The organism is Citrobacter sp. JUb117 (genome assembly GCF_024809055.1).
In the GTDB taxonomy this organism is placed as follows: domain Bacteria; phylum Pseudomonadota; class Gammaproteobacteria; order Enterobacterales; family Enterobacteriaceae; genus Citrobacter; species Citrobacter gillenii.
In genome coordinates, this window is the sequence record NZ_JANUFB010000004.1 from 288,356 (window position 1) to 403,698 (window position 115,343).

At 52.1% G+C, this 115,343-nt stretch carries 105 protein-coding genes, 1 tRNA gene and 2 pseudogenes (2 of these 108 running past the window's edge); 51 read left to right on the top strand and 57 right to left on the bottom strand.

Going from position 1 to position 115,343, the window contains the following annotated elements:
- On the bottom strand, positions 1–570 hold the 5' portion of the coding sequence (locus M2374_RS11335; RefSeq protein WP_181688498.1) for a (Fe-S)-binding protein. The gene continues 150 nt to the left of window position 1, outside the view; the window shows 570 of its 720 coding nt (coding positions 1–570); it begins with the start codon at positions 568–570; its stop codon lies beyond the left edge, outside the window.
- Positions 571–700: 130 nt separating this feature from the next.
- Positions 701–2,398: a D-lactate dehydrogenase gene (dld, locus tag M2374_RS11340; protein ID WP_149385165.1), complete on the bottom strand. Its 1,698-nt coding sequence runs from the start codon at positions 2,396–2,398 to the stop codon at positions 701–703.
- 432 nt (positions 2,399–2,830) lie between these two features.
- On the opposite strand from dld, the gene M2374_RS11345 reads away from it, so the two are divergent.
- Positions 2,831–4,384: an L-lactate permease gene (locus M2374_RS11345; protein ID WP_096758450.1), complete on the top strand. Its 1,554-nt coding sequence runs from the start codon at positions 2,831–2,833 to the stop codon at positions 4,382–4,384.
- A 472-nt stretch (positions 4,385–4,856) separates the two neighbouring features.
- On the opposite strand, the gene M2374_RS11350 is transcribed toward M2374_RS11345, so the two are convergent.
- Together M2374_RS11350 and M2374_RS11355 are read right to left on the bottom strand one after the other, a co-directional pair.
- Positions 4,857–6,122 (bottom strand): aromatic amino acid transporter, encoded by a 1,266-nt coding sequence (locus M2374_RS11350; protein ID WP_096758451.1) that lies wholly within the window; start codon positions 6,120–6,122, stop codon positions 4,857–4,859.
- A 189-nt stretch (positions 6,123–6,311) separates the two neighbouring features.
- On the bottom strand, positions 6,312–7,682 hold the full coding sequence (locus tag M2374_RS11355; RefSeq protein ID WP_096758452.1) for a tyrosine phenol-lyase: 1,371 nt from the start codon (positions 7,680–7,682) through the stop codon (positions 6,312–6,314).
- A gap of 780 nt (positions 7,683–8,462) precedes the next feature.
- On the opposite strand from M2374_RS11355, the gene symE reads away from it, so the two are divergent.
- From symE to M2374_RS11375, 4 genes are all read left to right on the top strand, one after another.
- Positions 8,463–8,825 (top strand): endoribonuclease SymE, encoded by a 363-nt coding sequence (gene symE / locus M2374_RS11360; protein ID WP_096758453.1) that lies wholly within the window; start codon positions 8,463–8,465, stop codon positions 8,823–8,825.
- A 238-nt stretch (positions 8,826–9,063) separates the two neighbouring features.
- Entirely contained in the window at positions 9,064–9,738 is a 675-nt protein-coding gene (locus M2374_RS11365; RefSeq protein WP_137362065.1) for a hypothetical protein, read from the top strand.
- Position 9,739: 1 nt separating this feature from the next.
- On the top strand, positions 9,740–10,087 hold the full coding sequence (locus tag M2374_RS11370; RefSeq protein WP_181688499.1) for a hypothetical protein: 348 nt from the start codon (positions 9,740–9,742) through the stop codon (positions 10,085–10,087).
- 2 nt (positions 10,088–10,089) lie between these two features.
- Positions 10,090–10,569, top strand: coding sequence for a type VI secretion system tube protein TssD (locus M2374_RS11375; RefSeq protein ID WP_181688500.1), 480 nt, complete (start codon positions 10,090–10,092; stop codon positions 10,567–10,569).
- 138 nt (positions 10,570–10,707) lie between these two features.
- Here the strand turns inward: M2374_RS11375 and M2374_RS11380 are convergent, their stop codons facing one another.
- The 3 genes and pseudogenes from M2374_RS11380 to M2374_RS11390 all read right to left on the bottom strand — a co-directional run bounded on the left by M2374_RS11380 (position 10,708) and on the right by M2374_RS11390 (position 12,882).
- Positions 10,708–11,040, bottom strand: coding sequence for a DUF1493 family protein (locus tag M2374_RS11380; RefSeq protein WP_137362062.1), 333 nt, complete (start codon positions 11,038–11,040; stop codon positions 10,708–10,710).
- Positions 11,034–11,489 (bottom strand): STM2901 family protein, encoded by a 456-nt coding sequence (locus M2374_RS11385; protein WP_137362061.1) that lies wholly within the window; start codon positions 11,487–11,489, stop codon positions 11,034–11,036. The genes M2374_RS11380 and M2374_RS11385 overlap by 7 nt, the downstream gene beginning before the upstream one ends.
- A gap of 308 nt (positions 11,490–11,797) precedes the next feature.
- Positions 11,798–12,882, bottom strand: a pseudogene (locus tag M2374_RS11390) (IS3 family transposase).
- Between the two features lie 71 nt (positions 12,883–12,953).
- Between M2374_RS11390 and M2374_RS11395 the strand changes: the two are divergent.
- Positions 12,954–13,082, top strand: a pseudogene (locus tag M2374_RS11395) (IS3 family transposase); the annotation flags it as partial.
- 96 nt (positions 13,083–13,178) lie between these two features.
- Here M2374_RS11395 and M2374_RS11400 read toward each other — a convergent pair.
- The 4 genes from M2374_RS11400 to M2374_RS11415 are packed head-to-tail and all read right to left on the bottom strand — an operon-like array spanning position 13,179 to position 18,219.
- Positions 13,179–13,874 (bottom strand): oligogalacturonate-specific porin KdgM family protein, encoded by a 696-nt coding sequence (locus tag M2374_RS11400; RefSeq protein WP_153880224.1) that lies wholly within the window; start codon positions 13,872–13,874, stop codon positions 13,179–13,181.
- Between the two features lie 53 nt (positions 13,875–13,927).
- Positions 13,928–15,076 (bottom strand): glycoside hydrolase family 88 protein, encoded by a 1,149-nt coding sequence (locus M2374_RS11405; RefSeq protein WP_153880225.1) that lies wholly within the window; start codon positions 15,074–15,076, stop codon positions 13,928–13,930.
- Between the two features lie 20 nt (positions 15,077–15,096).
- Entirely contained in the window at positions 15,097–16,350 is a 1,254-nt protein-coding gene (locus M2374_RS11410) for an oligosaccharide MFS transporter (protein WP_249418291.1), read from the bottom strand.
- A gap of 21 nt (positions 16,351–16,371) precedes the next feature.
- The gene (locus M2374_RS11415) at positions 16,372–18,219 is read right to left on the bottom strand and encodes a DUF2264 domain-containing protein (protein WP_181688502.1); all 1,848 of its coding nucleotides are present in this window, start codon (positions 18,217–18,219) and stop codon (positions 16,372–16,374) included.
- 190 nt (positions 18,220–18,409) lie between these two features.
- On the opposite strand from M2374_RS11415, the gene M2374_RS11420 reads away from it, so the two are divergent.
- Positions 18,410–19,264, top strand: a complete 855-nt coding sequence (locus M2374_RS11420; RefSeq protein ID WP_259154861.1) for an AraC family transcriptional regulator — start codon at positions 18,410–18,412, stop codon at positions 19,262–19,264.
- 214 nt (positions 19,265–19,478) lie between these two features.
- Here M2374_RS11420 and M2374_RS11425 read toward each other — a convergent pair whose 3' ends face one another.
- The 5 genes from M2374_RS11425 to M2374_RS11445 all read right to left on the bottom strand — a co-directional run bounded on the left by M2374_RS11425 (position 19,479) and on the right by M2374_RS11445 (position 25,610).
- On the bottom strand, positions 19,479–20,489 hold the full coding sequence (locus M2374_RS11425) for an Ldh family oxidoreductase (protein WP_135912637.1): 1,011 nt from the start codon (positions 20,487–20,489) through the stop codon (positions 19,479–19,481).
- A gap of 11 nt (positions 20,490–20,500) precedes the next feature.
- A complete protein-coding gene (locus M2374_RS11430) occupies positions 20,501–22,102 on the bottom strand; it encodes an APC family permease (RefSeq protein WP_146717589.1) in 1,602 nt (533 codons plus the stop codon).
- 11 nt (positions 22,103–22,113) lie between these two features.
- A complete protein-coding gene (locus M2374_RS11435; protein WP_181689145.1) occupies positions 22,114–23,721 on the bottom strand; it encodes an aldehyde dehydrogenase (NADP(+)) in 1,608 nt (535 codons plus the stop codon).
- A 14-nt stretch (positions 23,722–23,735) separates the two neighbouring features.
- Positions 23,736–24,656, bottom strand: a complete 921-nt coding sequence (locus M2374_RS11440; RefSeq protein ID WP_135912639.1) for a dihydrodipicolinate synthase family protein — start codon at positions 24,654–24,656, stop codon at positions 23,736–23,738.
- Between the two features lie 138 nt (positions 24,657–24,794).
- Positions 24,795–25,610: an AraC family transcriptional regulator gene (locus M2374_RS11445; RefSeq protein WP_181689146.1), complete on the bottom strand. Its 816-nt coding sequence runs from the start codon at positions 25,608–25,610 to the stop codon at positions 24,795–24,797.
- 308 nt (positions 25,611–25,918) lie between these two features.
- Between M2374_RS11445 and M2374_RS11450 the strand changes: the two genes are divergently transcribed.
- From M2374_RS11450 to M2374_RS11470, 5 genes are all read left to right on the top strand, one after another.
- Positions 25,919–26,860: a 4-hydroxyproline epimerase gene (locus M2374_RS11450; RefSeq protein ID WP_181688504.1), complete on the top strand. Its 942-nt coding sequence runs from the start codon at positions 25,919–25,921 to the stop codon at positions 26,858–26,860.
- Positions 26,857–27,960 (top strand): FAD-binding oxidoreductase, encoded by a 1,104-nt coding sequence (locus M2374_RS11455; RefSeq protein WP_181688505.1) that lies wholly within the window; start codon positions 26,857–26,859, stop codon positions 27,958–27,960. The genes M2374_RS11450 and M2374_RS11455 overlap by 4 nt, the downstream gene beginning before the upstream one ends.
- Positions 27,957–28,211: a (2Fe-2S)-binding protein gene (locus tag M2374_RS11460; RefSeq protein WP_181688506.1), complete on the top strand. Its 255-nt coding sequence runs from the start codon at positions 27,957–27,959 to the stop codon at positions 28,209–28,211. Before M2374_RS11455 ends, M2374_RS11460 begins: the two co-directional genes overlap by 4 nt.
- Positions 28,198–29,454, top strand: coding sequence for an FAD/NAD(P)-binding oxidoreductase (locus M2374_RS11465; RefSeq protein WP_181688507.1), 1,257 nt, complete (start codon positions 28,198–28,200; stop codon positions 29,452–29,454). Before M2374_RS11460 ends, M2374_RS11465 begins: the two co-directional genes overlap by 14 nt.
- A 61-nt stretch (positions 29,455–29,515) precedes the next feature.
- Positions 29,516–29,680: a hypothetical protein gene (locus tag M2374_RS11470; protein WP_181218787.1), complete on the top strand. Its 165-nt coding sequence runs from the start codon at positions 29,516–29,518 to the stop codon at positions 29,678–29,680.
- A 265-nt stretch (positions 29,681–29,945) separates the two neighbouring features.
- Here the strand turns inward: M2374_RS11470 and M2374_RS11475 are convergent, their stop codons facing one another.
- Positions 29,946–30,896 (bottom strand): hypothetical protein, encoded by a 951-nt coding sequence (locus tag M2374_RS11475; protein WP_181688508.1) that lies wholly within the window; start codon positions 30,894–30,896, stop codon positions 29,946–29,948.
- A 257-nt stretch (positions 30,897–31,153) separates the two neighbouring features.
- On the opposite strand from M2374_RS11475, the gene M2374_RS11480 reads away from it, so the two are divergent.
- Positions 31,154–31,729 (top strand): phage polarity suppression protein, encoded by a 576-nt coding sequence (locus M2374_RS11480; RefSeq protein ID WP_181688509.1) that lies wholly within the window; start codon positions 31,154–31,156, stop codon positions 31,727–31,729.
- A gap of 322 nt (positions 31,730–32,051) precedes the next feature.
- Positions 32,052–34,640: an ATP-binding protein gene (locus tag M2374_RS11485; RefSeq protein WP_181688510.1), complete on the top strand. Its 2,589-nt coding sequence runs from the start codon at positions 32,052–32,054 to the stop codon at positions 34,638–34,640.
- 52 nt (positions 34,641–34,692) lie between these two features.
- On the opposite strand, the gene M2374_RS11490 is transcribed toward M2374_RS11485, so the two are convergent.
- Positions 34,693–35,946 carry a phage integrase central domain-containing protein gene (locus M2374_RS11490; protein WP_181688511.1) on the bottom strand — a complete coding sequence of 418 codons (1,254 nt, stop codon included), beginning with the start codon at positions 35,944–35,946 and terminating at the stop codon, positions 34,693–34,695.
- Positions 35,947–36,109: 163 nt separating this feature from the next.
- A tRNA-Leu gene (locus M2374_RS11495) sits at positions 36,110–36,194 on the bottom strand.
- A gap of 289 nt (positions 36,195–36,483) precedes the next feature.
- Between M2374_RS11495 and M2374_RS11500 the strand changes: the two genes are divergently transcribed.
- From M2374_RS11500 to M2374_RS11510, 3 genes are all read left to right on the top strand, one after another.
- On the top strand, positions 36,484–37,497 hold the full coding sequence (locus M2374_RS11500; RefSeq protein WP_146717598.1) for an HNH endonuclease domain-containing protein: 1,014 nt from the start codon (positions 36,484–36,486) through the stop codon (positions 37,495–37,497).
- The gene (locus tag M2374_RS11505) at positions 37,497–38,078 is read left to right on the top strand and encodes a bifunctional 2-polyprenyl-6-hydroxyphenol methylase/3-demethylubiquinol 3-O-methyltransferase UbiG (protein WP_096758481.1); all 582 of its coding nucleotides are present in this window, start codon (positions 37,497–37,499) and stop codon (positions 38,076–38,078) included. The genes M2374_RS11500 and M2374_RS11505 overlap by 1 nt, the downstream gene beginning before the upstream one ends.
- Positions 38,079–38,152: 74 nt before the next feature.
- Positions 38,153–39,172: an NAD(P)-dependent alcohol dehydrogenase gene (locus M2374_RS11510; protein ID WP_135912653.1), complete on the top strand. Its 1,020-nt coding sequence runs from the start codon at positions 38,153–38,155 to the stop codon at positions 39,170–39,172.
- Between the two features lie 31 nt (positions 39,173–39,203).
- Here M2374_RS11510 and idnK read toward each other — a convergent pair whose 3' ends face one another.
- A complete protein-coding gene (idnK, locus tag M2374_RS11515) occupies positions 39,204–39,725 on the bottom strand; it encodes a gluconokinase (protein ID WP_096758483.1) in 522 nt (173 codons plus the stop codon).
- A gap of 217 nt (positions 39,726–39,942) precedes the next feature.
- On the opposite strand from idnK, the gene idnD reads away from it, so the two are divergent.
- The 5 genes from idnD (at position 39,943) to M2374_RS11540 (ending at position 45,796) form a co-directional block, all read left to right on the top strand.
- Positions 39,943–40,986 (top strand): L-idonate 5-dehydrogenase, encoded by a 1,044-nt coding sequence (gene idnD / locus M2374_RS11520; RefSeq protein WP_181688512.1) that lies wholly within the window; start codon positions 39,943–39,945, stop codon positions 40,984–40,986.
- Positions 40,987–40,997: 11 nt separating this feature from the next.
- On the top strand, positions 40,998–41,762 hold the full coding sequence (gene idnO / locus M2374_RS11525) for a gluconate 5-dehydrogenase (protein ID WP_096758485.1): 765 nt from the start codon (positions 40,998–41,000) through the stop codon (positions 41,760–41,762).
- A gap of 82 nt (positions 41,763–41,844) precedes the next feature.
- Positions 41,845–43,164: a gnt-II system L-idonate transporter gene (gene idnT / locus M2374_RS11530; protein WP_016155581.1), complete on the top strand. Its 1,320-nt coding sequence runs from the start codon at positions 41,845–41,847 to the stop codon at positions 43,162–43,164.
- 51 nt (positions 43,165–43,215) lie between these two features.
- Positions 43,216–44,214, top strand: a complete 999-nt coding sequence (locus M2374_RS11535; RefSeq protein ID WP_181595935.1) for a LacI family DNA-binding transcriptional regulator — start codon at positions 43,216–43,218, stop codon at positions 44,212–44,214.
- Positions 44,215–44,293: 79 nt separating this feature from the next.
- Positions 44,294–45,796: a helicase HerA-like C-terminal domain-containing protein gene (locus M2374_RS11540; RefSeq protein ID WP_181688513.1), complete on the top strand. Its 1,503-nt coding sequence runs from the start codon at positions 44,294–44,296 to the stop codon at positions 45,794–45,796.
- 122 nt (positions 45,797–45,918) lie between these two features.
- Here the strand turns inward: M2374_RS11540 and lptG are convergent, their stop codons facing one another.
- The 3 genes from lptG to M2374_RS11555 all read right to left on the bottom strand — a co-directional run bounded on the left by lptG (position 45,919) and on the right by M2374_RS11555 (position 48,214).
- Positions 45,919–47,001 carry an LPS export ABC transporter permease LptG gene (gene lptG / locus M2374_RS11545; protein WP_115259560.1) on the bottom strand — a complete coding sequence of 361 codons (1,083 nt, stop codon included), beginning with the start codon at positions 46,999–47,001 and terminating at the stop codon, positions 45,919–45,921.
- Positions 47,001–48,101, bottom strand: coding sequence for an LPS export ABC transporter permease LptF (gene lptF / locus M2374_RS11550; protein ID WP_115259561.1), 1,101 nt, complete (start codon positions 48,099–48,101; stop codon positions 47,001–47,003). The genes lptG and lptF overlap by 1 nt, the downstream gene beginning before the upstream one ends.
- A 62-nt stretch (positions 48,102–48,163) precedes the next feature.
- Positions 48,164–48,214 carry a hypothetical protein gene (locus tag M2374_RS11555; protein WP_212723231.1) on the bottom strand — a complete coding sequence of 17 codons (51 nt, stop codon included), beginning with the start codon at positions 48,212–48,214 and terminating at the stop codon, positions 48,164–48,166.
- A gap of 153 nt (positions 48,215–48,367) precedes the next feature.
- Here M2374_RS11555 and pepA point away from each other — a divergent pair, with 153 nt between their 5' ends.
- The 4 genes from pepA (at position 48,368) to M2374_RS11575 (ending at position 54,018) form a co-directional block, all read left to right on the top strand.
- Positions 48,368–49,879, top strand: a complete 1,512-nt coding sequence (gene pepA / locus M2374_RS11560) for a leucyl aminopeptidase (RefSeq protein WP_115259562.1) — start codon at positions 48,368–48,370, stop codon at positions 49,877–49,879.
- A gap of 129 nt (positions 49,880–50,008) precedes the next feature.
- Positions 50,009–50,452 (top strand): DNA polymerase III subunit chi, encoded by a 444-nt coding sequence (gene holC, locus M2374_RS11565; RefSeq protein ID WP_096758490.1) that lies wholly within the window; start codon positions 50,009–50,011, stop codon positions 50,450–50,452.
- Positions 50,452–53,307, top strand: coding sequence for a valine--tRNA ligase (locus M2374_RS11570; protein WP_181688514.1), 2,856 nt, complete (start codon positions 50,452–50,454; stop codon positions 53,305–53,307). Before holC ends, M2374_RS11570 begins: the two co-directional genes overlap by 1 nt.
- Before the next feature lie 207 nt (positions 53,308–53,514).
- A complete protein-coding gene (locus tag M2374_RS11575) occupies positions 53,515–54,018 on the top strand; it encodes a GNAT family N-acetyltransferase (RefSeq protein WP_115259564.1) in 504 nt (167 codons plus the stop codon).
- 25 nt (positions 54,019–54,043) lie between these two features.
- On the opposite strand, the gene M2374_RS11580 is transcribed toward M2374_RS11575, so the two are convergent.
- From M2374_RS11580 to rraB, 3 genes are all read right to left on the bottom strand, one after another.
- The gene (locus tag M2374_RS11580) at positions 54,044–54,874 is read right to left on the bottom strand and encodes a topoisomerase II (RefSeq protein ID WP_115259565.1); all 831 of its coding nucleotides are present in this window, start codon (positions 54,872–54,874) and stop codon (positions 54,044–54,046) included.
- Positions 54,875–55,021: 147 nt separating this feature from the next.
- Positions 55,022–55,780, bottom strand: a complete 759-nt coding sequence (gene miaE / locus M2374_RS11585) for a tRNA isopentenyl-2-thiomethyl-A-37 hydroxylase MiaE (protein ID WP_181688515.1) — start codon at positions 55,778–55,780, stop codon at positions 55,022–55,024.
- Positions 55,781–55,831: 51 nt separating this feature from the next.
- Positions 55,832–56,257: a ribonuclease E inhibitor RraB gene (rraB, locus tag M2374_RS11590; RefSeq protein ID WP_096758495.1), complete on the bottom strand. Its 426-nt coding sequence runs from the start codon at positions 56,255–56,257 to the stop codon at positions 55,832–55,834.
- Between the two features lie 99 nt (positions 56,258–56,356).
- On the opposite strand from rraB, the gene argL reads away from it, so the two are divergent.
- Both argL and argF read left to right on the top strand, forming a co-directional pair.
- On the top strand, positions 56,357–56,452 hold the full coding sequence (gene argL / locus M2374_RS22355; RefSeq protein ID WP_371414759.1) for a putative translational regulatory protein ArgL: 96 nt from the start codon (positions 56,357–56,359) through the stop codon (positions 56,450–56,452).
- Complete coding sequence (argF, locus tag M2374_RS11595; protein WP_096758496.1) at positions 56,422–57,426, top strand: ornithine carbamoyltransferase; 1,005 nt, start codon at positions 56,422–56,424, stop codon at positions 57,424–57,426. The genes argL and argF overlap by 31 nt, the downstream gene beginning before the upstream one ends.
- 117 nt (positions 57,427–57,543) lie before the next feature.
- Here the strand turns inward: argF and M2374_RS11600 are convergent, their stop codons facing one another.
- Positions 57,544–57,996, bottom strand: coding sequence for a YhcH/YjgK/YiaL family protein (locus tag M2374_RS11600; RefSeq protein WP_117342398.1), 453 nt, complete (start codon positions 57,994–57,996; stop codon positions 57,544–57,546).
- A 239-nt stretch (positions 57,997–58,235) separates the two neighbouring features.
- Here M2374_RS11600 and pyrL point away from each other — a divergent pair, with 239 nt between their 5' ends.
- The 4 genes from pyrL to ridA all read left to right on the top strand — a co-directional run bounded on the left by pyrL (position 58,236) and on the right by ridA (position 60,245).
- Positions 58,236–58,370, top strand: a complete 135-nt coding sequence (gene pyrL / locus M2374_RS11605) for a pyr operon leader peptide (RefSeq protein WP_096758504.1) — start codon at positions 58,236–58,238, stop codon at positions 58,368–58,370.
- 2 nt (positions 58,371–58,372) lie between these two features.
- A complete protein-coding gene (gene pyrB / locus M2374_RS11610) occupies positions 58,373–59,308 on the top strand; it encodes an aspartate carbamoyltransferase (protein WP_115259569.1) in 936 nt (311 codons plus the stop codon).
- 12 nt (positions 59,309–59,320) lie between these two features.
- On the top strand, positions 59,321–59,782 hold the full coding sequence (gene pyrI / locus M2374_RS11615; RefSeq protein ID WP_003025816.1) for an aspartate carbamoyltransferase regulatory subunit: 462 nt from the start codon (positions 59,321–59,323) through the stop codon (positions 59,780–59,782).
- Positions 59,783–59,858: 76 nt separating this feature from the next.
- Positions 59,859–60,245, top strand: a complete 387-nt coding sequence (ridA, locus tag M2374_RS11620) for a 2-iminobutanoate/2-iminopropanoate deaminase (protein ID WP_006686395.1) — start codon at positions 59,859–59,861, stop codon at positions 60,243–60,245.
- A 91-nt stretch (positions 60,246–60,336) separates the two neighbouring features.
- On the opposite strand, the gene M2374_RS11625 is transcribed toward ridA, so the two are convergent.
- The 5 genes from M2374_RS11625 to mgtL all read right to left on the bottom strand — a co-directional run bounded on the left by M2374_RS11625 (position 60,337) and on the right by mgtL (position 66,706).
- The gene (locus M2374_RS11625; protein ID WP_006686394.1) at positions 60,337–61,623 is read right to left on the bottom strand and encodes a TRAP transporter large permease; all 1,287 of its coding nucleotides are present in this window, start codon (positions 61,621–61,623) and stop codon (positions 60,337–60,339) included.
- Positions 61,624–61,653: 30 nt separating this feature from the next.
- Positions 61,654–62,163, bottom strand: coding sequence for a TRAP transporter small permease (locus M2374_RS11630; RefSeq protein ID WP_181218737.1), 510 nt, complete (start codon positions 62,161–62,163; stop codon positions 61,654–61,656).
- A 62-nt stretch (positions 62,164–62,225) separates the two neighbouring features.
- The gene (locus M2374_RS11635; protein WP_096758508.1) at positions 62,226–63,203 is read right to left on the bottom strand and encodes a TRAP transporter substrate-binding protein; all 978 of its coding nucleotides are present in this window, start codon (positions 63,201–63,203) and stop codon (positions 62,226–62,228) included.
- Positions 63,204–63,581: 378 nt separating this feature from the next.
- Complete coding sequence (gene mgtA / locus M2374_RS11640) at positions 63,582–66,290, bottom strand: magnesium-translocating P-type ATPase (RefSeq protein ID WP_096759475.1); 2,709 nt, start codon at positions 66,288–66,290, stop codon at positions 63,582–63,584.
- Between the two features lie 143 nt (positions 66,291–66,433).
- Positions 66,434–66,706 carry a mgtA regulatory leader peptide MgtL gene (mgtL, locus tag M2374_RS22360; protein WP_370317568.1) on the bottom strand — a complete coding sequence of 91 codons (273 nt, stop codon included), beginning with the start codon at positions 66,704–66,706 and terminating at the stop codon, positions 66,434–66,436.
- Between mgtL and treR the strand changes: the two genes are divergently transcribed.
- The 5 genes from treR to nrdG all read left to right on the top strand — a co-directional run bounded on the left by treR (position 66,678) and on the right by nrdG (position 73,999).
- Positions 66,678–67,625 (top strand): trehalose operon repressor TreR, encoded by a 948-nt coding sequence (gene treR / locus M2374_RS11645; protein ID WP_137400479.1) that lies wholly within the window; start codon positions 66,678–66,680, stop codon positions 67,623–67,625. The two genes, mgtL and treR, sit on opposite strands and share 29 nt — an antisense overlap.
- Before the next feature lie 110 nt (positions 67,626–67,735).
- Complete coding sequence (treB, locus tag M2374_RS11650) at positions 67,736–69,154, top strand: PTS trehalose transporter subunit IIBC (protein ID WP_181595939.1); 1,419 nt, start codon at positions 67,736–67,738, stop codon at positions 69,152–69,154.
- Between the two features lie 49 nt (positions 69,155–69,203).
- A complete protein-coding gene (gene treC, locus M2374_RS11655; RefSeq protein WP_181688516.1) occupies positions 69,204–70,856 on the top strand; it encodes an alpha,alpha-phosphotrehalase in 1,653 nt (550 codons plus the stop codon).
- A 418-nt stretch (positions 70,857–71,274) separates the two neighbouring features.
- Positions 71,275–73,413: an anaerobic ribonucleoside-triphosphate reductase gene (nrdD, locus tag M2374_RS11660; protein WP_115259574.1), complete on the top strand. Its 2,139-nt coding sequence runs from the start codon at positions 71,275–71,277 to the stop codon at positions 73,411–73,413.
- Positions 73,414–73,534: 121 nt separating this feature from the next.
- On the top strand, positions 73,535–73,999 hold the full coding sequence (gene nrdG / locus M2374_RS11665; RefSeq protein WP_096759476.1) for an anaerobic ribonucleoside-triphosphate reductase-activating protein: 465 nt from the start codon (positions 73,535–73,537) through the stop codon (positions 73,997–73,999).
- Between the two features lie 3 nt (positions 74,000–74,002).
- Here nrdG and M2374_RS11670 read toward each other — a convergent pair whose 3' ends face one another.
- The 13 genes from M2374_RS11670 to pmbA form a co-directional block, all read right to left on the bottom strand.
- Positions 74,003–74,287: a type II toxin-antitoxin system RelE/ParE family toxin gene (locus M2374_RS11670; protein WP_181688517.1), complete on the bottom strand. Its 285-nt coding sequence runs from the start codon at positions 74,285–74,287 to the stop codon at positions 74,003–74,005.
- On the bottom strand, positions 74,277–74,519 hold the full coding sequence (locus tag M2374_RS11675; RefSeq protein ID WP_115259576.1) for a type II toxin-antitoxin system RelB/DinJ family antitoxin: 243 nt from the start codon (positions 74,517–74,519) through the stop codon (positions 74,277–74,279). The genes M2374_RS11670 and M2374_RS11675 overlap by 11 nt, the downstream gene beginning before the upstream one ends.
- Positions 74,520–74,596: 77 nt before the next feature.
- Positions 74,597–76,510: a BglG family transcription antiterminator gene (locus M2374_RS11680; protein WP_174360792.1), complete on the bottom strand. Its 1,914-nt coding sequence runs from the start codon at positions 76,508–76,510 to the stop codon at positions 74,597–74,599.
- 21 nt (positions 76,511–76,531) lie between these two features.
- Positions 76,532–77,272, bottom strand: a complete 741-nt coding sequence (locus tag M2374_RS11685) for a 2-dehydro-3-deoxy-phosphogluconate aldolase (protein ID WP_174360793.1) — start codon at positions 77,270–77,272, stop codon at positions 76,532–76,534.
- Positions 77,269–78,387, bottom strand: a complete 1,119-nt coding sequence (locus M2374_RS11690; RefSeq protein WP_146717607.1) for a DgaE family pyridoxal phosphate-dependent ammonia lyase — start codon at positions 78,385–78,387, stop codon at positions 77,269–77,271. Before M2374_RS11690 ends, M2374_RS11685 begins: the two co-directional genes overlap by 4 nt.
- The gene (locus M2374_RS11695) at positions 78,371–79,504 is read right to left on the bottom strand and encodes an amidohydrolase/deacetylase family metallohydrolase (protein ID WP_181688519.1); all 1,134 of its coding nucleotides are present in this window, start codon (positions 79,502–79,504) and stop codon (positions 78,371–78,373) included. The genes M2374_RS11690 and M2374_RS11695 overlap by 17 nt, the downstream gene beginning before the upstream one ends.
- A 113-nt stretch (positions 79,505–79,617) precedes the next feature.
- Positions 79,618–80,262, bottom strand: coding sequence for a DUF4310 family protein (locus M2374_RS11700; RefSeq protein ID WP_096758519.1), 645 nt, complete (start codon positions 80,260–80,262; stop codon positions 79,618–79,620).
- A gap of 11 nt (positions 80,263–80,273) precedes the next feature.
- Positions 80,274–81,050, bottom strand: a complete 777-nt coding sequence (locus M2374_RS11705; protein WP_096758520.1) for a DUF4311 domain-containing protein — start codon at positions 81,048–81,050, stop codon at positions 80,274–80,276.
- Between the two features lie 22 nt (positions 81,051–81,072).
- Positions 81,073–81,372 carry a DUF4312 family protein gene (locus tag M2374_RS11710; RefSeq protein ID WP_096758521.1) on the bottom strand — a complete coding sequence of 100 codons (300 nt, stop codon included), beginning with the start codon at positions 81,370–81,372 and terminating at the stop codon, positions 81,073–81,075.
- 2 nt (positions 81,373–81,374) lie between these two features.
- Positions 81,375–81,737 (bottom strand): SFCGS family glycine-rich protein, encoded by a 363-nt coding sequence (locus M2374_RS11715; protein WP_096758522.1) that lies wholly within the window; start codon positions 81,735–81,737, stop codon positions 81,375–81,377.
- Positions 81,738–81,747: 10 nt separating this feature from the next.
- Complete coding sequence (locus tag M2374_RS11720; RefSeq protein ID WP_096758523.1) at positions 81,748–82,068, bottom strand: glycine dehydrogenase; 321 nt, start codon at positions 82,066–82,068, stop codon at positions 81,748–81,750.
- A gap of 344 nt (positions 82,069–82,412) precedes the next feature.
- Positions 82,413–82,799 carry a cytochrome b562 gene (gene cybC / locus M2374_RS11725; RefSeq protein ID WP_096758524.1) on the bottom strand — a complete coding sequence of 129 codons (387 nt, stop codon included), beginning with the start codon at positions 82,797–82,799 and terminating at the stop codon, positions 82,413–82,415.
- A gap of 80 nt (positions 82,800–82,879) precedes the next feature.
- A complete protein-coding gene (gene pmbA, locus M2374_RS11730) occupies positions 82,880–84,232 on the bottom strand; it encodes a metalloprotease PmbA (protein WP_096758525.1) in 1,353 nt (450 codons plus the stop codon).
- A 95-nt stretch (positions 84,233–84,327) separates the two neighbouring features.
- Between pmbA and yjgA the strand changes: the two genes are divergently transcribed.
- A complete protein-coding gene (yjgA, locus tag M2374_RS11735) occupies positions 84,328–84,879 on the top strand; it encodes a ribosome biogenesis factor YjgA (RefSeq protein WP_115259582.1) in 552 nt (183 codons plus the stop codon).
- 99 nt (positions 84,880–84,978) lie between these two features.
- Here the strand turns inward: yjgA and mpl are convergent, their stop codons facing one another.
- Positions 84,979–86,358, bottom strand: coding sequence for a UDP-N-acetylmuramate:L-alanyl-gamma-D-glutamyl-meso-diaminopimelate ligase (gene mpl, locus M2374_RS11740; RefSeq protein ID WP_115259583.1), 1,380 nt, complete (start codon positions 86,356–86,358; stop codon positions 84,979–84,981).
- 175 nt (positions 86,359–86,533) lie between these two features.
- Between mpl and fbp the strand changes: the two genes are divergently transcribed.
- A complete protein-coding gene (gene fbp, locus M2374_RS11745; RefSeq protein WP_096758530.1) occupies positions 86,534–87,532 on the top strand; it encodes a class 1 fructose-bisphosphatase in 999 nt (332 codons plus the stop codon).
- Between the two features lie 38 nt (positions 87,533–87,570).
- Here fbp and M2374_RS11750 read toward each other — a convergent pair whose 3' ends face one another.
- From M2374_RS11750 to ytfQ, 5 genes are all read right to left on the bottom strand, one after another.
- Positions 87,571–88,083, bottom strand: coding sequence for a DUF2569 domain-containing protein (locus tag M2374_RS11750; protein ID WP_096758531.1), 513 nt, complete (start codon positions 88,081–88,083; stop codon positions 87,571–87,573).
- 78 nt (positions 88,084–88,161) lie between these two features.
- A complete protein-coding gene (gene yjfF / locus M2374_RS11755) occupies positions 88,162–89,163 on the bottom strand; it encodes a galactofuranose ABC transporter, permease protein YjfF (protein WP_096758532.1) in 1,002 nt (333 codons plus the stop codon).
- Positions 89,150–90,172, bottom strand: coding sequence for a galactofuranose ABC transporter, ATP-binding protein YtfT (ytfT, locus tag M2374_RS11760; RefSeq protein ID WP_181689147.1), 1,023 nt, complete (start codon positions 90,170–90,172; stop codon positions 89,150–89,152). Before ytfT ends, yjfF begins: the two co-directional genes overlap by 14 nt.
- A 13-nt stretch (positions 90,173–90,185) precedes the next feature.
- Complete coding sequence (gene ytfR, locus M2374_RS11765) at positions 90,186–91,688, bottom strand: galactofuranose ABC transporter, ATP-binding protein YtfR (RefSeq protein ID WP_181688520.1); 1,503 nt, start codon at positions 91,686–91,688, stop codon at positions 90,186–90,188.
- Positions 91,689–91,793: 105 nt separating this feature from the next.
- The gene (gene ytfQ, locus M2374_RS11770; protein ID WP_096758535.1) at positions 91,794–92,750 is read right to left on the bottom strand and encodes a galactofuranose ABC transporter substrate-binding protein YtfQ; all 957 of its coding nucleotides are present in this window, start codon (positions 92,748–92,750) and stop codon (positions 91,794–91,796) included.
- Positions 92,751–93,059: 309 nt separating this feature from the next.
- Between ytfQ and ppa the strand changes: the two genes are divergently transcribed.
- From ppa to M2374_RS11785, 3 genes are all read left to right on the top strand, one after another.
- The gene (ppa, locus tag M2374_RS11775; RefSeq protein WP_005134479.1) at positions 93,060–93,587 is read left to right on the top strand and encodes an inorganic diphosphatase; all 528 of its coding nucleotides are present in this window, start codon (positions 93,060–93,062) and stop codon (positions 93,585–93,587) included.
- A 206-nt stretch (positions 93,588–93,793) separates the two neighbouring features.
- A complete protein-coding gene (locus tag M2374_RS11780; protein WP_181688522.1) occupies positions 93,794–94,864 on the top strand; it encodes a YncE family protein in 1,071 nt (356 codons plus the stop codon).
- Between the two features lie 85 nt (positions 94,865–94,949).
- The gene (locus M2374_RS11785) at positions 94,950–96,959 is read left to right on the top strand and encodes a TonB-dependent receptor domain-containing protein (protein ID WP_135912674.1); all 2,010 of its coding nucleotides are present in this window, start codon (positions 94,950–94,952) and stop codon (positions 96,957–96,959) included.
- Between the two features lie 163 nt (positions 96,960–97,122).
- Here M2374_RS11785 and M2374_RS11790 read toward each other — a convergent pair whose 3' ends face one another.
- The 3 genes from M2374_RS11790 to tamA are packed head-to-tail and all read right to left on the bottom strand — an operon-like array spanning position 97,123 to position 102,976.
- Entirely contained in the window at positions 97,123–97,467 is a 345-nt protein-coding gene (locus M2374_RS11790; RefSeq protein ID WP_096758538.1) for a gamma-glutamylcyclotransferase, read from the bottom strand.
- A 2-nt stretch (positions 97,468–97,469) separates the two neighbouring features.
- Entirely contained in the window at positions 97,470–101,246 is a 3,777-nt protein-coding gene (gene tamB / locus M2374_RS11795) for an autotransporter assembly complex protein TamB (protein ID WP_181688523.1), read from the bottom strand.
- Complete coding sequence (gene tamA / locus M2374_RS11800) at positions 101,243–102,976, bottom strand: autotransporter assembly complex protein TamA (RefSeq protein ID WP_115259591.1); 1,734 nt, start codon at positions 102,974–102,976, stop codon at positions 101,243–101,245. Before tamA ends, tamB begins: the two co-directional genes overlap by 4 nt.
- A gap of 212 nt (positions 102,977–103,188) precedes the next feature.
- Here tamA and msrA point away from each other — a divergent pair, with 212 nt between their 5' ends.
- A complete protein-coding gene (gene msrA / locus M2374_RS11805) occupies positions 103,189–103,827 on the top strand; it encodes a peptide-methionine (S)-S-oxide reductase MsrA (protein WP_181688524.1) in 639 nt (212 codons plus the stop codon).
- A 47-nt stretch (positions 103,828–103,874) separates the two neighbouring features.
- Here msrA and M2374_RS11810 read toward each other — a convergent pair whose 3' ends face one another.
- A complete protein-coding gene (locus tag M2374_RS11810; protein WP_181688525.1) occupies positions 103,875–104,927 on the bottom strand; it encodes a LacI family DNA-binding transcriptional regulator in 1,053 nt (350 codons plus the stop codon).
- 189 nt (positions 104,928–105,116) lie between these two features.
- Here M2374_RS11810 and M2374_RS11815 point away from each other — a divergent pair, with 189 nt between their 5' ends.
- From M2374_RS11815 to M2374_RS11845, 7 genes are all read left to right on the top strand, one after another.
- Positions 105,117–106,277, top strand: a complete 1,161-nt coding sequence (locus M2374_RS11815; protein WP_096758543.1) for a Gfo/Idh/MocA family protein — start codon at positions 105,117–105,119, stop codon at positions 106,275–106,277.
- 10 nt (positions 106,278–106,287) lie between these two features.
- Positions 106,288–107,469, top strand: coding sequence for a Gfo/Idh/MocA family protein (locus tag M2374_RS11820; RefSeq protein ID WP_181688526.1), 1,182 nt, complete (start codon positions 106,288–106,290; stop codon positions 107,467–107,469).
- A complete protein-coding gene (locus tag M2374_RS11825; protein WP_181688527.1) occupies positions 107,469–108,536 on the top strand; it encodes a Gfo/Idh/MocA family protein in 1,068 nt (355 codons plus the stop codon). Before M2374_RS11820 ends, M2374_RS11825 begins: the two co-directional genes overlap by 1 nt.
- A gap of 10 nt (positions 108,537–108,546) precedes the next feature.
- Positions 108,547–109,569 carry a Gfo/Idh/MocA family protein gene (locus M2374_RS11830; protein WP_181688528.1) on the top strand — a complete coding sequence of 341 codons (1,023 nt, stop codon included), beginning with the start codon at positions 108,547–108,549 and terminating at the stop codon, positions 109,567–109,569.
- A 206-nt stretch (positions 109,570–109,775) separates the two neighbouring features.
- Positions 109,776–111,320 carry an MFS transporter gene (locus M2374_RS11835; protein WP_181631642.1) on the top strand — a complete coding sequence of 515 codons (1,545 nt, stop codon included), beginning with the start codon at positions 109,776–109,778 and terminating at the stop codon, positions 111,318–111,320.
- Positions 111,321–111,330: 10 nt separating this feature from the next.
- Positions 111,331–112,401 carry a 1,4-beta-xylanase gene (locus M2374_RS11840; RefSeq protein ID WP_181688529.1) on the top strand — a complete coding sequence of 357 codons (1,071 nt, stop codon included), beginning with the start codon at positions 111,331–111,333 and terminating at the stop codon, positions 112,399–112,401.
- Positions 112,402–112,567: 166 nt separating this feature from the next.
- Positions 112,568–113,905, top strand: coding sequence for a hemolysin family protein (locus tag M2374_RS11845; protein WP_096758548.1), 1,338 nt, complete (start codon positions 112,568–112,570; stop codon positions 113,903–113,905).
- An 84-nt stretch (positions 113,906–113,989) separates the two neighbouring features.
- On the opposite strand, the gene M2374_RS11850 is transcribed toward M2374_RS11845, so the two are convergent.
- Complete coding sequence (locus M2374_RS11850; protein WP_003025710.1) at positions 113,990–114,196, bottom strand: DUF1107 domain-containing protein; 207 nt, start codon at positions 114,194–114,196, stop codon at positions 113,990–113,992.
- Positions 114,197–114,522: 326 nt separating this feature from the next.
- Between M2374_RS11850 and M2374_RS11855 the strand changes: the two genes are divergently transcribed.
- Positions 114,523–115,080: a YtfJ family protein gene (locus M2374_RS11855; RefSeq protein ID WP_135912677.1), complete on the top strand. Its 558-nt coding sequence runs from the start codon at positions 114,523–114,525 to the stop codon at positions 115,078–115,080.
- Here the strand turns inward: M2374_RS11855 and cysQ are convergent.
- Positions 115,070–115,343 carry the 3' portion of a 3'(2'),5'-bisphosphate nucleotidase CysQ gene (cysQ, locus tag M2374_RS11860; protein ID WP_115259599.1) on the bottom strand. 467 nt of this gene lie beyond the right edge of the window, so only the last 274 of its 741 coding nucleotides appear in the window; its start codon lies beyond the right edge, outside the window — the gene reads right to left on this strand; the stop codon is at positions 115,070–115,072. The genes M2374_RS11855 and cysQ overlap by 11 nt on opposite strands.

Genomic DNA, 115,343 nt, shown 5'->3' on the forward strand with positions numbered 1-115,343 from the left:
CACCATCTCGCCGGATATTTCGGCCATTTTGACCGAGAAAGTGCCGCCGAATCCGCAGCAGGTGTCCTGATCGGCAAAGGTTAACAGATCGAGACCGCGTACGTTTTTCAACAGCGTGAGCGGCTCTTCTCTCACGCCCAGCTTGCGAGTCAGGCTGCACGAAGGGTGATAAACCGCTCTGCCCTGCAGGCTGGCACCGACGTCCACGACGCCCAGTTTGTTGACAATAAAAGAGGTGAGATCCTGCATGCGCGCGGCAACCTTTTCGGCACGCAATGCCCATGCAGGTTCATCGGCCAGATACGTCGGGTAGCTTTTGACCGCATAGGTGCACGAACCTGCCGGAGAGATAATCGGATCGTCATTATCCTCCAGCGCAGCGATCATGTTTTTCATCCCCGGGATGGCTTCTTTGATATAGCCACTGTTAATGGCGGGCTGACCGCAGCACCCCTGCTTCTCGGGGAAATTAACGCGGCAGCCGAGCTTTTCCAGCAACAATACGGAATCGCGTGCCATCCGTGATTTCAGCGCGTCACCAATACAGGTGACAAAGAAATTTACATTCACAATAAATACCCCATTGCTTCATTGCCTTTTAAAACCAGCGACACATCGCCGCCCGGTAATAATTCAATAATAAAAACTGGCCATTAATAAAACGGTGATACCTGACCTTTACTGTTTTATTGTCTTTTCGTCAGGCCCAGTTTTTACGTTTACTGGTTTTACCAATGCCCGGGTTCATGCTGTTGGTCGGGTCATTTTCCTGATAAAACCGCGCCAGATTTTCAGGCGCTTTATAAAGGTGGCCAACATTATGTTCTGCCGGATATTGCGCCCCGCGTTGGCGCAACAGTTCGAGCATCTGTTCTTTTAACGCGTGCGCATCAACGCCTTTTTTAACGATATAATCCTGATGGAACACATGGCACATAAAGTGGCCATAATAAAGTTTATGCACCAGCTGACTGTCAATTTCAGCCGGCAGATGTTCATACCACTCGGTATCATTGCGGCGTAGCGCAATATCCAGCGCGAGAATATCCTCAACCTCATCAGAATGAACGGCCTGATAGCGAATGGCGGCTCCCGCGGCAGCAAAGCGGTGCAGAAACGCCTTGCTGCCCTCTTCCGGGGTACAGGCAAAGAAATCTCCGTCTGCCGTTTTAAAGTACTCGGTTAACCACGCCTGCGCTTCGCCGATGCCGTCCCCTGCCATTTTCAGCATCAGATGATGCTCGTAGTTGTCACGCCAGGTTTTCATGCGTGGCGGGAGATGGCTCGGGAAAAGATGACTGAATGTCTGCATTGCGCGGTCGGTAAAGTGCGGGCGGAAAATCTTCACCTTCTCCAGCATGGCCTCGGTGCGCCCCTTCAGATTAAAGAAAAACGGCATTTTGTCGGTGCCGAGTTTGTCGATCATCAGGAAGGTGTCTTTACTGTATTTCTCTGCAACATCATAGATATCACGATGCATATACTCACCGGCGACCGGTAAATGTGTAAACGTCGCCAGCATATGGCGGCGTATGTCCGTCAACACCGAGGTCTGATTGGTACCAATGTAGAACACCTGCTGATTCTTCTCAGCTTCAAAGGTGTCCAGACGCACGGCAAACACCGCCAGTTTCCCCGCGCAGCCTGAGGATTCGAACAGGCGGTCCGGGTCGGCGTTGTAGCGCGCCGGGGTGTCGGCATCAACGTCTCTGACGCGGGTCACGTAGTCGTGGTCGTGCGCGTGACGCCCGTCATGACTGACGTCAGCACGCGCAATCGCGTTGTTATCCAGGCGGGCGAGGATCTGTTCCGGCGTCTCGCCCAGTTCGATGCCCAGATGATTGACCAGTTGTAGCTGTCCCTGTTCATCCACGCGGGCAAACAGTGACATCTCGGTGTACGCCGGGCCACGCTGAACCAGTGCACCGCCGGAGTTATTACAGATACCGCCAATCACCGACGCACCAATGCAGGAGGAGCCAATCACCGAATGCGGCTCGCGGCCAAACGGCTTCAGCGCCTTCTCCAGCGAATACAGCGTGGTACCCGGATACGCCAGCACCTGCTTGCCCTCATCCAGCACATGCAGACTGTCGAGGCGCAGCGTGCTGATGATAACGATGTCGCGATCGTAGCCCTTGCCGTTCGGCGTGGAGCCTTCCGTCAGGCCGGTATTTGAGGCCTGCATCAGAATGATTTTATCGGCCTCCACGCAGGCCTTGAGCACCTGCCACAGTTCAAGCAGAGAGCCGGGGATCACCACCGCCAGCGCTTCGCCCTGACCCGAGCGGAAGCCCTTGCGATAACGCGCCGTTTTGGACGGATCGGTAAGGACGTAGGCGGGGCCAACCCGTTGGGTAAGTGCAGTCAAAAAGGATTTATTATCAGTGTTTTTCATGGAGGGCGGCTCTCCGCTCCTTATATCAGGGCAATCGAAAATGGCGATACATTCATTTGTATGACAAAACAAAATAATCCCCCAATCATTACTTACATGCAATACCCTGGTTTATTTCTTTCGGCCTCGCTCACATTTTTATATTGAAAAACACAATTATCAGAAATCAAAAAACCGTTTAAAACGACTTACCCGCCCGTCTCTATCATTATTACACAGACCATTATATAACTATTTATAGGTACCCATTTTGCGCCCAAAGATATTTACAGAGCATTATTCATCAATTAAAAGCTTACAATAGTTACAAAACCATTAATCATAATTACTTTATCCACTGAAGCGATTCAGTTTGCATATTTTATTTATCCAGCCATGTAAGTTTCCCGCCATAAATACAAATAAGGTTTAATAAACCCATCAGGAATAGTAATGAACGAATATATTATGTTTGTTTTAGCCCTCTCTCCTTTGCTGCTTATGGTATTTTTAATACTAAAATTAAAAATGCCGATTCATTATTCAGTCTTGATTACGCTGGCCTTTACCATCGCGCTGTCGGCGATATTCTGGGATATGCCGTTACAGAATTTGAAAGCCTCCGTGGGCTATGGTGCCCTCAAAGGGTTATGGCCGATTGTGATTGTGATCCTCGGTGCGATATTCAGTTATAACGTGATGCAGGCCACCAAAGCGCTGGATATTCTGCGCGATATTCTCGCCAGTATTAGTGAAGATAAACGCATCCAGGTACTGCTTATTTCGTGGTGTTTTGGCGGATTTCTTGAGGCCGCCGCTGGCTACGGCACCGCGGTTGCCATTCCTATCGGCATCCTGATCGCACTGGGATTCAATCCGCTCAAAGCGGCCATCGCCTCACTCGTCGCCAATACCGTGCCGACGGCATTCGGCGCGGTGGGTATTCCGGTTTCAATTCTCGCTGAACAGGTTAACCTGCCGGTTTTCACCCTCGGCGGAACCATTATTATGCAGCTGGCGCTGTTTAATATTCTGCTGCCGTTTGTGATTATTTGTATTATCGGCGGTGGCCTGAAGGCGATTCGCGGCGTGTTCTTCATCACACTAATTTGCGGTATTACCACGCTGGTGCCGCAGTATTTTGTCGCTATCCACCTTGGCGCAGAACTCCCTGCATTTGCCGGCAGCCTGGTCAGCCTGTTTGCCGTCGCCATTCTTGGTCGCCTGCGCAACGGCAAAACCGCTCCCGAATGGCGCATTGAAACCAGCCATACCCGGGAAACCACACCGCGCTCGGCGAAGGTGCTGTTCCGGGTCGGCTCCATCTACCTGTTTATTTTTATCTTTATTCTGCTGTGCTCGCCGCTGTTCCCGGCGGTAAAAGCGGCAGCATCACAGCTGGCTTCGGTGCTGCATTTCACCCTCGCCGACGGTAAAACGCTGGCGCTGAAAATCGAGTGGGTCACCACGCCGGGGATGCTGATCATCTTTGCGACCCTGATCGGCGGTTTTATCCAGGGGGCTTCGGCGCGCGGGATGCTGGAAGTGTTTGTCAAAACCATTTTCCAGTTGAAGAACTCGATCGTCGCCATTATGGCGATTGTTGCGCTGGCCACGGTGATGGATCTCAGCGGTATTATCGCCACGCTGGCTCAGTCGATTGTTGACCTGACCGGCGGCTCGTATGTCTTTCTCGCCCCGGTCATTGGCGCGCTGGGTACGTTTGTCACCGGCAGCGACACCAACTCGAATATTCTGTTTGGTAAACTGCAAACCATTGCTGCCAGCAAGTTGAATATTGACCCTAACTGGCTGGCGGCGGCCAACACCTCCGGCGCAACGGGCGGGAAAATGATCTCCCCACAGAGCATCGCCATTGCGGTTTCCGCCACCAAAATGGAAGGCCAGGCGAACCAGATTATGTCTGGCACCATGAAATACTGCTGCGCCTACATCGTGATCCTCGGCTTAAAGGTCGGCCTCTTTTACTACTGGTTTATGGCGTAACGCATTGTCAACCCCAGCCATATTCTGGCAAGCGTGTTTGACAAGACAGTGAACAAAAAGGTTTACAGCCACCCGGTCAGGAGAACGCCGCGGCTGGCTTTACGATTTGTCGGCGCTGACTAAAATAGCGCCGATATTTCAAAGAGAGGATTGTTGTTATGTTGTTCTGGAAAAAGATGGTGAAGAAGTTCGACGCCTTTTCTGCGTTGATCCCACCACGCTACTTCCGCGTGTAATGCCTGGCACTTATGCCTGATGGCGCTTCGCTTATCAGGCCTACGTTTCACGCACATTTGTAGGCCGGATAAGGCGCAAGCGCCGCATCCGGCTGCTACAGCAGAGTAAAACACTCACCCCTTTCTCTTACGCATTCCGCACGTTCTTAACACCACCACCCGTAAACGCAGCCACGCAAAGCGATAAACCAGCGGATGCTGAAACCGTAGCAATGTCAGAAACATAGCGCCTCCCGTTACCGGAACGTAGGCAGCAGGCCAAATACGTCCAGCACCACCGTCAGATAGACAACCGCCCCGCAGACGATCACCAGGTTAAGCACCGTGTTATTGCAGGGTGCAGTGTAGCTGGCCGTAGGGAAACGCTTACGCGCCGCTTTTACCAGGAACGGTGGCAGGATCACGCTCCAGATGGTGAAGGCCAGACCGGCATAACCAATCGCGTGAACAAAACCATTCGGGAAGAAAAAGCACACAGCAGCCGGTGGGAAGTAGGTTACCAGCGCAGTTTTCAGACGACCGACGCCGTTATCCGGGAAGTGAAACAAGTCAGCGATATAGTCAAACAGGCCGAGGGTTGCCGCCAGCAGGGAACTGGCTACCGCAAAGTTGCCGAAGAAAGTCAGGATCAGATCCATATAGCGGCTGGTAAACAGCCCGCTAATGGCCTCGACAAACACGTCGATATTGCCGCCTTTAGCGATAATCGGCGGGAATTCCGAACGGCTGATGTTGCCCATCGTCACGCCCAGCCAGAAGACATACAGCAGCAGAGCAAACAGCGTGCCGATGATTATCGAACGCGTAATATGCGGGATCCCACTCTTACCGTACAGTTTGACCAGGCTCGGCACGTTGCCATGAAAACCAAATGAGATAATACAGAACGGCAGCGTCATCAGGATGTACGGCAGGTACTGCGACCCTGGGATCGCCACCGCTACGCTGTCGACCAGTTTCGCCACTTCAATATGGCCGACCAGCCCGGAGAATGTGGCAAAGAACGCGATAAACTTACCGATGATCAAAATAGTGGTGATGCGTCCGACCAGCAGCGAACTGTACCAGGCAATCGCCCCGACCAGCATACTGACAATCACCACCGAGACATTCGCCGGAAAGCGCACGCCGCTGTATTTGAACACAGTTTGCGCCATCACCGCCGATGACCCGGAGATATAGGCGTAGGTCAGAATATACAACACAAAGCCAAACGCGATACCGACCACGATATTCCACTTCTGGCCTAATAAATCCTGAGTAAAGGTATTAAAACTGGCACCTGCGCCGTAATGCAGGTTAACTTCAACCAGCATCAGGCCGGTTAATAACATCATGATGGCAACAAAAAGCAGAATGACAGAGGCGCCGGGAAACCATACGCCGGCCATCGCAATCGGCAGGGAAAACATTCCACCGCCCACGACGGTTGCGATAACCAACATGGTTCCGCTAATCAGTCCGGGGGTACTACTCTGTCGCTCAATGGCATTAATATCCATGATAAATGTTCCTGTAGACTATTCGTTATAATTACAGCTGTCATTTGTACATCATGCGGATAATAAAAATGTCGGAGTCAGGGTTTGCAATTTTTTCGTTATATTACGGTAACGGGCACCGCAAAGGCTTCCTGTTCATGGAAAAGGAATACAAAAAAGCCCCATCACAAGATGGGGCCTGAATAACATTTAAATATAGTCAAAGCGTGCGGTAAAGAAGCGCAACTGCTTCGGCTCGTAAATAAACTTCAGCCCGCGAATATCTTCTTTATGCTGGTAAAGTTTAATGATGCCGTCTGCCACCACATCCATATGCGCATAGGTATACACGCGGCGTGGAATAGTCAGGCGTACTGTTTCGAGTTTTGGTCTGTGGTGCTCACCGGTGGCATTATTACGGCCCGCAGAGATAATACCGCGCTCCATACTGCGCACGCCGGTCTCGACATAAATGCTGGCTGCCAGGCTCTGCGCCGGGAACTCGTCCTGGGTCAGATGTTCGCAGAAGCGACGCGCATCGAGGAATACCGCGTGTCCGCCCACTGGCTCAACAATCGGCACACCGGCAGCTTTTAGCTTGTCGCCGAGGTAGCGAACTTGCTTCACGCGGTGCTCGATGTACTCATACTGCATGGCTTCGCGCAGGCCAATCGCCATCGCTTCCATGTCGCGTCCGGCCAGACCGCCGTAGGATGGCATGCCTTCATAGACCACCACTAACTCTTTGGCAGAAGAGAACATTTCGTCGTCGTTCATGCACAGGAAGCCGCCGATGTTCACCAGACAGTCTTTTTTACCACTCATGGTACAACCGTCGGCATAGCTGAACATTTCATGGACGATCGCGGCGATGCTCTTGTCCTCAAAACCCTGCTCTTGCTCTTTGATAAAGTAGGCGTTTTCTACGCAGCGGGTGGCATCGTAGAACACTTTAATGCCGTGAGCTTCCGTCAGTTCGCGCACCGCACGCATGTTAGCCATCGAGACCGGCTGCCCGCCCGCGAGGTTAACCGTCACCGCCAGGCAGATATACGCAATATTCTCTGCGCCTTTTTCATCAATTAGCTTTTGTAATTTTTTAAGATCAATATCACCTTTAAAAGCAATATTCAGACCGGCATCGTGTGCTTCGTCACGCACGATATCCACAAAGATGGCACCGTTTTTTTCCTGGTGATAACGCGTGGTGGTGAAATACATATTCCCGGCAACATATTGCCCCGGCTTAATGGCCAGCTGCGATAACAGGTTTTCTGCACCGCGTCCCTGGTGAGTCGGAACAATATGTTTAAAGCCAAACAGTTCCTGCACGGTTCTTTCCAGATGATAGAAGTTTTCGCTGCCCGCATACGCTTCATCACCCATCATCATTCCGGCCCACTGCTTGTCGCTCATCGCGTTAGTGCCGCTGTCTGTCAGCAGGTCAATATAAATATCTTTCGAATTTAACAGGAAAGTATTGTAACCCGCTTCTTGCATTTTTATCAGGCGTTCATTACGCGGGATCATAGATACAGTTTCAACGCTTTTAATACGGAAGGGTTCTGCCGGATAATTCATGTTGTTTCTCCAGTAACAGTGGTCGTGTACGTATTAATGTGAAGTAAATCATATCGAGTTCATCAACAGAGGCTGATGAAATATTACTATTCTCCGCCTGATACAGGGGGTGAAATAATGTGGAAGCACTATGCAAGATTTGATTGATTATGGAAATAGCCCAGTCAACATTAATCACTGCCAATAATTTAAAAAGCTGTAAATGTGAGTGATGCAAATCACACGTCTTTTTTTTACCCGTTCATATTCAACAAGTTTTTTTCTGCGTATTGATTTGCTGTTTGCCGTTGTGTGTCTGTGGAAAGTGGAAATACTGAAAACTTAACTTTCCACGCTGTTCTCACAATCTACGGGTGAATAAGTACACGCCATTTTGTGAGAGTCGGATCACTTCACGGGGTTATATTTGTGATTCATATCACTAAAAGTGTAAACCAAAGTGTACAAACCGGTGTAGTTTCAGAGTTTGCTATTTGCTTCAGTGATTTAGATCGCATTTTCAGCCAGACTCAGGGCCATGATATTTTCTGGAAATAATCGGTCTTTGGCGGATGGAATGAGAATGAATTTATACGCTGAATAATACTGGTTTTGTTGGTGCAGGGAGATGTTCTGTTTATTCCGAATAGCACGCTAATCGCGCTTATTTCATTATATTTACATCTGGACTTCCCCCATTCTACTGGCGTAATTTACAGGGGTTTTATTAGCGCGACACGAAGGTGCTACCAACACCCTCGCATCGCTAATCGCAGTAACTATTATCGGAGAATAGCCACCATGACTGATACGCATTGTATTGCAGTTTCGTTTGATCCAGAAGTCCACGCCGCCGATAACCGCCATTTGAAGGTGGGATATGCGAGTCGTTATCCCGATTACAGCCGTATTCCGGTGAAGTACGTTCGCTTTCCGTCCATCGTGATGAAGGGGATGTGGTTAAAAGCCGCCGGATTCGACACCGGCACCGACGTAAAAGTACGGGTTATGGAAGGCTGCATCGTGCTCACCGCCCAAACGCCCCAACCCGAAGAGTCAGCGCTGATGACGTCGCTGCGCAAAGTGGAAAAGCTGTCGGCACGCAAACAAAAGCAGGTGCTGGAGTTTATCGCGGTAATTGCGGGGAAAGCGTCGAAGGGGTGAAAGTATGATTGTCCTTGGGGCGCCTGCAGGCGCCTTTATTGGTGACGAATTTTTATGTGATATTTGTATATCACCACCAGAACATTTAATTTAAGAATCAACATTTCTAATTAATAACCCATATCAATACTCATATATACCACTTGAGAAAGTGTTACTTAGGTCAAATATTTTACCACCGATTTCTGCTATTTACACACTCTCATTTTAAGCCATCTTAATTTATTAAAGGATTGCTATGGCTGATATAGAAGGTATTGCACGAAGGATCTATAACATTATCATTTCACCTGATACAGTCACAGGACTTATTAATGGTGGCTTATCTGTTCCTCTAGATTATGGGTATATGGTTTACGGTATTTTTGACACAGACAGCAGATTTAAACGAGAAACAGAACGTATTCGCATCATGACAGCCATAAAAAACGACATTCTCAATTATGAGAATATCGTCAATGCTGTTTCTCGCATTTTTCAGTTTTTTAACAACTTCTTATCCGAAAAGGCACAAGATAAAATATACAGAGTCGTTATTACATCTATAGCAGGAAGGGTTATTGCAAATACAATCGCCTCAAACATTGCTAAAGCCGTTATCGAAAAAACATCTTTCACTTATGTTGTCTTTAAGGGTAAAGGTAATCCGATAACACTGTTAAGCACCTTTCTTTTATTGGGAGGCATGACCGAACGTTCTATCAGGACATCGGATGACCTCAGTACAGATGCACCCGAGATATACGAATTATTAAGACCTCATGACTACGATCTTCTTTATTTTCTTTTCATTGATGCAGTACAACCTTTTGTTGATGCCATACATGCTGGATATACAGAAGGCAAGCCTGTTTTTATAAAAATAATTGATTTAGTGGGAGAGCACTTAAACAGTAAGGATAAGGACTGGTAAAATGAAAAAACTTATCACTCCAATAATAAATTTATTATTTTGTGGTTATATTTCCAGCTTATGTTTAATTTCTATTCTGGAGTTCAATTCATGGCAGGATAAAATTATTGCCATTATTATCATCGTTGGAAGCTCTTATATCATCGCCTTTATAGTCAATAGGTTCTTACCAATAAAGATACGCCTGTTGGATGGAGTACTTAAGCTATTATCTGGGCCATTGCTAGTCACAGGAGTCTTCGCCTGTTTCTCTTTTCTTGACCCCTGGCCCATAAAAATCATTGGAACGTTCATTTGGATTATCATCATGCTTTATTTCCCTTCTCATATAAATATAGATAAGGACTAATCATGTCAAACCCAGCCTATCTGTGGTTAACCGATGTAAATGGCTCCCCTATAATGGGAAGTTCACAAGTTGCTGGACGCATTGGTACTATTGAACTGAAAGCAGTCACTCATCACCTTTCTGTCCCTGTAGATGGTAATACTGGCAGACTGACAGGAACTCGTGTGCACGCGCCGATTACAATACAGAAGGAGTTTGATAAAACAACTCCTCTTTTGTATAAAGCGTTGAGCGAAGGCCAGACATTAAAGTCAGCCGCAATAAAAATGTATCAAATTCTTGAGATTGGTATTGAAAGTGAATACTTTAATATCATTTTAGAAAATGTAAAAGTGACTGGCATCACACCAAATTTATTCCCCGGCTCGGGAACAGGAACCCACAATGAAACTATTCAGCTAAGATATGAAGCTATTACCTGGAAGCACTGCGATGGGAATATCATTTATAAAGATGTCTGGAATCACAGAGTAATTATTTGACTGCCATTGAATATCTCACCAGCACATAAAGAATGTGCCGGTGATGAAAGCGTACATCCCGTGGACAAATGAGGCAATCCCTCTTTAATAAACAACGAGATAAACCTAATAACTTTTAGTAAACTGATACAGCCATTATTAACTGTATAACCATTTCCCAGCTCTTGCCGATGCAATCAACATCCCGATAGTGAAGTCAGGCACAGGAACAGGTCGTAACTTCTTGAAGGGATTCCATGAGAAAGGCTCAACAGGATAGTAAGTTTCAATCTTAAAATTCCCTCTGGCGACCTGAAATTCTTCAAAGAACTCATCCATTAGCTCTTCTGCTTCACTAACATCAAACTGCATGTCAGTGTCAAAATCACTGTCCATCGTTAGCAAGCTTTGCTTCTTTTCATTATTGAATAAATAAACACCGTTGTAGCGTCTTACCAGTGCAAAAACACGTTGCTCAATATCATCTACCATAACTTATCATTACCCCGCGCTATACGATTGTAATCGCGTATTGAGCAGTAAGTGATTATCGAAACATCAGCGAATAAAATCACCGCCCCTATTAGGGGAATCGTCCGACCTACGAATGTACTTATTTTCGTAACCATTCGTCGTTTTGCCGTCCAGGGAGTATAGCCGCCAACCCAGGTTGGTAATTTTATGCCAAAAGGAAATTTGGCAGTTTTAAAATACCTCCGCATTGCTTTAGAAATCCGTGACGTACCTTCCTTTGCCCCTTTAGGCTTGGCTCTCGTTTTCTGATTGTTAACGCCGCTGTAAAGTGCAACCATTGCTAACACATCAACCCCAAAGTGATCTGCTGTGGTTTCGCAGAAAATCATGAAAAACAATTCAGACGCGGTAAGGTTAGAGCGACCGGCATAAAAGTATGTTCCGTTGAGTTCCTTTACTGTGTCCATCAGTACCCCTTCTTCCCTCAATGATTAGCTTGCTTATCGTACTCCTGAGAAATCACGAAGAATAAGGATGACTACCATAAAAGTTCTATTTTCAGATAAAATAAAATTCATGTCGCTGGTAGTAAGATAACAGACGACAGTAATATAGTAATTAAGTGTAATATCTGGCAAGGAAGACATTCATAACAGTAATATAAATAAAAATACTGAGACAGTGTAATATGAATAAGCTTACCATTCCGATAATAAAGAAAATTCTTAGCAGTTATGTGGTAATCCCCCATTTTTAACGGAGGTGATAAGTAGAATCAGGTCTTGCGTTGAATATACTGCATCGGCGTGAAGCCATTCAGTGCCATATTCGGACGTTCGTGATTATAAAACCATTGCCACTGCATGGCATAGCCCTGCAATTCGTCCAGTGAGTTAAACAGGTGCTGGCCCAGCCAGTCATAACGCACCGTCCGGTTATATCGCTCAATATAGGCATTCTGTTGAGGTTTGCCGGGCTGAATAAAACGAAGCGTTATATTCAGCTGAGCGGCCCATTACATCAGTACTTTTCCGGTATATTCTGGCCCGTTATCGCATCGTATTGCTGCCGGTTTACCTTTCCATTCAATGAGTTGTTAGAGAGTCCTCACTACACGACTTGCTGGCAGGGAAAAATCCACTTCAATAGCCAGTGCTTCACGATTAAAGTCATCGATGACATTCAGTAAACGGATAGAGCGACCATCTGATAGCTGATCATGCATGAAGTCCATCGACCAGCATTCGTTGCGGCTTTCTGGCACCCTCAGCGGTTCAGGTTTATCCCGTTTCAGTCTTATTTTCGGCTTTATTCGCATGTTCAGCGATAGTTCGCAGTAAATCCGGTACACCCTTTTGTGGTTGAAGCGGAAGCCTTTTACGTTGCGCAGGTACAAAAAGCACAGGCCAAATCTCCAGTTGCGCTGACTGCCCGTAATGCGCAGTAGCCAGTCGGCAATGACCTCATTTTCCTCATTCAGCTGAGGCTGATAGCGATAGCAACTTTCGCTGACAACAAACAACTGGCAGGCAAAACTTATGCTGACATTCCGGCTCCTGACCGCATCCTGCGCCATCTGCTTTCGACGCGATGGCTTCACCACTTTTGCCATGGCTTCCTGAATGATTTCGGCTTAGAGGCGCTCTTCAGCATACATTTTTTGAGGCGGCGGTTTTCGTCTTCCAGCTCTTTCAGACGAGTCATCATGGAGGCATCCATCCCGCCAAAACGCGAACGCCACTTATAGAAACCGGCGTTGCTCATGCCATGTTCACGACACAGTTCAGCCACCGGTGTTCCGGCCTCGGCTTACTTCAGAATGGACATGATCTGGCTGTCAGTAAAACGTGATTTTTTCATAGAGATCTCCCCGGTTCAGATTACGAGAGATTTCTATTTATGAACACACCGGTTTTTCGGGGGGATTACCAACCCGGGCTCTCGCCCGGGCTGATTTCTTCGATTACATTGAAGTCGTCTACAGCCGGACCCGGCGCCACACTCATCTCAGCGGCGTCAGTCAGGAGTCCTTTGAACAGGCCTTGTCGTTAGGACAGTAAATGTCCACAGTCGTGTGGCCAGTCCAATATAAGAATGACCGGTTCGTAATTAAAACAAACAATAAAATAATTAATATAATGTAGGTATGACATCTATTAAAAATAGTATCGAATACCTAACCTGATACGAATTTGTTCAGCATGGTTTTTAGTATCCCGATCAAGCCATGATACCTGAATAAAAGGTCTCCATTGCTGAGTCATTTTCCATGTAAACTTATGATTCAATTCCCAGCTATGGTCTTTTTTGTTTTTCCTATTATAGTCGGCAGTGTTAATATACAAGTTTGGTTCAAACTCATATGCAAGAGTATCAGTAATTTTATAATTTGCAACTAAGATTAATTGGTGACTGTCATTATAATCCATTTCTCCATATAAGTTTAATGTCTCATAATTCATATGATTATATTTATACTTGGTAACCAACACCAAATCTTTGTTCGCTTTATAAGCAATGTGAAAATAGGGAGATGTAGTAGAACCTTCTTTTGTTGTATTGACAAGCCCACCAATAAAAAAAGTCGTAGACTCATTAATATTCCATATAGGGTACCAACCTTCAATCTCATCAAAACTATGCTTTAATTGATTCCAATTTTTTCCAGTATTAAATGCGGACTGGTAGAGCGCTCCCGCTCCATTATCGAAGTTATAGCCAACACCTAACTTTAACTGATGCTCTTCGGAGGCACTATTCCATGCCTCACGGATCTCTAAATATCCGCCACCAGCATATGCAGAACCAATTGAAAAAATAATTAAAGGAATGAAGATAATGTTTTTGAACATTGTAGGCTCGCATGCCCCGATACCGTTAAAGTATCGGGGTTTAATAATTAAAATTACCAATAATTAATATGGAAAGATTTCAGTCTTGAAAGCAACTCAATGAAAAAATAGTCACCCCATGTGCAATACTCATCAATCCCACGTTTTTTATTCATGTTATAAACAGAATGTTTCAGATACCCACTTGAGTTAAGCTCTCCATCAAAATAATTAACAAACAACTCATTTACTATCTTGAACGCTTCTTCTATGTAGTATTTTCTGCCTAAATCTGAATTGGGGATGTGGTTTGCCAATTCTAGCAATCCACAGGCAGCAATAACCGCAGCTGAGCTATCTTTATGAGTATCACTCTCTGTTAAAGACAAATCCCAATAGCATATGTTGTCTTCTGGAAGATGTTCAATAAAATAATTAGCAGCACGTTTGGATGATTCAAGGAATTTAGGGTTGCCTGTTGCTCTATAACTGAGTGCAAATCCATATATTGCCCATGCCTGTCCCCTTGCCCAGCATGAGCTATCAGAATACCCCTGATGTGTTGACCCCCTAACAGGTTCTCCCGTATGGATATCCATATAAAATGTATGAAAAGTTGAATTATCCTCTCTTAATAAATAGTTCATTGCTTGAATAGCATGATTGTATGCGTAATCAATATACTTTTTTTCACCTGTTTCATTGCCGGCCCAATAAAGCAATGGTAGATTCATTAAGCAATCAATGATCATTCTTCCTTGTTGAAGAGGGTCATTAAGGTCACCCCAGGCCTGAATAATATTTGCAACAGGAAGGTAGCGCTCAGAAAGAAGATGAGCAGCTCTCAGTGCAGTATCATATGCCAACCGATTACCAGTTATTTTCCAAGTATTTACACATGACAAAGAATAAAGAAATCCTAAATCATGAGTTTCAATATCATGTTTATTATCAAGACGAACAGAAAAACTTATAACTTGCTCTTCAAGTTGCTTTAAGAAAACATCATCGCCTGTTAGTCTCCAGGCAAGTGATGTCATGCCACTCCAAAAACCTGTGGTCCAGTCAGTATTTTTTGTTACAGGGTAGGCCCCTTGAATGCTACAGGCTTCAGGATAACCACCTTGGAATTTTTCCAGCTGAAATTTGATTTTTTCACATGACATACTAATGATATTATCGATGTCATGGCTGTTATCAAGTACTAATTGTTCTGAATTCATATCACATATCCAATATTATATTACATTTCAGCTGCTGCTTTATCCGTTTGAAGCCTATCAGTTTTATCTTGCTTTCCATTATTCAAAACAAATAACGATAGAATACTAAAGATCATAATTATTCCACCCATAATAAAGTAGGATTTGCTGAAACCAATTTTATCATACAGAGCTCCAATAGGAGCAGAGAAGAATATAGTACCTACATATATAAAGCATTGATATCCAATTAAATACATCGTCGAGTTAACTCGCCTATCAAAATTATCAGCAATATATTTAAATACAGCGATTAAAAGCATTGCATTCTCAAGACCGTAGAAAGGTTTAATAAACGCTATCATCAGAGGACTTGTAGCAAATCCTGAAATTACAAGACGACCGCCAATCAAAAGACCAGCTATAATCAACGTTTTATATGGTCCAATTCTATTAACTACCCAAGGAACAGTCAGCATAGATACAAATTCAACAATAGCTTGGACGGTACTTAGATAACCATAATAGGATGTCCCCTCTTTATTCCCCCCAAAAAAGGATACAAAATATCGTGGAAACTGCTGCTCAGCTATATGCATAACCCATACGATACCAGCAACATAGAAGCAGAATCGCCAGAAATTCCCTTGTTTCACCAAATCAATAACATCGGGAAAACTTATTTTTTTCTTAGGAACAACACAATTATCTACATTATCAGACTCAGGAATATTAATGCTAATTAATACCCCAAGCATGATAAGAGACACAATGCTACTTATTGTGAAATTAATAACAGGTGAAATATTAAACAAAATACCTGCAAATGAAGCTGTAACGGCGGCCCCGCACGAACCCCACATGCGAATACGGCCAAATTCAAATCCCTTAAGACGACCAAATCGGTCACAGTATGATTCTGAAACACCGACACCTGCATACCATGCAAGGCTAAGATACAAGGCCCCGACTACGATACCGATATAGAAGTTACTGATAAGCAGTGGATGATAGACATAAGTAAAAAATGGCATCAATAATGATGACATAATGGCAACAAAATACAGCAAGTGCTTTTTCATTCCAAGCTTATCTGTTATATATCCATAGACTGGTTTTAGCACTACTGAAAACGCCCCATTAACAGCAAAGACTGCTCCAATTTGGGCGCTTGTTAATATTGCATGTTGACCAAGCCATAGAGCGTACAAGCTAAAGCTCATAGTCCAAATTACAAAAAACAAAAACATAAACGTACTAATTTTAATATAATCAATACGATTATTGATTATCATAATAAACCCCATTAATGACAATTAAAATGAAAAAACATAAGTTTTATCAGTTGATTTTATACAAATGACACTTTCCTCGATAAAAATATTTGGGTTTTCTTTGTTGCTATCTAAACTACCGAGCCCTGCATTTACCATGCTCATAAGTACATGCTTTCCAGGGGAAATGTTATTTCTCAGTACAGGCACACCACTACTGCATGGATAAATAATATTACTCCCAGGTGGAGATATAACCATTTCAGTTTTACGATTCTGTTCTGGACTGATATCAACAATACTTGAGAACAGATTTTCCTCTTGGCAAATAACACATCCATTAATTTCATTAAATCTAGATTGGCTAAAGTCAGGTACTGGAACAGGAAATCCACCGTCCACACATTCTAGTGCGCGTTTGGTGTTGATGATATGAACTCTTGCATACCCTGACGTTAATGGGATCAACCATGTTTTTATATTTACATCAGGCCACGGGTACCATTCAGTATAAACACCATCCTGATTAATTTTTGTCTTTAATGATGTACGACGTCCGCGATAATATCCATCTCCCTCTGAGAGAAGCAATGAAGAATCACATGAGTTAAGCTCCAAGCTATAACGGCTTCTCTCCAAATTAAACCCGAGCAGTGATGAATAAGAGAATTTACAATATTTACTCTCGCTATTATTATAATTTTTAGCAGGGAACTGTCCCGCGTTTAATAAATAGTGGTGATTATTAATTAGATCATGATGTACAATTTGACCTGAGTGAGAAATACAATGAACTCCCTCCACCTGAGTTGGTAAAGGGTCCTCAGAGCAATGCCAAAATAAATGTTCATCAGGAAGCGCTAGTATTAAAAATATTTTACAACACCAATAAGATGAGCCTGGTGCATTGTAATCTTCTGCCAAAATCAAATTGCTGTAACTATAACCTACAGTTAATATGCCACGACTATCAAGAATTTGCTGCTCTCTCCACCATCTTAAATTTCTTAAGAATAACCCTTTGATTACGCTCATTGGTATACTATCAATTTCTGCAAATATAGCAGCACTCCAGAATGCAACTTGTGCGAATCGGTAGGTCATACTTCTGCCAAATGGGATTGCTGAGCCATCAGATCCAAACATATGGATAAAGTCTTTAGCAAATACACTGGCCCTTTCACGTAAAATTTGACAACGTTCAGGGTCGTACTGAACCATCATTTTAGAATAAAATAGCCCATAATAATGCAAAGCCATAGCATTATAATAGTCTCGTGGTCGAGAGATTCCATCGCTATACCAGCCATCACCAAGGTAATAACTATCTAGTATTTCAAAATGCAGTTCTATTGTTTTCTTTGAGTATTCCCTTCCCGTCAAGCACAATGCCATTTCAACAATGATTGGGAAAAATGACCAGTTATTTTTTGGAATTTCAACATCACGGATTTTATTTAGCCATTTGATAAGATTATCTATCTGACGTTGAGTTAAATGCTTTTTAAAATGTTCATCAGCCAAAGCCAACCCACAAGCTAAGGCTGCCATTTCAACGCTTCGCTGATCGAAGTCAGATAGATCCCCCCAATAATTGACATGTTCTGGATCAGTACCTTCAGAAATACATATAAAAATTTCAGACACTTTCAAATTATGCTTATTATTTCCTGAAATCGTAGGGAACACCCCCCACAAAAGGCGACAAAATGACTCCATATTCGCAGTTTTTTTTCCATATAATGGAGTGATGTCTCCAAGATTGATACCAGAACTAGTATCACTTTTTAGACTCCATGCTGAGTTAAATAGTGATTCAAACCATCTAAGAATATCATCTTTATTGGTTATACTTTCATTGTGATAATTTCTTTTTAATAAAAAACCCATTTTAATAACCCTTAACAATTGTGCTTTTCAGTCATTTCATGGCGTCAAAATAGTGAGTAGATGGTATGCCTACTGTGAGATGAATCACAACTCCAATAAAAATGAAATGGCATTTCTTTAAAAAATCATTTCTTTGCTTTAATTTCTATTTTTTTTACTTAAAATTATACTTTTATGACTCGAGCACACTATGACTAGTAGCCCACAACTTGATTTAATTGATTACGATGATTTACATACTGAATTCAGGCGAGTCAAAGGAACAAGTGTTGACTACTACCATTGGCATCAATGCATGGAATTTCTCTATATTGAATCAGGTTATGGTTTGGTTATAGTTGATAATCAAAGGTTTACACTTAAACCAGGAAGATTGTTTGTGTTCCCGCAGAATAAGTTGCATAAGGTGAAGGTTGATAGCATGGGTAATAATATTTATGCAAGAACCATAGTTCATGTTGATCCTGAGTCTATGAAGTCTTTTATCCAACCTTTTGAAAGTGCATATCAAACTTACATGTTATTTTGTTCTGAAGAATCAAAAGTATCAATATATGACTTAACAGAACATATGAGTTTAATGAGCCAATTGATAACATTATCATCCGCAAAATATAACAATGCTTCACGAACAAATGAACTGGTTAGCTTATATGTTTTGAATTTGCTCCATATTTTACCCACAGGTACATTTGTGAACGCTGGCGCCACTGGCCTTACATCGCCTAAGATAATGAATTATATAGAAAAAAATTTCTTACATAATATAAAGCTAAGAGAGATCGCTGATTATATTGGACTATCAAGTGGTTATACTTCCAGAGTTTTCAAGAATGAAACCGGGGGTACAATACAGGAATATTTAATAGTTAGAAGAATTAAGCACGCTTGTTTTTTACTTGAGGATACACAACTGACAGTGTCAGACATAGCCAAAATGTCAGGATTTAATCATGTTACTTACTTCATTAAATGTTTTAGCCAAGTGGTGGGAATAACACCATTGCGCTATAAAAAAAACAACACTATAAAACATAATAAATAGTATTTTTTTCAAAAATCATTCACAAATAAATAATGCAAACCATATAGTGATTTTACTCACTTAGTCCCGTGTCCACATTACGTGGGTAAGATTAATTTCCCTCTCTGCATAGATCCTGGCAAGGAGACATTCCGCGCAAAACACAGTATGAAAAAAAACACGTGACAAAAAACCTATAACAGGAGGGACATTATCCCGCCTGTTATAGCGATAATTATTTCACTAACGCAGATATATCCTTGAAAAGTGAATGGGCGATTTCCACACCGTCTCGAATTGTACGCGTACGGGAATGGTAGCGACGCTCACCCGGCAAACGCGCCCCTTGCCGCTGCATCCCGGCAAAGAGCATCTCGGCACGCGCCAGATGCCGCGGGGCGTCCGCCCCCAGGAAGCGGACCGGATCCAGGGCCAGGATCAGCTCACCACCATAGGGCAACCCGCCAGCGCCGTTATCCCACGCCAGTGATTCCGCACTGGTCATATCACCGATGAGCGGTCCGGCAAGCAGTTCCACCATCGCCGCCAGAGCTGACCCTTTATGCCCGCCAAACGTCAGCATCGCACCGTCGAGGATCGCCTGCGCGTCGGTGGTGGCCTGACCGTCACCATCGATACCCCACCCTTCCGGCACCGCTTTTCCTGCCCGTTGATGGAGCTGGATCTCACCCCGTGCCGCTGCACTGGTCGCCATATCAAAGATAAACGGTGGTTTTTCTTCACGCGGCCAGCCAAACGCTATCGGGTTAGTGCCAAAAAGTGGCTGCGTCCCGCCAGCAGGGGCAACCCACGCATGGCTGGGCGTCGTCGCCAGCGCCACCAGCCCAGCCTCCGTGAGCGGCTCAACATCGGCAAACAGCGCCGAAAAGTGGACGCAGCGGTTAATCGCCAGTGCTGCAATACCACTGTGGCGCGCCTTTTCCATCAACAGCGGAAGCGCGCGCTCGAACGCCAGCAGGGAAAATGCCCCACCGGCGTCCACCTTCACAATGGCCGGCGCGGTATCGGTGATAACCGGCTCGGCGTCGGGTGACACCTTCCCTTTACGTAGGGTCGCCACAATCCCCAGCAGCCGCCACAGACCATGTGAGGCACAACCATCACGCTCGCCGTGGGTAACGTTTTTCGCTACCACAGCGGCATGCGCTTCACTGAATCCGTTCCCGCGCAGCACCTTATATGCCAGCGCATAAGCCTCTGTTAACGAGAGGTTTACCATCTCCATGACCGACTCCTTTACTCTTCTTCATCACCGGTAAAGTTAGCCTGCGGCAGACAGGTTCGCTCGCCCCAGTAGTAAATCCCCAGCGACATCACCGCCACCACGACCGTATCCCACGGATGACCAATAACCCCTGTGCCGCCAAAACTGCCCAGCCAGGAGAAGAGCATAATCAGCGCGTAGAAGGCGATAAGCCACAGAGACGATTTCACCTGTTGTGCCAGACTCACGGTGTGCACCGGCACTTTTGACTTGCACAGCACATAGACGACAAACATCACAATCTGCAGCCCCAGCAGCCATGACAGCGTGCCCCAGCCGGACCAAAATACAATCAGCGCCGAAATCACAAACGACACCGGGCCGATGATCCCGAAGGCACGCACGCGGAATGGGCGCGGCAAATCCGGCGCATTACGACGCAGCCCCGCCGCCGTGACCGGAGCAATGGCGTAGCTCAGCACCAACGCCGCCGACACCACGCTAATCAACTGTTCCCATGACGGGAACGGCAATGTCCAGAAGATAGACAATGCGAAGGTCAGCCACAGCGCCGGACGCGGAATGCCAGACTCTTTATCAATGTGGGTAAACGCCTTAAAGAAGGTGCCCGCTTTGGCCCAGCCATAAATCACACGCGGCGTGGCGTTCATGTAGATATTGCCGGTACCACTTGGGGAGACAATCGCGTCGCACACCACCATAAACGCCAGCCAGCCCATACCGAGCGTAATGGCGATATCTCGGTACGGCAGCGAGAATTGCTTGCTGATCTCCGCCCAGCCACCACCCAGCATATCGGTCGGAATACTGCCAAGAAACGCCACCTGCAGCAGCACGTAAATAATCGTCGACAGCACCACAGATAAAATCAGCGCCACCGGAATGGTACGCTGCGGATTCTTTACTTCACTCGCCACCGAAATAATTGGCGTCAGCCCCAGGTAGGCAAAGATGATCCCACCGGCGCTAATCGCGGCCTCAACGCCCGACATGCCAAAAGGGGCAATGCCCTGAATGTGCAAGTTCTCCGGTTTGAAAAAGGTAAAGAGCGTCACAACCACCGCCAGCGGTACCAAAAACTTCAGAATACTGATGATGTTATTGGAGCGGGCAAACGTTTTTACACTGTAGTAATTCAGCGCGAAGAATAAACACAGCAGCAAAAACTGCACCACCCATCCCAGCAGCGTTGGGTCGCTCGAGCCAGGTTGAGTCAACATAGGGAACCAGGCTGCCGCATACTGCCGCGCGGCAACAATCTCAATGGAGATGAGGCTTGAGAACGCAATCAGCGTAATAAATCCAAGCAGGTATCCCATCAATTCACCGTGGGAAAAGACCGGATAACGGATAATCCCCCCGGCGCGAGGCAGCGCAGCGCCCAGTTCACAATAGACAATCCCCAACAGCAGAACGGCAATCCCGCCGATGACCCACGAGGCAATACCCGCAGGTCCGGCAATGGATGCGACATGGCTTGCGGCAAACAGCCAGCCGGAACCGAAGATGGCCCCGAGCCCAATAAACGTCAGGTCGGTTAGCGTAAGCTGCTTTTTAAATTTCCCCACCTCGACAACGCGGGACTGTGTTTGGTGCGTAGAGTGAATCGTCATGGTCATGCCCTTCAGTCAACAGAGGGGGAAATGGCTTCCCGGGTCCACTGCCCGTTAATCAGGCGCAGCAGGTTCAGAGGGTTGTCATCCTGGACAGCAGGCGGAAGCAGCGCGGCAGGCACATTTTGCAGGCATACCGGACGTAAAAAACGATCGATAGATTGGGTTCCTACCGAGGTACCACGAGCGTCGGTAGTGGCAGGCCACGGGCCGCCGTGCACCATGGCATCACAGACCTCGACACCGGTCGGATAACCGTTAAACAAAACGCGTCCCGCTTTTTCACTGAGGGCTGGCAGCAGGTGCTGCGCCAGCGGCCCATCATCAGATTCAGCGTGAACCGTTACCGTCAGCTGGCCCGGAATGGCGCGCAGAATGGACTGCAATTCCCCCTCATCAGCCACCTCGACCAACACCGCCAGCGGGCCAAACACCTCATGCTGCAGAAGTGGATCCTGTGCCAGCAGCAGCGAAGCCGGTGCCTGATACAGCCGGGCCTGCGCGCGACCGATAACCCTTTCGTCCGATCCTGCCAGACGCTGAATATTCGGATGCGCCTCAAACGCGCTGACCCCTTCTTCGTAATGGGCAAGCGTCGGGGCATTCAGCATGACCTGTGCCGGCACCTGGTCCACCGCGTCTTTCAGTGCCTGGGTGAAGCGGGAAATGCCCTCGCCGCGCAAGGCAAGGATCAGCCCCGGCTTGGTACAAAACTGGCCACATCCCAGGGTGAAAGAGGACACCAGCTCATGTGCCAGCGTTTCTGCCCGGGCAGCGACGGCCTGCGGCAGAATAATCAGCGGGTTAATGGCAGACATTTCCGCAAAGACGGGGATCGGCTGTGGACGCTGCTGCGCCAGTTGCCAGAGCGCCTTGCCACCGCGCAGCGAACCGGTAAACCCCACCGCCTGAATCGCCGGATGGCGAACCAGCTCCGCGCCAATATCGGTGCCGAAAATCATGTTAAAAACACCCGCAGGCAGGCCAGAGGCCGCGACCGCACGCACTATCGCCTGGGCAGTCAACTCCGCCGTCGCCATATGCCCAGGATGGGCTTTCACCACCACCGGGCAACCGGCGGCCAGCGCGGAGGCGGTATCGCCCCCCGCTGTAGAGAAGGCCAGCGGGAAATTGCTGGCACCGAACACCGCCACCGGGCCAAGCGCGGTCAGATACTGACGCAGGTCCGGGCGCGACAGAGGCTGACGCTCAGGGAGTGCGGTATCAATGCGTACGCCAAATGCATCGCCCCGACGCAGCACCCCGGCAAACAGACGCAGCTGATTGCTGGTACGCGAGCGCTCTCCCTGTAACCGTGGCAGCGGCAGCGCCGTCTCCTGATGGGCAATCGTGAAAAAGTCCTCACCGAGCAGATCCAGCTCGTTGGCAAGCGTGTCGAGAAAGTGGGCACGCACATCGGGCGATGTCTGTGAATAGACCGGGAATGCCTGCTCAGCCGCCACCGCGGCGGCGGCGGCCTCCTCGCGGGAGGCCGGGTAAAAATGGTATCCGGTCAGTTCGCCATCAGCGGCGCGCAGGCTCGGCAGTGTCGCCTCACCGCTTGCCACGCGGCGACCGGCAATAAACTGCTGCCCCGATACAGAGAGAGGTAATGTCATCATCGCTCCTTTACTTAAAGGCCGACATCCGGCAGCTGTGGTCGGGTCGCCAGCGCCTTCTCAACAATCGCCACCACTTGCGCACGGGTATCCCCTTCCAGTGCCAGACGCGGTGGGCGGGTAATGGCGCTGCCGCGCCCCAGCAATTCTTCACAGAGCTTGATGCACTGCACCAGATCCGGACGCGCATCCAGATGCAGCAGCGGCATAAACCAGCGGTAGAGCGCCATCGCTTCCTCATAACGCTGCTGTTTTGCCAGGCGGAACAATGTCTCTCCTTCACGCGGGAAGGCGTTTGACATCCCGGAGATCCAACCTTCTGCCCCAACGGCGATGCTCTCTACCACCACATCATCCAGCCCGGCGAACAGCACAAAGCGGTCGCCAACGGAATTACGCAGGTCGATAAAACGGCGGGTATCGCCGGAGGAGTCTTTGAAGCAGACGATGTTGTCGCAGTCGGCGAGCGTGGCCAGAATGTCCGGCGTCACGTCGTTTTTGTAAATCGGCGGGTTGTTGTACACCATGATCGGCAGGTCGGTAGCCATAGCCACACTGCGGAAGTGGGCCGCCGTTTCATGTGGTTTTGAGGAATACACCAGCGCAGGCATCACCATAATGCCGTCAACGCCTACGTGCTCAGCCTCTTTCGCCATCTTTTGTGCAAACGCGGTGGTGAATTCGGCCACCCCCGCAATGACCGGGATCTGACCGCCCGCAGCGTCTTTCGCCACTTCGATGATCTGCAGCTTTTCCTGCGTGGTCAGAGAGGTGTTCTCCCCCACGCTGCCGCACACCACCAGGCCAGAAACACCATCCTTGACCAGGTTTTTCATTACCGTGTGGGTGGCATCCAAATCCAGGGAATAATCGCTGCGAAACTGGGTGCTGACTGCCGGGAATACACCGCTCCAGTGAATGGCTTTCTTGCTCATGTTCGGTTCCTTGTCGTCAATTTGTTAATTTAAAGTGAATGAATGGTGAATATTCACTGACAGATTGACGTTTCAGGCGACCGACTGCTTGGTGGTTTTCTTCCTCTTTGATGACGAAATTAGCACAGTGCGCGTGTTTTACCCGGCGAGCGTGAGGCGGAAATCACGCGGTGTAGAGCCCGTCATCGCCTTAAACTGGCGGCTAAACGCGCTGTGATCGGTATAACCACACTGCAACGCAATATCAGTAATCGGCGTATCGCCCGCCAGCAGTTCGGTGGCTTTTTCCAGTCGAACTTTGTGGATCATCTGGCGCGGTGTGAGATGAAAAATACGCTTGCAGTAGCGTTCAATTTGCGCGACCGACATGCCACTCAGGGCGGTTAGCTCTTCCATCGCAATGGGCCGGTGGTAATGGTTGCGGATATGATCATCGACAATCGCCAGCCGCTGCCACGCCGGGTGACGCGCCTGCGCTTCCTGCAGATCGTGTGAAATTCCCGCCATACCGATGACCTGGCCCTGCGTATCCCGCAACGCCAGTTTCTGGGTCAAACACCAGCCACGTTCACGACCGTTGTAGAAATGCATTTCCAGCTGATCGCGCAGCGTTACCCCTTCGCGCAGCACCCGCATATCCTGCTCGGTATAGCCCAGCCCAAGCGCCGAAGGGAAAACATCGGCAGAGGTTTTGCCCAGCAGAGAGACCACTGTCTTAAACCCGCAGCGACGTGCCAGGGTCATATTGACCATCAAATAGCGGGCCTGCACATCTTTGATAAAAAAAACCACATTCGGAATGGCATTAAGCAGTGGCGCAATCAATGCCATCGCATGGAGCAACGTCTGGATATTGTCCGGACGCTGGCGCGCCAGCCCTTCACATATCTGGCTAAGTTCAGCCACTTCCAGCACCGGCGACGGGGCCCGCACATCATCAATCACACAGGACATCATGCTTCCTCCCGATTAGTGACCTGAATATTTATTAACTTTTTGTTAACTGAGCAAGTGTCCTTACCGCGTTTTGCGATCCTGCCGTAGGTTTATAATTTCCCCTTTTCCAACCACTGGCGCGGTTGCCTTTTTTGGTTTACCACACCACTAACCAGATGATTAATAAAAAATAAATATGACAAAGCCCTAACAATGATGCCGGCCATTATGCTGATTTCGTCATTTGGCGTGACGAAAGCGATCAAGCAGGAACGCAAGGCTTGCGTCAGCATTTAGCAACAAAGTATTAACCTTCCGGAGATCCTATGACAGCGCAGTACAGTGAACTGAGAGTGATTGATTCCCACACCGGCGGTGAGCCTACTCGCCTGGTCATCGACGGTTTTCCGGATCTGGGTACGGGGAACATGGCCGAGCGTCGGGCGCGTTTTTCCCGCGACTACGACGACTGGCGTAAAGCCATTATTCTTGAGCCACGCGGTAACGACGTCCTGGTCGGCGCATTGCTCTGTGAACCTGTTTCGTCACAGGCCACGGCGGGGGTCATCTTCTTTAACAACTGCGGCTTTCTGAACATGTGCGGCCACGGCACTATCGGGCTTATTGCCTCGCTGGCATGGCTTGGCCGCATTCAACCCGGTAAACATCTGATTGAAACGCCGGTGGGCGATGTGACCGCCACGCTGCACGAAGATGGCAGTGTCTCGGTCGAAAACGTTCCGGCATACCGCTGGCGTAAGCAGGTACAAGTTGAAACCGTTCACGGTACGGTAACGGGTGACATCGCCTGGGGCGGCAACTGGTTCTTCCTCGTCAACGATCATCCGTTCGCGGTCACGCCGGACAAGATCCCTGAATTGACGGCATACGCATGGGCAATCCGTGAAGGGTTAGATCGTGCAGGCATCCGTGGCGAACATGAGGGCATTATCGATCATATCGAACTGTTTGCGGAGGATGATCACGCGGACAGCCGTAACTTTGTTCTCTGTCCAGGTAAAGCATGGGATCGCTCACCCTGCGGCACCGGCACCAGCGCCAAACTGGCCTGCCTGGCAGAGGACGGTAAACTCAAATCCGGAGAGTCCTGGCGGCAGGCAAGCATCATCGGCAGTGAATTTACGGCGCATTTCGTGCCGCATGGCGACAAGATCGTCCCGACGATCCGCGGAGAAGCATGGGTCTGCGGTGATAACCGGCTGATCCTCAATCCTGACGATCCGTTCTGCTGGGGGATCGTGCTGTGACCGAAAGTGACGTTGTTGTCATCGGTGCCGGGATTATCGGTGCCGCCTGCGCCTGGCAGTTGGCCGCTCGCGGGCAGCGCGTCACGCTGGTCGATGACGGCAACCCAGGTGCGACGGCGGCAGGCATGGGCCACCTGGTGTGCATGGATGACGATCCTGCGGAGCTCGCCCTCTCCGCCAGGTCTCTGGCGAGCTGGCGCAAACTGACGCCCCGGATGCCGGAAAGCTGCGCCTGGCGCGGATGCGGCACGCTGTGGCTGGCAGAAACGCCGCAAGAGCTTGCGCTGGCAGAAGAAAAGAAACAACGGATGGCACAGTACCAGGTTGTTAGCGAAATGCAGACCCGCGATCAGCTTGCCGCACGCGAACCGCTGCTCACCGCCGGGCTCACCGGCGGGCTGTGGGTCCCAGACGACGGGATAGTTTACGCCCCAAACGTCGCCCGCTGGTTCATTGACGATGCCGATTTAACCCATCTTCGTGATAGCGCCCTCTCTGTTGATGCCCCCTACGTCACCCTACGCAGCGGCAAACGACTGCGCGCACGCGCCATCGTCATCGCCAATGGTCTGGGGGCCAACACGCTGTTGGATGAACACTGGCTCAGGGCAAAAAAAGGCCAGTTGGCGATCACCGACCGTTACGGCCCCTTGCTCAGCCACCAACTGGTAGAGTTGGGATACGGTGCCAGCGCCCATGCAGGCGGCACCTCTGTGGCATTTAACATTCAGCCGCGCCCCACCGGACAGCTGCTGATTGGCTCCTCCCGCCAGTTCGATAACACCGACCGCGAGGTTGATCTCCCCTTGCTGGCACAGATGCTGGCGCGAGCGCACCATTTTTTACCGTCTCTGGAGACGCTTAATATCATCCGCTGCTGGAGCGGTTTTCGGGCAGCATCCGCTGACGGCAACCCGATGATTGGCCCACACCCCACGCGTCCGGGTATATGGCTGGCGCTGGGGCATGAAGGTCTGGGCGTCACGACCGCACCGGCAACCGCCGAGTTACTCTGCGCCCAGATCCTGGGTGAACGCCCGGCGATATCTCCGGATGCCTGGCTCCCCGCACGCCTGCACAAGCAGGAGGCCATCGCATGACAACTCTGAACGTGATAATCGACGGCCAGACCTGTGAGGTTCCCGTCGGAATAAGTATTGCGGCAGCACTGGCCCTGATGGGCAACGGCGTGATCCGCAGTTCGGTCAGCGGCAAACTGCGCGCGCCCTTCTGCGGAATGGGTGTGTGTCAGGAGTGCCGCATCACGGTGAACGGGCGCCGGGTGCTGGCCTGTCAGACTGAATGCCAACCCGAAATGGTGATTGAAAGGAGCCATCATGCAAAACGTTGACTGTGAGATCCTGATCCTTGGCGCAGGGCCAGCCGGATTGTCGGCGGCACTGGCTGCCGCACGTTGTGGAAAATCGGTGGTGATCCTCGATGACAACCCGCGCCCCGGCGGGCAAATCTGGCGCGACGGGCCGCAGGTTTCGCTCCCCCGGCACGCCCGGCAGCTTCGTCAGGCGGTGGCGGAACACCCCCGCGTTACGCTGCTGAACGGTGCCCGGCTCATTGCCCGCCCCGCCCCACATTCCGTTGTCTTCGAAACCACAGACGACTGTGGCGAAATCCGCTGGCAGCGACTGATTTTATGCTGCGGTGCCAGAGAGCTCTCGCTGCCTTTTCCCGGCTGGACGCTACCCGGCGTGACGGGTGCCGGAGGCCTGCAAGCCCAGATAAAACACGGCCTGCAGCTCAAGGGGGAACGCGTGGTCATTGCAGGCAGCGGTCCACTTCTGCTGGCGGTCGCCAGTACGGTGAAACGCGCTGGCGGGAATATTGTGGCCATCATCGAACAAGCACCGATGACCGCACTGGCCCGTTTCGCGACAGGGCTTTGGCGTTGGCCGGAAAAATTGCGCCAGTTCGGCGAGCTCTTTCCGGCCCGCTATCACCCGGCAAGCCAGGTCATCCATGCGCAGGGGGATTCCTGTCTTCAGTCAGTGACCGTGCGTCACCAGGACAGAAACCGAGAGATCGTCTGCGACAGGCTGGCTATCGGCTACGGACTGGTACCGAATATTGAACCCGGCGCAATCTTTGGCTGCAAAACAGAAAATCAGGCGATTTGGGTCGATGCAGAGCAACGCACCAGTGTGCAAAATATCTATGCGGCAGGAGAATGCACAGGTTTTGGCGGCAGCGAGCTGGCGTTAGCCGAGGGAGAAATTGCCGGCTACGTCGCAGCAGATTGTCCACAAAAGGCCCAAACCGCCATAGCCGCGCGCGCGCGCTGGCAGCGTTTTGCCCAGGCACTGCATGCGACGTTTGCGCTGCCGGAGTCGCTCAAAGCCGCGACCACCGCAGAAACGCTGCTGTGTCGTTGTGAGGATATTCGTTGTGGCGACGTGCAAAATGCCGAAAGCTGGCAGGCGGCAAAGCTCGCCTCACGCTGTGGAATGGGTGCCTGTCAGGGAAAAGTCTGCGCCACCAGCGCCCGCTGGCTGTACGGATGGCCGCTACCGCAACCGCGCGAACCGCTCTCCCCCGCGCGAGTCGACACGCTTATCCATCTCGCAAAACCAGAGAGCTGATTTATTTGTTCCCGCGCTTTGCATTATGGCGATGCCGAGCGCATCCGTGGTGATGTAGGGTATGTGGTTAAAAGCCGCCGGATCCACCACTGGCGCCAACGTTGATGTATGGATACTGACAATGGCATCGCTGCGAAAAGTTGAAAAGCTGTCCGTACGCAAACAAAATCTGGTGCTGGAGTTTATCGCAGTGATTGCAGGCAAGACGCTGAGGGCACCTTTTTGATTGTCTACAACTACGGATACTCACCTTTAAGCATCAGATTCACCACATACCTTATCTTTTTATTTATTTATTAATTCAAATAGTTATATTAAAAATGATTTAACTCCAATCAGGCTAATCGCCGTCATCAACAAATAAAAAGACTGCCGCGATGATAACCGAGACAAGCACCCTTGCCGGGCAAGAGTACAGAGAATTAACGCGATAAGTAGTACACCAGAAACTGAAGGGGTGAGATCTTTTAATTGGGTCAATAGATTGAAATTCATTCCGTTGCCCCTTCCTTGCCAAAGCTAAATTCAATCCGTTGCCTAGCTGGATTGATACTCCCTCCCATGGCAAGCAAAGTTGTAACCAATTTCTCGATCGGTCCGTCAGTTAAGTCATTACCATTAAGGCTATATCTTTTATATTGGAATTTCTTATTAAGAACACCGCTAACCGCTTTTTCAATCAAGCCTTCATTATGAACCCTACTGAATGACAAACGTCCTGAATAGCCAGACTGAGCCAACGTCTGTAAAAGATAGCTAGCAAACCCGACAAAATAAGGTACAAACCACTCTCTGCGGAACAAAGCATCAAGTCGATTCACAGTGGGAAATAGATAACTGTCCAGCTCCGTGCAATCATAGTTCAGCTCAGCACCTTTAACTTCTAAATAGCCATACATACGTAGGCCAAACCAAGGGAAATAGAGATGGGGATTAATTCTTCGAATCTTACCTTCTGCCGACATCCTTTTCGCCAACAAAATAGGACACCGATCCGCTCTTTGTAATGCATTAGACCACGATACAGGAACATCCTCCCCCCAATACTCGTGATCGTAGAGATAACGATGAAGCAGGACGATATCATGTTGGTTGAGTTGCGAGAGGCGGTTACTCACTACCGCTTCTGTCAAAGTTCCGACTAACGCATTGAGTGCATAGAGTTCAGCTAATTCAGTATGAGGAATATTATCCCTGTGCAGCTGTAATGACTCTTGTATTTCTGCCAATTTAATCTTGGCTGCTTCATCTATCTTTTGGGTTTGTCGGGCATTCAAGTCACCCCAGTTTTTGAAATGGAAAAACCATGCAACCATTTCCTGCGCATGTCCAAGAGGAACACCACAATGATTTCTGAGAAAACGGGCATGTTTGCGAAGCTGTTCTTTCGCGGGAGGCGGGAGATCAATAAAATCATCATTGAATGCTAATTCTGAGAGCATATCATTTCCTTTATAAAATACTCTGCGGCCTGTAAACACAGAGCGGAAAAGAATGCTCTGATATAGCGATGTTTTTGATATGCGCGATGGCAAATTTGTCTACAGGCTGACCGGTCTGCGCGAACCTTGACCATACCCTAGGAAATTATACGTTCAGTGTCAATAGATTACTTTTCGCGCTGCTGGCAGTAAATCAAGGTGATGAAGCGATCAGGGTTCCACTACAGTGAATCGCCACTGATTCAGGAGAAAAGACAATGGCACGAGCACAACTGGAACAGGCTTTTGAAGCCTGTCAGAAGAATAAATCGGACTGGATGAGCAGCAAGTCAGCACTGGCGCGGGCTGAAATGGCGCTGAAAGAGCTGGAGCAGACCTGCACCCGTTATGAACCGGAGACAGCACAGGCGCTGCGTGATGATATTGACCTGAAAAAATGGGCAGTAAATCAGTCGGCCAGGCAGTACATCCGGTCGCATGAAGCCGTGCAGCGTATCAGTATCCGGCGTCAGCTCCACGCTTTTATGCAGGTAAGCGGCGACGCGCTGGCCGCCGCTCTGGCACCGGAATTAATGCATCTCTGCGAACAACCTGACATCGTCAGAGAACGGGCTCTCGACCGGGCGGCCGCCAGTGTTCGCGAAGCGCTGTCCGTTCATGTAACCCGCGGAGGAAATATTGATTACGCAGAGGATGATCGCGACATTCTGACAACCATCGGTTTCCGGCCTGACAGAGCATCGAGAGACGACAACCGGGCAAAATATACGCCTGAACAGAGTCAGATTTTCATGCGCCGACAGGCCGCGCAGACCCGCAAAAAATCCGCATAAAACGCCCCCGAAAATACCCGTCTTTTTAATAAAAATAGCCATGCATGGCTTTGCATGCAAAAACCTGAATTTTCCACACCCCGCCGCACCAGTACTGGCGCGGCCTGAGCCACTTCATGCACCTGCATTAAAAGCGCCCCAGGAAGCGTGCAGGCGTGGCGGGGAGAGCATTGCGCGCCAAACACGCAAGTGAATTATTTAGTAATAAAAACAGATATATGTGATAAGATCGAAATACCAACGAAAAGCATAAATGGCTAATATATCTCTCCTTATTGAAAGCAACCAAATAGAAATCATTTCGCATTAAAAAGGAACTAATATGATAAATGCTTTTGAAAAATCCAACCTTTGGCAATCAACTTTGGGTTTGACCGACAATGAAGATATAGAAAGATTGAGGAATAGCTATTTTGATTTTAGAAGAAAAATAGAACCTTTAGTAAAAAACATTGAATTTGAACTCCCTGGATTAACCATACATGATATATCTCACATAGATTCACTTTGGGAAGTAGCAGATCAAATAATAGGTAAGGATTCTTATTTAAACCCAATAGAAGCATATGTTTTAGGTGGCTCATTCCTATTACACGATGCCGCTCATGTAAGTGCAGCATACAATGGTGGCTTCACTGCTTTAAAAGAGAGAGATGAATGGAAAGACCTCATCGCACTAAAATTCAAAAATATTGAACCAGAAAAAAATTCTGAATTAGAAAAAATGGCTTTATTTGAAATTATTAGACAATTACATGCAAAACAAGCAAGAAATTTAATTCAACAATCTTGGAAATCTGAAACAAACCAAAACTATTATTTCCTAATAGCTGATGAAGAGATTAGAGACTATTATTCAGAAATAATTGGTGAAATAGCCGAAAGTCATCATTGGCCAGCAAAAAAAGTCAATGACAATTTCTCAGGAAGAATAATTAACCCCCCAGCATTCTTCAAAAATACAAACTGGGAAGTCGACCCTCTCAAAATTGCATTTATTTTGCGTACAACAGATGCAACACATATAGATTCCAGAAGAGCACCCACCTATTCTTACAACATTCTTACTCCACAAGGCATTTCAAAAGACCATTGGCATTTTCAAAATAAAATTGGTAGAGCAAAATTGGTTGATGGAGGAAATCTAAGAATATCATCGGGTTCCTCATTTAATGAAGACGAACGCAATGCATGGTGGTTAGCTTTCGATACAGCAAGAATGATTAATAGAGAACTTAAAGATGCTAATAGTTTTTTAATCGAATCAGGTCGCCCTCCCTTAGGTGCTAACTCCGTATTGGGAGCAGAATCACCAACATCTTTTTCAAAATATGTTTTAGCAAACAATTGGGATCCTGAGGATATTTCAGTTCATGTGAGCAATCTGCCAAGACTAATTTCAACATTAGGAGGGAAAGCACTATATGGAGAAAATAAATACGTAGCATTAAGAGAATTAATTCAAAATGGGTTCGACGCTATCATCGCAGCTCGAAACTTAGGCTATCTTGAAAGTTTTGAAGGTCATATTACTATCCAACTAAATAGAATTGATAACAACAGTTGGATGTTAGATATATCTGACAATGGATTAGGAATGAGTAGATATGTTTTATCTGATGTTCTTCTCGATTTTGGGAAATCATTATGGAACCATGATACAGTTAGGTATGAACACCCAAAACTTGCACAAACTGGTTTTAATTCCATCGGTCAATTTGGCATTGGTTTTTACTCAGCATTCATGATATCCAACTATGTAAAGGTCATAACACATCGATATAAGCTCAAATCTGATGAATCTAACTCCCATTGGAAATTAACTTTCCCTAACGGTCTGGAAGAAAGACCATTTATTTCAAAACCAAGTGAACAAGAAGAGTTAAAAAAGCATGGCACTACCATATCACTTAGAATTGAAAATGAAACTCTAAATGATTTATTGATACCAGAGGAAGAGGAAATAATTAGTGAAGAGGAAATAATTAGTGAAGAGGAAATAATTAGTGAAGAGGAAATAATTAGCGAAGAGAAAATGCAGGGTAAACTTAAAAAAATCATCAAATGGATATTCCCTGCCTGTGAAATAGATATTTATCTAATCACAAAAGAAAAAACAGAAAAAATAATAAGCGCAAGTGATTGGTTAGAAATATCTGATATAGATCTACTTAGAAGAATACACAATAAAAGTAAAGAAAAAAAACTTTATCCATTAAAAGTTAATGGGCGTACTGTTGGACGTTTAAGAATCACTAGCCACTATTATTTTCTAATTAATGAGTACCCACCTTTAATTGTATCCTACAAAGGGGCTCGTGCAGGACAAATTTATGGCCTTGATGGTTTATGCTTATCATTCGAAAATAATGAAAAAGCAGAGAGAAATGATGCTTTACCAAACTATCCTCTTGAAAGCTGGATTGATTGGGCTAGAGAAATTGTCAGTTCAGAATCAATGCTCTCGATTGATCTTTTACTTAAACTTCACATTCTCTTGCCAAATGACGATCTAAATGTTTGGTTTATAAGCAATAAAAGATGTTCATTATCAGATATTAAAAACTTTCTGATTTCCTCAGATGAAATTCTCTTTCATATCGGCGATCTGGATTACGATGACGATGATAGTGTAAGAAAAACAGATTTCGAACGTGATCTAATACTCGAGAAAAATGTCATAGTTAGCCATTCAAATAGTGTTTATCATTTCAACGAAGCATTCACATTTGATAAGGTAATTGAAAAATACAATCTCCCTAGAGTTAGTTATGTAGAAAAACTTGAAGATTTAATTAAAGAGATTTGGGGAGATTTTGAAGAGAAAGAGGAATACGAAGTCATTGGATTAGTAAACAACACTAAAATAATGAGAAGTGTGACAAAATACTCTAAAGTTACTTTTAAGTAAAAAAAACGCATTGCAGCGATAAATTAGGAAATCGTTGCAATGCTTTTGACTATCATAATTTAGCAAACTCAAAGGGCGTTACTGGCATAAGTTTGTTTATATCAAGGTAATCAGCCCACCATTGAACCATTAACCTACGCTCATCTAAATGTTCAGAAGTATGGATATAAGCCGCACGCACATTATTACGCTCAGAGTGACTCAACTGGCGTTCTATCGCGTCATCACTCCACAATCCTGATTCTCCTAAAGCACCACGAGCCATCGTTCTAAATCCATGCCCGCAAACTTCAGTTTTCGTGTCATAACCCATCGCGCGCAATGCGCTGTTTACTGTGTTTTCACTCATAACCTTAGTTGCGTCATGATCACCCGGAAAAAGCAGCTCTTTATCACCACTAATCTGCTTTAACTGACTTAGCAAAATCATCGCTTGTCGGCTAAGAGGAACAATATGCTCCTCTTTCATTTTCATCCCACGGTACGAGTAACGCACACCCTTAATTTCCTCTCGTTTTGCAGGTACACGCCAAAGAGATTTATCGAAGTCAAACTCATCCCAACGGGCAAAGCGTAACTCACTAGAACGTACAAAAGTTAGTAAGGAAAGCTCAACCGCTATCCGTGTCATTACACGGCCACGATATGCAGCAAGACGTGCAAGAAACTCAGGAAACTGGCTAGAAGGTAAAGCGGGATAATGCCGCGCTTTGGTTGTCGATAACGCACCTGCCATATCACTGGCTGGATTAGAGTCGATGTAATCGTTCTGTACGGCGTAACGCATTATGGCCGTGACCCGTTGTTGCAGGCGTTGAGCTACATCGTGTTTACCACTGGCATCAACTTTTTTAATCGGGGCTAACAGGTGACTGGTTTTTAGCTGGCGAATGTCGGACGAACCGATATGAGGGAAGATATAAAGCTCAAGATAGCGAAGAACGCGCGATCGATGGTCTTCACTCCATCGCTTGTTACTGGCATGCCATTCGCGAGCAATGGTTTCGAAAGTATATACACCCGAATTCTCGGCCAGAGCTTCTTTATGTTCTGCTTTTGGGTCAATGCCCTGCGCTAACAGCTTTTTAGCTTCATCGCGCTTTGCTCTTGCCTGAGCAAGCGTCACAGTAGGCCAAACACCAAAAGCGAGGCGATCCTCTTTTTTGTCTGAGGGGCGTCTGTATTTCATACGCCAGTATTTAGAACCCTTGGCCGAAACCTCCAGATACAAACCGCCGCCATCGGCCATTTTGTAGGTTTTGTCTTTTGGCTTTGCGGTCTCGACCTGTCTGGCGTTGAGCTTCATTTGGGGGCACATTTCTAATCGAAGTTAAGATGCCCCCAATTATGCCCCCAATGACATCCGGATTTCAACGGACAACCTCGGACGACTCAGGACGTAAAAATCGCTGCAAGCATTGATTTTAAAGGGATAATTGGACTTTCTCGGATGGTCTTGGAAGTACTAATGGTGCCGAAGGCCGGACTCGAACCGGCACGTATTTCTACGGTTGATTTTGAATCAACTGCGTCTACCGATTTCGCCACTCCGGCACGGAAGGGATGCGGAAAACGTTGTGGATTATACCTGTCGCACGCCACCATGCAAGCGGCAGCGCACGATAGTCGCGCTAAGTGTTGAAAAAAACAGCGCCATTGCGGTTCGATCGCCCACGCGCCCTTCTTCCTCCCGCTATTCTCATCTCTAACCTGAATTTTTCCGGAATTTACCTCGCAAAAAAATGCAACGTGACCCGCTCGGTTTACATTTGCTGCTGTTTACTATGAGATGTCGTTACTGAATCCAGTAATAGCAGTTACCAACCGTTCTCAGGACACCGTTATGCGTTTCTATCAGGTTGAACCCACGCTGGAAAACTACTGGCGCGGGATTATCCTCTTTGGCAAGAATGTGGCTTCCTACAAGTTTGCGCTCGCCCATGCATTGCACGAACTCAAACCTGATGGCAGCGATCTCATCACGCTTGAAGATCTGGCTGTACCGTTCAGCAGCCATTTGTGCCGCCATCTCAGACATGCGCCAAAGCAGATAACCTCACGCAGCAGCCAGTTTATTGCCGCCTGTACGCAATTTAATAACGGCGAGATCACGCGTGATGAACTCACCGCCATCACGGTCCGGCAGGGGTTTAATAACGTGATTGATGCCTTTCACAATGTGAATCAGGGCGAAATTGAAAAACGCTTTTTTATTGATGAGCGTAAAACGCATAAAGGCATCCGGATGACGGATAATTTCTACAATCTGGGTGAGCGCCTGCAATACCGAAACCTTATTTTTGAAACAGATGCGCGCTGGAACCTCGTCGAACAAGCCTGGGCAATGAATATCTCCAGCCACCTGATAAATGTCGAGTATGACAACGATGACCAAATGCTGTTTAGCAGGAACAGTGACCGGCGGGTGACGATCTCCAGCTGTCGGGACAGCCTTAACGGTTATCAGAAGGGGCGCTGCTTCTACTGTTTTGCGCCTATTAGCTTGCTCCCTGGCGACGACACCTTTGCCGATGTTGATCATTTTATCCCGTGGAAAGTTCGGGGACAGGTCGCAAATATCGATGGCGTCTGGAATCTGGTACTCGCCTGCAAAGAATGTAACCGGGGTGGGAAAGGCAAATTTGCCCAACTTCCCTCACCCAGGCTACTTCAGCGTCTTCGGGACAGAAATGAATATTTCATAAACAGCCATCTCCCACTGCGTGAAACATTGATTCGCCAGACGGGCGCGACCCCGACGCTGAGAAACACATTTTTGAACGACAGCTGGAATGAGGCGCTTAAAATACTCTTTCACCAATGGGAACCCCTTGCACAAGGAACGGATACATTCTGATGACTCTCGAATATTACCAGCGCCACGCGCAGGATTTTTTTAGCTCTACGGTTAATGTCGATATGGAATCGCTTTATCTCCCCTTCCTGCGACACCTCCCGCAGAGCGGACGTATTCTGGATGCAGGCTGCGGCTCCGGCCGTGACAGTAAAGCCTTCCTGGAAAAAGGTTATCAAGTCGAAGCATTCGATGCCTCTGCAGAAATGGTTAACCTTGCCAGCCAGCATACCGGACTGTGCGTCAAACAGATGACATTTAACGATATCGCCGACACCGAACGCTATGATGGTATCTGGTGCTGTGCATCGTTGCTGCATGTGAGCGCCGAAGCGTTACCCGGTGTAATGAGCAAACTCGCTCACGCGCTTAAAACCGGGGGGATATGGTATGTCTCGTTCAAATACGGCGAAACAGAAAGAGTGAAAGACGGCCGTCACTTTACCGATCTCACCGAGCAGGGACTGGAAAAGCTGATCGCACCGCTGAGCGATATCACGCTAATCAGCAGTTGGACGACGCTCGATAAGCGTCCTGACCGCGACGAAATGTGGCTCAACGCATTGCTGCAGAAAAGGCCCTAATCCCCCCTTCTGCGAAGCACCCTATTTCCCCATGCTCTACACTTCCTGTTCAACACCACACTGAGGGAAACACGATGTCGATGATAAAAAGCTACGCCGCAAAAGAGGCGGGCAGCGAACTCGAACTCTATGAATATGATGCGGGCGAGCTAAAGCCGGAAGATGTCGAAGTACAGGTCGAATACTGCGGTATCTGCCATTCTGATTTGTCGATGATCGACAACGAATGGGGGTTCTCTCAGTATCCGCTGGTTGCCGGGCATGAGGTGATTGGTCGCGTGGCGGCGCTCGGCAGTGCGGCGCAGGATAAAGGCCTGAAGGTCGGCCAGCGCGTCGGCATCGGCTGGACGGCACGCAGTTGCGGGCACTGCGATGCCTGTATCAGCGGTAATCAGATTAACTGCCTGGAAGGTGCCGTTCCCACGATCCTCAATCGTGGCGGCTTTGCCGAGAAGCTGCGCGCAGACTGGCAGTGGGTGATCCCGCTGCCGGAGAGCATCGATCATGCGGCTGCCGGTCCATTGCTGTGCGGCGGCATCACGGTGTTCAAACCGCTGCTGATGCACCACATCACCGCCACCAGCCGCGTCGGGGTGATTGGTATCGGCGGCCTGGGGCATATCGCCATTAAGCTGTTACACGCGATGGGGTGCGAAGTCACCGCGTTCAGCTCCAACCCAGCGAAAGAACAGGAAGTGCTGGCGATGGGGGCCGATAAAGTGGTTAACAGCCGCGATCCGGAGGCGCTGAAAGCGCTGGCGGGCCAGTTCGATCTCATTATTAATACGGTTAACGTCGATCTCGACTGGCAGCCCTATTTTGAAGCGCTGGCCTACGGCGGTAATTTCCACACCGTCGGCGCGGTGCTGAAGCCGCTGCCGGTGCCGGCGTTTACTTTAATTGCCGGCGATCGCAGCGTCTCCGGTTCGGCAACCGGCACGCCGTTCGAACTGCGCAAGCTGATGAAGTTTGCCGGGCGCAGCAAGGTATCGCCAATCACCGAGCAGTACCCGATGTCGAAAATCAATGAAGCTATCCAGCACGTGCGTGACGGCAAAGCCCGTTACCGCGTGGTGCTGAAAGCCGATTTCTGATGCGGTGGCTCAGTCCCGTAAGGGGCTGAGCTTATTGCCCATGACGAAATGCGAGCACCGCCTGGCGGCACTGTTCCGTCACATGCTCGATGTCATGGTTCACGTCGATGCGGGCAATATCGCGTTCATCTTCCTGCGGGCACTCCAGCGCGTCGAACTGACTTTTTAGTAATCCCACCGGCATAAAATGACCTGCCCGACGCTGCATGCGCGCCAAAATAGTCTCGTAATCGCCATCCAGCCACAAAAAATGCACATTCGGGCTGCCCTGGCGCAATATATCGCGATACTGTTTTTTTAATGACGAGCAGACAATAAATCCGGTTTCATTCTTTTTATACAGGCTGTATGACGCGTCATTTAACCGTTCTAACCACGGCAGCCGGTCTTCATCAGTTAATGGAATACCTTCCGACATTTTATCAATATTTTTGGCGGGATGGAGATCGTCACCATCTATGAATTTAGCGGATAATACGGCGGCAACTTTGCTGCCAATGAGTGATTTACCGCTACCAGAAACGCCCATCAAAATATAACTTTCCCCAGCCATCTAAAAAACTCCAGATTCATATTCCATGGCGCGATATTACGCCTTGCTGATGGGGAAATTCACGCTTTTTCAGTACCACGGAGCAGATTTACAAGGCGCATCACGTTATGCGTAACATTGTAGTGTAACAATTTTCCAGCGTGATCTTCATCACAAATAATAACAATTAAAACCGTTTAAATGCTGCCGAGGTTACTACCTGACCAGTGAGGAATTTATGCAAGTCAAAACCCAATCCTGCGTTGTCGCGGGTAAGAAAGCTGTTGCCATTACCGACCAAAATATTGAATGGAATAATAAAGGAACGTTAGTGCAAATTACCCGAGGGGGAATTTGTGGTTCCGATTTACATTATTATCAGGAAGGCAAAGTCGGTAATTTTACCGTTAAAGCCCCGATGATTTTAGGCCATGAAGTTATTGGTAAAGTGGTCAAGAGTGATTCACCTGAATTACATGAAGGTCAGGCGGTGGCGATTAACCCGTCGAAGCCCTGCGGCCACTGCAAATACTGTCTGCAGCATGAAGAAAATCAGTGTACAGAGATGCGATTTTTTGGCAGCGCCATGTATTTTCCCCATGTTGACGGCGGCTTTACCCGGTTTAAAACCGTCGATACCGCGCAGTGCATCCCCTACCCGCAGCAGGCCGATGAAAAAGTCATGGCCTTTGCCGAACCGCTGGCGGTAGCAATCCATGCCGCGCATGAAGCGGGCGACCTGCAGGGTAAACGGGTGTTTATCTCCGGCGTTGGGCCAATTGGCTGCCTGATCGTCAGCGCAGTGAAAACGCTCGGCGCAGCAGAAATCGTCTGTGCAGACGTCAGCCCGCGTTCGCTTTCGCTGGCGCAACAGATGGGCGCAGACACGCTGATTAATCCGCAACAAGACTCGCTCGACGCATGGAAAAAAGAGAAAGGCTATTTTGACGTCAGCTTCGAAGTCTCCGGCCATCCTTCCTCAATCACCACCTGTCTGGAAGTCACCCGCGCGAAAGGCGTGATGGTGCAGGTCGGCATGGGCGGCGCGGTACCAGAGTTCCCGATGATGATGCTGATCGGCAAAGAGATCGTGCTTAAAGGCTCGTTCCGCTTTACCACCGAATTCAATACCGCGGTGTCGTGGCTGGCAAATAACGTTATCGATCCGCTGCCGTTACTCAGCGCCGAATATCCGTTTACCGACCTTGAACAGGCGCTGATCTTCGCCGGGGATAAAACCCAGGCGGCGAAAGTCCAGCTCGTTTTTGAAGACATAAAATAAGGAATAGCATGATGAACGATCTTTTTTCACTGGATGGCAAAAATATTCTGATCACCGGTTCGGCGCAGGGAATTGGTTATTTACTGGCGACCGGGCTCGGCAAATATGGCGCGCAGATCATCGTCAATGACATTACGCCGGAACGCGCAGAAGCCGCCGTGGCAAAACTGCAGCAGGAAGGGATCCGCGCCGTTGCCGCGCCTTTCAATGTTACGCATAAACAGGATATCGACGCCGCCATTGACCATATCGAAAAAGATATTGGCCCGATTGATGTGTTGGTGAATAACGCCGGTATTCAGCGCCGTCATCCGTTCACCGAGTTCCCGGAACAGGACTGGAACGACGTGATTGCGGTGAACCAGACGGCAGTATTCCTGGTGTCGCAGGCGGTCACTCGTCGCATGGTGGAACGCCAGGCCGGGAAAGTCATCAACATCTGCTCCATGCAGAGCGAACTGGGCCGCGACACCATCACGCCATATGCCGCCTCAAAAGGGGCGGTAAAAATGCTCACCCGTGGGATGTGCGTTGAGCTGGCGCGCCACAATATCCAGGTGAACGGCATCGCGCCGGGCTACTTCAAAACCGAGATGACCAAAGCGCTGGTCGAAGACGAAGCCTTCACCGCCTGGCTGTGCAAACGGACACCTGCCGCACGTTGGGGCGATCCGCAGGAGCTAATTGGTGCGGCGGTTTTCCTCTCGTCCAAAGCATCCGATTTTGTTAACGGACACCTGCTGTTTGTCGATGGCGGCATGCTGGTCGCCGTCTGATACAACACAACGCAACATCACGCAGCGCCCTGGCGCTGCATTTTTGGCACACCACTCTACATAATTTATAAGAGAAAAGATTATGCCATTAATTATTATTGCGGCAGGCGTCGCGCTGCTCCTGGTCCTGATGATTGGCTTTAAAGTTAACGGCTTTATTGCTCTGGTCCTGGTAGCGGCGGTCGTCGGTTTTGCCGAAGGGATGGATGCCCAGGCCGTTCTGCACTCAATACAAAATGGGATCGGCGGTACGCTCGGCGGGCTGGCGATGATCCTCGGGTTCGGCGCCATGCTCGGAAAGCTAATCTCCGATACCGGCGCAGCCCAGCGCATCGCCACTACGCTGATTGGCACGTTCGGTAAAAAACGCGTGCAGTGGGCGCTGGTCATTACCGGGCTGGTCGTCGGTCTGGCGATGTTCTTCGAAGTCGGTTTTGTTCTGCTGCTGCCGCTGGTGTTTACGGTGGTGGCCTCATCCGGACTGCCGCTGCTGTACGTCGGCGTGCCGATGGTGGCGGCGCTGTCCGTGACCCACTGTTTTCTGCCGCCTCATCCGGGACCAACGGCGATTGCCACGATCTTCGAGGCCAACCTTGGCACTACGCTGCTGTACGGATTTATTATTACTATCCCGACGGTGATTGTCGCCGGGCCGCTGTTCTCCAAGCTGCTGACCCGCTTTGAGAAAGCGCCGCCGGAAGGCTTATTTAACCCACATCTGTTTACCGAAGAAGAGATGCCGTCGTTCTGGAACAGTATCTTTGCCGCGGTTATCCCGGTCATACTGATGGCGGTCGCCGCAGTGTGCGAAATTACGCTACCGAAGACCAACAGCGTGCGGGTGTTCTTTGAGTTTATCGGTAACCCTGCGGTCGCCTTGTTTATTGCCATCGTCCTCGCCATTTTCACCCTTGGCCGTCGTAACGGACGTACGATCGAGCAAATAATGGATATCATTGGCGACTCTATCGGCGCCATCGCCATGATTGTGTTTATCATCGCCGGCGGTGGGGCGTTTAAGCAGGTGTTGGTCGACAGCGGCGTGGGCCAGTATATTTCGCACCTGATGACCGGTACCTCACTCTCTCCGCTGTTGATGTGCTGGACGGTCGCGGCGTTGCTGCGCATCGCGCTCGGTTCAGCCACCGTGGCGGCGATTACAACCGCGGGCGTGGTGCTGCCGATTATTAACGTCACCCATGCCGATCCGGCGCTGATGGTGCTGGCAACCGGTGCGGGCAGCGTGATTGCTTCCCACGTTAACGATCCGGGATTCTGGCTGTTTAAAGGCTATTTTAATCTCAGCGTCGGCGAAACGTTGCGCACCTGGACAGTCATGGAAACGTTGATTTCCATTATGGGACTCCTTGGGGTTCTGGCGCTTAACGCCATTCTGCATTAGTTCGGCATTACCGGGGAGCACAAGCCAGCGCTCCCCGGCTCAGGAGAGAAGATGAGGAACCACAGAATTTCTTTGCAAGATATCGCCACCCTGGCGGGTGTGACCAAAATGACGGTGAGTCGCTACATCCGCTCGCCGAAAAAAGTCGCAAAGGAAACCGGCGAGCGCATCGCGCAGATAATGGAGGAGATTAACTACATCCCCAACCGCGCGCCGGCAATGCTGTTGAACGCGCAAAGCTATACGCTCGGCGTGCTGATCCCCTCGTTTCAAAACCAACTGTTTGCCGACATTCTGGCGGGGATTGAATCCGTGACCTCGGACCATAACTATCAAACGCTGATCGCCAACTACAATTACGATCGGGAGTCCGAGGAAGAATCGGTTATCAACCTGCTGTCGTACAACATCGATGGCATTATTCTTTCCGAGAAATATCACACTTTACGTACCGTGAAGTTTCTGCGTTCAGCGACTATTCCGGTAGTTGAGCTGATGGATATCCAGGGCGATCGTCTGGATATGGAGGTGGGATTCGATAACCGCCAGGCGGCGTTTGATATGGTCAGCACCATGCTGGATAAACGCCCGCGCCACAAAATCCTGTATCTGGGTTCGAAAGACGACGTTCGTGACGAGCAACGCTATCGCGGCTATTGCGATGCCATGACCCGCCGGGGTCTGGAACCGCTGCGCGTGAATCCGCGCGCTATCTCCTCCATCCATCTCGGTACCCAGATGATGCGTGACGCGCTGACTGCGCACCCGGATGTAGACGGCGTGTTCTGTACCAACGACGATATTGCGATGGGCGCGCTGCTGCTGTGCCGCGAGCGCGATCTGGCTGTGCCGGAGCAGATCTCGATTGCCGGATTCCACGGGCTGGAAATGGGCAGGCAGATGATCCCAAGCCTCGCGAGCGTGATCACCCCACGTTTCGACATTGGTCGCATGGCGGCGCAGATGTTACTCAGTAAAATCAAGAACAACGACCATAACCACAACACCGTAGATTTGGGATATCAGATTTATCACGGCAATACGCTTTAAGTCATTTTCTCTCCCCTGCGCATATTCTCTTTCATCGACATTGCCTATACTCCAGGCAGGATAAATGGAGGAAATCTCAATGAGCGTACCCCTGTTAATTGCCCGCACGCCGGACACCGAACTGTTTTTACTGCCTGGCATGGCCAACCGCCACGGGCTGATTACCGGCGCGACCGGGACCGGTAAAACCGTCACCTTGCAGAAGCTGGCCGAATCGCTGTCGGAGATCGGCGTGCCGGTGTTTATGGCCGATGTTAAAGGCGACTTAACCGGCGTGGCGCAGGCTGGACTGGCGTCTGAAAAGCTGCTGACCCGTCTGAACAACATCGGTATTACCGACTGGCAGCCGCATGATAATCCGGTCACGGTGTGGGATATCTTCGGTGAGAAAGGTCACCCGGTGCGCGCCACGGTATCGGACCTCGGCCCGCTGCTGCTGGCCCGCCTGCTGAACCTGAACGATGTGCAGTCCGGCGTGCTGGATATTATCTTCCGCATTGCCGATGACCAGGGGCTGTTGCTGCTCGATTTCAAAGACCTGCGGGCCATCACTCAGTACATCGGCGATAACGCTAAATCCTTCCAGAATCAGTACGGCAATATCAGTAGCGCCTCGGTCGGGGCTATCCAGCGCGGGCTACTGTCGCTGGAGCAACAGGGCGCGGCGCATTTCTTTGGTGAGCCGATGCTGGATATCAAAGACTGGATGCGCACCGACGCCAGCGGCAAGGGGATAATCAACATCCTTAGCGCAGAAAAACTGTACCAGATGCCCAAACTGTACGCCGCCAGCCTGCTGTGGATGCTCTCCGAGCTGTACGAGCAGTTGCCGGAAGCGGGCGATCTGGAAAAACCCAAGCTGGTGTTCTTCTTCGACGAAGCCCATCTGTTGTTCAACGATGCCCCGCAGGTATTGCTGGATAAAATCGAACAGGTGATCCGCCTTATCCGCTCGAAAGGCGTCGGCGTGTGGTTCGTGTCGCAAAACCCCGCCGATATTCCGGACAACATGCTCGGTCAATTGGGTAACCGCGTGCAGCACGCCCTGCGCGCGTTCACACCCAAAGACCAGAAAGCGGTGAAAACTGCGGCACAAACCATGCGTGCCAATCCGGCATTTGATACCGAAAAAGCCATTCAGGAACTGGGGACCGGCGAGGCGCTAATCTCGTTCCTCGATGCCAAAGGCAGTCCGTCGGTGGTGGAGCGGGCGATGGTGATTGCGCCGTGCTCGCGTATGGGACCGGTAACCGACGATGAGCGCAACGGGCTGATTAATCACTCCTCGCTGTACGGCAAATATGAAGAAGAGGTTGACCGTGAGTCGGCCTATGAGCGCTTACAGCAAGGCGTGCAGGCCAGTACTGAGCAGCAAAACACACCTCCCGCCAACGGCAAAGCGGTCGCAGTGGACGACGGTATTCTCGGCGGGCTGAAGGATATCTTGTTTGGCAGCACCGGGCCGCGCGGCGGCAAGCGTGATGGTGTGGTGCAGAGCGTGGCAAAAAGCGCGGCGCGTCAGGTCACCAATCAGATTATTCGTGGCATGTTGGGAAGTTTGATGGGCGGAAGAAAACGCTAGTGCCTGTGTTACTTTGCCAGATAAGGCGTTAACGCCTTATCTGGCCTACGGGTCCTGAGTAGGCCGGATAAGCGCAGCGCCATCCGGCACTGCGTGTGACGTTGCCGGATGGCGGGCTGTAATTACGATTTACGCAGCATCAGCCACAGGCTTATCAGGAAGAAGCTGGCACTTGGCAGCAGCGCCCCGATAATCGGTGGAATACCGTATACCAGCGTCAGCGGACCAAAGATCTGGTCCAGCACGTAGAACACGAAACCGAAGCTAATCCCCGTCACTACACGCACGCCCATCGGCACACTACGCAGCGGGCCAAAGATGAACGACAGCGCCATCAGCATCATCACCGCCACGGACAGCGGCTGGAAGACTTTGCTCCACATGTTGAGCTGGTAGCGTCCGGCGTCCTGGCCGCTGGACTTCAGGTACTTCACGTAATTATGCAGACCGCTGATCGACAGCGCATCCGGATCCAGCGCCACGACACCGAGTTTGTCTGGCGTGAGGTTGGTCTTCCAGGTGCCGCTCACGGTTTGTGAACCGGTAACCTGCTTCGGATCCTGCAGGTTGGACTCATCCACCTGCGACAGACGCCAGACCTTATTGTCTTTATCAAATTTGGCAGACGCCGCATAGCGCACGGACTGCAAACGACGCTGGTCGTTAAAGGTATAAATACTGATACCCCCTAACTCTTCGTCGCCCTTCACCCGCTCAATGTAGACAAAGCTGTCGCCGTCTTTCGCCCACAGCCCTTGCTGGGTAGACAGCAGCGAGCCACCGTACATCTGCTGTGCGCGGTAGTTACGCGCCATCTGTTCACCCTGCGGCGCAACCCATTCCCCGATGGCCATCGTCAACAGCACCAGCGGAATAGCGGTTTTCATCACCGACAGCGCAACCTGCATGCGGGTAAAACCGGACGCCTGCATCACCACCAGTTCACTGCGCTGGGCCAGCATGCCCAATCCCAGCAGCGCGCCGAGCAGCGCCGCCATCGGGAAGAAGATCTGAATGTCTTTAGGGGCACTGAGCAGCGTATACAGCCCGGCCCCCATCGCGTCGTAGCTCCCCTGCCCGGCCTTTTTCAACTGGTCAACAAACTTGATGATGCCGGAGAGCGACACCAGCATGAACAACGTCATCATGATGGTGGTGAAAATGGTTTTACCGATATAGCGGTCAAGTACACCAAAGGGCTGCATTATACCGCTCCTTTACGCAGAAAACGGGCACGCAAGCGGCGCACAGGCACCGTATCCCACAGGTTAAGCGCAATCGCCAGAGCCAGATAACTCAGGTTAACCGTCCACATCCAGAACACTGGATCCAGTTTCCCTTTGCCGCCGTTCGACTTCAGTGAGGTCTGGATCAGGAAGAACATCAGATACAGCAGCATGGCGGGCAGCATCGACAGTACGCGTCCCTGACGTGGGTTCACCACACTCAGCGGTACCACCATCAGCGCCATCATCGCCACCGTGAATACTAACGTGATACGCCAGTGCAGCTCCGCACGGGCGCGATCGGTGTCGGTCGTCCACAGCGTGTGCATGTCCATCTGGTCGGTATCGTTCGGATCCAGCGCCACGGCCTGATGGCCAATAATTGCCTGATAGTCCTTGAAGTCGGTAATGCGGAAGTCACGCAGCAGCGCGGTCCCTTCAAAGCGCGTACCTTCGTTCAGCGACACCACCTGGGAGCCATCGCGCAGTTGCGTCAGATGTCCGGAATCGGCCACAACCACGGAAGGACGGGCGTTACCTTTTGGGCGGATCTGCGCGAGGAACACATCTTTGAAATTACTGCCATCGACGCTTTCGATAAACAGCACCGAGCTGCCGTTAGTGGCCTGCTGGAACTGTCCCTGCGCGAGTGCCGCCATGCCGGGGTTCGCTTTCGCTTCCGCCAGCACTTCGTCCTGATGCTTTGAAGACCAGGGCCCTGCCCACATCACGTTGATCGCCGCAAAGATACTGGTAAACAGCGCCAGCACCATCGCCGCTTTCACCAGTACGGCCTTACTCAGCCCGCAGGCGTGCATCACCGTAATTTCACTTTCGGTATACAGTTTGCCCAGCGTCATGAGCAGCCCGAGGAACAGGCTTAATGGCAAGATAAGTTGCGCCATTTCTGGCACGCCCAGCCCCAGCAGCGAGAGCACCAGATTTGCCGGGATGTCACCGTCAACCGCCGCACCGAGGATCCTGACCAGCTTTTGACAAAAGAAGATCAACAGCAGGATGAATAGGATCGCAAGTTGGCTTTTGAGCGTTTCCCGTACCAGATATCTTATGATTATCACTTTAAATACGCCCGTAAAAACCCGTCTTTTGCAGGAAAATAGCTTGTTTCATGGCTTAAACGTCATTTATTCTCTTGAGTCGTCGAAATCGTCGCTAAGATCATTATACTCAACGGATCCACCTCTCAGAAATTGTTCTGACGTGCCAATGCCGTAATAACGTTAAGATTAACACGAAGTCACCGCAACAGCGGGTATGAGTTACGAAAGCTTGCAATTCTATCCGTAGCCACCGCCGTTGTCTTTAAGATTCAGGAGCGTAGTGCATGGAGTTCAGTGTAAAAAGCGGTAGCCCAGAGAAACAGCGGAGTGCCTGCATCGTCGTGGGCGTCTTTGAACCACGCCGCCTTTCTCCGATTGCAGAGCAGCTCGATAAGATCAGCGACGGGTACATCAGCGCCCTGCTGCGTCGTGGCGAACTGGAAGGCAAACCGGGTCAGACCCTGTTGCTACACCACGTTCCTAACGTTCTGTCTGAGCGCATTCTTCTCATTGGTTGTGGCAAAGAGCGTGAGCTTGATGAGCGCCAGTACAAGCAGGTTATTCAGAAAACCATCAATACTCTGAATGACACCGGCTCCATGGAGGCCGTCTGCTTCCTGACCGAACTGCACGTTAAAGGCCGTAACAACTACTGGAAAGTGCGTCAGGCTGTCGAGACAGCACAAGAGACCCTCTACAGTTTTGATCAGTTGAAGACCAACAAAAGCGAGCCACGTCGCCCGCTGCGTAAAATGGTGTTCAACGTTCCTACCCGCCGTGAACTGACCAGCGGCGAGCGCGCCATTCAGCACGGCCTGGCGATTGCCGCCGGTATTAAAGCCGCGAAAGATCTCGGCAACATGCCGCCGAACATCTGTAACGCAGCGTACCTGGCTTCTCAGGCGCGTCAACTGGCCGACAGCTACAGCAAAAATGTCGTCACGCGCGTCATTGGCGAGCAGCAGATGAAAGAGCTGGGTATGCACTCTTATCTTGCCGTCGGCCAGGGTTCGCAGAACGAGTCCTTGATGTCGGTTATCGAGTACAAAGGCAACCCGTCAGAAGACGTGCGCCCGATTGTGCTGGTCGGTAAAGGGCTAACCTTTGACTCCGGCGGTATTTCCATCAAGCCTGCCGAAGGCATGGATGAAATGAAATACGACATGTGCGGCGCGGCGGCAGTGTACGGCGTGATGCGCATGGTGGCGGAACTTCAGTTACCCATCAACGTTGTCGGCGTGCTGGCGGGCTGTGAAAACATGCCAGGCGGGCGCGCGTATCGTCCGGGTGATGTGTTAACCACCATGTCCGGTCAGACTGTTGAAGTACTGAACACCGATGCCGAAGGCCGCCTGGTGCTGTGTGACGTGTTAACCTATGTCGAGCGTTTCGAACCTGAAGCGGTCATCGACGTCGCCACCCTGACCGGTGCCTGCGTGATTGCGCTGGGTCATCACATCACTGGCCTGATGTCGAACCACAACCCGCTGGCGCACGAGCTGATTGGCGCGTCCGAACAGGCGGGCGATCGCGCATGGCGTTTACCGCTGGGTGATGAGTTCCAGGAACAGCTGGAGTCCAACTTCGCAGATATGGCGAACATCGGCGGACGCCCTGGTGGCGCGATTACCGCTGGCTGCTTCCTGTCGCGCTTTACCCGTAAGTACAACTGGGCACACCTCGACATCGCGGGAACCGCCTGGCGTTCAGGAAAAGCCAAAGGTGCAACCGGTCGTCCGGTGGCGCTGCTGTCGCAGTTCCTGCTCAATCGCGCCGGGTTTAACGGCGAAGAGTAAGTTTGCTTGATTGCCGGATGGCGCCGCATACGCGTCTTATCCGGCCTACAGTGAGTATTTAACCGTAGGCCGGATAAGCGTAGCGCCATCCGGCTTTGCATTTAAATCCACAACAAGAAGCCCCATATTATGAGAAACGCAACGTTCTATCTTCTGGATAACGACACACAACAAGATGGCTTAAGCGCCGTTGAACAACTGGTGTGTGAAATTGCCGCAGAACGTTGGCGCGCGGGCAAGCGCGTACTGATCGCCTGTGAAGACGAAAAACAGGCTATTCGGCTGGATGAAGCGCTGTGGGCAAGACCGGCAGAAAGCTTCGTGCCGCATAATCTGGCGGGGGAAGGTCCGCGTGGTGGTGCTCCGGTCGAAATAGCCTGGCCAGAAAAACGCAACAGCAGCCCACGCGATCTGCTGATCAGTTTGCGCGTCGGCTTTGTAGATTTTGCCACCGCTTTCACAGAAGTGGTAGACTTCGTCCCTTATGAAGATTCTTTGAAACAATCGGCACGCGAGCGCTACAAAGCTTACCGCGTGGCTGGTTTTAACCTGAATACGGCAACCTGGAAATAATGGAAAAGACATACAACCCACAAGATATCGAACAGCCGCTTTACGAGCACTGGGAAAAGCAGGGCTATTTCAAACCTAACGGCGATGAAAGCAAAGAGTCCTTCTGCATCATGATCCCGCCGCCGAACGTCACCGGCAGTTTGCATATGGGTCATGCTTTCCAGCAAACCATCATGGACACCATGATTCGCTACCAGCGCATGCAGGGTAAAAACACCCTGTGGCAGGCCGGTACCGACCACGCGGGTATCGCCACCCAAATGGTGGTTGAGCGTAAGATTGCCGCTGAAGAAGGTAAAACCCGTCACGACTACGGTCGCGATGCGTTTATCGATAAAATCTGGCAGTGGAAAGCGGAATCCGGCGGCACCATCACCCGTCAGATGCGCCGTCTGGGCAACTCCGTGGACTGGGAGCGCGAGCGCTTCACCATGGACGAAGGTCTTTCCAATGCCGTGAAAGAAGTCTTTGTTCGCCTGTACAAAGAAGACCTGATTTACCGTGGCAAGCGCCTGGTAAACTGGGACCCAAAACTGCGCACCGCCATCTCCGATCTGGAAGTAGAAAACCGCGAGTCAAAAGGCTCAATGTGGCACATCCGCTATCCGCTGGCTGACGGCGCAAAAACCGCAGACGGGAAAGATTATCTGGTGGTCGCCACCACGCGTCCGGAAACCGTGCTGGGCGATACCGGTGTGGCCGTCAACCCGGAAGATCCGCGTTATAAAGATCTGATCGGCAAATTCGTTATCCTGCCGCTGGTTAACCGCCGTATTCCGATTGTTGGTGATGAACACGCCGATATGGAAAAAGGCACCGGCTGCGTGAAGATCACCCCGGCGCACGACTTTAACGACTATGAAGTCGGTAAACGTCACGGCCTGCCGATGATCAACATCCTGACCTTTGACGGCGACATCCGCGAAACCGCGGAGGTGTACGACACCAAAGGCGAAGAATCTGACGTCTATTCCAACGCGATCCCGGCTGAGTTCCAGAAGCTGGAGCGCTTTGCCGCACGTAAAGCGGTGGTTGCCGCTATCGACGCGCTGGGCCTACTGGAAGAGATTAAACCGCACGACCTGACCGTGCCTTACGGCGACCGTGGCGGCGTGGTTATCGAACCGATGCTAACCGACCAGTGGTACGTCCGTGCCGACGTGCTGGCAAAACCGGCGGTAGAAGCGGTTGAGAACGGCGACATTCAGTTCGTGCCGAAGCAGTACGAAAACATGTACTTCTCCTGGATGCGTGATATCCAGGACTGGTGTATCTCCCGTCAGCTGTGGTGGGGTCACCGCATCCCGGCCTGGTATGACAACGACGGCAACGTCTATGTCGGCCGTACCGAAGACGAAGTGCGTCAGGAAAACAACCTCGGCGCCGACGTTGCACTGCGTCAGGACGAAGACGTTCTCGACACCTGGTTCTCCTCCGCGCTGTGGACCTTCTCTACGCTGGGTTGGCCGGAAAACACCGACGCGCTGCGTCAGTTCCACCCAACCAGCGTGATGGTTTCTGGCTTCGACATCATCTTCTTCTGGATTGCCCGCATGATCATGATGACCATGCACTTCATCAAAGATGAAAACGGCAAGCCGCAGGTTCCGTTTAAGACGGTCTACATGACCGGTCTGATTCGTGACGACGAAGGCCAGAAGATGTCCAAGTCCAAGGGTAACGTTATCGACCCGCTGGATATGGTTGATGGTATTTCCCTGCCGGATCTGCTGGAGAAACGTACCGGCAACATGATGCAGCCGCAGCTGGCTGAGAAAATTGCTAAACGTACCGAGAAGCAGTTCCCGGACGGCATCGAGCCGCACGGTACCGACGCCCTGCGTTTCACCCTGGCGGCACTGGCCTCAACCGGTCGCGATATCAACTGGGATATGAAGCGTCTGGAAGGTTACCGTAACTTCTGTAACAAGCTGTGGAACGCCAGCCGCTTTGTGCTGATGAACACTGAAGATCAGGATTGCGGCTTCAACGGCGGTGAAATGACCCTGTCGCTGGCGGACCGTTGGATTCTGGCGGAATTCAACCAGACCATCAAAGCGTACCGCGAGGCACTGGATAACTTCCGCTTCGATATCGCCGCGGGCATTCTGTACGAGTTCACCTGGAACCAGTTCTGCGACTGGTACCTGGAGCTGACCAAGCCGGTCATGACCGGTGGTTCTGAGTCTGAGCTGCGCGGCACCCGCCATACACTGGTAACCGTGCTGGAAGGTTTGCTGCGCCTGGCGCACCCAATCATCCCATTCATCACCGAAACCATCTGGCAGCGAGTGAAGGTTATTTGCGGTAACACTGCCGACACCATCATGCTGCAGCCGTTCCCGGAATACGATGCGGCGCAGGTAGATGAAGCCGCGTTGGCCGATACCGAATGGCTGAAGCAGGCAATCGTGGCCATCCGTAACATCCGTGCGGAAATGAACATCGCGCCGGGCAAACCGCTGGAGCTGCTGCTGCGTGGTTGCAGCACCGACGCGATGCGTCGTGTGAACGACAACCGTAGCTTCTTGCTGAACCTGGCACGTCTGGAAAGCATCACCGTGCTGCCTGCTGATGATAAAGGTCCGGTTTCTGTGACTAAAATTATCGACGGCGCCGAGCTGCTGATCCCGATGGCTGGCCTGATCAATAAAGAAGATGAGCTGGCACGTCTGGCGAAAGAAGTGACCAAAATCGACGGTGAGATTGGCCGCATTGAAGCCAAACTGTCCAACGAAGGCTTTGTCGCACGCGCGCCGGAAGCGGTGATCGCTAAAGAGCGTGAGAAGCTGGAAGGTTACGCTGAAGCGAAAGCGAAGCTGATTGAACAGCAGGCGGTTATTGCCGCGCTGTAAAGCTGTTTGCCGGATGGCGCTACGCTTATCCGGCAAACAGGCACCGTCATCGTAGGTCGGATAAGCGTAGCGCATCCGACACCGCAGACGATAAAAGCCTCTGACGCACTCGCCCAGAGGCTTTTTATTGAATTATCCTCGCTTGCGCTTTCCCTCTCCGCAGTGGTATTAACTGCATATGTCCCACTTTTACGTCATGAGTTCGCTATGAGTGTCATTACACCTGTCTCGGCGACGCTGCGTCGCATTGCTGCCGACGATAACACCGCCATTGCCCACGTGATCCGCCAGGTCTCCGCCGAATACGGTTTGACCGCTGATAAAGGTTACACGGTGGCTGACCCTAATCTCGATGAGTTATTCCAGGTATACAGCCAGCCGGGTGCGGCCTATTGGGTGGTTGAACAAAATGGGCAGGTCGTCGGTGGCGGTGGCGTTGCGCCATTAGGCTGTAGCGAGCCGGATATTTGCGAATTACAGAAGATGTACTTTCTGCCGAGCGTGCGTGGTCAGGGACTGGCGAAAAAGCTGGCGTTGATGGCTCTCGATCACGCCCGTGAGCAGGGATTTAAACAGTGCTATCTGGAAACCACCGAATTTCTGACCGAGGCGATTCACCTCTACGAACGTCTGGGCTTTGCGCATATTGCCGAGCCGCTGGGCTGCACGGGGCATGTAGATTGCGAAGTGCGGATGCTAAAACCCCTCTGACGTTAGGCAAAGGGGCAATACTGCGTTATTGCATTTCGGCTGAGAGCATCAGACGAATCACGCCGGCGGCGCGAGCGGTCGGCAATTTGAGAACCTGCGTCCACAGATCCTGAACCATATCGCAAGCCAGTTGCTCTTTACCCACGCCTTTATTCGGGTCGGCCATGATTTGAATATCCGGCCCATAGCGCTGCACCAGTCCCGGACTAATGGCTTGCAGATCCTGAAGCGCCAGCTCTTTTTCTTCCGCCGTAACTGTATGTTTTCCCGGGCCGTAAGCCGCCTGCAGCATCGTCATGTCATTCGCCATACGGCGACTCATAATTTCACGTGGAATAAGCTGTACCGGGTTGATACCGCCCTTTACCGCCGGGAACAGGAAGCGAAAGCATTCGTCACCGCCTACTTTCGCTATCGCGTCAATTTGCGCGAGGTTCACCTGCATATAGGCAATCACGTTGGCATCGGGTGCCTGCTGTAAGCGCGCCATCTGGAACGTCAGGATCTGCGGCTGTATGGTGTCAATAATCTGCTGCTCGCTTTTCCCCGCCGTTTTCATCTCCACCGCCTGGTTGAGAATCGTCTGCCATAGCGCGGGTTCCTGCTCCTTAATGACCTCATAGACGGGCATTGTCAGCATTGCTTTCTCGAATTTCTGCGTTTCAGTCAGCCCATAGTCCGGACTTTCGCGCGGGATGAGATAGTGCGTATCAAACAGATTCCAGCCGATAATCGCCACAACAAAAATCACCGCACCGGAGACCTTACCTACCCAGCCCTTTTTACGACAGACGCCCACCACGGTCGCAATCACCGCCCCGATATAGCCTGCCAACAATACGTGTGCCCAGTTCATTCACCATCCTTTTTCATATCAATGCATATGGCGGGGATATATTCCCCCTTCAAGTGGTTTGATTATTGCGGCAGGTGCGATCGATTTCTAGCCACCAGATTTTAGCTACCAGGAAGGAGGAAGAGAGACACGTACCAGAGAGTGGAGCTAGGCTGGCACGCCGCTATGAAAACGAAACTCATCGTCCGGCGATAAGATCAGGGATTCTTCCACCTCACCAAAAAACCGTACCCGGTCACTGATGTCATGGTCGGCCGCCTGCTGTGCCAACGCCAGATAATCCTGATAATGGCGCGCCTCTGAGCGCAGCAGCGACAGATAAAACGCCTGTAATTCATCATCCAGATACGGTGCCAGCGCGGCAAAACGCTCGCAGGATCGCGCCTCAATGTAGGCGCCGCAGATCAGCTTATCAATCAGCGTTAACGGCTCATGGGTACGGACTTCTTTAAGCATGCCCTTGGCGTAACGACTGGCGGTCATTTTGATATACGGAATTTGGCGGCTTAGCATCGCTTCACGCACTTGCCAGAAGTGGTGTAGCTCTTCTTTGATCAGCAGCACCATGCTGTCGATAAGCTGTCGCCCCCACGGGTCGTCAGTCCGGGGCATGATGCTTTTGCTGATCTGCTTGTTCAGCAAGGTGAAATCCGGCTCTTCCCCTTCTCGGAAGGCAAAGGCTTCATAGGGTTTCAGCCACTCCAGCATTGCCTGCGATCCCTGCTTATCCGCAACATATTTACGCACCAGCAGCATCGCGGTTTGCGCCGCTTTCAGCTCGCAGACCAGATGGTCGGTCAGCAGCAGGGGAAGATTTGCCGGGTCGCGCGCTTTATCAAGCCAGGCCTCGGGCGTTTTGCAGTGCAGGAAATCCAGAATCGGGGAGAGTATTTGCGGGTAATCCATACGTTGTCCTTGCCCTACGGCAGCATGCGCCGCCGTAGGTCAGCAGATGACTTAGTGACGCACGCCGTCATCATCTTCGTCGACGAGATCGTCATCGTCGCCGTCTTCACCTTCTTCGCCGTTAGGGTCTTCAAAATAAGTGCCCCATCCGTCGTATTCCACGTCAAATTTTTCAGCCAGGTTCATCAGTTGTTCAACCTGAGTGTCAATCAGCTCGGCGTTCAGCGCACATTCACTGAGGATGTCACAGCAAATGACCGTGTCGCCTTCTTCCACTTCCAGCTCTTCCGGCTCGGTGACTTCATAACCCAGCTTGAAGGCTTCTACCGCTGCTTTTTCCAGGGTTTCAAAGTCATCCGCGGAAAGGTGATGCTCAATGGTATACAGCGCGTCAGGATCGCTACCATCTTCAAGTAACTCTTCAATAATCAAGCGTGTTTCTTCACGCTGTTCTTCCAGGTGTTCCGGGTTTGCCATGGCTCATATCCTCATAATGTCCTGCCGATACTCTTATTGTCACATACCGCTGACATTGCCTCCACCTTTCCAGGAAAGATTTGTTAAACAAGGTTGCAAATGAATAAACATACATATAAATTGAATTTTAATTCAATAAATGGCCTAAGCCATGTGAGGGAACCATGTCTGCATTTTATCAGAAGCACTTCTTGAAACTGCTCGATTTTACCTCTGCTGAACTCACGTCACTGCTGCAGCTCGCCGCCCGGCTCAAGGCGGACAAGAAAAACGGCACAGAGGTCGCTATGCTGACCGGTAAAAATATTGCGCTCATCTTCGAAAAAGACTCGACCCGTACTCGTTGCTCTTTCGAAGTTGCCGCTTACGATCAGGGTGCGCGTGTGACCTATCTCGGGCCAAGCGGCAGCCAGATTGGCCATAAAGAGTCGATAAAAGACACCGCCCGCGTACTGGGCCGCATGTATGACGGTATCCAGTATCGCGGCCACGGTCAGGAGGTGGTGGAGACGCTGGCCGAATATGCCGGGGTTCCGGTATGGAACGGATTGACCAACGAATTCCACCCCACCCAGTTACTGGCCGATCTGCTAACCATGCAGGAACACCTGCCGGGCAAAGCGTTTAATGAGATGACGCTGGTGTACACCGGCGATGCCCGTAACAACATGGGCAATTCAATGCTGGAAGCCGCCGCGTTAACTGGGCTGGATCTGCGCCTGGTGGCACCACCGGCTTGCTGGCCAGAAGAGAGCCTGGTAGCCGAATGCAAAGCGCTGGCACAGAAAAACGGCGGTAATATCACCCTGACCGACGATATTGCGACAGGCGTGAAAGGTGCGGACTTCATTTATACCGACGTCTGGGTATCCATGGGTGAAGCCAAAGAGAAGTGGGCCGAACGAATTGCCCTGCTGCGTAACTATCAGGTCAACAGCGCGATGATGGCGCTAACCGGCAATCCGCAGGTGAAATTCCTGCACTGCCTGCCAGCATTTCATGATGACCAAACCACGCTGGGTAAACAAATGGCGCAAGAATACGGTTTGCACGGCGGGATGGAAGTAACCGATGAGGTCTTTGAGTCACCAGCCAGTATTGTCTTTGATCAGGCAGAAAACCGCATGCACACCATTAAAGCGGTGATGGTGGCGACATTAGCGAAGTGAGCGTGTAGATGAAAAGAATGCCGGATGGCGATGCTACGCATCTTATCCGGCCTACAACCGTGCTCCCGTAGGCCGGATAAGACGCTATTGCGTCGCCATCCGGCATCATAAAATCACTTATTCGACCAGCATTTTTACCACGGCTTTGCGCACCAGCGCAGGCGTACCTACCGCGCACAGCGGCTTATGCACTTCGCCCGGATAGAACACCACAAAATCACCTTCATTCAGCACCACCGTCTTCTCTTCCGCCCCTTCCGGCAAGAAAGCGATATCTTTGTCCGCCAGCCAGTCGGTTTCCGGCGTGCCCGCAGGCAGCGTACTGAAGGTCATCCCTTCCTGGCCTTTTAGCAGGATCTGAATATCCAGATAACGGGCATGATACTCGGCGCGACGCTGCTCAAACGGCTCGGTCATATCTTCGGCGATCAGATAAAACAGGCGGTTACCGTCGATATCATGTTTCCCTTTTTCGGTTGTGTCCGTCACGTGCGCTTTAATGTGTTCAATTGCCTGACGCAGCTCTTCCGGCAGCCATGCTTCCAGGTGATGAATATTGCCGATAATCATTTCAAACCCCTTAATTAAAACATTGTTTCATTTTAGTTGTTATACGAAAAATCCGTCTGCCATACCACTGCTATTTACCGATATTTTGCGTCAACGCATGTTTATCGCCTGCGGCGGTCCCCGCGGGCTTGGGTGAATGAATATTCATGAGAATCGTTTGCGATGAATAATTTGTGCATTATTCGCTTGATCCTATAACGTAGCTGAGTATAATCGCCGACAATTTGCCGGGAGGATCTATGGTTCAGTGTGTACGACATTTTGTCTTACCGCGTCTGAAAAAAGACGCTGGCCTGCCGTTTTTCTTCCCGTTGCTCATCATTCTAAGCCCCTCAATTGAGGGGCTTTTTTTTTGCCCAGGCGTCAGGAGATAAACATGGCTAACCCGCTCTATCAAAAACACATCATTTCCATAAACGACCTCAGCCGCGATGACCTCAATCTGGTACTCGCGACGGCGGCGAAACTAAAAGCCCACCCGCAGCCGGAGCTGTTGAAGCATAAGGTGATCGCCAGCTGTTTCTTCGAAGCCTCAACCCGCACCCGTTTATCTTTTGAAACCTCGATGCACCGTCTGGGCGCCAGCGTGGTGGGATTCTCTGACAGCAGCAACACCTCACTGGGCAAAAAAGGTGAAACGCTGGCTGACACCATTTCAGTGATCAGCACCTACGTCGACGCCATTGTAATGCGTCATCCGCAGGAAGGCGCCGCGCGTCTGGCCACGGAGTTCTCCGGCAATGTGCCGGTACTGAACGCGGGAGACGGCTCTAACCAGCATCCGACCCAGACGCTACTGGACCTGTTCACTATTCAGGAAACGCAGGGTCGCCTGGACAATCTGCAAATTGCGATGGTGGGCGATCTGAAATATGGCCGTACCGTTCACTCTCTGACTCAGGCGCTGGCGAAGTTCGAAGGCAACCGCTTCTACTTTATCGCCCCGGATGCGCTGGCAATGCCGCAGTACATTCTGGACATGCTGAATGAAAAAGGCATCGCCTGGAGCCTGCACGGCACGATTGAAGAAGTGATGGCGGACGTAGACATCCTCTACATGACCCGCGTGCAAAAAGAACGCCTGGACCCGTCCGAATATGCCAACGTGAAAGCACAGTTCGTTCTGCGCGCCAGTGACCTGGAAGGTGCCAGAGAGAACATGAAGGTGCTGCACCCGCTGCCGCGCATCGATGAGATCACTCCCGACGTCGATAAGACGCCACACGCCTGGTATTTCCAGCAGGCAGGCAACGGCATCTTCGCCCGCCAGGCGTTACTGGCACTGGTACTGAATAGCGAACTGGCACTGTAAGAGGACATGACGATGACACACGATAACAAACTGCAGGTTGAAGCCATCAAACGTGGCACCGTGATTGACCATATTCCCGCACAGGTGGGTTTTAAGCTGCTGACACTATTCAAACTGACAGAGACCGATCAGCGTATCACCATCGGCCTGAACCTGCCGTCCGGTGAGATGGGGCGTAAAGACCTGATCAAAATTGAAAATACCTTCCTGACCGACGAGCAGGTCAACCAGCTCTCGCTGTACGCCCCGCAGGCCACGGTAAACCGCATTGATGACTATGACGTGGTGGGTAAATCACGTCCCAGCCTGCCTGAGCGTATCGATAACGTGCTGGTGTGCCCGAACAGTAACTGTATCAGTCATGCCGAGCCGGTTTCCTCCAGTTTTGCAGTGAAAAAGCGTGCCGATGACATCGCACTCAAATGCAAATACTGTGAAAAAGAGTTTTCCCATTATGTGGTGCTGGCCAACTAATTGGGGTTGGTTATGAGATCCCGGCTCCCTATAATGAGCGGGAACATTCTATTACCGCTGTAATTCAGGAGAAATCATGAGCAAGACTATCGCGACGGAAAATGCACCAGCAGCAATCGGCCCATACGTTCAGGGTGTTGATCTGGGTAGCATGGTAATCACTTCCGGTCAGATCCCGGTTGACCCAAAAACCGGTGCCGTATCGGAAGACGTGTCCGCTCAGGCGCGTCAGTCGCTGGAAAACGTTAAAGCTATCGTAGAAGCAGCAGGCCTGAAAGTAGGCGACATCGTAAAAACTACGGTCTTCGTTAAAGACCTGAACGATTTCGCCACCGTCAACGCCACCTACGAAGCGTTCTTCACCGAGCACAACGCGACCTTCCCGGCACGCTCTTGCGTGGAAGTAGCCCGTCTGCCAAAAGACGTGAAAATCGAAATTGAAGCGATCGCCGTTCGTCGCTAAACCTTCTTGTGCCGGATGGCGGCTTAGCCTTATCCGACCTGGGGAAGCGTAGTTTGCAGGCCCGGTAAGCGCGAGCGCCACCGGGCATTTATCACATTACGCCAAACAGTTTCGGCAGGAACAACGAAATCGCCGGAATATACGTCACCAACATCAGCACCAGGAACAGCACCGCATAGAACGGCAGCATCGCCTTCACCACCTGCTCAATCTTCTGCTTACTCACCGCACTGGCGACAAACAGCACCGATCCTACCGGCGGCGTAATCAGGCCAATCCCTAAGTTCACCAGCATGATCATGCCAAAATGCACCGGATCGATACCCAACGCGTTGGTCACCGGCAGCAGAACCGGAGTCAGGATCAGGATCAGCGGCGCCATGTCCATTAGCGTACCGATCAGTAGCAGCATGATGTTAATGCACATCAGAATGACGTATTTGTTATCCGAGATGCTGGTAAAGGCTTCGGTGATACGCATCGGCAGCTGCATATAGGTCATTACCGCGCCGAAAGCGGCGGCAAAGCCGATCAGGATCATCACGATAGTGACCGTTTTCACCGTGCGGAACATCAGCTTCGGCAGCTCAGACCATTTGTAGTCACGATAGATAAACATGGTGACAAAGAAGGCCCACAGACAGGCGATCGCCGCGGATTCCGTCGCGGTGAAGATACCCGAGAGGATCCCTCCCATAATGATCACCACCGTCATCAGGCCCCACAGCGTGTCGACAAAAATCTTCAACGCCTGGCGAAACGGTACGCGCTCCCCTTTTGGATAACCGCGTTTGTGCGCAAACGCTACGCACATCACCATCAGGCTAAAGCTCAACAGCAGACCCGGTAAGATGCCGGCAATGAACAGCGCGGCAATAGACACCGTACCGCCGGTCGCCAGCGAGTAAATCACCGAGTTATGGCTGGGGGGCGTCAGGATCGCCTGTACCGATCCGCTGGCGGTCACCGCCGCCGCAAAGTCACGCGGGTAGCCTTTTTTGTCCATCTCCGGGATCATCACCGAACCAATAGAGGCGGTGTCGGCTACGGACGATCCGGAAATTGCACCAAAAAAGGTGGAGGCCACAATATTCACCAGCGACAGTCCGCCGCGAATAAAGCCCACGAATATGTAGGCAAAATTCACCAGCCGACGCGCAATCCCGCCTTCGGCCATAATCGCTCCGGCCAGAATAAAGAACGGGATCGCCAGCAATGAAAATTTATTCACCCCACTGGTCAGTTGGATCATCACCGCTTCCAGTGGAATATCAATGTACCAGGCGCCAATGATCGCGCTAATACCCACCGCGTACGCTACCGGTACCCCAATCGCCAGCATAATGCCGAGCGTAAAGACGAGAATAAATGCATCCATCTGCTTTCCTTTCTGAAATGGGGGCGGTAACTAGCTGGTCGAACCCAGCATGACAACAGGACGTTGGTACTGCGGACCACGGCAGATCTTCTCAAGAATAAAAAGCAGCGTGATGGCAGAGCCAATCGGTAACGGCAGGTAGTTTTGCCCGGCGCTTAACAGCGGGAATTCCGCAACGGGTTGTTCCCACAGTTCAAGACACAGCGTGGTGCCGTACCAGAGAATAAACAGGCTAATCGCCGTCAGCATAATATCGGCGATAAGAGAGCAGTAACGGCGGGCGGTTTCACCCAAACGATCGGTCACCATGCTTACCGCGATATGCGAACCTGCGCGATAACTCACCGCGGCGCCAATAAAGGTGAATGTCACCATACAGAGAATAGCGACAGGCTCAGGCCATGACAGGGCATTGTTCAGAACATATCGTGCAAATATCCCAATTGGGATGATGGCGACCATCACTAATAATGCCATCCCGGCAATCCACATTGAGACCCGGTAAAAAAAATCCATTACCGATGAATAGCATTCACCCATAATCATCACCTCGAATTAATCAAAAGACTCAGGCAGATGGTGGATGCCATCCGCCTGATGAACTACTTCACATCCTGAATACGTTTGATCAAATCTTGGTGATCTTTACCGTAATTATCCCTTACTGACTGCGTGGCTTTATAGAAAACATCAGTATCAATATCATGGAACTGAACACCATTGGCTTTCATAGTTTCCAGTGATTTCGCATTATAGGCTTCCCACAATTTACGCTGTTCTACCTGCGCTTCTTTCGCGAGCTTAATAATGAGATCCTGATCTTCTTTTTTCAATTTATCCCATTTCGTTTTCGAGAACAGGAATAGCTCAGGAATAATAAAATGTTTGCTCCAGGTGTAGTTTTTAACTACCGGTAAATAGTTGTGCGCCACAAACGTTGGCGGGTTATTTTCCGTGCCATCAATTACGCCGGTCTGCATGCCGCTAAACACTTCGCTGACCCCCATCACAATGGAGTTCGCGCCCATCGCTTTTAAGGTATCCAGCGCGATTGGGCTGGCCTGCACACGGATTTTCATCCCGTGTAAATCTTCTGGCTTGATAACCGGATTTTTAGTGATCAGGTTGCGCGTACCTGCATCCATCCAACCAAGGAATACCAGTCGTGATTTACTGTTTGCGGTCAGACGGTCGCCAATCTCCTGGCCAATCATCCCGTCCAGCACCTTATGCATATGGTCTTCATCGCGGAAAATATACGGCAGGGTAAAGACGTTAATTTCAGGGAGTATGGCGGCAACTGGGGTCATTGAGACGCGAATAATATCGATGGCGCCTAATTGCGCCTGCTCAATCATCTGTTTCTCATCGCCTAATACGCCACCGGGAAAGGTTTTAATCTCCAGACGCCCGTCGGTCGCCGCACTGAGTTTTTCACCCATGTGCTTCACGGCAACAACGTTCGGGTAATCAGCCGGATGCACATCGGCGGCACGGAAGGTTTGGGCTAACGTGGTATGACTGGCCAGCAAGACTGACGCGCCAATACACAGGCTTAACAGGTTTTTTGTCAGTTTCATTTGTCCTTCTCCAGAAGTTCATAATTTCCATTAATAGAAATGGTATGCAGAGCAAATGACTGCCGGAATTAAAAATGGGCAGCGAGAAACTTTTTTAACGACGTTACCTGCGCAGACTAGCTGGTGTAACAATTTATTTCGATGACTGCCTTCACAAAAAAACGTCAATGATAATAATTTTTAGCACACTGTTTCATTTTTGCAACGGAGATCGTTTTATTGAGAAAAAACAAAAGGCGAGAACGGGATATGTTAATACTTTACCCCGTTAGTATTTCAATAAAATTAAAACACAAATATTGCGAGGGAATATCTTCGAATGAAAAAGAAAAATGCCGAATGGCTGTACCCGCACCATTCGGCAGAGAAACGAAACGGTTATTGCCAGCCGTAACGGCGGCTATAAAAACCTTTCACTAATTGGGTCAACGTCATGTAACCCGCCAGAATCGCAATCAGCCACGGGAAGTAGCTCAGCGGCAATGCCTGCAATTGCAGGTAGCTCGCCAACGGGGAGAATGGCAGCGCAATCCCCACCACCATCACCACCAGCGTCATCAGCATCAGCGGCCATGCGGCGCGGCTCTGGATAAACGGTACGCGGCGGGTACGGATCATATGCACAATCAGCGTTTGTGACAGCAGCCCCACCACAAACCAGCCCGACTGGAATAACGTCTGATGCTCTGGCGTATTGGCATGGAAGACAAACCACATCAGGCAAAAGGTCAGAATGTCGAAGATCGAGCTAATCGGTCCAAAGAACAGCATAAAGCGCCCCAGTTCGGCGGGATTCCAGCGCTGTGGTTTTTTGATCTGCTCTTCATCGACGTTATCAAACGGAATTGCCACCTGGGATACATCGTACAGCAGGTTCTGGATCAGTAAGTGCAACGGCAGCATTGGCAGGAACGGCAGAAATGCGCTCGCCACCAGCACGCTAAAGACGTTACCAAAGTTGGAGCTGGCCGTCATTTTGATGTACTTCAGCATGTTCGAGAAGGTTCGACGCCCTTCGATCACCCCTTCTTCCAGCACCATCAGGCTCTTTTCCAGCAGGATGATATCCGCCGCTTCACGGGCAATATCAACCGCACCATCGACGGAGATCCCAATGTCCGCCGCGCGCAGCGCCGGGGCATCGTTGATGCCATCGCCCATAAAGCCGACCACGTGGCCTTCGCGTTTGAGCAGGGTCACTATGCGTTCTTTGTGCATTGGCGTCAGGCGGGCAAACAGCGTGGTGCGCTGGGCAAGCCGGGCCAGCTCGTCGTCGCTCAACCCTTCAATGTGGCTACCAATCACCACCTCACCCGCATCCAGACCGACTTCATGACACACTTTTGCCGCCACCAGTTCGCTGTCGCCGGTGAGGATTTTTACCGTAATGCCGCTGGCCTTCAGCGCCTTCAGCGCCGGGGCGGTAGTCTCTTTCGGTGGATCGAGGAATGCGATGTACCCTTCGAGGATCAGATCGGACTCATCAATACGCTGGTAGTCCCCTTCACGCGCGGGCAGGTATTTGGTTGCCACTGCCACCACGCGTAGCCCCTGACGGTTCAGCGTGTCGGTCACGCGCTTCACCCGACGCAGCATGTTGTCGTCCAGCGGAACAATTTCACCGTTGTGGCGCACCTGGGTACAGACGTTGAGGATCTCCTGCAGCGCACCTTTGCACACTAACTGGTGAACATCGCCCACTTCTGCCACCACCACCGACATGCGGCGGCGTTCGAAATCAAACGGGATCTCATCGATTTTCTGCCAGCGGGTCGAGAGTTGACGCGCCGATTCTTCATCCACACCGTCCAGCACCGCCGTATCCAGCAGGTTCTTCAGCCCGGTCTGATAATGGCTGTTCAGCCACGCAGAATGCAGAACGTGCTCGCTGGGTTTACCGGAGATATCGGTATGATTCTCCAGCACAATTTTATCCTGGGTCAGCGTACCGGTTTTATCGGTACACAGAATATCCATCGCACCAAAGTTCTGGATGGCGTCGAGGTGCTTAACGATAACTTTTTGTTTTGACAGCTTCACCGCCCCGCGCGCCAGCGTTGAGGTGACGATCATCGGCAGCATTTCTGGCGTTAAGCCTACTGCCACGGACAGGGCAAACAGCGCCGCTTCCCACCAGTCGCCTTTGGTGTAACCGTTGATAATCAGCACAATTGGCGCCATCACCAGCATAAAGCGGATTAGCAGCATGCTGACGCGGCTGATCCCTTTCTGGAATGCATTCTGCTCGCTATCCTGCTCGGTCACGCGACCCGCCAGCTGTCCAAACCAGGTGTTCGCCCCGGTAGAAATGACGATCGCCTGCGCCGTACCGCTCACCACGTTGGTGCCCATAAAGCACAGGGTATCGCACTCCAGCGGGTTGCTTTGCTGCGGGTCACGGCTGGTCGCCACCTTCTCAACCGGCAGTGACTCACCGGTCAGCGAGGCCTGCGCGACAAACAGATCGCGCGCCTGAACGATGCGTAAATCCGCCGGGATCATATCCCCCGCCGCCAGCTTGATAATGTCGCCGGGCACGAGCTGATCGATAGGCAGTTCAACCCAACCGTTTTCGCCGGTCTCGTTAATCACCCGCAGGACCGTGGCGGTGTTGCTGACCATCGCTTTTAGCGCATCCGCCGCTTTGGTGGAGCGCGCCTCCTGCACAAAGTTCAGCAGCGTCGAGATAATCACCATCAGGGCAATCACGCCTGCGGCAAACAGATCCTCGGTGGCATAGGAAATCCCGCCCAGAATGGTGAGCAGAATATTAAACGGGTTGCGGTAACAGACCCACAGATGTACCCACCACGGCGACGGTTTCTGCGCCGGCAGCTGGTTTTCGCCATGCTGCTCACGGGCGCTTTCCACTTCCGCGGCGTTCAAGCCTTCAGGGTGGGTATTAAAGGTTTTCCACAGCGTCTCTTCGTTCATCAGCGCCATCTTCAGGCAATGTTCACTCAGAGAAGGCGGAATGGGCGTGCTGGCAACGGTCTGGGCGTTCGGCAGCGGATCACGATGCACCAGACGATGCGGTAAATGGCGGTTCAGCCGGGCAAACAGCTGGCGGGTGATATTTTTAAACATAGGCAGTCCCTCTGCGCCGGTATTAACAGGCGCAGTGAATCCATCAGGCGTGGCAAAGCCTTGCCTGATGGCAATCATAAAATCACAACAGGGACGTCAGAACGTCACTGTCTTACGTTTCCGGTAAGACAGTGAATGCAGGCTTACCGGAAAGGGGTTTTTCTCCGTTTCGGGAGAGGGGTGGGATCGGGATCCATACAGCCTCCGGTAAGTGAATGATTTGCCCCGCGCATTATAGGGATAAATCTATAAGGTTCGTGGCAATTATGCCGGTATGATAAAGCACAGAAACTAAACCAAACGTATACCAGACTTTGCCCATTGCGCTGAGCATGAGTAAAGTTATTCTCTTTTGGCATAACTTCACACGCGACACGGGAATACAGGATGCAAAATCGGCTGACCATTAAAGACATCGCCCGCTTAAGCGGTGTGGGAAAATCAACCGTTTCCCGCGTCCTCAACAATGAAAGCGGCGTCAGTGAGCGCACCCGCGAACGCGTTGAAGCGGTGATGAATCAGCACGGTTTTTCCCCTTCCCGCTCTGCCCGTGCCATGCGTGGGCAAAGTGACAAAGTGGTGGCGATTATCGTCACGCGACTGGATTCGCTTTCCGAGAATCTGGCCGTGCAGACCATGCTGCCCGCCTTCTATGAGCAGGGCTACGACCCGATTATGATGGAAAGCCAGTTCTCGCCCGACCTAGTGGAAGAACACCTGGGTATGCTCCGACGCCGCAACATTGACGGCGTGGTGCTGTTCGGTTTTACCGGTATTACCGAAGCGATGATCGCCTCCTGGCAGGACTCCCTGGTGCTGCTGGCAAGGGATGCTAACGGTTTTGCCTCGGTTTGTTATGACGATGAAGGCGCAATCCATACCCTGATGCAGCGTTTATACGATCGCCAACACCGCCATATTAGTTTTCTTGGCGTTCCCCACAGCGACGTCACCACCGGTCAACGGCGTCATGCCGCCTACCTGGCCTTCTGTAAAAAACATCAACTGCATCCTGTTGCGGCCCTGCCGGGTCTCGCCATGAAGCAGGGCTACGAACACGCTGCCGATGTCATTACCCCAGAGACCACCGCCTTAGTGTGCGCCACGGATACTCTGGCTCTTGGGGTCAGCAAATATTTGCAGGAGCAGCGCATTGAACATCTGCAGCTGGCGAGCGTGGGCAGCACACCGCTGATGAAATTCCTCCATCCGGAGATCGTCACCGTCGATCCCGGTTACGCCGAAGCCGGTCGACAGGCGGCGTTGCAGTTGATCGAGCAGATCAACGGCCGCAGCGAACCCCGACAGATCGTCATTCCCGCCACCCTTTCCTGATCGCTTTCTGAGCGCTAATTTGTGATCTTCGCTGTGTTTCGGGAACGTTCCCATTTTTAAATATCCAGCGAAGATATACTCTGGCGCCAGGTCAACAACAGGGCTTAATCATGAGCAAAGTAAAACAAGCGGATATCGACCAGCTGATTGAGTTGGTGGGCGGGCGCGACAATATCGCCACGGTGAGTCATTGCATCACGCGCCTGCGTTTTGTGCTGAATCAGCCCGCGAATGCCAGACCGAAAGAGATCGAGCAGCTGCCGATGGTCAAAGGCTGCTTCACCAACGCCGGGCAGTTTCAGGTAGTGATTGGCACCGAGGTGGGCGACTACTACAAAGCGCTGCTGGCCACCACCGGACAGGCCAGTGCCGACAAAGAGCAGGCGAAAAAAGCCGCGCGACAGAACATGAAATGGCACGAGCAGTTGATCTCGCACTTCGCGGAGATCTTCTTCCCCCTGCTGCCCGCGCTGATCAGCGGCGGCCTGATCTTAGGTTTTCGCAATGTGATCGGCGATCTGCCGATGAGCAACGGTCAGACGCTGGCGCAGATGTACCCGTCGCTGAAAACCCTCTATGACTTCCTGTGGTTGATCGGGGAAGCGATCTTCTTCTATCTGCCGGTCGGCATCTGCTGGTCAGCGGTGAAGAAAATGGGTGGAACGCCGATCCTCGGCATCGTGCTGGGCGTCACGCTGGTTTCACCGCAGCTGATGAACGCGTATTTGCTGGGCCAGCAGGTGCCGGAAGTGTGGAACTTCGGCCTGTTTACGATCGAAAAAGTCGGCTACCAGGCGCAGGTTATTCCTGCTCTGTTGGCAGGTCTGGCGCTGGGATTGATTGAAACGCGCCTGAAACGCCTCGTCCCGGATTACCTGTATCTGGTGATCGTCCCGGTGTGCTCGCTGATCCTCGCGGTGTTCCTCGCCCACGCGTTTATTGGTCCGTTTGGTCGCTGGATTGGCGATGGCGTCGCCTTTGCCGTGCGTCATCTGATGACCGGCAGCTTTGCCCCGATTGGCGCAGCGCTGTTTGGCTTCCTGTACGCCCCGCTGGTGATCACCGGCGTGCATCAAACTACGCTGGCCATTGATATGCAGATGATCCAAAGCATGGGTGGCACGCCGGTGTGGCCGCTGATTGCACTGTCAAATATCGCCCAGGGCTCGGCGGTAATAGGGATTATCATCGCCAGCCGCAAGCAAAACGAACGTGAAATCTCGGTACCTGCCGCTATCTCCGCCTGGCTCGGCGTGACCGAACCGGCAATGTACGGCATCAACCTGAAATACCGCTTCCCGATGCTGTGCGCAATGATCGGTTCCGGCCTCGCCGGTCTGCTGTGCGGCCTGAACGGCGTGATGGCGAACGGGATTGGCGTCGGCGGTATACCTGGCATCCTCTCCATCCAGCCGACTTACTGGCAGGTATTTGGCCTGGCGATGGTCATCGCGATTGTTATCCCGATGGTGCTGACCTCGTTCGTCTACCAGCGTAAATACCGTCAGGGCACGTTACAAATTGTCTGACTCTTTTTTGGGGTGCCATTGCACCCCTCCGCATTTGCAGGAGACCACAATGACTATTCCACACTGGTGGCAACACGGCGTTATCTATCAGATTTACCCCAAGAGTTTTCAGGACACCACCGGCAGCGGCACCGGCGATTTGCGCGGCGTTACGCAGCGTCTCGACTATCTGCAAACGCTGGGCGTTGATGCGATATGGTTGACGCCGTTCTACATTTCGCCACAGGTTGATAACGGCTACGACGTTGCAGATTATATCTCCGTTGACCCGGCCTACGGCACAATGGATGACTTCGACGAACTGGTGGCGCAGGCAAAAGCGCGCGGCATACGCATTATTCTTGATATGGTGTTTAACCATACATCGACGCAGCACGCCTGGTTTCGTGAAGCGCTGGATAAAGACAGTCCGTATCGTCAGTTCTATATCTGGCGTGACGGTACGCCTGAGGCCTGCCCTAACAACTGGCGCTCCAAATTTGGCGGCAACGCCTGGGACTGGCACGCCGCAAGCGAACAGTATTATCTACACCTCTTTGCCCCGGAACAGGCCGACCTGAACTGGGAAAATCCGGCGGTTCGCGCCGAGCTGAAAAAAGTGTGTGAGTTCTGGGCCGATCGCGGCGTAGACGGACTGCGCCTCGACGTGGTGAATCTGATCTCCAAGGATCAGGACTTCCCGAGCGATCCTGACGGTGATGGCCGCCGTTTTTACACCGATGGTCCGCGCGTGCATGAATTCTTACGCGAGATGAACCGCGATGTCTTCACCCCACGCAGCCTGATGACAGTGGGTGAAATGTCCTCCACCACGCTCGAACATTGCCAGCAATACGCCGCACTGGACGGCAGCGAATTGTCGATGACCTTTAACTTCCACCACCTGAAAGTCGATTACCCGAATGGTGAAAAGTGGTCGTTAGCCAAACCGGATTACGTGGCGCTGAAAACCCTGTTCCGCCACTGGCAGCAGGGGATGCACAACGTCGCGTGGAACGCGCTGTTCTGGTGTAATCACGATCAGCCGCGCATCGTTTCACGCTTTGGCGATGAAGGACAATATCGCGTGCCGGCCGCCAAAATGCTGGCGATGGTGCTGCACGGGATGCAGGGCACGCCTTATATCTATCAGGGCGAAGAAATTGGCATGACCAACCCACATTTTCGCCAGATTACCGATTATCGCGACGTCGAAAGCCATAACATGTTTGCCGAGCTGAATGCTAGCGGGCGTGATGCCGACGAGCTGTTGGCGATCCTCGCCAGTAAATCCCGCGATAACAGCCGCACGCCGATGCAGTGGGACGGAAGCCAACACGCGGGCTTTACCCAGGGGGAGCCGTGGATCAACCTGTGCGACAACGCGGCGGAGATCAACGTTGCTGCAGCGCTAAGGGATTCCGATTCGGTGTTTTACACCTATCAGAAGCTGATTGCCTTACGCAAAACAGAACCGATTCTCACCTGGGGCGATTATCAGGATCTGTTGCCAGACAGTCCGCATGTCTGGTGCTATCAGCGCGAATGGCAGGGACAACGGCTGCTGGTCGTTGCTAATCTGAGCAACGCCTTCCAGCCCTGGCAACCGGCGCACACTCGCGACAACTGGCAGGTGTTGATGCACAACTATGACGAGGTCGCCCGCCAGCCCGGCGCGATGACGCTACGTCCTTTTGAAGCTATCTGGTGGCTGCAAAAATAGCTTGCAATTGGCATCAAGCCCGGCGCGTATAGCGCTGCCGGGCTTCACGGCATACGCTCAACTTACCACCCTGTTTTTGCTGAATAATTAATCAGAATTTTCTACGGGCAATTTACAATCGCTGTACTGCCCGTCATCTGTACGCTCTGGTTTTTACTTTGAGCTACATCAATAAAATCGCAAACATCCTTGATGCAAATCACTACATATAGAACTTAAAATGCACGCCGACCCAATATGTTGTATTAATCGACTACAATTGCTACAACGCCATTTCCCTCGGTAGCGGTGGAAATGTGGATAAATGGGGTCTGAATTACGGGAAGTCATTGACCAGAGAGATGAATAAACCAGTGAGTGCTTCCCACCCTCTGTGGATAACCTGTTCTTATAATGTTCTTATAAATATGGAGTGATCATGACACCGCATGTGATGAAGCGTGATGGCTGTAAAGTGCCGTTTAAATCAGAGCGCATCAAAGAAGCCATTCTGCGTGCAGCTAAAGCAGCGGGAGTCGATGACGCAGATTACTGTGCCACCGTCGCAGAAGTCGTTAGCAGCCAGATGAATGAGCGCAGCCAGGTCGATATCAACGAGATCCAGACAGCGGTGGAAAACCAGCTGATGTCTGGCCCGTACAAACAACTCGCCCGTGCGTACATCGAATATCGCCACGACCGTGATATCCAGCGTGAAAAACGTGGCCGCCTGAACCAGGAAATTCGGGGTCTGGTTGAGCAAACCAACTCCGCGCTGCTGAACGAAAACGCCAACAAAGACAGTAAAGTGATCCCAACCCAGCGCGACCTGCTGGCCGGTATCGTCGCCAAACACTATGCGCGCCAGCACCTGTTGCCGCGTGATGTAGTTCAGGCACACGAGCGCGGTGATATTCACTACCACGATCTCGATTACTCGCCGTTCTTCCCGATGTTTAACTGTATGCTTATCGACCTGAAAGGCATGCTGACGCAGGGCTTTAAGATGGGTAACGCGGAGATTGAGCCGCCAAAATCCATCTCCACGGCGACCGCGGTCACCGCACAGATTATCGCCCAGGTTGCCAGCCACATTTACGGCGGCACCACCATTAACCGTATCGATGAAGTTCTCGCGCCGTTCGTCACCGAGAGCTTTAACAAGCACCGTAAAACCGCAGAAGAGTGGCAGATCCCGGATGCCGATGGCTATGCACATTCCCGTACCGAGAAAGAGTGCTACGACGCATTCCAGTCCCTCGAGTATGAAGTGAACACGCTGCATACCGCCAACGGCCAGACTCCATTCGTCACCTTTGGCTTTGGCCTGGGGACCAGCTGGGAATCACGATTGATTCAGCAGTCTATTCTGCGCAACCGCATTGCCGGTTTGGGTAAAAATCGTAAAACCGCCGTGTTCCCGAAACTGGTGTTCGCGATTCGTGACGGTCTGAACCACAAGTTTGGCGATCCGAACTACGACATCAAACAGCTGGCACTGGAATGCGCAAGCAAGCGTATGTATCCGGACATCCTGAACTACGATCAGGTCGTAAAAGTGACCGGTTCGTTCAAAACCCCGATGGGCTGTCGCAGTTTCCTCGGCGTATGGGAAAACGAGAACGGCGAACAGGTTCACGACGGGCGTAACAACCTTGGCGTGATTAGCCTCAACCTGCCGCGTATTGCACTGGAAGCACACGGTGATGAAGCCACCTTCTGGAAACTGCTGGACGATCGCCTGGTGCTGGCGCGCAAAGCGCTGATGACCCGTATCGCGCGTCTGGAAGGCGTAAAAGCGCGCGTGGCGCCAATCCTGTATATGGAAGGTGCCTGCGGCGTGCGTCTGAAAGCCGACGATGATGTGTCTGAAATCTTTAAAAACGGCCGGGCGTCGATCTCTCTGGGCTACATCGGTATTCACGAGACCATCAACGCGCTGTTTGGCGAAAAGCATATGTACGACAGCGAGCAGCTTCGCGCCAAAGGCATCGCCATTGTTGAACGCCTGCGTCAGGCCGTCGATAAATGGAAAGACGAAACCGGCTATGGCTTCAGCCTGTACAGCACGCCAAGTGAAAACCTGTGCGACCGCTTCTGCCGTCTGGATACCGCCGAGTTTGGCGTAGTGCCGGGCGTGACCGACAAGGGCTACTACACCAACAGCTTCCACCTCGACGTGGAGAAAAAGGTTAACCCGTACGACAAAATCGATTTCGAAGCACCGTATCCACCGCTGGCGAACGGCGGCTTCATTTGCTATGGCGAGTACCCGAACATTCAGCACAACCTGAAAGCGCTGGAAGACGTCTGGGATTACAGCTATCAGCACGTGCCGTATTACGGAACCAACACGCCGATCGATGAGTGCTACGAGTGCGGCTTTACCGGTGAATTCGAATGCACCAGCAAAGGCTTCACCTGCCCGAAATGCGGTAACCACGACGCTGCTCGCGTGTCAGTCACCCGTCGCGTCTGCGGTTATTTAGGCAGCCCGGACGCACGTCCGTTTAACGCCGGTAAGCAGGAAGAAGTGAAGCGCCGCGTGAAGCACTTAGGTAACGGGCAGCTCGGTTAATTTCCGTTTGCAAAGACCGTAGGCCTGATAAGACGCAATCGCGTCGCCATCAGGCATCACAATGTTGCCGGATGGCGGTGCAAGCACCTTATCCGGCCTACATTCTTTCTGGACATCCTCTATGCGATATCATCAATATTACCCCGTCGACATCGTCAACGGCCCCGGTACGCGCTGCACCCTGTTTGTGTCTGGATGCGTGCATGAATGCCCAGGCTGCTATAACAAAAGCACCTGGCGTCTGAACTCCGGCGAGCCGTTTACCAAAGAGATGGAAGATAAGATCATTGCCGATCTCAACGATACGCGGATCCCTCGCCAGGGGATCTCGCTGTCCGGCGGCGATCCGCTGCATCCGCAAAACGTGCCGGATATCCTGAAACTGGTGCAACGCATTCACGCTGAGTGTCCGGGGAAAGACATCTGGGTATGGACCGGCTACAAGCTTGATGAACTTAACGCCGCGCAAATGCAGGTGGTGGATCTCATCAACGTGCTGGTCGATGGCAAATTTGTACAGGATCTGAAAGACCCGGCGCTGATCTGGCGCGGCAGCAGCAACCAGGTGGTACATCACTTGCGATGATCGCTAAAGCCGTTTGTTTGCATCGTGATAGACGGCTGAATGTTCTCGCTTGCCTACCGCGACAACAAACACAATCACAACTTCATCCCGAACCTGGTACACCAGACGATAGCCGGACGATTTAAGCTTAATTTTATAGCAGTCAGGAAGACCGTTTAAACGGGCAGAGTCAATTCTGGGGTTCAATAGCACATCAACCAACTTTTTCTTAAGCTGAGCCTTCACTGTATCGCCCAGCTTATGCCACTCTTTTAAGGCCCTCGGGTCGAATTCCAGTTCATAAGTCATCCAGACTAACCTTGATTCCCTTTTGCGGACTAGACAGCCTCTCCCGAACTGTCTGAATCAGTGCATCTTCACTATCGCTAAGAGTGACGGTTTTCACTGGCATGCGCCCCGTTTCCGCGACGTACTGGAACAGTAATCGCACGGCTTCCGTTGGAGTAATGTTCAGTTTATCCAGCACGGCATAAGCCTCATTTTTGAGTTTGTCATCCAGACGGACGTTCAGCGTGGCCATTATGCCTCCGGTAGAATCGAATGTGTAATGCAGTTTAGCATTACATTCGCATTACATCGAATTATGGATAACACCTCTCAAAAACGACTGACGCACTCCATGGCAACCGTTTTGAACTCGGTAAAATTCTGACACGCACAGAGCCGCGTCATAGCGCGTTCACGCAGGAAGGTGACGAAAATATCGTAGATGGCCATCGCTTCTTCATACTCGCTTTTACTGATGGCCAGCAAGAAGATCACGTGGGCGGTTTCGTCTCCCCAGGCGATGCCCTGCGGGGCGAGCACCGTATAGACCACCGTTTTTTTAGCCAGCAAACCGAGGGAGTGCGGCAGGGCAATGCTATCACCCAGCAAGGTGCTGACGATGGCCTCGCGCTCAACGACGGAGTCGAGAAACTCCGCATCGACAAAGCCTTCATCGTGCAGCTGGCCGCATAACGTGTTGAACAGCGTCTGTTGATCCATCGGTTCGTCAATAATGCGAAAATGGGCGGCGTCGAAGAATTTGTTCAGCATCCACGGGCGGGTGCGATCCACCAGCACCAGCTTACCAATTTGCTCCAGCTGATAATCAGTGGGGAACGGGGCGATCATCACCACGGGCTTATCTTTTTCATTTATTCGTGCGGTAGAAATCACGAAGTCTTCGCTGATGGCGTCCCGTTGTTCGTAGTCGCGCAGCGTCACGGTGCCGACAATCTCAATCTGCGGATATTTACGCGCCAGCACCGCTTCAATCATGCGCGCCATGGCGTTTCCTGCGTCACAAACCAACAGCACACGAGGCTGTCGCTGGTAACCGATGTTGTAACTACGTTCCAGCCCAACGCCAATGTGCAGCACGAGGAAGCCAATCTCATTTTCGCTAATGGTATACGGGGTGTATTTCCCCCACCCCGACACGGCGGCCAGCGTCATATCCCATGCCATCGGATAGTGCTGTTTAATATTTTCCAGCAGCGGATTGGGGATCATGATCTGGTAGCGTACCCGGGTGATCATGGTCTTAATATGAGTCAGTAGATCGGCATGCAGTTGCCGATCGTTCATCAGGTTGTAATTGTACTGCGTGTTGATAAAACGCAGGATGTAATTGACCAGCGCTTCGTCATCGTCGGCGTTAATCGCGCTGGGGGCGATATCCTGTACCTGACGGGCGGCGATATGTACCTTCAGCCAGTTCTCCTCAAACACGGAGAGTGGTTTGTCTGCCAGTTGGTGCAGGACTGAAGCAATTTCCCGCGTCGCCAGGCACACCTCATGTTCCACCTCTTCTGCGGTAAATTCCGGCAGCGGATAGCCCTCGCTAATCCGGCGTACCGCCACCGCACAATATAAGCGCAGAAAGAGTTCACCTTCGTCGGTCAGGCGAATATGAAAGCGGGTGAAAATATCCTGTAAAACCGGCTGCAGCTGTTGCGGGACGCCCGCATTGAGCGCCTCTTCCATCACCAGCGGATGGGCCGGATCCTGCTGCGCCAGCATCCACAGAAGATCGGTCAGACAGGCGCGGATCGCCATCTCACTGCCAAACAGCTTCATCCCATGTCGGGGGCGCGTTTCCAGCGTCAGTCGATAGCGTTGCAGGTGCTCACGCACGTCTGCCATGTCGTTTTGCAGCGTCGCCCGGCTGATGAACCATTCATCAGCTAAATCTTCCAGCTTCAGCGAAAAAGCCGATGTCAGAAAACGAACCACCAGCCAGTGTACCCGCTCCTGGCTGGTACGCGGAATGCGCAGCAACCGCTCGGGCTGCTGCGTTTGTAATGTCTGGTAGCGTGCCGGATCGTCAATTTTCAACTGATAACCGTTGCCCCGGCTAAGGACAAACTGCGCGCCATACGGGGTGAGAAGCGCGTTCAGCGCGGTAATATCCGCCCTGACCGTGCGTGTGGAAACCGACAACCGCTGCGCCAGCTCATCCTGCGGCAGCGCCTCGCTTTGCAGCATGCCAAACAGCTGCGCTAAACGTTGGTTGGGGAATCGCACGTCAGTTTCCTCACTAGTCAGTTAACCTACGCAGGCCCGGGTCATTGCCAGCAGCTGGCGCACATCGTCAGGCCGGGTGTTGCCGCTCACCTTATCAATAATAGAACTATAAATGTGAGGAATGATTTTGCTCACGCCGGCATCAAGGGCAATCTGCAGAATCTCAGTAAAGTTGTCCAGGTCGATACCGCCCGTAGGCTCCAGCCAGAAGTCATGCCGGGCGCAGGCTTCAGCCACCGCCTGATATTCGTCGCGGCATTGCAGACCGCCCATCGGAAAGTATTTAATCGAGCTGCCGCCCATGTCTTTCAGCAGTGCAATGGCGGTTGCCACCGGTACCACACCATCTGCTGACTGGCTGCTGAGCGGGCCGGTGGAGATCTTCACCCAGCCCGGCGTACCGGTTGGCGAAACCAGACCGTTGACCACCGTTTGAGATTGCCCCAGCAGCGCCCGACTGGTCGCCACGCCGGTAAACACCTGATTGACGTGCTGCGGCTGCACCTGACGAGAAATTTCACTAACCATCGCCGACTGGTTCGGATCGCCCGCCCCGAGACCAACGGACAGCGCATTGTCGATAAGCGCCGCGTATTCACGCATATCCGCCACCGCGCTTTCAACGCTCGGGTAATTTTTGGACAGCACACCGACCAGCACATGGCCTTCGGCCGCCGCGTAAATATCACTGGCGTTCTCTTTTGACCCCGCCAGCACGTTCAGGCAGACGCGATCGCGATAAAAGTTAGGCGTCAGTTTCATACTTTTTTCTCCTGCCCGGTCACGTCCGCAATACGACGCGCCACTATCTCCAGCTGCGCGCGGTCTACACTGCGCACGTCCGCTTCAATAATGCCTTCGTTGGCTTTGTAGCCGCGGAAGTAGATCGCATACTCGCCCTGCTTAAGCGCCTCAACCAGCTCGCCGGTGGCGATCCCGGTTACCGCTTCGTCAAACTTAATTTCGGTACGCGCAATGTCGCGCCCTGCGCTGTCCCACACCACCCGCGCACTGACGCCATTGAAGGTATTCAGCGTATTAATAAACGGCGTCATTTTTTCGACCATCTCTGCACCGCTCTCTTTCTGCGCGCTGAGGTACAGTTCGATGGCGCAGGTCAGCCCGAGAATGCCCTCTTTGCCGACCTTCATCGCCCGGCCAATACCTGCCGTCTGGCGTTTCACCCACTCCACATATTGTGTTTTACCAATCACCAGGCCGCTGGTTGGCCCTTCGATCGCCTTGGCGCCGCTGTAAATCACCAGGTCCGCACCGACACGGTAGTAGCACTGCAAATCTTCTTCCGCCGCTGCATCCACAATCAGCGGCAGATTATGCGTACGTGCGACCACGGCGGCCTGCTCTACGCTGAGCATGCTTTTTTGTACGCAGTGGTGCGATTTGATATACAGAATGGCTGCCGTGCGCGGCGAGATGGCGGCTGTCAGCTGCGCCGCCGAGCATTCATTGGCGTAGCCGGCCTCGACTAACTTGCCGCCGCCAAGCGCCACCATGCTGCCAACCGGTGCGCCAAAGTTGACGTTATGGCCGCGAGGCAGCACAATTTCGTTGTTGTCAATTGGTGTGGCGTGCAGGTTTTCCAGCAGCCAGTCGCTGTCTTTTACCAGCACAGCCGCCACTGACAGGGCAATCCCCGCCGAGGCACAGGACACCACCGTGGCGCCTTCCACCTCGAGCAACTTCGCGATGTAGTCTCCGGTTTTATTGACCAGATCTTTCATTTCGAAGTACTGATTCATCCCCGCCATCGCGGCCTGTACCACTTCGGGTCGCGGCGTAGAGACCCCAAGCGCCGTCATGCGACCAGAGGTATTAATAACCTGTTTTAAATGGTATTTCTCAAAAATCGAAGGCATGTTCCGCGCTCCCTTGTTCGGTCATATAGCCCTTGCCCGCACGTATTGCGGCAAGCGGTACCAGCAGTTGTTCAGCCTGCAGGCTGTCGTTTTCGGCATCGACCAGCACGGCGGGCTGGCGCTTCAGCGTAAAGAGGGTGAGATCGGCATCCAGACCGACCTGAAGTCGGCCTTTATTTTTCAGGCGCAGGCCGTCGGCGGCACTGGCGGTCACGCACTCAATGACCTGCGGGAGCGACATACCGATGGCGAGAAATTTCGACATTACGTTGGCCAATGAATGCACCGGGCCACTGATGCGGTTGCGGCAGTAAATATCTGAGCTGATGGTGTGCGGCAAAATGCCTAAGCTGATGGCGCGTTTCGCCACCGCAAAGCTCAGACTGGCGGTACCGTGTCCAACATCGAGGCGTACGCCGCGCGAAATCGCCCGCGTTACCGAGGCCCGTAATTCGCCTTCTGGCGTCAGAATACGGTTCGGTTTGCCGTTATAGCAGTGGGTAATAATGTCGCCCGCTGTCAGGCGTTCGGCTACCTCATCCAGATCCGGCGGGTTGTTACCGATGTGCACCATTAGCGGCAGGTCACCATTCTGCGCTTGCATGGTTTTGGCGTGGTCCAGCGGGGTAATGCCATTTTCACCGACCACGCTGCTGCTCATCCGCGCCTTCAGGCCGACAATAAAATCCGGGTGACGTTGCACCGCCAGCTTCACCGCGTCAGCGTCGATATTAGCCATATTGGCCAGCTCGTTTTGCGCAATCAGCCCCACGCGGGAAATATTCAGCAAGGCATAAACATCGGTGGTCGCTTCACGGGTTAAGGTATAGAAATCATCAATATCATCAGCGCCGGTGCTACCGGCATCCACCACCGTGGTGACGCCGGTGGCAATCCCGATGCTGTCAGGCTGGTCATGATAAATCGGGGATTTCGGGTAGCAGTGGACGTGAGAATCAATCCACCCGGCGCTGACGTAGCACTCACCGCGTAAATCGACGGTTTTCACCGCCGGATCGGTTATCTCGCCCAGCGCCGCAATTTTGCCGTCCTTGACCGCAATATCGCTCACCGTATCGTCTACCAGACGCGCATGGCGCAGGAGTAAATCAAACATCACACTCTCCTGTAGAAAGAGGAAATCGGTTGCCGGATGGCGACATAAATGTCTTATCCGGCCTACAACGAGTACGATGCTGTAGGCCTGATAAGCGCAGCGCCATCAGGCAATTAGCTAATCGCAATCGGGAAGATGGAACCGAGGATCATGGCCCCAAGGATCGCACCGCCGGTGATCGGTTTCTGCCACAGGTAAAACAGCAGCGCCCCGGCCAGAGAACCGACGCCGATAGGGATGGAAGCCGTCATCGCGCTGAGGATGATCAGCGGTCCAAGGAAGCGACCTGAGGCGTTACCGGCTCCCATCATCACGTCCGCCCCGTAGGTCGAATCGCTCTGATTGATGGTGAACTTACGCGCCAGAATGATGATGTAGCCAATTGCCAGGCCAATCACCAGACCGGTGACCAGCGAGGCAGCAAAGTTAGCGACCGGGAAAATAATGCCAGCCCCCAGCAGCAGTGCCGGCACGCCCAAACCAACGCCGGTCTGGATGGCCCCGCCGATGTCCAGGATACCCACCAGCGAACCTTCAATAATGCGGGCAAACAGGAAGCTCGCACCAAACGCCGCTACCGCCCCGTAAGAACCGGTGTCCATTCCCGCTTTCAGCATTGCCACAAAGGCCACTTCGTTAAACGCACCGATGCCATACAGGTAGTACATGTGCGTGCCGGCAAAGACGCCGGAGGAGAGCAGGCCCACGAAGATCGGGAACGACCAGTCGGCGAACCAAAAACCTTTATTCTGTTCCATTGTGGCCTCCGTTATTTGCCGCTGAGTGAGTTGTGGATCAGTTCCAGCCAGTTCGGCACGGTCAGATGGAAGGATTCAATCATCTTCATATCGAAGCCGCGGAAGAAACCACTCAGCACGAACAGCGCCACGATAGCCACCATCATCACTTTAGTGACATGGTTCCAGCCACTCTCTTCGACGCCTTTACCAATCAAAATACCGAGCACCAGACCCGGTACGGCGTTGCCCATTATCAGCTGCGCTGCGCCGCCAAAGACGGTCGCCCAGAAACCCGATTTCTTGCCAGCATCGATTGCCGCCAGCCAGAAGATCACCGGCATCACGGTGTTGACCAGCAGGTTTGCCGCCGGTACCAGCACCTTCACGGCAGTAACCTGCAGCGCCGCCGGTACGGATGACGCGGTCAGGTTCAGGAAGGTCACGACAATCATGCCAATCACGCCACAGGCAATCGCCATGCGTCTGGGGTCATGCAGCGTCTCACCGACATTACGGTTTTTAAGCATCAATGCCGCCGCACCCCAGTTAGGGATGATGCGGTGGTCAACGTCCTGCGTGAACGCCCCCGCCGCAACGGATGAAGCCCAGGCGTTAAAGAAGAAGCCCAGGCCGAATGAGAAGTGAGAAGCAGGATCCCCTTCACAGGAATTCAGCTCCCCCAGAGTACGAAACGCGCCCATCCCCTGAGAGGTAGGCGCATGAAACATGCGTGCAGCCCCAGCGCCGACACCTACGCCAACCAGCGCGCCGATGATGAGCGATTTTATTAATATTATCAGGAACATAATTATGCCTTTTAATAGTGAATCAGCGTTGCGTGACGAAATCCACCTTCTCAAGATTGATGGCAGTCACGTTGACGGTCACATCCAGCTCCACGCTGAAAGTGCGTCTTTCGCGGCGCAAAAAGAGGAATAAAAACGCCTCTTTACGCACCGTTTCACGCGCTTGAACAACCTGCACATCCTGTGGCTCAATACGCAGTAAGATATGCGGTGACCCTTTCATCACCGCGGCCTGAACGTGGTTCAGGGCATCGGCAAAGGCGCGCGCTTTGGCGTCACCCTTACCCGTGACTCTCACCGTTGTGGTGAATTGCTCTTTCATACTTAAGCGCCGTATTTCTTTTGCCACGCCTGCACCAGGCGCTCGCCGAGCTCTTCTTTGTCCATAAAGCCGAATCCCAGCACGTTACAACCTTCGTTGATGGCGGTGACGCCCTCTTCAACCGAGCGCATACCGTATTTGGCTTTGTAACCATATTTGGTCTGCGCGGTGATAGCCCCCGCGCCGCCGCTGCCGCAAAACGAAATGCCAAAGGTGGCGTTTTCCGCTTTCATCATGTCACCCAGCTTCATATCTGCCGCCACGCCCGGTACCACGACCGCACGACCGCCTGCTTTCTCAACGCCTGCCGCCACTTTCTGGCCTTTACCCAGACGATCGCCAATCACCACAGTAATCTGTTCCATCTTGTGCTCCTTAAAGGTTCTCTTTTGCGACTTCGAAATGTACCGACAGCAGCCAGGCCTCTTCTTCAGGAAGGTTGCCAAACTCCGCCACGATGTCGCGGGCAAGTGCCATTGATTCGGCAGATATTTCATCAAATAAGCTGGCATCGACTTCAGGTAGCGGTTCACCCGTCACCGAGCGGTGCGCCATGGCGCGAACATGCGATGTCAGCATTTGTTCCTGTACGGCATTGGGAATGATGTGGCGTGCGCGCAACAGGGCATACACCTGCGCCAGCATGCGTTCGGCCAGTTCACCAGACGGTGTCACCGATTCCCCCCTGTCATTCATTACCGCTCCGTTATTCACTCGTCATACCCCACTAATGGCTCTAAGCGTAAACTAACGGTGGAGGTTAAAAGTTTGTAGCGAGTTGTTTTCCACTTCGAAGTGGAAAGGTGAGCAACGATAGTGATCTGTGCCGCAAAAAGGGCGGGATTGGTTATTTATCGCCTGGATAACGTGATGGGGATCGCACGAGATAGCAGGGAAACCGCAAGTGGCAGGAAAAACGGGTTGGCGTTAAAAGTTAAAAAATGTGATGGGTATAGCGTTTACTTATGGGGGGCGGTGCCGGATGGATACGCTGTCGCGTCTTATCCGGCCTACGACGTCGCGCAGGCCGGATACATAAATTAACGGTACTTCTTATGGTAAGCGTTGCGGGTGGTTTTTAGCTCTTCCGCTGCCGCTTTCGCCTCTTTGACTTTACCTTCGTTCGCCAGTTTTAACGCGCCGTCGATCTGGCCGATTAGCGTGTCAAAGCCGTGACGGAAATCTTTCATCTCCGGGCTGTCCGGGGATTTAGTTTCCAGCTTCGGTGGCGTTCCTTTTTGTGCATCCTGCGCGGCTGCACGCATTTTGGTTAACGCGTCTTTCAGTTCAGTTGCGTTATCCGTTTTTTCCACGATTTTCAGGTTGTCGTTGAGGATCCCCATATCGTCTTCGAGATCGGCTGCAAACGCAGATGAACCTAAAACCAGCGTTGAAGCCGCGACGATCGCTAACAGGTGTTTACGCATTGCTCACTTCCTTTTTTATTATTAAGAATAACGCCAGATACCCGTAATAATTCACGCCGCAGCTCGAAGTATGACGGGTATTACTGCCCGGCGATTTTCATCTCCGGCAGTAGCACAGAACCACACTGTATATTACTGCGCGTTTCAATATCGTTACCGACGGTGACAATATTGCGCCACATGTCTTTCAAGTTACCGGCGATGGTGATTTCACTCACCGGGTACTGAATTTCACCGTTTTCGACCCAGAAACCCGCCGCGCCGCGCGAATAATCGCCGGTGATACCACTCACGCCCTGCCCCATCAGCTCGGTTACGACCAGACCAGTGCCCATCTCTTTGAGCAACTGCTCGAAGCTTAGACCTTGTCCGGGAATACGCCAGTTATGAATACCACCGGCATGACCGGTGCTTTTCAGTCCCAGCTTGCGGGCAGAATAGTTGGTCAGCAGCCACTGAGTCAGGACGCCGTCTTTGATAATATCGCGACGTTCCGTACGCACGCCTTCGCTGTCGAACGGCGAAGAGGCCAGCCCTTTCAGCAGATGCGGGTGTTCTTCAATGGTCAGCCATTCCGGCAGAATTTGTTGGCCCAGCGAGTCCAGCAGGAAGGTAGATTTACGATACACCGAGCCACCGGCAATGGCCCCGACCAGGTGTCCGAACAGGCCGGTCGCCACTTCATTGGCGAAAATAACCGGTGCTTTCATTGTGGACAGTTTACGCGGTGACAGACGGGATAAGGTGCGGCGCGCACAGTCGGCCCCCACCCATTCCGGCGTTTGCAGATCGCCGATTGCGCGGCCAATGGTGTAGGCGTAGTCGCGTTCCATATCGCCATTTTCTTCGGCGATCACGCAGCTGGAGAGAGAATGACGCGTGGAGCAGTAGCCCTGCAGCATACCGTGGCTGTTACCAAACACTTTGATGCCGTAGTGGCTGTTAAAGCTGCCACCTTCGGTGTTAGTAATGCGCTTATCGGCCTGCAACGCCGCTTGTTCAGCACGTGCCGCCAGTTCGATGGCTTCGTCAGGCGAGACTTCCGCCGGGTGGAACAAGTCTAAATCTGGCGCATCAAAGGCCAGCAGTTCTTTATCCGCCACGCCTGCGCACGGGTCCGGCGAGGTGTAACGAGCAATATCCAGCGCAGCCTGCACGGTACGCGCAATCGCCTGTGGACTTAAATCGGTGGACGACGCACTACCTTTACGGTTCTGGTGATACACCGTAATGCCCAGCGCCCCGTCGCTGTTGAATTCTACGTTCTCCACTTCACCATAACGGGTGCTGACGCTAATACCCGTCGTCTTGCTTACGGCGACTTCTGCACCGTCCGACTGAGCTGATGCTAATTCCAGTGCTGTCGAGACTGCTTCTTCCAGAATCTTACGCTGCGCTTCAACTTGTGAGATTACTTTCATCGCAAATGCCATAATGTAGAGAGAGTTTCTCTGAAGTCTAACAGAGAACCGTTTTTCAGTGCGCATCTTAACTGGTAACATTAGCCTCTTTTTTTAAGGAGCCTGACATGACTAAGCAGCCCGAAGACTGGCTCGACGACGTTCCCGGTGATGACATCGAAGACGAAGACGATGAAATTATCTGGGTCAGTAAAAGTGAAATAAAACGTGACGCCGAGGAGTTAAAGCACCTGGGCGTGGAACTGGTAAAACTGGGGAAAAACGCGCTGGATAAAATCCCGCTCGATGCGGATTTACGTGCCGCCATTGAGCTGGCTCAGCGTATTAAGATGGAAGGCCGTCGCCGCCAGCTGCAGCTGATTGGCAAGATGCTGCGTCAGCGCGATGTCGATCCTATCCGTCAGGCGCTGGATAAGCTGAAGAACCGTCACAACCAACAGGTTGTAATGTTTCACAAGCTGGAGCAGCTGCGCGATCGTTTGATCGTTGAAGGTGATGATGCGGTAGCGGAAGTCCTCAGACTGTGGCCGCACGCCGATCGCCAACAGCTTCGTTCTCTGGTTCGCAATGCGAAGAAAGAGCAGGAAGGCAATAAGCCGCCGAAATCAGCACGTCAGATTTTTCAGTATTTGCGTGAGTTGGCAGAAAACGAAGTCTAATTTCTTCGTATGCTGAAAGTGCCGGATGGCGGCGTAAACGCCTTATCCGGCCTACAGTCGATCGTAGGCCCGGTAAGCATTGCGCCACCGGGCATTTTTTTACTCTTCGGCTTGTGCCTGTGCTTTCTTCGCCAGGCCGTCCAGCAGTTTTTGATGAATACCGCCAAACCCGCCGTTGCTCATCACCAGAATGTGATCGCCAGGCTGCGCGGTTTTCACCACCATGTCCGCCAGCGCGTCAACATCACCGCTCCAGTGAGCAGGCTGCACGCAGGCTTCCGCGACTTCCGATACCAGCCACGGAATGTGCGGCGGTTGCAGCAGGAACACTTCATCTGCACGACCTAACGACGGCGCCAGATCGTCTTTGCACAGTCCCATTTTCATGGTGTTAGAACGTGGTTCCAGCACGGCAATAATGCGCGCCGTGCCACCGACTTTTCCGCGCAGCGCGGCGAGCGTTGCCAGAATCGCCGTCGGGTGATGGGCGAAATCGTCATACACCGTCACGCCATGGGCTTCGCCGCGCAGTTCAAGACGTCGACGTGCGTTAATGAATGAACCCAGCGCATTGGCGGCATCCGCAGGCTGAACACCAACGTGGCGAGCGGCAGCAATAGCCATCAGGCCGTTGTGCATGTTGTGTTCGCCGACCAGGCCCCACTTCACTTCGCCCACTTTTTCACCGTCTAACAACACTTCCCATTCGGAGGCATCGGTCGTCAGTTTCTTCGCCTGCCAGTGACCTTGCTCACCAACCAGTTCCTGTTCGCTCCAGCAGCCCATCGCCATCGTCTGTTTCAGATTGATGTCGTTTTCCGGGTAGATGATGCGTCCCTGACCCGGCACGATACGTACCAGATGGTGGAACTGTTTCTGAATGGCTTTCAGATCGTCAAAGATATCCGCGTGATCGAACTCAAGGTTGTTGAGGATCAGCGTACGCGGGCAGTAATGTACGAATTTGGAACGCTTATCGAAGAATGCGCAGTCGTACTCGTCCGCTTCAATAACGAAAAAGTCGCTTTCACCCAAACGCGCAGAAACCTCGAAGTTCCCCGGCACACCGCCGATGACAAAGCCTGGCTTATAGCCGCAGACTTCGAGGATCCAGGTCGCCATTCCAGCCGTGGTGGTTTTGCCGTGAGTTCCCGCCACTGCCAGCACCCAGCGATCGCGCAGCACAAAGTCATGCAGCCACTGCGGGCCAGACATGTACGGAATGTTCTTCTCCAGCACCGCTTCCACGCACGGATTACCGCGTGTCATGGCATTGCCAATGATCACCAGGTCCGGTTGCGGGTCGAGCTGGCTGGCATCGTAACCCTGAATCAGTGAGATGCCCTGCTTCTCAAGTAAGGTGCTCATCGGCGGATACACATTGGCGTCCGAACCCGTTACTTCATGACCGAGCGAGCGAGCCAGCATCGCCAGACCGCCCATGAAGGTGCCACAAATTCCCAAAATATGAATGCGCATACGTCACTATCCTTTTTTAATCTGGGGGTCATTTTACGCACATGTCAGGCAACTGAGAAACGCATTTCAGGATAATCCGCAGTTTGCTGGCGCGATTCACCTAAGCGCGAGGGCTGAAATATTTGTTAAGATTATGGCGGTCGCTTTACTCCATACAATTTGCAGGGAAAGTGTTATGAAAACGTTAGGTGAATTTATTGTCGAAAAGCAGCACGAGTTCTCTCATGCTACCGGTGAGCTGACTGCTTTGTTATCGGCAATAAAGCTGGGCGCCAAGATCATCCACCGCGATATCAACAAGGCCGGTCTGGTCGATATCCTGGGTGCCAGCGGTGCTGAGAACGTGCAGGGAGAGGTTCAGCAGAAGCTCGATCTGTTCGCGAACGAAAAACTGAAAGCTGCACTGAAGGCACGCGATATTGTGGCGGGCATCGCCTCTGAAGAAGAAGATGAAATCGTCGTCTTCGAAGGCTGTGAACACGCAAAATACGTTGTACTCATGGATCCACTGGATGGTTCATCGAACATCGATGTTAACGTCTCTGTCGGCACGATCTTCTCGATTTATCGTCGTGTCACCCCTGTCGGTACGCCGGTAACGGAAGAGGATTTCCTGCAACCGGGCAACAAGCAGGTGGCGGCGGGCTACGTCGTTTACGGTTCATCCACCATGCTGGTGTATACCACCGGTTGTGGCGTACATGCGTTCACCTACGATCCTTCTCTGGGCGTATTTTGCCTCAGCCAGGAGCGCATGCGTTTCCCGGCCAAAGGCAGCACCTACTCCATTAACGAAGGCAACTACATCAAATTCCCGAATGGCGTGAAGAAGTACATTAAGTTCTGCCAGGAAGAAGATAAAGCCACCCAGCGCCCGTATACCTCGCGCTACATTGGCTCTTTGGTGGCGGATTTCCACCGCAATCTGCTGAAAGGCGGGATCTATCTGTACCCGAGCACCGCCAGCCATCCGGATGGAAAACTGCGCCTGCTGTACGAATGCAACCCAATGGCCCTGCTGGCCGAGCAAGCGGGCGGCAAAGCAAGTGACGGTAAAAACCGTATTCTGGATATCATCCCGGAGAGCCTGCACCAGCGTCGTTCATTCTTCGTCGGTAACGACCATATGGTTGAAGACGTTGAACGTTTAATCCGTGAGTTCCCGGACGCGTAAGACTCAGACGCCGGAGCAATCCGGCGTCCTTTACGTGCTTAGTTGACGAAGGTCAGTTTGACTCGTTTTGATACGCGGAAATACGGTATCCAGATAAGGATCTGGGCCGCGCAGGAAACAAACGCTTTTATATCGTCAGTGCTCAGCCCCACGCCATAGAACGTGGCGCCCAGCCAGCTGTCCATCGCGTAGTAAAGCGTGGTGCCTAAAATGAAGGCAGTATAAAACTTGGGTAGCTGACGTTTCTTTTTGAAAAACAAAAACGTCGTGTAAACCAGCAGCATTAAGAGAACGGCCATACAGACGAGTTCAAAAATAACCAGCGCACTCACGTCCGTTTCAGTGTGCAAAACAAACATCGCCACACCGAAAAAGCCAATGACCCCAGAAATGACGGACATCACCAGCGTCACCGCCGGTAAATAAAGCCAGCCGCCAATTCCCGTATATTTTTTATTCTCACAACGCGTGCAATGGGTATCCGGAGGCAGTACGTTCTCCCCACAGCTGGCGCATGCTGTCGGTAGCCCTTCGCCTTCGATTCCTTTCATGCTTTTGATTCCATTAAGTAAGTGTAGCCTCCTAGTGTATACGCATTACCCGCTATACGCGAAAAACAGCCCACGACATCATTTTGACGCGCTCGTGGTATTCACCCGTGTGACCGGTGAACTTTGGCGGTTTTCCCATAGCACCGTCAGACCGCGCTGTAAGGCGATAAAAACAAACAGCAGAATACCGATGGCGATCTTCGTCCACCATGAGCTTAATGTGCCGTCAAAGTTAATGTAGGTCTGAATCAATCCCTGGATTGCCACGCCAAACAGGGTGCCCAGCACCGTGCCCACGCCGCCGCTCAGCAACGTACCGCCGATCACCACCGAGGCAATGGCATCCAGCTCGACGCCGACGCCTGCCAGCGCATAACCGGCCTGGGTATAAATGGAGAAGACAATCCCGGCCAGCGTCGCCAGCCCAGTAGAAAGCATATAGATGCGGATTGTCGTGCTGCGGGTCGAGATCCCCATCAGGTTAGCTGACGTCGCGCTACCGCCAATGGCGTACACCTGATTGCCAAAGCGTGTACGGTGCGCAAGGAAGATACCGATCACCACGACGCCCAGCATCAACAGTCCCATGGCGCTCAGACGACCACCGCCGGGGATCTTCCAGGCAAGGCTGGAGAGAGTGTCATAAATCGGGTGGTTGATCGGGATAGACTCTTCGGAGACCAGATAGCTGACGCCACGCAGAAAGAACATTCCCGCCAGCGTAATAATAAACGCCGGGATCTTCAGGGCATCAATCAGTAACCCCATAAAGGCGCCAAACGCGCAGCCCATCGCCAGAACCAACGGGAACGCCAGCAGCGGGGAAATCCCCCAGTAACCAATGGCTTTTGCCAGAAATACGCCGGTAAAGGCAATCACCGAACCGACGGAAAGATCGATGCCGCCGGAGAGGATCACGAAGGTCATACCCACGGCGATAATGCCTAAAAAGGCGTTGTCGGTCAGGATATTGCAGATCACGCGCGTTGAGGCAAAGGCCGGGAACTGCGTCAGGCAATAGAGGTAGCCCAGCACAAAGACGCCAAGGGTGATCATCAGCGGTAAGTTACGTTTTATCATTACCACGCACTCCTTTTATCAGGCTGATAAAGCGTTGCGACTGGACGACCAGCACGCACAGCACCACAATGGCTTTAACCACCTGGTTGAGCTCCGGCTGGAAGCCAGACAGTAAAATCCCGGTGTTCATGCCCTGAATAATCAACGCCCCCACCACCGACAGCAGCAGGTTAAATCGCCCGCCCATCAGCGAACCGCCGCCGATCACTACCGCCAGAATGGCATCCAATTCCAGCCATAACCCGGCGTTGTTGGCATCGGCTCCGCGAATATCCGCCGTGACGATAATCCCGGCAATGGCCGCGCACAGACCGCTCAGCACATAGGTGAGCATCACAATAACGCGGGTATTCACCCCGGCATTTTTCGCCGCCCGAATGTTGATGCCGACCGCCTCAATAAACATACCCAGCGCCGTTTTACGCGTCAGCAGCCAAAAAGCGACCAGCGTTAGCAGCGCGATGATCACCGGCGTCGGGAACAGCAACAGCGATCCGCTACCGAACCATGACAGATCGGGCGAGTTAAACGTGACGATCTGCCCGGAGGTGATCAACTGCGCTACCCCGCGCCCGGCCACCATCAGGATCAGCGTGGCAACAAACGGTTGGATCTTAAGGATGGCCACCAGAACCCCGTTCCATAATCCCGCCAGGATACCGGAGCCTAACGCCGCAAGCAGGACCACCGGGAGGCTGTGCCCGGCAACCGTCATCGCGGCGGTGGTTGCCCCCGCAATGGCCATCACCGCGCCAACGGAAAGATCGATACCGCCGGTGGCAATCACCAGCGTCATGCCAATCGCCAGCAGCGCCACGGGCGCGGCGCGGTTGAGAATATCAATCGGGCTGCCGAACAGACGGCCATCCTGCAAAATCACCTGATAAAAGTGCGGGGCGACCAGGCTGTCAACCAGCAGCACCAGCAGCAGCGCCACCAGTTGCGGCATGCCCTTCGGCCAGCGAAATCGTCGTTTCGCGGTGTTGGATTGAGGGAGAGATTGAGGCATCACAACAGTCTCCTTAGGCCGCAATGGCGTTTATGATTGCCGGTACGGACAGTTCAGCCAGCGGGATCTCGGCCACCTGTTTGCGATCGCGCATGATAATGACCCGATCGGCGTAACCCACCAGTTCTTCCAGTTCAGAAGAGATCACCAGCAGCGCCAGACCGTCGGCGCACAGTGTCTCGATCAGGCGAATGATCTCGGCGTGCGCCCCAACGTCGATCCCACGCGTGGGTTCATCGAGGATCAAAAACTGCGGTTTAGTCAGCAGCCAGCGCGACAGCAGAACTTTTTGCTGATTACCGCCGGAGAGAAACTCGATCGGCTGTTCGGCGTTGGGGGTGCGGATACCCAACTGGCGGATAAAACGCTCGGCAATGTCATTTTGCTCTTTGCGCGGAATCGGCCGCAGCCAGCCGCGCTGTGCCTGCAGGGCCAGGATGATATTTTCCCGCACCGAGGCGGCAGCAATAATGCCGTCCGTTTTCCTGTCTTCCGGGCAGAAGCCGATCCCCAGACACGAGGCCTGATGCGGCGATCGCAGGGTCTGCGGTTTGCCTTTGATCAGCGCACTGCCGCTGTCGGCAGGTTTAATGCCAAAGATCACTTCTGCGGTTTCTGTACGTCCCGATCCCAGCAACCCCGCCAGGCCGACGATCTCGCCGGGACGGACCTGCAGATCGAACGGTGCGATCGTGCCTTTTTTGCCAAAACCACTGAAGGCCGCCACCGGTTTGTCACTCAGCAACGTGCGGCCCGCACGCTGCAACGCGTGGGTATCCAGTTCCCGACCGAGCATCATCTTCACCAGTTCGATCTGCGGCAGTTCGCGGGTTTCGCGACAGCCGACAAAGCCGCCGTTACGCAGAACGGTGATCCGATCGCTGACTTGATAGACCTGATCGAGAAAATGGGTAACGAAGATCAGGCTGACGCCGCGATCGCGCAGATGCCGCATCAGACCGAATAGCATGTCGACTTCCTGGGTATCCAGGCTGGCGGTGGGTTCGTCGAGGATCAATACTTTCGCCGACAGATCGATAGCCCGGCAAATGGCGACAATCTGCTGCATCGCCACCGAAAAACGGTTTAACGGCTCGCGCACATCAAGGGAAAAACCGTAGGAGGCCATCAGCTCCGTAGCACGCTTTTCCATTTGCTTGCGCTGCAGCAGGCCAAAGCGTCGCGGCTCGCGGCCAATAAACAGGTTATCTGCCACTGACATATTGGGCAGCAGGTTCACTTCCTGATACACGGTGCCAATCCCCAGTTGCTGGGCATGGGCGGTATTCTTGGGTGAGATAGCCTGGCCTTCAAGCCAGATGGTGCCGCGATCGGCGTGGTAAACGCCGGTCAGCGCTTTGATCAGCGTCGATTTACCGGCTCCGTTTTCACCGAGCAACGCCATAATCTCGCCACGCCGCAGGCTGAAATCCACGTTATCCAGCGCTTTGACGCCAGGAAAAAATTTACTTAACCCTTCGGTGCGAAGGATTTCCTGATGTTGGTCGGTGGTCATGGTATTCCTCCGGCATTACGCCGGATGGCGCTACGCTTATCCGGCCTACAAAAGCGCTTAATGTAGGCCGGGCAAGCGCAGCGCCCCCGGCATTTTCATGAAGGCTTAGTAGCCCATGTTTTTCTTCTTCTCTAGCTCTTCTTTCGCGGTATCCGGCAGATAGAGGATAGATTTGGTAATGGTCAGCTTCTCAGGCATGGTGCCGTCTTTTTTGAATTTCTCCAGCGCGTCAAAGGCTGGACCGGCCATGTTTGGCGTCAACTCGACGCTGGCGTTGGCTTCCCCGTCAATCATCGCTTTATAGATATCCGGCACGCCGTCGATAGAGCCAGTCAGAATGTCTTTGCCCGGTTTCAGACCCGCTTCTTTGATTGCCTGAATCGCCCCGATCACCATGTCATCGTTGTGGGCGTAAACCATACAGATGTTCTTGCCGTTGTTTTCCGCTTTGATAAAGCTCTCCATGACTTCTTTGCCTTTACTGCGGGTAAAGTCGCCGGACTGAGAGCGGATAATTTTGATGTTTGGTGCCTTGGCAATGGCTTCAGCAAAGCCTTTTTTACGGTCAATCGCCACGCTGGCACCGACGGTTCCTTGTAGCTCCACAACGTTACACGGCTTGCCGTTCACTTCTTTAATCAGCCAGTCGCCAATCAATTTGCCTTCCAGCACGTTGTCGGCCGTCACGGTGGTCATATAGAGAGATTTGTCTTTAACATCGATGGAACGATCGAGCAAAAAGACCGGGATCTCGGCATCTTTCGCTTCTTTTAATACCGGCTCCCAACCAGTTGCTACCACTGGCGCAATGAAAATAGCATCCACGCCCTGCGCCACGAATGAACGTACCGCTTTAATCTGGTTTTCCTGTTTTTGCTGGCCGTCGGCAATTTTCAGCGTAATGCCGCGCTTCTCGGCCTCGCTTTTCGCTACGTTGGTTTCTGCTGCACGCCAGCCGGATTCAGACCCGACCTGCGAAAATCCTACGGTTAAAGGGGCGGCCATCGCCATAGATGACATGGCTGCCGAAACTGCTGTGACTAAAAGTAAGCGCTTCCACATAAGTGCGTCCTCGTAGGGTGATTATTGTTGATTAATAAACCGTCGCGAAAAAACTATAGACAATCGAGCATGTAACGGATTGCGTTACATCACACTTCAAAAAAGTAAATAAAACGTTAATCACAAGTTTGTAATCGCTTTCATTACCCTATGAAAAATGCAGCTGAAGTTATGGATTTTTCTGTCATTAAGACAGGGGGAAAAAGCGAAAATCCGAGGTGGCAAATCGAAAACAAGCGGAGACATTCAGCGCGAGTTGGCTATAATACCCGCCACTTGTTTGCCATAGCATATTTAAAGGAAACAGACATGAGCTTACTCAACGTCCCTGCCGGTAAAGATCTGCCGGAAGATATCTACGTTGTTATCGAGATCCCTGCGAACGCAGATCCGATCAAATACGAAGTTGACAAAGAGAGCGGCGCCCTGTTCGTTGACCGCTTCATGTCCACTGCGATGTTCTATCCGTGCAACTACGGTTACATCAACCACACCCTGTCTCTGGATGGCGACCCGGTCGACGTTCTGGTCCCGACACCGTACCCGCTGGAGCCAGGTTCAGTGATCCGCTGCCGTCCGGTTGGCGTACTGAAAATGACCGACGAATCCGGTGAAGATGCGAAACTGGTTGCGGTACCGCACACCAAGCTGAGCAAAGAATACGATCACATCAAAGATGTGAACGACCTGCCGGACCTGCTGAAAGCGCAGATCACTCACTTCTTCGAGCATTACAAAGATCTCGAAGCAGGCAAATGGGTGAAAGTTGACGGTTGGGACAACGCTGAAGCCGCTAAAGCTGAAATCGTTGCATCCTTCGAGCGTGCGAAGAAATAAGTTCGCCTGAGCTCAAAACCCTGAACGCCAGCGTCTGGTTAGTAAGGGTTTTTTACTTCTCATTTTCCCTCTCTTCGTTTTTCCTTTCTCCGCTGTTTTCTTTTTGACCTACCAGATTGGGTAGTCACATTTTGCTCATCTTATTTGCGAATGAGACTAGATCTCATTATCATTCGCAACACGTAAATAAATGTGAATAAACGTCAATGAACCTCCACACTGTGAAGTCCCTGAAACACTATTCCGCCGTGGCCCTCGCCACAACATTGTTATTTACCAGCCTGCCCAGCGTGGCAGAGATGCTGTCTGAGAAAGATTTCCTGACCCGCGACGTCGGTAACGGGGTGTATGAGTTGGCGGTTGATGGCCAGCAGAAGGCGCTTTTTGCCGCCTCTTCACCGTCGTTTGATAAAGACAAAACCCGCGGGGTTATCTACAAACTCGATCTGGAGAAACTCACCACCACCGAAGTCATCGAAACCAGCCGCCGGGCGTTTGCTACCGCGCTGGATGAAGAAAATCAGGTGCTGTATGTCGGTAATACGCTGGAAGGTTCGGTGACGATTATCGATACCCGCAGCGGTAAAGAACGGGTGATACTGCAACTGAGCGATACCAGCAACCCGAAGGAAATCATCCATACGCGTGAAATGGTGCTGGATAAGCAACATCACCGCCTGTACGTTTCCGGCGTGGCTGAAAAAGGCGTTATCTGGGTGGTGGATACGCAAAAGCGTGAAAAAATAGCCACCCTTGAAAATATGGGCGAATACCCGACCGGCATGGCGATTGATGCTACAAACGATCGTCTGTACGTGGTGAACGGCAGAAACGAGCTGATTACGCTGGATACCACCCGCCACAAAATAATTAACCGTTTTTCCGTTGAACCCGCTAAAAAGCATTTCTTCCTGAATATCGCCCTTGATAGCAAAAATAATCGCGCGTTCCTGACCGATCCTGATTTAGCCGATGTTCTGGTTGTCGATATTCATACCGGAAAAGTCATTGCCCCAATCAAAGTCATTAATTCACTGGCCGTTCTCTATAACGAGACGCGTCAGGAAGTTTATATTACACACCGCAATGCCAAGCAGGTCAGCATTGTCGACAGCAACACCTATCAGGTAAAACACAGCATTGAAACCAATGCGTTACCTAACAGCCTGGCGCTTTCGCCGGACGCTAACACCTTATATGTCAGCGTAAAACAGCCGGAAAAAATGATTGGCGTCAAGCCCGACTACGTGCTGAAAATCGATTTATCTCAATACTAATAATCAAAAACTATTTTGCACCTTGTCGCCATGTTGCGCGGCAAGGTGGCGCTTTTATTTTTTTACTTTTCAGGTGTCTTATATTATGAAAACGCGTCAACTTATTACGCTGACAGGGATCGTTGCATTCTCAGGCGGGGTTATTTTTCCCGCGCAGGCCGAAGAATTAACGGAAACCTCACGCAATAGCGAAGATGAAATGGTGATTACGGCGTCCGGTTTCTCGCAGCAAAAGCGTGAAGCCCCGGCGACTATTTCAGTTATCGACCGTAAAACGCTGGATATTCAGCCGGACCGCAACGTGGGGGAAGCCATTAAAAATATTCCCGGCGTCTCGGTGTCGAACAGCAGCGGCATGAATGCTGGCAGCATTATGATCCGCGGCATGGACCCGTCCTATACCGCCTTCATGGTGAACAGCGTCAAACAAAATACCGGCCAGTCACGCCCCTATGGGCACGACATCGGCACCGAAGCCAACTTCTTACCGCCAATGGAAGCCATTGAGCGCATCGAGGTTATTCGTGGGCCGATGTCATCATTGTACGGTTCCGATGCCATCGGCGGCGTGGTTAACGTCATCACCAAAAAGCCGTATGGGGCGAAAGACTGGACGACGGCAATTGCCGCAAATACCTGGCTTCAGGAACACCAGTATCTCGGCAATACCAGTCAGATGAATCTGTTCACCATGGGGCCAATTATTCCCGATGTTCTCGGCTTAAGCGTGGCTGCCGACTGGCTCGACCGTCGCGACGACGATCGGAATAATTACTTCGGCAAACATAACCGCAAATCCGTGGATATGACGCTGGGTCTGGCCGCCAGCGAAAATAACCTCTTCGATCTCAACGTTGTCACCGGCGAGCAGGAAAAAAACCGCACCCAGAAACGCGGTGCGCCGTGGTCATGGTTATATGATCGTAACGCCGCCACCCTGACCCATACCGGCTGGTATGCCGACGATACGATCGCGACAACTAACTACATTAACTACGAAAAAGGCCGCTCAAAATACGTTTATGACGGTCAGTCACCGCAGTATGTGCAGATGGAAAACTACGTCGCCAATTCACAAACCACCTTCACGCTCGACACCCATAAGCTGACCGTCGGGGCGAACTTCACCCGCGAAGAGTTAAACGACCGGTTTGATGTCGCCAACAAAACGCTGCCAGGCTCGGAGCCTGTTACCAAAATCAGCCGCAACGGTTGGGCGTTGTTCGTGGAAGACGGTTGGAGCATCAACGATTTCATCCTGACGACCTCCGCGCGTATGGATCAGGACGATAACTTTGGTACGCACATTACGCCGAAAATGTACGGCAACTGGGCATTCAACGATGCCTGGGCGCTGAAAGGTGGCGTCTCCGCCGGGTATAAAAAGCCGGAACTGCGAGCCACCTCCAGTAACTTCGTCACCCCTTACGGTTCAACCGTGCCCTACCCCTTCCTGACGGTCGGCAATGACGACTTAAAACCGGAGAAAAGCGTTAACTCTGAGCTGGGTCTGTACTGGACGGGCGATGTGTTGTCGCTCGATGGCACCGTGTTCTATACGCAATTCAAAGACAAGATTGCGGAACAAACCATTTGTGAAACCACGGCGACCAACCAGTGCTCAGTCAATGGCTACAACGCCGACTCGGTGAGTAAATACTTTAACGTCAGCGAAGCCGATGTGTACGGCGTCGAGCTCAACGCCGACTGGCAAATTAGCACCGACGTCAAAGCCAATGCCAACTACACCTACAACCACAGCGAGCAGAAAAGCGGCGTCAACAAAGGCTACGCGCTGAACGATTACCCGCGTCATATGGCGAACTTGTCGCTGAACTGGACGGCGACGCAAAGCCTCGACGTGTGGAGTACGGTGAACTACCGCAGCAGCAACCGCAACAGCGGTAATAACAACAAGTACGATGATTACACGATGGTGGATGTGGGCGTACGCTACCAGTTGAATAAGCACACACAGCTGATGGCGGGGGTCTACAACGTGCTGGATGAGGATCCGAAACTCACGACCGCATGGAGTGAGTCCGCTCAGGTGGAAGGACGCCGCTATAACCTTGGCGCGCGCGTGGAGTTCTAAATCCTAAAAACAACGCCACCCGAGGGTGGCGTGTTATACCTGTCGTCTTTCAAACTGCCTCTGCGTTGGCTTTTCTCGCTTACCCCAGTCACGTACTGATGTACGCTCCTGGGGATTCTCTGCGTCGCCGCCTTGATGCAACTCGAAATCCATCAGGTATATGTTAGTACTTGTCGCGGTCTAACCAGTTACCGCTTTCTATCAGCGTTAACCCATCTACCGGACGTTGATATACATACATCCATGCACTTCCGTAAGGCGTCTGAATTAACTGGCGTGCGTACTCTCCGCCGCGCGAGCGCAGCGCATCAAGCTCTGCCAGCGTGGCGTTATCAATACGATAAACTTCCCCGTGTACCGTTCCGTTTCCCGGAACCGCGCCTGGATAGTGGCCCAGACTGTACAACTGGTAGTTATCGATGCTGAAATTACCCAGCAACTGGGCGTTGGTCATCCAGTGGCTGTTACCTTGCTTGGTACGTAAACTACCATAAACAAATATTCGCATTGCTAAAACTCGAACTGATAGAGCAAATCAAGTGCCTGATCAACGCCAGACACAGCTTCCAGATATAGCTTAGGCATCAGACGATAACGTAGCGTGAGTGTCGCTAAAGAGTCAAATATACCCACACCATATTTCACCTGCAGACCTGGCAGTACATATCCGCTGACAACCACCTGAGATGAATCGCCCACCCCTTGCGTGTCCAGCGCCAGATTGCTTACGCCAAACGTCTCCCCGATTTTACCCACAATCTGACCACTTTGTGCAACCCCTAAGCCAATAAGCATAGACGTCATTGCCGCACTATCGCTCTGTTCGCTGTCCAATCCTTGCCCGCGCAGCAGGTAAGAGAGCGCCATTTGCTGCGACATCGCCGGGTCGGAGAAGATTTCCGCTTTCGGTTCATCTGCCGTACCCGTTACGCGAACACCGGCGATCACGTCGTCTTCGGTGGCATCCGGGTTACGAATAGCCTCGATATTGAGCAGCGGCTGATCCGGTGGACCGGAGAACAACAGCTCACCTTTACGTACAATCAAATCCTGACCATACGCATGGAAGCGGCCGCTTGGGATATTAATCTGCCCGTTGAGGCCCAGCCCCTGCTTATCCTGTGCCACTTTGAGATCGCCCGTCAAACGTGCTTTCAGACCAAAGGCATCGATACGCACGTTGTTGCCGACGTGGATGTTCAGGTTGCTGTTGATCGGGATCCCGGCGCTCTGCGGTTTCTCCGGCTGTAGATTGTCATTGAGCATCACCATATCACTGGAAACACCGACTGCGCTTTCCGGCAGGTCGTGCACCACAATACGCGCCCACGGCACATCAACATTGCCGTTCAGAGTAAACAGGTTCGGTGTGGCTTCAAATTCCACATCCGGCGAGACATCCAGGCGCACCATTGGCGGCACGGTGATACGCACCCGGCTGCCTTTGGCCGCAATGCGCGCTCGCCAGTTGTCTAGTTGACTCCAGTCGGCGTCACCGCTCAGGTTTATCTCTCCCTGCTGCGTGCGCACCACGCCCGCAATTGTCGAACGGGTCCCGGTGAAGTTAACGGCCAACTGGCTGGGTTGCATGTCGAACGGCATAAAGTTGCCGTCAACGTCCAGGCCGCTCAGCTGCAACTGGCCGAGCAATTGTGGACTTTGCAGGTCACCTCCGAGGCGCAGGTTGGCGTTTAGCATCCCGGCGGCTTTTTCGCCGCGCGAGAAGATAGGGTTCACCATCGCCAGATTGAAATTGCGGATATTGACGTTCCCGCCCAGATTGCGTCGTCCTTGCGGGTCACTTATCTGCACCTGACCGTCAAACTGGCCGTTATTGGTCAGGCGGATCAGCCAGCCCAGTTCGGCACGGTTGTTGTGCAGGTCGGCGGTGAGATTCAGCGTGTCAAACGCCACCGGCAGCGGGGCATCGTTGACGCTTTGTGTCACCTTCACATTACGTCCATTCAGCGTCACCTGCCCCTGCGGCAGTCCTTCTTTGGTGGTGTCCCAGCTCACATCGGCCTTGCCTGTGAACACGCCGCTGGCCTGGGTGGCATCCGGCATAAACGGTTTCAGCATCGCCAGATCGAAACGGTTAAGGTTCACCACTGCGCGACCTTCCGCTCCGGCATCTATCGTCTGCGGTACGCACAGTTCCGCATTCGGGTTGTTCCAGCAGTGCGGCCCGATGCTGATTTTCTGTTCCTGATTGCGGTAATCCAGCGCAATGGCGCGGTTCAGCGACCACGGACCAACCGGGGTCTGGAAGCGGGTATTGCTTAATTCCCCTTTCCAGCGCTGCTCTTTGCGATCAAAACTCCCGGCCAGATCAAGCTGTCCCGAAACCGGCTCGCCCTGAATACGTAGCTGCAGCTCATGCTGCTTTTCGCTTCCTTTGGCGTTCAGCGTAACCAGATTGATGTTCACATCAGGTTGCACAATCCGCTCAACGCGCACGTTGAGGTTACCGGCAATCTGCTCCGCTGATTTCACATCGCCTTCAACACGCACCTGAGCCACGGACAGTTCCTGCCAGCGCAGGCCACGGGCGGTGATATCCGCCAGCAGTTCCGGCGCCTCTACCGTACCACGCACCTTGACCTGCCCCTTCGCCGTGCCGCCCAGCCCCGGCAGCGCGTTATCCAGACTTGGGGCATCAATCGTCGCGTCGAGATTGAGATCTTTGACGCCCAGCTCACCTTTCACCTCAGCGCTGTTGCGCCCCAGTTCCAGATGCAGGCCGGGGATGGTCCACTGCAGGTAGCTGTTACCCTTCAGCGAGCCGTTCACATTGACCTTGTTCTGCTTCACGTTACCGCTCAGCTTCAGCTCTGGCACCTCCATCTGCCAGCTTCCGCCGTACAGGCTACCGCGGGTTTTGATCACACCATTCAGTTTCGAGGGCCAGTCCGGCACCTCTTTCGCCGTATTGATGCCGTCCAGCGTCAGCTCCCCGCGCCAGCTAATGGCTTGCTGCCAGTCCACCAGCGCTTTCAGCTCGGTTTTACCTTCCAGTGCGGCAACGCTAAGTTTGTCGAGATTGATCTGCTGCTCATTGCCTTTGGCATCCAGCGTGATGATCGCCGGAGGAATATCCTGGCCTTTCACGGCGGCGTGCATCGAGAGCGTATAGTCGGTCATCTTGCCGGTCAGCTTGAGCTTGATGTCATCGGCCTGGAACTGCTTATCGCCGGTAAATGGCCAGTAAACCTGCTTACTCACCACCTCCAGATTGAGCGGTAATCCCGCTTCCGCCAGACGTGTCTGTGCACGCAGATCCATGTCCACCTGACCAGACAGATTGACACCCACTTCCAGCTGGTCACGCAGCGCGCCGCCAACCTTCAGCTTCACCTTCTCGCCTTTTAACGGTTCGATGTTCAGCGTGCTGTTGAGGGTAATATCAACCGGCCATTTGTCGGTCAGTTGCGCCGTACCGCTGGCCTTCACTGCCCCCTGGCTGGAGTCGATATCCAGCGCGTCGAGCTTCATGTTGCCGTCAATGCTGCTCACCTTCAGCAGCATGTTATATACCGTTAAATCCGTATCACCGGTGACGCGCAGCTGCTCACCGCGAAATTCTTCGATATTAAGATTCAGCGGCAGATGAACGTCGGTCATTTCCGGCAAAACAGGTTTTGAGAACAGATCTTTCAGCGTTTCGCCCAGCGGTTTTTCATCCGGCTGCGGGTTTTGGATCTTCGGTTCCACCACCTCTTCCTGCGCCACGTCCGCCACTTTTGGCAGGGCGATTAACAGCCCCTGCAATGACGTAGGTTTCAGGGTCAGCGTTTTTTCCTGCCAGTTCAGTCCGGAGGTAAAATCCAGCACCGACACCGTGGTGTCATCGATTTTGATATTGATGTTGTTAAGCGCCACGCGGGAAAGCGTGATCGGGTAAGGCGTGGAGAGGTTTAGCGGGCCGCTGTCTTCTTCCTCAACCGGCGCAGAAGGCGGCATCTTTTTGCTGTCGATCGCCACGTTGATGTCTTTCAGCGACAGATCGTTGACGCACAGGCTGCTGTCCCACAGGCAGTTAAGACCAACGGCCAGATGCACTTCACCGGCATTCACCGCCACACCAGGTTGGTCGTAGCGAATATTTTTAAGCGACAGATCCCGCCAGCCGCCGGTGACCTGGCCAATCTCCAGCCCTGGAACCCAACGATTAGCGGCCTTGAAGACCAAATGCAGGCCCGAGGTCGTGCCGACGAGGAACGCCACGAAGCCCAACAACAGCAGGATAACAATCAATACGCCGAGGCTTATCTTCTTCCATAAACTCATAATTCAGGCCCCAGACCGATGTAAAACTGTAAACCATGTTCATCTTTGTCGCCGATCGGCGCAGCTAAATCGAGCTTGATCGGCCCGACCGGTGACTGCCAACGAACGCCAACCCCGGCACCGGTTTTGAAATCGCTGCGGCGGATATCGCTCACCGCTTCACCGCTATCCACAAACATCGCCCCCCACCATTTACCGGTTACGTTGTACTGGTATTCCAGCGATCCGGTCGCCAGCTTGGAGGCCCCTTTCAGCTTGCCGTCACTCCCTTCAGGCGAAATAGATTTGTATTTATAGCCGCGAATACTGCGATCGCCCCCGGCGAAGAAACGCAGGTCCGGCGGGACTTTGTCGAAATCGCCGGTTTCAATCCAGCCGAGGTTGCCACGCATCACAAAGCGATGGCTATCGTACAGCGTACGGATCCAGACGTTTTGCGCCTGAAAGACGGAGAAGTCGACGTCAGAGCCCCAGGCGGTATTGGAGTAATCAATGGAATAGCGCTGGGAATCGCCCCAGACGGGCATCAGGCCGCCGCGCGAGCGCGTCCGGCTGATCATCACGCCCGGATACAGCAGCATCGTGGTGTTGGTGACGTTACCCTGAGTAAAGTGGTCAAGACTCCAGCGCAGGTTGATCGCACGCTGCCAGCCGCTGGAGAGGTCCCAGTAGCGGGAGACGGCAAGCGTGGTTGAGTCCTGCTCGGTGTCGTTCAAATCGGTACGTTTAAAGCCCCCCTGCACCAGGTAATACTGCTCCAGCGGGTTCTTTAACAGCGGCATTTTATAGCTGAAATCCAGGACCTGCTCCGGCGCAGAGATACTGGCACTGGTGGTCAGGCTATGGCCGTAGGAGTTCATCCACGGCTTTTTCCACGTGGTTTTTAACCGTGGTCCGACGTCGGTTGAATAGCCCACCCCGGTTTCAATGGTGTTTTCCGTGCGTGGTGAGACCACACCTTTCAGCGGTAACACTTTGGTTTCGCGGGCTTTGTCGAACTCTGGTGCCACCACGACAGAATTAAACCAGCCGGTTGCTGAGAGACGGCGGTTCAGCTCCGCCAGGTCTTTGGATTCGTACTCTTTGCCCTCTTTGAACGGCACCAGGTTTTGCAGGTACTCATCGCGAATTTGCGAACCTTCAAAGGTGACATGACCAAAGCGATAGCGCTCACCGCTGTTGTAATCGATATCCCAGAACGCCTGGCGACGATCGAGCGCAATCCCCAGCTGGCTTTTATTAAATTCACTGTCAAAGTAGCCTTTGCGCAGCGCCACGCTGGTTAATGACTTTTTGAAGCTGTCATAGTCTCCTTGATTGAGCACCGTGCCGATTGCCGGACGCGTTTTCAGCAGATCCAGGTAATCGCTATCGGTGCGCGCCCCGCCGCGTAAAACAACGTCGGTTCCACCAATAAGTACCGGCTCTCCGGGCGTCACTTTAGCGATTAATACCTGACGTCCCTTCGCCGGCGGCGGACGCAGTTCAAAATCAATGGTCGGCTCAAAATAGCCCAGCGCTTTTAACCCTTCGCGAATAGCGTCATCAACGCGCGCACGAAAACGTCGGTCTGGTGTGACTTCATCACTTTGAATCGTGGACAACTGCGCACGGACGTTTTTCTCCAGCGGTCCCGATAATCCTTCGACCTGTAAGCGAACATTTGCGGCGACGGCCGGGCCGCTTAAGCACAGCAACCCCACCCAACACAACTGACGGATATGTGGCACATTTTCTCCTGAATATCCTTTTTTCCCACCCCTGGAAAAAAATACTCTGCCGTTCCTCGGCTTAACAAAAAATCAACAATAAGAGTTGAAAAACAGACGGCAACCCAAATATTTCTTATGTTTAACTCTAGACGTATTCACGCCAGTTATTGTGGGCAAAGACGCGTCTTGTTACAACCTTAACCCAAATGACTGATTTCGGGAGAACGGCCATGAGTTTATTTGATAAAAAGCATCTTGTTTCTCAAGCAGATGCTCTACCTGGACGCAACACCCCGATGCCCGTGGCAACGCTGCATGCGGTGAACCAACATTCGATGACCCACGTACCCGAAGGGATGGAAATCGCCCTGTTCGCGATGGGCTGTTTCTGGGGCGTGGAGCGTTTGTTCTGGTCTTTACCCGGCGTTTACAGCACGGCTGCCGGGTATACCGGCGGCTACACGCCTAACCCAACCTATCGGGAAGTCTGTTCTGGCGAAACGGGCCATGCCGAAGCGGTGCGTATCGTTTATGGCCCGCATGTTATCAGCTACGAGCAACTGCTGCAGGTGTTCTGGGAGAATCACGACCCGGCGCAGGGCATGCGTCAGGGCAATGACCAGGGCACGCAGTATCGTTCGGCCATTTATCCGCTCACGCCGGAGCAAAAGAGTGCAGCAGATGCCAGCCTCGCGCGTTTTCAGGCGGCGATGACCGCTGCGGGCGATGACCGCCACATCACGACAGAGATTAATACCGCCACGCCGTTCTATTATGCCGAGGACGATCACCAACAATATCTGCATAAAAACCCTTATGGATATTGTGGCATTGGCGGCATTGGCGTGTGCCTGCCGCCGCAGAACTAATCTGCTGCTGCCCGATGGCGCTACGCTTATCGGGCCTGTCGGGTCAACTATTGCTCCCGAGCCAGCGCGGCATGGCGCGTGGCATTGGCGACGGTTCCCCTTTCCGTCACTTTGCCCTTGAGCAGCAGATTAAACACCGGCGCAGCCGGGCGATTGAGGCGGTTTTGCAGCAAATGCACCGCTTCTACGCCTAATGCCCGACAGGGAATGGTAATGCTGGTGACCGCAGAAACCACATGGCCATCCAGTTCTTTGACGTCCGTGGTCATCAGCGAGATATCATCGGGAATGAGTACCCCCAACGCTTCCAGCACGCGACGAACGCCGCTGGACATTGACGCCCCGGCACAGAAAATCACTTCCGGCCATTCGCTCTGCGGCAGTTCACGTAGCCGGTCGCTAATCGCCTGTATCGCCTCTGGTTCAGAAAATCCTTCCGTCACCAACAGATCGCGCCGGGCATCAAACGGCACCTGATACTGCCGATAGATCTCCTTTATGCCTTCCAGACGCCAGTACAGGGTTTCACGTCGTAGGCTGGTGACGTGGAGAATGCGCCGATGCCCCTGCTCAAAAAGATACTGCACCGCCTGGTTGCCAATCGATCGGTGATCGGGCGAGACCGCGTCCAATACCCCTTCTTTATCCTGTGAGTTGATCAGCACGCAGGGTTTTCCCAGCGACTGCGCCAGCTTATGCACGGTGGGGTCATCAATGCCGATGAGAATAATGGCGTTGATATTCTTGCTGTTGGCCTTTTGCAGAAAGAGCTTGATGTCGGCTCGCTGCTCATCTAACCCGCAGTAGCTCAGATAGACATCATGCGGCGCAATAGCTTCAGCAATGCCGCGCGTCACTTCGAGGTAAAACACATCGCCCTGCGCAATGAATGTGCGCTGTGGAGCGAAGACCGCAATCCCGTTGATCAGCAGCCGCCCGCAGGCCAGCGTATCAAGCACCCCTAGCTGGCGCGCACATTTCACGATGGCTTCCCGAGCTTTATCGCTGGTACAAGACTTCCCGCTCAGTACCCTCGACACGGTACTCACGGAGAACCCGGTTAAGGCAGCGATTTCATCCATTTTTAGCTTGCCTGACATTCTGTGACCTCGCTCGCAATCTATCTTTGCAAGTTTTTGCAAACCTAGTTCATTGACTCTAAAACACTTTTTCAATATCTGTGCGAACTTCTTCCTCATCCTGCAACCGCTCTCACAAAATCACATTGTCGATATTCCAGGCGTTTCTTATGGTCCGCTTATCCCTTATTTCTGATGAAAAGGCCTGACATGAAAAAATTACGCTTTGGCATTATTGGCGTGGGAAATATTGGCACAGTCCACGCCCGCTATCTGCTGGCTGGGACCGTAAAGGACGCCTGCCTGACGGCGGTCTGTGATAATAACGCCGACAAGCATGCCGCTATTCGCCAGTTAGTAGGCGATGCGGTTGCACTGTTTATCAGCGCTGAGGAGATGCTGAACAGTGGGCTTGTCGACGCGGTTATCGTCGCTACGCCGCACTATGCGCATCCGGGTTTATCGATGATGGCGATGCGTCTTGGCATTCATACGTTGTGCGAAAAACCGGCCGGGGTCTGTACTGCGCAGGTCCACGAGATGAACACCTGCGCCCGTGAATGCGATGTGGTGTTCGGCATGATGTACAACCAGCGCCCGAACCCGCTGTATCAGAAGGTGAAAGATCTGATCGACAGCGGCGAGCTGGGCGAATTGCGCCGCTCCAACTGGATAATCACCAACTGGTATCGCTCACAGAGTTACTACAACTCCGGCGGCTGGCGCGCGACATGGAAAGGCGAAGGCGGCGGCGTGCTGCTCAATCAGGACCCGCACCAGCTTGATTTGTGGCAATGGCTGGTCGGTATGCCCATACGCTTGCGCGCGTTTTGCCAGTTTGGCAAACACCGCCAGATTGAAGTAGAAGATGAGGTCACCGCCTACGCGGAATACGCCAACGGTGCAACCGGCGTGTTCATCACCACCGTCGCCGAAACCCCCGGCACCAACCGCCTCGAGATCGTCGGCGATCGCGGAAAAGTGGTGGTGGAAGAAGGCCGCCTGCGCTTCTGGCGACTGCGTGAATCCGAAACCGACTTCAACGCCCGCTGGCAAAACGGCTTTGGCGAGCCGGAGTGCTGGGAAGTGACTATCCCTACCGCACCAGAATGCAGTGAGCATCATGTCATCACCGCCAATTTCACCGCCGCGGTCCTGCACGGCGAACCGCTCATCGCCCCTGGTCTGGAAGGCATTCGCGGCCTGACGCTGTCCAACGCCATGCATCTCTCTACCTGGACCGATGACTGGGTTGAGCTGCCAATTGACGAGCAGCGCTACGCCCGGTTGTTGCAGGCGCGTATCGACTCATCGGTCGAGAAAACCACCGCCAGCCGCACGCTGGACGCCTCCGCAAGCTGGCAGCGTTAAGGGGATGACCATGCTGAATATTGCCATTGTCGGCACCGGAAACATCTCCCATAACCACATTCAAAGCTATTTACAGTTTGCGGATCGCTGCCGGATCGTCGCGCTGGTCGACATCTGGCCGGAAAAAGCCGAAGAGAAGAAAACGCGCTACGGCCTAAGCGAAGCACGGGTCTACAACAGCCATCAGGCCATGCTGGACGCAGGTATTAATGTGGACGTTGTCGACGTCTGTACTCCGCCGTACGTCCACGCCGACATCAGCATTGATGCTCTGCACGCGGGCAAACACGTGCTGTGCGAAAAACCGATGGCCGCCTCGCTCGCAGAGTGTGATGCGATGATTGCCGCGCAGAAAGCCAGCGGAAAAATGTTATCGGTCATCGCACAAAACCGCTTTACCGATGCCTTCTGGCGCTTAAAAGCCGCCGTTGATTCCGGCCTTGCGGGCAAAATTTGCCACGCACAGGTGGACTCGTTCTGGTGGCGCGGGCATTGCTATTACGATCTGTGGTGGCGCGGCACCTGGCAGAAAGAAGGCGGCGGCTGCACGCTGAATCATGCGGTACACCACATCGATGCAATTCAGTGGATGCTCGGCTTCCCGAGCGAAGTGGTAGCGATGATGAGCAATGTCGCCCATGACAACGCGGAAGTGGAAGATCTCAGTGCGGCCATTTTCAAATATTCAGACGGGGCGCTGGCTCAGCTCACCGCATCCGTTGTGCATCATGGTGAAGATCAGAAAATCGTTATTCAGGGCGAAAAGGCGCGGATCTCCGCCCCGTGGAAGGTGTATGCCAGCCAGTCGGCGGATAACGGCTTTCCACAAGCGGACAATAATCGCGAACTGGAAGAGCAACTGGACGCGCTGTTTCATGCCATGCCTGCGCTTCAATGGACGTTGCATAGCGGACAAATCGACAACCTGCTCAGCGCTATCGAACAACAGACGCCCCCACTGGTCGACGGGGAACAGGGTAAACGTTCGCTGGAGCTGATTACCGCTATCTACAAATCCGCCATTACCTGCACGGTGGTAACGCTGCCCATCCCCAGCCACGACGATTTTTATCGTACCGGCGGCCTGATGGCAAAAGCCCCGCATTTTTATGAGAAATCCGCCTCCGTGAGCAATTTCACGGAAGTCGGTGCTATCCCTCTGGGTAAAGACTTAGATTCAGGAGCAGAGTAATGAACAAGACAGATGGAATGAACTACGCCCCGACCGGCAAACCACAGCCAGTGGTAAAACCTGGTGAGTTTGTGATTGCCGCTGCCACGCTCGACCACGGTCATATCTACGGGATGTGCAACGGGCTGATCGAAGCCGGAGCCACCCTGAAGTGGGTGTACGACCCGGACCCGGCGAAAGTGGAGAAATTCCTGCAACAGTACCCGCAGGCGCAGGTGGCTGACTCACTGGAGACCATTCTCAACGACCGCGATGTCAGGCTGGTCGCCGGGGCGGCAATCCCCTCTGAACGCTGCCCGCTGGGACTAAAGGTGATGGCGGCGGGTAAAGATTATTTCACCGACAAAGCACCGCTGACTACTCTCGAACAGCTGGAAGACGCCAAAGCCATGGTGGCCAGGACCGGGCGCAAGTACGCGGTTTACTACAGCGAGCGCCTGCACGTTGAAAGCGCAGTTTTTGCGGGCGATCTGGTCAAGCGGGGGGCAATAGGCCGGGTGATCCAGACCCTGGGCACCGGCCCGCATCGTGAAGGCAGCGGACGTCCGGACTGGTTCTACGATCGACGCTATTTCGGCGGCATTCTGTGTGATATCGGCAGTCATCAGATTGAGCAGTTCCTGTTTTACACCGACAACCTCGAGGCGCATGTGGTCGCAAGCCAGGTGCGCAACGTCAATCATCCGCAGTATCCACAGTTTGAAGACTTTGGCGATGCGATGCTGGCGGGCGATAACGGCGCAACGGGCTATTTCCGCTGCGACTGGTTCACGCCGGACGGCCTCAGCACCTGGGGGGACGGACGCCTGACGCTGCTGGGCACCGAGGGCTATATCGAGATCCGCAAGTATGTCGATATTACCCAAGGTGAACAGGATGTGGTGTATCTGGTTAATAAAGATGGGGAATTCCGCTATCCGGTCGCCGGTAAGGTAGGGTTCCCGTTCTTCGGCGAGTTTATTCTCGACTGCCTGAACCGTACCGAAAACGCCATGACCCAGGCCCATGCGTTTAAAGCCGCCGAGCTGTGCGTGAAGGCGCAAATGCTCGCCAATGCGCATGCATAATGGGGGCAGCATGAAAACGTTAAATGCCGCCATTATTGGTGCCGGTGCCATCCACCGTAGTCACGTCAACGCCCTACGGCTCTTGCCGGGGGTGACGCTACGCGCGCTGGTCGACACCGACAGCGTCAACGGGCTACAGCAGGCGATGGCCTATAACTGCCGATTTTATCCCAATTACCGGGAAATGCTGCTGGATAACGACATTGACGTCGTGCATATCTGTACGCCGCATTTTGAGCATAAAAATATGATTCTCGCCGCCCTTGCTGCCGGGAAGCATGTGTTTTGCGAAAAACCGGTAGGCATGAATGGAGGGGAAGTTGCCGACATCGCTGACGCCGCAGCCTCGGCGCCGGGACTACTGGGCGTGTGTTACCAAAACCGACTGAATCCCACCAGCCTACGCATACGCGATGAACTGGCGAAAAATACGCATGGCAAAATGCTCAGCATGAAAGCCGTGCTGACCTGGTCACGCTCCGGGGCGTACTACAGCGACAGTCCGTGGCGCGGGCGTTTTGCCCGCGAAGGCGGCAGTTTGCTGATTAATCAGGCCATTCATACTCTCGATCTGATGCAGTGGTTCGCCGGGGGCGTCACACGCTTAAAAGGCGTGGTGGATAGCAGCGAACTGGCAGCGGTGACGGAAGCAGAAGACAGCGCGATGGCAACGCTGCATTTTGCCAACGGTGCACGTGGCCTGTTTTACGCCAGCAACTGCAATACGCTCGATTCGCCGCTGCTGCTGGAGATCCACTGTGAAAACGGCATGCTTCAGCTAACTGACAACGCGCTATGGCGCGTCACAAAGGACCAGCGCCTGAAGCTGGATAGCGATGGTTCACCAGACGGCAGCGCCAAAAGCTACTGGGGTCTTGGTCACCAACTGGCCATTCGCCAGTTCTATCATGCTATTACCCATCGCGGTCAGACAGAATATATCGATATCCATCAAGCCCAAAAATCGCTGTTGATGGTGGACGCTATTTATCGTTCATCTCTGACGCGACAATGGATAAATATTAATAATTAAAATTCATTAAGCATTCCATAAGTAAATAAATAAGCCGGGTAATACCGGCATACAGATACCCTATACACAAAATCATTCAAGATGCTTTAAGGCGGCAAGTCTGGTAACGCCCAGGCGCTTACATAAATAAGTGACTGGGGTGAGCAGGCGTAGCCAACAAAGAGGCTGCTTGAAGGATGACGTATATATACACTGGAAAAATAATTATGGTTAAACCAACTGAACGCAGAGTCGGTTATGGTGTAGCAATTGGCTACGGCATCACTGATTTATTTGGCGGCGGGGCTTTCGCTATTATCGGCACCTGGCTGTTATTTTTTTACACTACCTATTGCGGTTTAAGCGTCCTGGAGGCAGGTTCCATATTTGCTATTGCCCGCGTGATTGATGCTTTACTCAGCCCGATTATGGGCTACGTCACCGATAATTTTGGCAATACCTGGCTTGGGCGGAAATTTGGCCGTCGCCGCTTCTTTTTATTACTCAGTTCGCCGCTCATGTTTCTCTATGCCCTGCTGTGGCTGACCGATATGGGTTACTGGTATTACCTGGGAACCTATTTGTCGATTGAATTGCTGTCGGCCATGGTACTGGTACCGTGGGAAACCCTGGCAGCAGAGATGACTAACCGTTACGAAGAGCGTAGCCGCCTTTCCGGCGTGCGCATGATCTGCTCGCAGCTCGGCGGCTTTCTGGCCGTCTCAGTTCCCGGCATTCTCATGCAGTTTACGGGCAAAGATAATCCGTTTACCTACACCCTGACCGGGATTATCTTTTCCGTCGTTTTCTGTATCGCCGTGTTTATTACCTGGCGCTGCACATGGGAGGCCAAAGATGTGCAAGAGGAGGCATTTAAAACGGACCTTCAGCGCAGCAGCGGATTGTTCAATCATCTGAAGTACCTGGTACTCGATCTCTTCTCCTCGTTCAAAATTCGCGCTTTTCGTTTGCATATTATTATTTATATTTTCTCTTTCACCGCGATGGATGTATTCGGTTCAGTATTTACCTTTTACGTTATCTATTGTTTGAATCAGGATGCCGCATCGGTTTCCGGCTGGTTAAGCATTGCCGCGTTTGCGTCGGTGTTTGGCACCTATGGTTTTATGCTATTACTGAATAAACTCAATATTACGCCGTCCGCGGCGCTACGACTCTCTTATAGTTGTATATTTGCGGTGCTGGCATTTTTATTTATTATCTATTACACCCAAACTCAGGTCTCCAACGTGTTGTTCTCCGCCGTCTTTATTCTGCTCGGCATGGCGCGCTCGGGTCTCTATTATATTCCGTGGAATATTTACAGTTTTATCCCCGATATCGACGAGATGGTGACCCAACAGCGGCGCGAAGGCATTTTTGCGGGCGTAATGGTACTCACCCGCAAGAGTACCGTGGCTATCGCTATCCTGCTGATCGGCATGGTGCTGGAGGAGTCGGGTTTTGTGAAAGGCAGCGGCGCCCAGCCTGCAATGGCGCTGCACGCCATTATCGGCTTGATGATCTTTGCTACCACCGCGCTGCTGGCCGTCAGTTTCTACACCACCTACAAATTCAAGCTCACGCGTGAGACGCATAAATTGCTGCTCAAAGAGATAGCCCGCCGCAAGCTGGGAGGCAACTATCGCGACTGCGATGAGGAAACACGGGTGGTGATAAAGCAGCTCACCGGCTACGAGTACGATGAAGTCTGGGGTGGCAGTGCAACGCAGCGGGCCACGGGGCGCGTCAGTCTTTCAGAAGCAGAATAAGGAGCGCATCATGTATAAACCCTGGAGCAAAACGCAAGCACAGCGCTGGCATCAGCAGCAACCCTGGGGCTGTGGTTTTAACTATTTACCACGTACAGCGGTCAACTGGCTCGACATGTGGCAAGCCGAGAGTTTCGATATCCACACCATCGAACAGGAACTTCGCTGGGCCAGCCAGTACGGCTATAACCAGTTGCGAACGAACTTACCGTTTACCGTCTGGCAGCATGACCGCGATGGCCTGATTGGCCGTATCGACACCTTTCTAAGCATTGCACACGCCCACGGTATCAAGGTGATGTTGACGCTGCTCGACGACTGCGCCTTTTCCGGCGATGAACCGTTTATCGGCCTGCAAAAAGCCCCGGTTCCCGGCGTGCATAATAGCCAGGCGGCGGGCAGTCCGGGACGGGCCTGCATAATGGACAGAACCTGCTGGCCGCACATTGAAGCCTACGTTCGCGATATCATTCGATACTATCGTCATGACTCGCGCATCTGCGTCTGGGATCTCTACAATGAGCCCGGCAATGGCGGGATTTTCTGTAGCACAGGTGAATTTGCCCGTTACGACGACCGGCTGGAAATTTACGCCTTGACCCTGCTAACCCACCTGTTTAGCTGGGCGCGACAGGAGTCGCCGTCTCAGCCCCTAACCGTCGCCGCCTGGCATATTGACGATCGCGCAGCATGCGGGAGCGCCTTTACCCATCCGATAGATGTTGCCGCACTGCGACTTTCAGATGTCATTAGCTACCATGCGTATGTTGATACCCCAGGCCAACTGTCTCTTTTGTCACAGCTCGCTGAGTTTGGCAGACCGGTTTTCTGTACCGAATGGCTGGCCCGCCACGTTGGTAGCCGAATAGAAGAACAGCTGCCGCTGTTTAACGCGCAGCGCGTTTCCAGCTATCACTGGGGGCTGGTGCAGGGCAAAACGCAAACCTGGCTACCGTGGCCGGATATCGAGCTCAACGACAAGACCGCACAGCTATGGTTTCATGATGTCCTGAAGCCAGACGGTTCACCCTATTGCGAACAAGAGATGCAGACCGTACGCCGGATTAACGCCGTTGGATAAGCCGTAATAATCCCCCTCTGGCGACTTTACAGTACCTTACGCTATACTAGCTTCTGAATTTACCGGCTCACTTCCACGAGCCGGTCTTTAGTTTGAATTCAATATAGATTCATACGGATTTATCCATTTCCCTTCCGAGGATCTGGCCTTAACGGCTGGATAAGATATGTTAAACAGTATTTTAGTCATTCTCTGCCTGATCGCCGTGAGTGCGTTTTTCTCGATATCCGAGATCTCGCTTGCCGCATCACGCAAAATTAAACTTAAGCTGCTTGCCGATGAAGGCAACATTAATGCGCAACGCGTAATGAAGATGCAGGAAAACCCCGGCATGTTCTTCACGGTGGTGCAAATTGGCCTTAACGCCGTCGCCATTCTTGGCGGTATCGTGGGTGATGCGGCATTTTCCCCGGTCTTTTACGGCCTTTTCTCAAAGTACTTTGCTCCAGAACTGTCCGAACAACTGAGCTTTATTTTGTCGTTCTCGCTAGTAACGGGTCTGTTCATCCTGTTCGCGGATTTAACCCCGAAACGCATCGGTATGATTGCGCCAGAAACTGTGGCTTTGCGCATCATCAACCCGATGCGCTTCTGTTTAATGGTGTTCCGTCCGCTGGTGTGGTTCTTCAATGGGCTGGCAAACAGTATTTTCCGGCTGTTCAAGATCCCAATGGTGCGTAAAGATGACATCACCTCCGATGATATCTATGCCGTATTTGAAGCCGGTGCGCTGGCGGGTGTCTTGCGTAAGCAGGAGCATGAGCTGATCGAAAACGTGTTCGAACTGGAATCCCGTACCGTACCGTCATCCATGACCTCACGTGAGAACGTCATCTGGTTCGATCTGCACGAAGATGAGCAGAGCCTGAAGAACAAAGTGGCGGAACATCCACATTCCAAGTTTCTGGTGTGTAACGAAGATATCGATCACATCATCGGCTACGTGGACTCCAAAGATCTGCTGAACCGTGTGCTGGCCAACCAAAGCATGGCGCTGAACAGCGGCGTACAGATCCGCAATACGCTGATCGTCCCGGATACCCTGACGCTGTCTGAGGCGCTGGAAAGCTTTAAAGCCGCAGGCGAAGACTTTGCCGTTATCATGAACGAGTACGCGCTGGTGGTGGGCATTATCACACTGAACGACGTGATGACCACGTTGATGGGTGACTTAGTCGGTCAGGGTCTGGAAGAACAGATTGTGGCGCGTGACGAGAACTCCTGGCTTATCGACGGCGGTACGCCCATTGATGACGTGATGCGCGTACTGGATATCGACGAGTTTCCGCAGTCCGGCAACTATGAAACCATCGGTGGTTTTATGATGTTTATGCTGCGTAAAATCCCGAAACGTACCGACTCAGTGAAGTACTCAGGCTATAAATTCGAAGTGGTGGACATCGATAACTACAAGATCGATCAGCTGCTGGTGACGCGTCTGGACAGCAAACCCACCGTTCTGGTGCCAAAGCTGCCGGATGCGAAAGAAGACGGCGCGGCATAAGTTTGCCGACCTGAAAACATCAACGGCTCCTGTTACAGGAGCCGTTTTTTTATAGACTACTTAAACTACCGCATAGCACTTTGATCAAGCCATCTCAGTTTGCAGACGCAAGACCTGACGGTTAACTTCGGACATAACAGAAAAATGCAGTTTGTCCTTCACTTTTGGGATAAGAATCTTACCCTTATCAAATTCAAAAGCGCCTACGTCCTTGATATATAACCGTCCACGAAACAGGATCTTCACGTACTTCGCCACCTGCAGCGGGTTGTACCGTTGGAAAATTTTCATTGTTGTCTCCTGCTGAGCATTACGCCTTTGCGGTACCACAATCGGTCCGACAATCCTCAGGCGCAAATTTTAATGCCATATGACTATAGACTATCTCTACGTTGTTTCCAGCGTGTATAAGTTTATTTACCTTCAGGTTACAATTATTCAGAATTATCTTTTCAACGTTTCGCTGTCCTCAGTATAAGCCTTCATTTTTCACAGGATTTGTGCGCTCGTCCGCAAACTGGCATTGCGCTTGCGGGAAAAAGCATCAATCGCACATATGCTTAAACTCCACACCCAAGTGGTCGGATCACCTGCAAAATAAGAAAGAAGGAAACACCATGACCTTACAAAAACTGCTGGCACTGTCGTGCCTGTTGCTGCCGATGATGGCCTCTGCCCATAAATTTGAAACCAACCAGCGCGTGCCGCCGGTCGGGATCGCCGATCGCGGCGAACTGATTCTTGATAACGATAAGTTTAGCTACAAAAGCTGGAATAGCGCGCAGTTGCCGGGGAAAGTTCGCATTGTGCAACACATCGCCGGACGCACCTCGGCAAAAGAGAAAAACGCCACATTGATTGAGGCCATCAAAGCGGCGAACTTGCCGCACGACCGCTATCAGACCACCACCATCGTTAACACGGATGATGCCATTCCCGGCTCCGGCATGTTTGTACGCAGCAGCCTTGAGAGCAACAAGAAGCTTTACCCGTGGTCACAGTTTATTGTCGACAGCAATGGCATCGCGCGTAAAACCTGGCAACTGGACGAAGAGAGCTCAGCCATCGCGGTCCTCGACAAAGACGGTCGCGTTCAGTGGGCGAAAGACGGGGCGTTAACGCAGGAAGAGGTGCAGCAGGTTATCGCCCTGCTGCACAAATTGCTCAGTAAATAGAGACCCGGAAGCCGGGGTTAAGGAACGATTCACGCGGGGTGTAATCCAACGGTTTACCCTGCCAGTCGTGAACGTGCGCTCCGGCTGCCGCGGCAACGGCGTGGCCTGCTGCGGTGTCCCAGACGTTGGTCGGCCCAAAACGCGGGTACAGCTGTGCCTGCCCTTCAGCCACCAGGCAGAACTTCAGCGATGAGCCAATCGACGTGGTCTGGTGCTCACCGAGCTGTTGCAGATACTCTTTTAGCTCGTTGTCGGCATGCGAA

What these genes read in the sequence shown, in the direction of transcription:
- idnK (WP_096758483.1), bottom strand. Translation starts at nt 39,725, where the DNA reads ATGGCTGGGGAAAGTTATATTTTGATGGGCGTTTCTGGTAGCGGTAAA.
- dld (WP_149385165.1), bottom strand. Translation starts at nt 2,398, where the DNA reads ATGAAAAACACTGATAATAAATCCTTTTTGACTGCACTTACCCAACGG.
- argF (WP_096758496.1), top strand. Translation starts at nt 56,422, where the DNA reads ATGTCTGCATTTTATCAGAAGCACTTCTTGAAACTGCTCGATTTTACC.
- M2374_RS11625 (WP_006686394.1), bottom strand. Translation starts at nt 61,623, where the DNA reads ATGGATGCATTTATTCTCGTCTTTACGCTCGGCATTATGCTGGCGATT.
- M2374_RS11710 (WP_096758521.1), bottom strand. Translation starts at nt 81,372, where the DNA reads ATGAAAGAGCAATTCACCACAACGGTGAGAGTCACGGGTAAGGGTGAC.
- M2374_RS11630 (WP_181218737.1), bottom strand. Translation starts at nt 62,163, where the DNA reads ATGGGTGAATGCTATTCATCGGTAATGGATTTTTTTTACCGGGTCTCA.
- rraB (WP_096758495.1), bottom strand. Translation starts at nt 56,257, where the DNA reads ATGGCAAACCCGGAACACCTGGAAGAACAGCGTGAAGAAACACGCTTG.
- pyrI (WP_003025816.1), top strand. Translation starts at nt 59,321, where the DNA reads ATGACACACGATAACAAACTGCAGGTTGAAGCCATCAAACGTGGCACC.
- M2374_RS11400 (WP_153880224.1), bottom strand. Translation starts at nt 13,874, where the DNA reads ATGTTCAAAAACATTATCTTCATTCCTTTAATTATTTTTTCAATTGGT.
- ytfR (WP_181688520.1), bottom strand. Translation starts at nt 91,688, where the DNA reads ATGACCACCGACCAACATCAGGAAATCCTTCGCACCGAAGGGTTAAGT.
- M2374_RS11425 (WP_135912637.1), bottom strand. Translation starts at nt 20,489, where the DNA reads ATGGAGATGGTAAACCTCTCGTTAACAGAGGCTTATGCGCTGGCATAT.
- idnO (WP_096758485.1), top strand. Translation starts at nt 40,998, where the DNA reads ATGAACGATCTTTTTTCACTGGATGGCAAAAATATTCTGATCACCGGT.
- M2374_RS11430 (WP_146717589.1), bottom strand. Translation starts at nt 22,102, where the DNA reads ATGACGATTCACTCTACGCACCAAACACAGTCCCGCGTTGTCGAGGTG.
- M2374_RS11835 (WP_181631642.1), top strand. Translation starts at nt 109,776, where the DNA reads ATGGTTAAACCAACTGAACGCAGAGTCGGTTATGGTGTAGCAATTGGC.
- holC (WP_096758490.1), top strand. Translation starts at nt 50,009, where the DNA reads ATGAGAAACGCAACGTTCTATCTTCTGGATAACGACACACAACAAGAT.
- msrA (WP_181688524.1), top strand. Translation starts at nt 103,189, where the DNA reads ATGAGTTTATTTGATAAAAAGCATCTTGTTTCTCAAGCAGATGCTCTA.
- M2374_RS11820 (WP_181688526.1), top strand. Translation starts at nt 106,288, where the DNA reads ATGCTGAATATTGCCATTGTCGGCACCGGAAACATCTCCCATAACCAC.
- M2374_RS11440 (WP_135912639.1), bottom strand. Translation starts at nt 24,656, where the DNA reads ATGAGCAAGAAAGCCATTCACTGGAGCGGTGTATTCCCGGCAGTCAGC.
- M2374_RS11685 (WP_174360793.1), bottom strand. Translation starts at nt 77,272, where the DNA reads ATGAAACTGACGCCTAACTTTTATCGCGATCGCGTCTGCCTGAACGTG.
- pyrL (WP_096758504.1), top strand. Translation starts at nt 58,236, where the DNA reads ATGGTTCAGTGTGTACGACATTTTGTCTTACCGCGTCTGAAAAAAGAC.
- ytfT (WP_181689147.1), bottom strand. Translation starts at nt 90,172, where the DNA reads ATGCCTCAATCTCTCCCTCAATCCAACACCGCGAAACGACGATTTCGC.
- M2374_RS11480 (WP_181688509.1), top strand. Translation starts at nt 31,154, where the DNA reads ATGGCACGAGCACAACTGGAACAGGCTTTTGAAGCCTGTCAGAAGAAT.
- mgtL (WP_370317568.1), bottom strand. Translation starts at nt 66,706, where the DNA reads ATGTCTTTAATGGTCAGCCGATTTTGCATCCTGTATTCCCGTGTCGCG.
- M2374_RS11415 (WP_181688502.1), bottom strand. Translation starts at nt 18,219, where the DNA reads ATGGGTTTTTTATTAAAAAGAAATTATCACAATGAAAGTATAACCAAT.
- M2374_RS11385 (WP_137362061.1), bottom strand. Translation starts at nt 11,489, where the DNA reads ATGGACACAGTAAAGGAACTCAACGGAACATACTTTTATGCCGGTCGC.
- M2374_RS11345 (WP_096758450.1), top strand. Translation starts at nt 2,831, where the DNA reads ATGAACGAATATATTATGTTTGTTTTAGCCCTCTCTCCTTTGCTGCTT.
- M2374_RS11695 (WP_181688519.1), bottom strand. Translation starts at nt 79,504, where the DNA reads ATGTTTGATTTACTCCTGCGCCATGCGCGTCTGGTAGACGATACGGTG.
- M2374_RS11465 (WP_181688507.1), top strand. Translation starts at nt 28,198, where the DNA reads ATGCAAAACGTTGACTGTGAGATCCTGATCCTTGGCGCAGGGCCAGCC.
- nrdD (WP_115259574.1), top strand. Translation starts at nt 71,275, where the DNA reads ATGACACCGCATGTGATGAAGCGTGATGGCTGTAAAGTGCCGTTTAAA.
- M2374_RS11790 (WP_096758538.1), bottom strand. Translation starts at nt 97,467, where the DNA reads ATGCGAATATTTGTTTATGGTAGTTTACGTACCAAGCAAGGTAACAGC.
- M2374_RS11470 (WP_181218787.1), top strand. Translation starts at nt 29,516, where the DNA reads ATGTGGTTAAAAGCCGCCGGATCCACCACTGGCGCCAACGTTGATGTA.
- M2374_RS11570 (WP_181688514.1), top strand. Translation starts at nt 50,452, where the DNA reads ATGGAAAAGACATACAACCCACAAGATATCGAACAGCCGCTTTACGAG.
- cybC (WP_096758524.1), bottom strand. Translation starts at nt 82,799, where the DNA reads ATGCGTAAACACCTGTTAGCGATCGTCGCGGCTTCAACGCTGGTTTTA.
- M2374_RS11500 (WP_146717598.1), top strand. Translation starts at nt 36,484, where the DNA reads ATGCGTTTCTATCAGGTTGAACCCACGCTGGAAAACTACTGGCGCGGG.
- nrdG (WP_096759476.1), top strand. Translation starts at nt 73,535, where the DNA reads ATGCGATATCATCAATATTACCCCGTCGACATCGTCAACGGCCCCGGT.
- M2374_RS11490 (WP_181688511.1), bottom strand. Translation starts at nt 35,946, where the DNA reads ATGAAGCTCAACGCCAGACAGGTCGAGACCGCAAAGCCAAAAGACAAA.
- M2374_RS11720 (WP_096758523.1), bottom strand. Translation starts at nt 82,068, where the DNA reads ATGAATGACAGGGGGGAATCGGTGACACCGTCTGGTGAACTGGCCGAA.
- treR (WP_137400479.1), top strand. Translation starts at nt 66,678, where the DNA reads ATGCAAAATCGGCTGACCATTAAAGACATCGCCCGCTTAAGCGGTGTG.
- M2374_RS11810 (WP_181688525.1), bottom strand. Translation starts at nt 104,927, where the DNA reads ATGTCAGGCAAGCTAAAAATGGATGAAATCGCTGCCTTAACCGGGTTC.
- argL (WP_371414759.1), top strand. Translation starts at nt 56,357, where the DNA reads ATGAATAAACATACATATAAATTGAATTTTAATTCAATAAATGGCCTA.
- yjgA (WP_115259582.1), top strand. Translation starts at nt 84,328, where the DNA reads ATGACTAAGCAGCCCGAAGACTGGCTCGACGACGTTCCCGGTGATGAC.
- M2374_RS11705 (WP_096758520.1), bottom strand. Translation starts at nt 81,050, where the DNA reads ATGTTCCTGATAATATTAATAAAATCGCTCATCATCGGCGCGCTGGTT.
- pmbA (WP_096758525.1), bottom strand. Translation starts at nt 84,232, where the DNA reads ATGGCATTTGCGATGAAAGTAATCTCACAAGTTGAAGCGCAGCGTAAG.
- pyrB (WP_115259569.1), top strand. Translation starts at nt 58,373, where the DNA reads ATGGCTAACCCGCTCTATCAAAAACACATCATTTCCATAAACGACCTC.
- miaE (WP_181688515.1), bottom strand. Translation starts at nt 55,780, where the DNA reads ATGGATTACCCGCAAATACTCTCCCCGATTCTGGATTTCCTGCACTGC.
- M2374_RS11365 (WP_137362065.1), top strand. Translation starts at nt 9,064, where the DNA reads ATGGCTGATATAGAAGGTATTGCACGAAGGATCTATAACATTATCATT.
- M2374_RS11475 (WP_181688508.1), bottom strand. Translation starts at nt 30,896, where the DNA reads ATGCTCTCAGAATTAGCATTCAATGATGATTTTATTGATCTCCCGCCT.
- mgtA (WP_096759475.1), bottom strand. Translation starts at nt 66,290, where the DNA reads ATGTTTAAAAATATCACCCGCCAGCTGTTTGCCCGGCTGAACCGCCAT.
- M2374_RS11575 (WP_115259564.1), top strand. Translation starts at nt 53,515, where the DNA reads ATGAGTGTCATTACACCTGTCTCGGCGACGCTGCGTCGCATTGCTGCC.
- M2374_RS11375 (WP_181688500.1), top strand. Translation starts at nt 10,090, where the DNA reads ATGTCAAACCCAGCCTATCTGTGGTTAACCGATGTAAATGGCTCCCCT.
- M2374_RS11510 (WP_135912653.1), top strand. Translation starts at nt 38,153, where the DNA reads ATGTCGATGATAAAAAGCTACGCCGCAAAAGAGGCGGGCAGCGAACTC.
- symE (WP_096758453.1), top strand. Translation starts at nt 8,463, where the DNA reads ATGACTGATACGCATTGTATTGCAGTTTCGTTTGATCCAGAAGTCCAC.
- M2374_RS11750 (WP_096758531.1), bottom strand. Translation starts at nt 88,083, where the DNA reads ATGAAAGGAATCGAAGGCGAAGGGCTACCGACAGCATGCGCCAGCTGT.
- M2374_RS11815 (WP_096758543.1), top strand. Translation starts at nt 105,117, where the DNA reads ATGAAAAAATTACGCTTTGGCATTATTGGCGTGGGAAATATTGGCACA.
- M2374_RS11505 (WP_096758481.1), top strand. Translation starts at nt 37,497, where the DNA reads ATGACTCTCGAATATTACCAGCGCCACGCGCAGGATTTTTTTAGCTCT.
- ridA (WP_006686395.1), top strand. Translation starts at nt 59,859, where the DNA reads ATGAGCAAGACTATCGCGACGGAAAATGCACCAGCAGCAATCGGCCCA.
- M2374_RS11350 (WP_096758451.1), bottom strand. Translation starts at nt 6,122, where the DNA reads ATGGATATTAATGCCATTGAGCGACAGAGTAGTACCCCCGGACTGATT.
- idnT (WP_016155581.1), top strand. Translation starts at nt 41,845, where the DNA reads ATGCCATTAATTATTATTGCGGCAGGCGTCGCGCTGCTCCTGGTCCTG.
- treC (WP_181688516.1), top strand. Translation starts at nt 69,204, where the DNA reads ATGACTATTCCACACTGGTGGCAACACGGCGTTATCTATCAGATTTAC.
- ppa (WP_005134479.1), top strand. Translation starts at nt 93,060, where the DNA reads ATGAGCTTACTCAACGTCCCTGCCGGTAAAGATCTGCCGGAAGATATC.
- M2374_RS11540 (WP_181688513.1), top strand. Translation starts at nt 44,294, where the DNA reads ATGAGCGTACCCCTGTTAATTGCCCGCACGCCGGACACCGAACTGTTT.
- M2374_RS11785 (WP_135912674.1), top strand. Translation starts at nt 94,950, where the DNA reads ATGAAAACGCGTCAACTTATTACGCTGACAGGGATCGTTGCATTCTCA.
- M2374_RS11855 (WP_135912677.1), top strand. Translation starts at nt 114,523, where the DNA reads ATGACCTTACAAAAACTGCTGGCACTGTCGTGCCTGTTGCTGCCGATG.
- M2374_RS11830 (WP_181688528.1), top strand. Translation starts at nt 108,547, where the DNA reads ATGAAAACGTTAAATGCCGCCATTATTGGTGCCGGTGCCATCCACCGT.
- M2374_RS11825 (WP_181688527.1), top strand. Translation starts at nt 107,469, where the DNA reads ATGAACAAGACAGATGGAATGAACTACGCCCCGACCGGCAAACCACAG.
- yjfF (WP_096758532.1), bottom strand. Translation starts at nt 89,163, where the DNA reads ATGATAAAACGTAACTTACCGCTGATGATCACCCTTGGCGTCTTTGTG.
- M2374_RS11690 (WP_146717607.1), bottom strand. Translation starts at nt 78,387, where the DNA reads ATGCCTTCGATTTTTGAGAAATACCATTTAAAACAGGTTATTAATACC.
- M2374_RS11355 (WP_096758452.1), bottom strand. Translation starts at nt 7,682, where the DNA reads ATGAATTATCCGGCAGAACCCTTCCGTATTAAAAGCGTTGAAACTGTA.
- M2374_RS11370 (WP_181688499.1), top strand. Translation starts at nt 9,740, where the DNA reads ATGAAAAAACTTATCACTCCAATAATAAATTTATTATTTTGTGGTTAT.
- M2374_RS11670 (WP_181688517.1), bottom strand. Translation starts at nt 74,287, where the DNA reads ATGACTTATGAACTGGAATTCGACCCGAGGGCCTTAAAAGAGTGGCAT.
- pepA (WP_115259562.1), top strand. Translation starts at nt 48,368, where the DNA reads ATGGAGTTCAGTGTAAAAAGCGGTAGCCCAGAGAAACAGCGGAGTGCC.
- M2374_RS11445 (WP_181689146.1), bottom strand. Translation starts at nt 25,610, where the DNA reads ATGTCCTGTGTGATTGATGATGTGCGGGCCCCGTCGCCGGTGCTGGAA.
- M2374_RS11435 (WP_181689145.1), bottom strand. Translation starts at nt 23,721, where the DNA reads ATGACATTACCTCTCTCTGTATCGGGGCAGCAGTTTATTGCCGGTCGC.
- M2374_RS11405 (WP_153880225.1), bottom strand. Translation starts at nt 15,076, where the DNA reads ATGAATTCAGAACAATTAGTACTTGATAACAGCCATGACATCGATAAT.
- M2374_RS11460 (WP_181688506.1), top strand. Translation starts at nt 27,957, where the DNA reads ATGACAACTCTGAACGTGATAATCGACGGCCAGACCTGTGAGGTTCCC.
- mpl (WP_115259583.1), bottom strand. Translation starts at nt 86,358, where the DNA reads ATGCGCATTCATATTTTGGGAATTTGTGGCACCTTCATGGGCGGTCTG.
- M2374_RS11850 (WP_003025710.1), bottom strand. Translation starts at nt 114,196, where the DNA reads ATGAAAATTTTCCAACGGTACAACCCGCTGCAGGTGGCGAAGTACGTG.
- treB (WP_181595939.1), top strand. Translation starts at nt 67,736, where the DNA reads ATGAGCAAAGTAAAACAAGCGGATATCGACCAGCTGATTGAGTTGGTG.
- M2374_RS11715 (WP_096758522.1), bottom strand. Translation starts at nt 81,737, where the DNA reads ATGGAACAGATTACTGTGGTGATTGGCGATCGTCTGGGTAAAGGCCAG.
- lptG (WP_115259560.1), bottom strand. Translation starts at nt 47,001, where the DNA reads ATGCAGCCCTTTGGTGTACTTGACCGCTATATCGGTAAAACCATTTTC.
- M2374_RS11840 (WP_181688529.1), top strand. Translation starts at nt 111,331, where the DNA reads ATGTATAAACCCTGGAGCAAAACGCAAGCACAGCGCTGGCATCAGCAG.
- M2374_RS11420 (WP_259154861.1), top strand. Translation starts at nt 18,410, where the DNA reads ATGACTAGTAGCCCACAACTTGATTTAATTGATTACGATGATTTACAT.
- M2374_RS11675 (WP_115259576.1), bottom strand. Translation starts at nt 74,519, where the DNA reads ATGGCCACGCTGAACGTCCGTCTGGATGACAAACTCAAAAATGAGGCT.
- M2374_RS11700 (WP_096758519.1), bottom strand. Translation starts at nt 80,262, where the DNA reads ATGGAACAGAATAAAGGTTTTTGGTTCGCCGACTGGTCGTTCCCGATC.
- M2374_RS11580 (WP_115259565.1), bottom strand. Translation starts at nt 54,874, where the DNA reads ATGAACTGGGCACACGTATTGTTGGCAGGCTATATCGGGGCGGTGATT.
- M2374_RS11450 (WP_181688504.1), top strand. Translation starts at nt 25,919, where the DNA reads ATGACAGCGCAGTACAGTGAACTGAGAGTGATTGATTCCCACACCGGC.
- M2374_RS11600 (WP_117342398.1), bottom strand. Translation starts at nt 57,996, where the DNA reads ATGATTATCGGCAATATTCATCACCTGGAAGCATGGCTGCCGGAAGAG.
- M2374_RS11380 (WP_137362062.1), bottom strand. Translation starts at nt 11,040, where the DNA reads ATGGTAGATGATATTGAGCAACGTGTTTTTGCACTGGTAAGACGCTAC.
- M2374_RS11780 (WP_181688522.1), top strand. Translation starts at nt 93,794, where the DNA reads ATGAACCTCCACACTGTGAAGTCCCTGAAACACTATTCCGCCGTGGCC.
- fbp (WP_096758530.1), top strand. Translation starts at nt 86,534, where the DNA reads ATGAAAACGTTAGGTGAATTTATTGTCGAAAAGCAGCACGAGTTCTCT.
- tamB (WP_181688523.1), bottom strand. Translation starts at nt 101,246, where the DNA reads ATGAGTTTATGGAAGAAGATAAGCCTCGGCGTATTGATTGTTATCCTG.
- M2374_RS11845 (WP_096758548.1), top strand. Translation starts at nt 112,568, where the DNA reads ATGTTAAACAGTATTTTAGTCATTCTCTGCCTGATCGCCGTGAGTGCG.
- M2374_RS11635 (WP_096758508.1), bottom strand. Translation starts at nt 63,203, where the DNA reads ATGAAACTGACAAAAAACCTGTTAAGCCTGTGTATTGGCGCGTCAGTC.
- idnD (WP_181688512.1), top strand. Translation starts at nt 39,943, where the DNA reads ATGCAAGTCAAAACCCAATCCTGCGTTGTCGCGGGTAAGAAAGCTGTT.
- M2374_RS11410 (WP_249418291.1), bottom strand. Translation starts at nt 16,350, where the DNA reads ATGATAATCAATAATCGTATTGATTATATTAAAATTAGTACGTTTATG.
- ytfQ (WP_096758535.1), bottom strand. Translation starts at nt 92,750, where the DNA reads ATGTGGAAGCGCTTACTTTTAGTCACAGCAGTTTCGGCAGCCATGTCA.
- M2374_RS11485 (WP_181688510.1), top strand. Translation starts at nt 32,052, where the DNA reads ATGATAAATGCTTTTGAAAAATCCAACCTTTGGCAATCAACTTTGGGT.
- M2374_RS11535 (WP_181595935.1), top strand. Translation starts at nt 43,216, where the DNA reads ATGAGGAACCACAGAATTTCTTTGCAAGATATCGCCACCCTGGCGGGT.